An 82,835-nucleotide genomic window follows, 5' to 3' on the forward strand; every position below is an offset into this window, starting at 1 on the left:
TATTGGTGATGGAAACTATGGAGGGCATGACGGTTTCCGCAATATCCGATACATCAAGGCTGCCCTTTTCAGACGCTGCGCCGGGGATGGCGGCTGCCTTTAAAAGGCTGGCGGAGGTGTTTTCTGCGGCAGCAGTATTATCTGAAGTCTCCGTAGGGCCGATGAGTGTGTTGACAGCCTGGAAGGAGCCTGCGGCAACACTGCCAAAGAGCGCGGCGCTTAAAGTTATGGCGCCGATTTTTTTTACAAGCTTCCCTGCTTTTCCGGTTTTTTTAGGGCCTGAAGGTCTGTTGGAGGCCGGCCCGCCGGTTTCCGGCATCTGGTAATAATCATACATCTGGTTTCTGTTTTCATAGTTATTATTCTGATATTCAAACATAATGGTCAACTCCTTTTCACCTTTTTTATGAAAGAATCTTTATCTCCTGTTTCTAAGATGTAGTATAAAAAGAAATTGTGATGGAATTATTATGGAATTGTGATGAGAGTGCGAAAAAAATGTGGTAATTTTGTGTTTGCTGCCTGAACTGTCAGCTTTGCTCATGCAGAAGAAAATGAACGCGGCAGGGTTTTATAAAGGAACAGAGTGTCCGGGCGGCTTTTACCTTAAGGTATTTGCTTTGTAATCAGGCAATATACCGGAAAAGATTGCGCAGTCAGCCGTTGCATGCTAGAATGCAATTAGTATGTGAATAAAGATGAAACCTGTTGTATGGGGGGGCAAAGGAGGAGATGCTTTTTTGGCTGTATACGGAAAAGCTTAAGTCTGAGGCATGAAATATAACGGAACAGCTGGGAAAATGGTGTGGGAGGTACACGATGAGAAAATTTGATGACCCAAGAACGCGGAATCTGGCAAATGAAATAGAACGGCAGTATGGAAATCTGAGGAAATTTTCACAGAGAATTGAAATACCCTACAGTTCACTGGTATCAATGCTGAATAACGGGGCATATACCATGAGCTATGGTACAATGTTAAAAATATGCATGCTGCTGGAGCTTGATCCCATTGATTTTACGCCGCTTACGGGTAGCAGGAGTATGGGTGAACATCTTTTGGAGAAACAGATTATGGACACCTTTTCCAGGTTCAACCAGGAGGGAAAAAGAAAGGTTATGGAGCTTCTGGAAATTTATGTACAGATAGAAAAGTATACAGTATCATTTTCCCGGGTTCCCGACGGCGGAAATCAGGAACAGGAAGTATAGGGGGCGGGGATACAGGGACAGGCCGGCTGTTGGGGATTGATTCCCATTTGACAAAACCATTGGAGGCAAAAATACAATTGAAAAATCTGAAAGTATCATGGAAACTGTTTATTTCATATGCAGTATTGCTTGTATTGCTTGTTGCGGGCTGTGCTGTCAGCATAGCTCACCTGGCGGGGCTGGGCAGACAGATAGAAACCTTTTATGAGGGGCCTTTTATCGTAAATGACAGCGCAAATATTGTGAATTCCAATTTTGAGAGGATGCAGAAGGCTGTTTATCGTGCAATTGCTAATTCTGATCCGGAAATAACGGCGGAAGCTATTGCCAACGCGAGGGATTCGGCTGCGATTATCCAGGAACAGCTGCCAGTGATAAAGGAACATTTCCTTGGGGATAAGGATATTATTGCCCGTTTGGAAGCGGCTCTCACAGAGCTTGAACCGATGCGGAAAAATGTTCTGGAGCTGGCAACCCTGAACAGGCGGGAAGAAGCAGCAGATTATATGGAGCATAACAATATACTGGTGATTAAGAAAGCCCAGGCAGAGCTGGAGCTTCTGATAGAAAGCGGAAAGACCAGGGGGAACAGCCTGGTGGATGGCTTAAGAAGCAGGCAGAGGAAGGCTGTTGTCACACTGTTTTTACTTGGAAGCATCAGCGTGGCTGTCAGCATCGTTTTTGGTATATACATAACACGCGGTATTACGCGGCCGGTAGCCCAGCTGGAAAAAGCCGCCCGTAATCTGGCGGAGGGGAAGTTATCCGATGTGAAGATTGATTATCAGTCAAAGGATGAATTGGGAGTACTGGCTGATGATATGCGGGGGATGGTATATCTGCTTTCAAATGTAATACGTGACGAATCCAGCTTGCTGAAGGAAATGGCGGCCGGTAATTTTAATGTGCACAGTAATTTTGAAAGCAGTTATGTAGGGGAACTGAAGCAGCTTCTGCTGTCCATGCATGAGATTAACGTCAGGATGAGCGGGACTTTGCTTCAAATCAGGCAGGCTTCCGCCGAAGTGGCGTCCGGTTCGGAGCAGGTGGCCTCCGGCGCCCAGAGCCTGGCCCGGGGCGCGTCGGAACAGGCTGTTTCCGTAGAAGAGCTTTCCAGTACGATTAGCGGGATATCGGTCCGGGTGGAAGAAAATGCCCGGAATGCAAAACAGGCTAATGTGGAGGCGCAGAAGGTAAAGGCCGGAACACAGGAAAGCAGCAGATATATGGAAGACATGCTGTGTGCAATGATGGAAATAAGCGACAGTTCAAAAGAAATTATAAAAATAATAAAAACGATTGAAGATATTTCCTTTCAGACGAATATCCTTGCCCTGAATGCAGCTGTGGAAGCAGCGCGGGCAGGCGCCCAGGGAAGAGGTTTTTCCGTGGTGGCCGGAGAAATACGGAAATTGGCAAATCAGGCGTCGGCAGCTTCCAAAAATACGGCCGCTTTCATAGAAAAAAATTTGCGGAACATAGAAAATGGGAAAAATACGGCGAACAAAACGGCAGGTGCATTAGCTGAAGCGGTAAGAGGGGTTGACCGGATAACCAATGCGCTTAATACGATTGCCGGGGCATCCGAAGGCCAGGCAGCGGCTGTCCGCCAGGTTATGGAAAGCATGAATGAAATATCCTGTGTTATCCAGTCGAACTCCTCCACGGCGGAGGAGAGCGCGGCTGCAAGCGAGGAGCTTTCTTCCCAGGCGCAGTTATTGAGTTATCTGGCGGAGCAGTTCAAACTGAAGGAATTGCAGGAGTGTATCTGATATGAATATGCAACAGGCGCAGATGATTATCTGCGCCTGTTGTGCCTTTTATATTAAAGAGGCGTATAATAGTAACATTTAGAATGTTTTTATTGCAGGATATTATCTATTGGTATATTGAATGTATATATCTAATGGCGTATAATTTTTCTCAATATAATTTACAGGTAACTACAAATGAGAAAAAATTTATACGTTTTGGAAATTTTACAATATTTTTGCCAGGATAAAGATTTAGTTGAATTTTTCAGTAAAGATGAGATGTTGATAGGATATTGTCCAATTATATACGTACCAAGAGAGTTTTGGTATGTTATTGTGGAATCGGTGGCAGTGGATTTGTTTAAACTGAAGCTGACATGTGATTTTAATAATGGAAGCTGTAATATAAAAACTGACATGGATGGAAGACTGTATCCTTATGCCGGTTTGTTTCACTGATGAACATAGCTTTTCAGGCCAATTACTGCATGTGGCAAATTCTTTTCCGGTTTCCGGGGGAGGCTGCCTGTCCTGAGCTGGAATCATTTCAGAAATATATCTAAAATAGTAAAAATTGAACAATAGAAGAGGAACAGCTAATCTGGGGGAAATTTCAGGTTAGCTGTTTTTTTCTCAAGGAGATTCCTTCAGGCATCTTTTTTTGTGCGGCGTGAACACTTTCGCCTGCCCGCAAAGGAATGGAGGGACTGAGAAAGGAACGTATGCCGATTTCAGCAGTAAAAGGCGCTGTTTTCATCATGCATGGAGGATGCGGGATATTTTTGCATATAATTTTAGTAAGACAGGTGAGTTCACCAGAGTAAAACCGGTATGAATCGGACGGAGCTGTCTGTAAAAGGGACTGTGGTTTGTGAAAATGGTTCTATGTCCCTGGTTTACATTGCGGAAGACGGGACAGAAATACTGGTTTATGACGGAGAAGGCGGAGAAATAGACATCGCAGTTGAAGTATCAAAAGGAAAAGGCAAACTGTACTTTGTCGGCGATAATGCAGTGTATACTTTTTCAATGGAAATAAGCAACCATTGGATTTTATGTTATATGTGACCGTATCCGGCTGGCGGAAATAACGGCAAATAATGATACCCGTATTCATGTATTAGGTACTATGGAAAGCGATATGCTAACAGGCAGCTATTTTGTGGGTTTTGATCTTGAGGGCAGCTATATAGTGACTATTAGTGCGAGACAGCATACCGGTAAATTCAGTATTTGCGCCATAGAAAAAGAGGGATAACGGTATCGGTGAAAATGCTCAAAACCGATATGGCGGCCACAAAATATGCTATAATGAAAGTCATGATACATTTTTTGAGGGAGAAATGGTATGCCAGTATATAATATCGGGATTTGTGACGATGATAAAAATATGTGCTGCGAACTGGAAAGTATGCTGATTGATATTTTTCGGGAATTTAATGTACATGTAGAAATTGAACCCTGGTATTCAGGAGAAACCCTGTGTAAGCATCTTGAAATGGGGAATGCGTTTGACCTTCTCTTTTTAGATATTGAGCTTCTGACGTTGAATGGTGTGGAGGTGGGAAAATTTATCCGTGAAAGCCTGAATGATATTAAAACAAAAATTATTTTCATTTCCTATCATAAAGGGTACGCCATGCAGTTGTTCAGTGTACAACCCCTGGATTTTATCGAGAAACCGTTAGAATATGATGCTGTTAAAAAAGCAGTGGGGATTTTTCTGAAAATAGAGGGCCTGGGGAAGATATTTTTAGAATACCGGAATGGAAATGTGTTTTGTCGTGAATGGTGTGAAAATATTATTTATATTACCAGCGATAACAGAAAAGTTTAGATTGTTGCCTTTCAGGGGATAAAAGAATTTTATGGTAAAATAAAAGCAGTTCTTACCCAACTGCCGCCAAATTTCCTGCAAATCCACCAATCATATGTCATTAACCAGGATTATGTGATTGAATATACATACGAACGGGTAAAAATGTTTAATGGGGATGAACTGAATATCAGCAGACGCTACCGGAACCAGGTCAGAAATCAGATAATTGATAACAGAAGGAGCCAGGGATGAGTATACATGATATTTTGATCGCCGCCGTAACAAATCTCTTCCGTATCTATATTGTCTGGAAGTTTGTCGGTCTTTTTCTTACTGAAAGAAAGGCAGGAAAAAGAACTGAAGTAATCGCTTATGTGATATTTTATGTGATAAGTTTTGGCATGTTTCTGATTTTTCATTATCCAATCGTGAATATTGCCACGAATCTGATATGTCTTTTTTGGTTACCCTTCTTTATGATGGCAGCATCCGCAAGAAAATAACTACAACCGTGCTTATTTACACGATAAATATGGTGAGCGATATTCTCGCAAGCTTCCTTTTCTTTGATTATAAAGTCGGACAGACAACGCCGCAGTTATTTTCTATTGTAACAGTCCTTTTAATCCAAATCTCAGAACTTATTGCTGCACGGCTCCTGGATAATAAAGCGAAACAGGAGTATACGCGGGGGATAAAATACCTTCTTATAATACCGGTATTAAGCATAATAATGCTTTTTATGCTGATTAGCTTTAACCTGAATAACAGATTTCTGCTTGTATGTGAGAGCATGGGAATACTGCTTATTAATATCGTTGTATTTTATTTGTATAATATGCTTATGGAAGTGCATCATCAGCTCCGTGAAAAAGAGATGATGGAGTTAAAGGTAAAAGTTTATTCCAGCCAGTTGGAAACAATCACGCAGACGCAGAAAAAAATCAGGCGGCTGCGGCATGATATGGTCCATCATATTATGCAGCTGTATAGTATGGCTTCGCTTAATAAGAACGCGGAAATGTTGGAATATCTTGATAAAATGGAGCAGGCAATGATAAATCCCAGGGAGCATGTCAGTTCGGGGAATAAGGATATCGATGGTATTCTCAATTTTATGCTGGAGAAAGCGGTATCTATTCTTAAAAAAGTTGATGTTCAGGTCAAAATACCGGAGGATTTGCATACCTGTTCATTTGAGCTGGCGGTTATTCTTGGAAATATTATTGATAATGCGATTGAAGCAGCACGGCAGACGGAGGTTAAATGGCTGTCCCTGCAAATTACCGCGGATAAAGGGATACTTTTTATTCGGGTATCCAATTCATATTGTGGCTGCATTAAGACCTCAGGCAATAAACTTCTAACGTCAAAAGAGGATAAGGAAAACCATGGCCTGGGACTGGATAGCGTAAAGGATATGATTAAAAAGTATAATGGTGATATGAAAATAACCTGCGATAAAAATATATTTACAGTGGATATATTACTTTATCTTACGGTGAAACGTGGCTGAATGATTTTATATTGCTGGTCAGAAAATACCTTTGTGGGAAGCGTTATTTTTTAGAACAGTTATGTTTATATATGAAAGCATTGACGCTTCTTAGGGGCATTTTCATAAGTGACAAAAAATAATAAAAAAATCACAAAACATATTTTTGCAAAAATTAAAAAAACATATTGACAGATTTGGGATTTTTTTGTATACTAACATTCGTCGGTTGGAGCGAAAGCCCGGACGACATAAGAAAGCTTCGGGGTGTGGCTCAGGTGGTAGAGCGCTACTTTAGGGAAGTAGAGGCCGCAAGTTCAAGTCTTGTCACTCCGATGGAAAAAGCCTGGTTTTTACCAGGCTTTTTTGTTGCCCATAAAATGAACGTTGTGCCTTTGCAGTTTATTCCATATACAGATTACGATATTTCAAACCAATAATAAGGGCGCTTCTTGAATAAATAGAAACTGCATTTTTCTGCTGCCATGCGGGAGGCGGAATTAGATTCCACGCAGTCCCACTGTACTGTCAGGTTTTCTTCAGAACAGCTGCTGAGCATATGCTCTGTGAGAAAGGCGGCGATGTCGCGCCTTCTGTACGTTTCTTCCACTTCAATATCCACAGCTATTATATTTTCATATCTTGCGGAGCCGAAAATGATACCAACGATTCTTCCTGCTTTTCGTTTTTTATTGTTTTGGAGTTTCCGGCCACAGCGGAATATTTTTCCGTCTGTACCCATAGCGGTTCTTTCTTTATTTTTATGATGAAAAATATCCTACGGTATATTATGATTAATACATCAGGATTAGTAGAAAAGCATTGGCTTTGTCGGATGAAAATCCGCAGAAAGCCAAAGAAGAGGAGAATACAGGGAATGAGAGTTTTATTTATTGGCAACAGCCACACCTATTTTAATGATATGCCGGAGATTTTTGCGGAGCTTGCAAGAAAGAAAGGGATTGCCTGTGAGGTGACAATGCTCACCCATGGCGGCTGGTTCCTCCATCAGCATCAGAAGGAGCCGGAGGTCAGGTTTAACATTCTTTATGGAAATTATGATTATGTGGTCCTTCAGGAACATGCCCATCCGTTCGGGCCGAAGGAGGACATGCTTGAAGCGGCAAAGTCGATTAATCAATGGATTCAGGAAGCCGGAAGCACACCGGTTGCCTATATGACCTGGGCTGAGAAAACGAATGAAGCCGGACAGCAGAAAATGACGGAGACATACCGGGAAATGGCGGAACAGCTGGGGGCCGTGCTTGCGCCGGTGGGCGAGGAATGGTGGCAGTATAAGCAGGCCCATCCGGAAACGGAAATGTATGCGCCTGACGGCGAGCATGCCTCAGAGACCGGTTCCAGGCTGGCTGCGGAAATCCTGCTGCGGGTAATTCTGGAGCATGACGCGGGGAAAGGCCTTACGGCGGATAGGCCCGCACAGACCGTGTGAATGCGTGGCGGCAGGTATCAGGCCTGCGTCCTGAGAATCCCGCGCAGAAAAGCTTGCGCACCTGCAATGTCACTGGTGTCAGGATGTCCCTTGGCAATCCCGCCGATAAGCTTCCAGGGGCCGAAGGTATCAAACCCTTTACATTGGTAATTCCCCAATACGGTACAGCCATAGCCTTCCAGAAGGGAGGAAAAGGCTGTGCCGTATTTTTTCTGGTTGGCGCCGCTGGTCAGAAGTGTAAAAACCCTGCGGCCCTTCAGCTCCTTTTGGTGAGCCTCCAGGAAAGACTGCATTGAGGCATGGGGCCTGCCCATATAAATGCCGGAGGCCAGGCCGATGAGCTCGTAATGGGAAAGTTCCGGGAGGCAGTTCTCTGACAGAGGCATAACAGCAATGTCAGACAGCTGTGCAGCAGCTTTTTTTACAAGGGTCTCCGTGTTCTGATGATGACTGGAGCAGTACAGGATCAGGCATCTTTTTTTTCGGACTTCAGGGGCCGCTTTTGATTTATTCATTTGGAATTCCTCCTTTGGGGGCGTTTCCATGCGCCGGTCCCATGGAGACAGACGTGCGGAAACAATCAGTGTTTTCATGGGGCATACAGGGGAGCGACACATACAGAGGAGCAGCACATACAAAGGAACAGCACATACGGAGGTTCAAGCCGCAGAAAACAGGCCGATCCAGGTATGAATGAGCGCACATCCAAGCATCATTGCAGATAAAATCCGGTGCTGCTGCAGTTTTCGCCTCTCGTCCCGGCAGGTGTGGCACAGGGTTATCAGGACAAGCATGCACAGAAACAGGCAGCCTCCCGACAGATAGCCTGGCAGCCGTGCCGTCTGGGGCAGCCGCGTCGCCTGGGACAGCCCTGCAGTCTGGGACAACCACATTGCCCGTGGCGTCCGCAGCACGAAAAAAATGTGAACCGGGCAGAGGAGGAAAAGCACGGCGGATAAAGGCTTATGCAGCTTCATAAAAAGCCGGTCTGCTTTTTTCAGGCCGAATTTCCTGGATGCGGCCTTGGCAAGCAGGAGGAGAAAGCATAAAAAGCACAGGATTCCCATAAAAATTCCCATTCGTCAGTCCTCCTTTTTCAGTGAGGTGAGCAGCAGGCGGAAGCCGTACTGCAGAAAGTCCGACCTTTTCATTCCCATCCTGTTTTCAATATAGGTTTCTTTTTCATAGGCCATGGGGATCAGGCTGCCCAACGAGGCCCACAGGGTAAAAACAGCGGGCAGGATGGAGAGATCCTGCCGCAGGTATTTTTCCCGGATTCCCTGCTCAAAACATGCAGCTAGGATATCGTTGATCTCCTCGCCCACGTCATAAATCCGGCGGAGGATTTCACTTTCCACTAAAGCCTGCTCGTCAACGCTTATATATCCCAGTATACTTGTAAAATACATAGGCTTGCCGGCATAAAGGGAACACAGTCTGTTACAGACCGCAAAGTACCTGCTTTCAAAATCCGGGTTTTCCCGGATGCAGTCACGCAGGGTATCCCTCAGACTGCACATGTAGCTGTGAATAATGTAGTTATATATTTCATCCTTGCTATGGAAATAAACATATATGGTTGATTTGCTGTATTCCGCAGCCCTGGAAATATCGTCCATGGTGGTCTGGCACATGCCCTTTTCGGAAAAAAGCTTCTCCGCGGCAGCCAGGATATTCTGCTGATGAAAGCGGACTAAGTGTTCTTTTTTCATATTTTTCATCCTTACTATACTGATATTATGATAATCGTACTATGAGTTCGATTTTCTGTCAAGGACGACTGCCAATATTTTACTCAGAAAATCAGATACAAGGCCATTGACAGATAATAATACAACTGTTATAGTGATGTGCATAACAGCATATCAGCCAGCTGATGAAGGAGGGACCGAGATGTGAAAATTGTGGTATCAAACAACTATGACGGCCCGATTTACGAGCAGATAAAAAGCCAGATACTTCAGGCAATACTGTCCCGGGAGCTTATGCCGGGAGATATCCTGCCCTCACTGCGTTCCCTGGCCAGAGATCTCAAGGTGGGGGTGCTCACGATTAACCGCGCTTATACCGAGCTGGAAAGTGAGGGCTACATAGAGAATATCCAGGGAAAGGGCTGCTTTGTCGCCCAGAGCAGTGAGGAACTGATTAGAAACCACCTGATAGGGGAGGCCAGGGCGATGTTCGCCGACGCCATCCGGGAGGCGAGGAAAGCCGGAGCCGGCGATGCACAGATAACCGACCTGTTCAGACAATGTATGGAGGAAAAAATAAATGGATAGCATGCTGCATGTGGAGGCATTGGAAAAATCATACGCGGATTTCAGGCTGGATAATATCAGCTTTGATCTGCCCGAAGGCTATATCATGGGCCTGATCGGCCCTAACGGCTCCGGTAAAACGACGACAATTAAAGCGATACTGAATATGACGGAACGCGAAGGCGGGAAAATAACCGTGTTCGGAAAAGACAATATTGCCTCCGAGCAGGAGATAAAGAAGGATATCGGCGCTGTTTTTGATTCCAGCAGCTTTGTGGATGAGTGGACGATGGCTGATGTGGAAAAAGCCTACACGCTTTTTTATCCCGCCTGGGATTCTGAGAAATATTGGTCCCTGCTTTCCAGGTTCAGGATTGGCAAGACAAAGAAGGTGAAAGAACTGTCAAAGGGAATGCAGATGAAGCTCATGCTTGCCTGCGCCTTTTCTTACGACGCCAGGCTTCTGATTCTTGACGAACCCACAAGCGGCCTGGATCCGGTATCCCGTGACGAGCTGCTGGATATCCTGTGTGAGTATATTGAGGACGGCCGCCGAAGCGTGCTTTTTTCCACCCACATTACACCTGATCTGGAAAAAATCGCAGACTACATCACCTATATCCACCTGGGACAGCTGATTTTTACAGGAACAAAGGAGGATTTTGCGGACAGCTTCCGCGTTGTGAGGGGAGACAGGAAGGAGCTTACCCCCAGACTGGAGGCCCGGCTCATCGGACTGCGCACTTTCCCCACAGGCTTTGAGGCGCTGATCAGGAAAGAGGATTTGGCCGCTGCCGGCCGCCTGGAATGTGTTCCTGCATCCATTGATGATATTGTGGTCTTTATGAGCAGACAGACCGACAGAAACAGTCAGGAGGAAAACATATGAACCCTGCTATGAAATGTATGAAACTTGATTTTATGCTGCTGAAGCCCTATGCAAAATCCGTGCTGCTGGTGCTTCTTGTACCGCTGATGTTTCCTTTTTTTACAGGATCCTTGCTGGAAGGGCTGTCCTTCGGCGTTACGGTGACGGCCATGACGACAGCGTACACCTTCTCCATATCTGAAAAAAATGGGATGGAGCGGTTTTACGGCTTCCTGCCCGTGGGCAGGGGAAGCCTGGTAGCGGGCAGATATCTTGCCGTATTCGGAATCGGTTACCTGGCGCTGCTTTTGGAAACGGCGCTGCAGAGCGCAATTCTGCTCTGGGCGGTAAAGTCCCCGCCGTCGGGCGGCGATCTGCTTTCTTCCCTGCTTCTTGGCATGCTGCTGTTTACCATATACGCAGGGGTACAGCTGCCCGGATATTATAAGTACGGCTCGATTAGAGGAAAAATATTTATGTTTATTCCCACTGTCGGCTTTCTTGTATTTTATTATCTGGCAGGAAAGCTGGGGATAGGCGAAGCATGGCAGCTTCTTTCCCGTCCCGCCGCCGCTGCGGGCTGCGTATTGACGCTGTCGGCCTGTATCATTGGAATTTCCGCGGCGTTTTCCATACGGATTGTAAACAAAACCGGCCGTTAGAATAAAGGTCGGAGGGTAAGGGCCGGTCTGCCGCGTGCAGGCCGGCTTTTTTCTTAAAAAAGCAAGATTGATGAAAAATGTCCCGTCACGGTTGGGTATAATAAGGCTTCGGAAGGAGGAGAACATGCAAAAGAATATACAAAATATTACGGCAGTCATTGAATATATAGAAGCGCACCTGACCGAAAAACTGGACCTGGATACCATAGCGGATGCCGTCCACTATTCCAAGTACCATCTGCACCGGATGTTTGCCGATATGACGGGACTGACGGCGCATGACTACATACAGAGAAGGCGGCTGACGGAGGCGGCGAAGCTATTGGTTTTTTCAGATAAGCCGATTCTGGAAATCGCGCTGCTGGCGGGGTATGAGAGCCAGCAGGCCTTTACCGGGATTTTTACAGCCCTGTATAAAATGCCGCCCAACAGATACCGGGAAAATGAACGTTTTTACCCGCTGCAGTTAAAATACAGCCTGGAGGGGAGCTACAGCATGCTGGAGAATAAGGAAAACAGGCCATGGGAGGCCGCTTTTGCCCAAGAAACCGACATTCCCTGCTGGATGGAGCTGGTTCGCCTTGTGGTGGATGGCTTTCCCTGCCTGGATGAGGAAGAATATATCCGGATCCTGCAGGAAAAAATCCGTGCAGGACAGGCGCTGATACTGAAGGACGGAGGTATCGCCGTGGGAATCCTGCTTTTTGACACTGAGACAGGAAATATTGATTTTATGGGAACCCATCCGTTTTACCGGAAAATGGGCATTCCCAGGGTTTTTCTTAATAAGGTGATGGACGAGCTGGCAAAGGGCAGGGAAATCAGCATCACCACGTACCGGGAGGGGGATAAGGCGGACACCGGACAGCGCCGTGAAATCAAGGGGCTGGGCTTCGCAGAGGCGGAGCTGCTGGTGGAATTCGGCTATCCGACGCAGCGGTTTGTGCTGAAGAAGGAGGAAACAGGCGATGCATAAAGACAGCGGGGGAAAAATAACGTGCAGGCGGCAGGAGAAGCCCCTCCCTTTCCCTGAGGAGCAGATCCACCTGGCACAGACACTGGAACGGCTGGAGGAGGCGCTTGCGGAAGCGGGAGAAAATGCAGACAGGCTGGAACAGGAATACAGGGAGGCCAAACGCTACATGGCGGACAACCGGGGCGAGATCGACCCGCATGAAATGTTCCAGAACGAACTTCTTTTAAAACAGACCGACAGGACAGGCGCTTTTGCCGCAGGAGTGAGGGACAGAATCGCCAGACTGAAGGAGTCCCCCTATTTTGCCAGGATAGACTTCAGAGAGGACGGCAGCCCTGCGGATGAAATCTATTATATCGGCCGCTTTGGCTTTCAATATAAGAAGAAGCCACTGATATATGACTGGCGCGCCCCGGTATCAGGCATGTTTTATGACTATGAAAACGGACCGGCCTCTTTCGAGGCCCCGGCAGGCAGGATCACGGGGCTGCTCACGAGAAAACGGCAGTTTAAAATCACAGACGGTGTGATGGAGTACGCGCTGGAAAGCTCCCTGAATGTGCAGGACGATGTGCTTCAGAAGGAACTGAGCGCAACCTCGGATGAAAAAATGAAATCCATCATAGCCACAATCCAGAAGGAACAAAACCGGATCATACGGAACGAAAAGACGGAAACCCTCATCATCCAGGGAGTCGCGGGTTCCGGGAAAACCTCCATTGCCCTTCACAGAATCGCCTTTTTGCTTTACCGCTTCCAAAAGGAATTAAGCTCGCGCAACGTGACCATAATTTCGCCCAACCGGGTTTTCGGCGATTACATAGCAAACGTTATTCCTGAGCTGGGAGAGGAGCCTATTTTCGAACTGGGTTTTGCCGAGCTTGCACAGCTGCAGCTGGAGGGCGTTATCGGCTTCGTGCCGGAAAGCGATCCGTTGGATACGAAGGATGAAAAATTCCGGGAACGGGTGCGGTACAAATCAACCCTGGAATTCGTAAGACTTCTTGAGGAATACCGCAGACAGCTGCCTTACACTGTTTTTTTGCCGGAGGATTACCGTTGGGGCCGTTTCTTTGTGGAGAAGGAATGGATCCGGAAGCGATTTTTAGCCTACACAAAATTCCCGGTAAAAAAGCGCCTTGCGCTGACTGCCGGGGATATCCGGGAGCGTATGCAGACGGAAAATATCAGAGGGGAAGAACTGCCGCGTGCAGCGGCAATAGAAAAAAGCCTGATGAATATGCTTACCATAAAGGATTCTCTGGCGCTATACCGTGATTTCTATGAAAAAATGGGAATTGCCGGGTTGTTTGCCATGCCTGCCCCCCGGACGCTGGAATGGGCGGATGTCTATCCCTTCCTGTACCTGCGTGCCGCATTTGAAGGGTTGAAGCAAAGCGGAGTGACAAAGCACCTGGTCATAGATGAGATGCAGGATTATACGCCGGTACAGTATGCCGTCCTCAATGAAATGTTTCGCTGTCACAAAACCATATTGGGCGATTTCGGCCAGCGCCTGAACCCAGACCATCTGCACACGCTGAAGGATATCCGGCGGATGTACAAAAGCGCCGAATTCGTGATGCTGAATAAAAGCTACCGCTCCACTTATGAAATCATTTCCTTTGCCAGGCGCATCTGCCCCAACGATCTGCTGGAAGCCATGGAACGGCACGGAGAGGAACCTCAGGTAATTGCCTGTGGAGATAGGCAGGCGCAGATAGGCATAATCAGAGAAGAGGTGCAAAGCTTTGAGGAACGAAGGGAAATGGGGAAGAGCGCTTCCATGGGCATTATCCTGAAAACGGACAGGGAGGCGGAGGCGATGTATGATGCCCTGGCAAGACAGTGTAAAGTGACGCTGATATCCCCGGAAAGCACCGGGTTTTCCGACGGGGTATCCATAACGTCGGTGCGGATGGCGAAGGGGCTGGAATTTGACGAAGTGGTGGTGGCGGATGCGGATAAAAATACGTATGGGGCCGAGTTTGACAGAGGGCTGCTTTATGTTGCGTGTACACGAGCTATGCACAGGCTGACGGTGATTGGGGTGGGGGAGTTGGCGGAGTTTGGTGACAGGGGAAAATAGGGAGAGACAAGGATGCGGCAAGGAGGCAGTGGGAAGAGAAGCTATTATGGATTGCAGCGTGGATGGAGCTTATGACATTGGATGGTGGACGGGAGGGATTTGCCTGCGGTTCAACTGATTCAACTGATATTTGAATGGATGTTTTTAACTGTATTCAACCATTACTTGTTGGAAAAGGCGGTTGGGATTTGATACGATAATGCTGCGGACGGAAAACTGTCAGTGAAAAAATGTTAGTGGAAAGAAAACTATCAACGGAAAGGAAACTATCAGAGGAAAGGGAGAAAATATGTTTGATACGAAGGAAATAGGCAGGAAAATTTCAGAATTCAGAAAGGTCAGTAATATGACACAGATGGAGCTGGCGGATCGACTGAATATCAGCTTTCAGGCAGTGTCCAACTGGGAAAGGGGAAACTCCATGCCGGATATTTCGAAGCTGCCTGAGCTTGCGGAGCTGTTTGGCATTAGTATTGATGAACTGCTGGGAAAAAAATCAGAGCTGATTACCAATATAATTGAGGGAGATATAGAAGAGTTTTTAGGAAATACGCTGGTAGCTGCAGAAGAACTGAAGGAGGCTGCCCCTATTTTACAGCCGGCTCAGATTGAAAGAATTGTGGAGAATGCAAAGCAGGAATTTGAACTGGGAGAAATGACTGAATTGCTGCCCTTCATTAACCAGGATACGATAAATAAGCTGGCATACAGGGCGGCTGAAAACGGCAGGTATGATGATATCGAGGATGCGGCTCCGTTCCTGGAGCAGAAGGTTATCGTCGATACCGTAAAAATGATGATAGCAGACAGAAAAAATATAGAAGATATTGCGCCGTTTATAGAAAGAAGCAGCATGGGTGAGCTTGCAGGCATGATTTATGAAAATGATGGACTTGCCGGAGTGGAGGATATTCTGCCGTTTATTCCAAGGGAAATCCTTCAGGAAATTGCTGAAAAAGAATATGAAAGAGGCGGTCATGATTTTGATGTTATAGCCCCCTTTTTGGACAAAAAGTATCTGAATGAGCTTGCCATAAGATTGCTTCGGGACAAGCGGATAAAGGATCTGGAAAATACTATAGCTTTTGTGGATACTAATGTGCTGAGTGAATTTATTCAGGAAAGCCTGGGATAACGAGAGTGTTTCAGCCAGGTAGATAGTATAAAAATATTTGTCTCAGGAAAGAAGAGTCTCCTTTTGAGTTAGAATCAAAATATTAAGATTCTTATTCAAAAGGAGTATTTTTATATTATAGTTGATATCAACAAAACTTGCAGGGAGGCTTTGGAGTGTTGTATTCTGTTGTGTTTAGTGCCTATATATTTTGCCAACGTTCTTGAGAGAAATAATTCGAGTGGATGGAATGGAAAAGGTAATACATTAATTATTAATTTAAATGATAATATGTATGACAAGTTGAGAAAAAATGAATAAAGAACTTTGGATTTTTCTCGACTAATTAAGCAAAAATTGTGCAAATAGCCATATTTTATTTTTTTGGGACTAATTTGTTGTAAAAAGATGTCTAATGTGATATATACTACATATAAGTTGTAAATACTGTTGAGATTAAAACTTGTATTACTTGTCAGTCAATTGAAAGGGTGGTATAACAAAATGGAGCGGACATTAAATCTGATTTTTAAAGAAAAAATTATTGCGATTATCAGAGGAATTGAACGGGATGCCATCCTGGATATGGCACGGGCGATTAAAAAAGGCGGCATAAGCTGTCTTGAGATTGCTCTGGATCACAGTACAGCCGGCTCTGTAAGGAATGCATATGAATTAATTACTTTGCTCAAAAAGGAATTTGGAGAGGAACTATGTGTTGGAGCCGGAACCGTTTTGAGCGAAGAAGAGGTTTGGCAGTGTGCCAGGGCTGGCGCTGCTTATATTATTTCTCCGAACACAAACTGTGCTGTAATTCGAAAAACGAAGCAATTAGGATTAGTTTCCATGCCCGGAGCATTCACTCCATCAGAGGTCGTAATGGCTTATGAAGCAGGAGCTGATATTGTAAAGTTATTTCCTGCTGGAATATTGGGCATAGAGTATATAAAGTCAGTTCGCAGTCCGTTAAAACATATAGCCATGTCGGCGGTGGGAAATGTGACGCCTGAAAATTGTACTGATTTCCTTAATGCGGGATGCTGTTGTGTTGGAGTGGGCAGCAATCTGGCAGACAGAAAAGTAATTGCTTGTGGAGATTTTGAAAAAATAACCAGTAATGCCAGAGAGTATGTACGAAATATAAGAGAGAATGCCTTATAATAAGAGTAAGGTATGAGTTGCGGGGGGATAAGCTGATGAAGAATTATGTGATAACAATTGATGGGGGGACAACGAATACACGTTGTATTTTGTGGGATAATACGAATAAAAAGATGGCGGAGGAGCGGCGAGGTGTAGGCGTAAGAAATACAGCTATTGACGGAAATAACCAAAAACTGAAAGCTGCGGTTAAGGAGTGCCTGGAAAACTTGCTAGCTGCAGAACATTTGGGGTATGATCAGGTTTACAGAATTATTGCCAGCGGTATGATTACATCAGATGTGGGACTTGTGGAAATACCCCATCTGACAGCACCGGCAGGACTTGAGGAACTGGCTCGTGCAGTTGTTCCGGTGAAGCTTGAAGAAATATGTCCGCTGCCGATTTATTTTATTCCGGGAATAAAGAATGCAATAGCAGATATAAGCCTAGACAATTATGAGGCAATGGATATTATGCGTGGTGAGGAAGTGGAAAGTGTTGCGGTGATTGATCGATATTTCAGTGGAAAGCCCATGCTTTTAGTTCTTCCGGGTTCACACAATAAATTTGTCTCTATAAACGATAAGGGAAAGATTGAAGGATGTCTGACATCTATTTCAGGAGAAATTCTTGCTTCTATTACAAATAATACAATTTTGGCGAAATCAGTTAGCCGAGAATATGTGGAAGAAGAATCCTATGATAGAAAATGGCTTTTGGCCGGATATCGAAATGCCAGAAAGACAGGACTGGGCAGAGCTTGTTTTTCTGGAAGGATACTGAATCTTTTTGCAGAGACAGATACAAGAAAAATTGCAAATTATATTCTTGGGGCAAGTCTTCAGGGGGATATTGAGGCGATTCAAAATTCGGATGCTATAAAAATATATGAAAATATGGATATTATTGTGTGCGGGAAGAATCCTCTCAGACAGGCACTGGTTGATATTCTGAAGTTTGAAGGCGTGGGTGGGGAAATCCGTAGTTTTGTCTCGGAAGAAGAGAATGCAACAGCGGCTCTTGGGGCATATCTTGTGGCATTAAAATCAAATATTATATGATAGGTGGTTTGAATGTTTTATAAAAAATAAAAAGGAAGTGACGTCAAACGAATGAGTTCATCAGAACATAAAAATGTAACCGAAGATGTAGTGGACTATTTAAAACAGAAGATTATGGACGGAACCTGGAAACCAGGTGATAAAATCAGTTCTGAAAACGAGCTGACTGCATGCCTTTCTGTAAGCAGGGCAAGCGTCCGTTACGCGATTCAGCATTTGATTGCGGTTGGCGTGCTGGAAAGCTTTCAGGGCAAGGGAACATTTGTTAAAACGAAGCCCATCAGTGATATCGAGCAGAAATTAAAAACGTTGTATAATAATACAAGTGTGGAGCAGCTTGTTGAGTTTCGTATTATTATTGAGGGAGAGAGCTGCAGGCTGGCAGCACAGCGTATGACTGAGGACGCTTTGAATCGTATGAAAATCCATCTTGTAAATATGATGAACAGTATATCCGACAGGGAAGCTTTTATCAATGAAGATATTGCTTTTCATAAAGAAATACTGAAAACGACAGGAAATGATCTAATCGTACGAAGCATGGAATATATTATGGGACAGATTGAATCTCAGCATCATGCGTTTAATACAGAAGATAAGTTCTCTACTGCGGTGGAATGGCATCGGAAGATATTGCTTGAACTTGAAAAAGGGAATGGAAGAGAAGCGGCCCGTTGTATGAAGAAGCATCTGCTGGACAGCGCAAAAGTGTAGGTGGAAGGAAAAAGAACAGGAGAGGTATGCATATGGGAATTTTTTTGTTCTAACTTGTCATACAACTTAATTTTATAGAAAGTTAAGTTGTATGAAGAATTGGCAAAAATTGGTAATGAAAGGGGTATGTCATGAAAAAATTTTTAAGGAAAAACAGTTTAAATCTGTTCTATTTACCTGCATTAGTGTTGATGTTGTTTTTTATAGCCTTTCCATTGTTTAATGGATTGCGGCTCTCATTTTATAACTGGAACGGATATTCTCAGAATAGGAGATTTGTGGGAATTGATAATTACGTTAATATGTTGTCCGACAGAAGTATGCGGACAGTATTTCTAAATACATTGTTGTATGGGTTCGGTTCCACGATCCTGCAGAATATATTCGGATTGGCTACAGCGCTGCTTGTAGACTCTAAGTTTAAAGGACATACGGCAGTTAGGACATTTATTTATCTTCCAATCATGATATCCGGTCTTATCATGGGTTACATTATGTATTATTTCCTACAGTATGATGGAGGAATACTTAATGAGATTTTGGGCTGGTTTGGACGGAAACCGGTGGACTGGCTTGCAGATTCCTCACGAGGGAGGATTATCATTCTGCTTGTCAACAGTATTCAGTATTATGGCAATGCCATGGTTCTGTATCTGGCAGGGCTTCAAGGCATTCCTGCATTATATTATGAAGCTGCTGAAGTGGACGGCGCTACTGCCATACAGCGTTTTCGTTATGTAACCATGCCTTTGCTGATTCCGGCGATTACATCTGCAGTAATTGTTAATCTGATCGGAAGTCTGAAACTAAATGATGTAATTGTTTCCTTAACAAACGGAGGACCCGGGCATGATACACATTCACTTTCTACTTTTATAACGCTAAATTATTTCAGATTGGAAAAGGCCGGGTATGCTTCAGCAATTGGGGTGTTTATGTTTGTATTTATTATGCTGGTTTCCAGTGTCACAAACAGATACTTCAGGAAAAGGGAGGTGGAATATTAATGATAGGGAAAACATGGAAAAAATATATTAGAAAGCATTGGTGGAAATACATTTTAGGCTTAATTCTTGTTTTTTTGACAATGATGCCATTGTATGTATTGATTGAAATGTCTTTGAAGGAGCCTACAGATTTGGCTTCCCGTCTGACCTGGCCCAACTATATTTACTTTGATAATTACATAAAGGTTCTTAAAGAAAATAATATGCTTAATGCCTATAAAAACACCTTAATCGTGACGATAGGGACAGTTACGGTGGAAGTTTTCTGTGGATGTTTGGCAGCTTATCCATTGGCCAGAAAACAGACACGGTTCAATGAATTTATCCGCAGTTTAATCCTGGCCATTATGATGGTACCGGCGGTGTCGGTATTGGTGGGTGTATATTCAATTTTGAGTGCCATTCGAGGGATTAATACACTTTGGGCACTGATTTTGATTACTGCGGCATTTGGGCTTCCTCTTTCAATTTTTTTATATACCAATTACATTACGTCTATTCCGCGAGCTTTGGATGAGGCAGCCAGGATAGAAGGGGCTAATTATTTTCAATGTTTCCTATATATTATACTTCCACAGCTCAAGCCGGTGACAGTGTCGGTAATAATCATAAAGGGTGTGCAGGCATGGAACGATTATTTGTATCCCAGTTATATTCTGCAGAAGCCTGAGCTGTATACCAATGTATTGATGGTAAAACAGTATTTTTCTTCAACAAGTTCCAATTTTCAAGGGGCAGCAGCTTGCTGTGCGGTGGCAATGTTACCGGCATTAGTGGCATATATACTGCTCAACCAATATTTTATAAAGGGTGCAATTGACAGCGCTGTTAAATAGAAATGATTACGAGGTGACAAAATCATGAAGGGTGGAGAAGAAAAGAAATATGATGTACTTTGCGTTGGTCTTGCATTGGGAAACATTGTGGTACATCCGTTTCCTGAAAAATTTGAAGGCGGGGATACCATGCAGGTGGAGGAGATTACGGTCATGTGCGGCGGTGACGCTTTTAACCAGGCGACAGTTTTGTCGGCGCTGGGGCATAAAACAGCGTTGATATCCAAGGTCGCAGATGATGTAACAGGAAATATGGTGTTGGATCAGATGAAGGCAAGAGGGGTAGATACCTCTTTGGTTGCTCTGGATAAGGAGATTGGGACAAGTTCCTGTATCGTTATGGTATATCCGGGAGGGCAGAGGCGGTTTTGTACATTTAAAGGGTGTCTGCGAAACTTTGGAGGAAAGGATATCAATTTTGAAGCGGCAAAGCAGGCAAAGATTGTAAGTATAGGTGGACTTTACTCGATGCCGTCTTTTGACAGGGAGGCAAGTATCGAACTATTCCGGAAAGCACGAGAAGGAAAAACAGCTACGGTTCTTGATACAAAATACGATGCTTTTCATATAGGGCTTGCAGGAATAAAAAATCTTCTGGAATATACGGATTATTTTTTCCCGAGCTATGAAGAAGCCTCTTACCTGTCCGGGCTGGAGAAACCGGAAGATATCGTCCATTTTTTTGTTGATAGAGGGGCATTGCATGTTGGCGTTAAGCTGGGAGGAAGAGGCTGTTATCTGTTAACGCAGGGATTTGAGGGGCTGATTCCTTCATTTAAGTCCCCAGTGCTTGATACGACGGGGGCGGGGGATAATTTTATGGCAGGTCTGATACATGGGCTTCTAAATGACTGGAAACTTACCGACAGTGTGCTTTATGCCAATGCGGCGGGGGCCCGTGCTGTATCAAGGCTGGGAGCTACTGATGAAGGGGAGTATATAGAAACAATTAACCATATTTTAATGCAGACTCCAGAAGGGGAGAAACTGGTAAAGGAGGCAGTGAAACAACAATGAAAGAGAATAGGAAAACATTGCGAATAGGCTTTGCGCCTACCCGCCGCGTGCTTACAACTCCAAAGGCTTTCAGTACAGATGAGGCGCTCAGGATAAAAAAGGAAGTGGAAGAATATGTAAAAAAATTTCAAGATGTGGAATGGGTCAATCTGGACAGTATAAATAAAGAAGGGCTTCTGTTTCAGGTATCCGATGTTAATGCCGCCAGTGAGTTATTTAAAAACAAAAAAGTGGATGCTGTATTTTTCCCATTCTGTAATTTTGGTTCTGAGGAAGCTGTGGCGAAAATGGCAAGAGAAGTTGGAAAGCCGGTACTGGTCTGGGGGCCGAGAGATGAGGCGCCGGATGAAAATGGGGACAGACTGCGGGATGCTCAATGCGGAATGTTTGCACTTACAAAGGTACTGCAGCAGTTTAGGGTTAAATATACCTATATATCCAATTGTTGGATGACAGATAAAAAGTTTGACATAGGATTTGAGAACTTCCTGGGGGCTGTATCCATTGTAAAGGCTCTTAATCATTTAAGAATCGGACAAATCGGTGTAAGGCCAGATGCTTTTTGGAGTGTAAAAGCTAACGAGAGAGAATTGATGGAAAAATTCGGAATTGAGATTCATCCGATTACATTGGCGACATTGGATGAGATGTTAAAGATAAATCTCACAGAAAATAACCATTTGGTACGGGAAGAGGTTGATTCACTTAAAGAAAGGTTTCCTAAAAATAAATATAGTGAAGATATTTGGACAAAGATGGCTAATCTGAAACTAACTATTAAAAAATGGTGTGAGGATAATCATTTGTCAGCTGTGTCAGCGGAGTGTTGGAAGCCTATGGCTACCGTAGCAGGAATATCTGTCTGCTTTACTTTTTCAGAGCTGACTGGAGAGGGGATACCAGTCGTCTGTGAATCAGATATTCATGGGGCGGTTTCATCAGTTATCGCTGCCGCGGCAGCCAGATATAGTAGCGCAACGTTTTTAGCGGATCTCACCATTCGACATCCCGTTAATGACAATGCAGAACTTCTCTGGCATTGCGGTGTATTCCCAAGAGTATTGTCAGACGATCCAGATGCAGAAATTGAGCTTCATTTCAATAGAAAAACAGCCGCTGTGGGGCAATGGGAACTGAAGCATGACGATATCACAGTAGTACGCTTTGATGGCGGCAATGGTAAGTATTCCTGCCTGTTCGGACACGGCCGCGGAGTAGATGGTCCTAAGACATTCGGAACCTATCTATGGGCAGAATTTGACAACTGGCCGCTGTGGGAGAGACGATTTATGGAAGGCCCATATATTCACCATTGTGTTGGTGTCTACGGGAAAGTGGCGCCGAGAATCTGGGAAGCTTGCAAATACATACCGGAGTTGGAAGCTGATCCAGTAAAACCTGATGAAAAGGAAATAAGAGATTTTCTGATGTGAAGTGTGAGAAGAATTTCTAAGGCCGTGAAGGACGGGAACTAAGAGCGTTTAAGCTGCATATTGGGAGAAGGTGGGAGGTGTGTTCTTCTGATTCTCACTATATTATTTGAACGCGCGCCGGAGATGCGCAGAGAGGAGTAACATGAAAAAAGAAACGCTTATGAAACAATTAAAAAAAGCCGATGAGGGAGGCTATGCAGTTCCACATTTTAATTTCTCAGATATCTGGGATTTGGAAGCGATCGTAAAGGGGGCTGAGGAGATGCATTCGCCGGTGATCGCGGCGGCATTGCCCAAAGTAAATGACGCTCTGGGAATGCATGTAGTTGGTGCAATGGCAAAAGCACTTGCGGAAAGTGCAAAGGTACCAGTTTATCTGCATCTGGATCATTCTACAGAAGTTCAGGTATCACAGAAAGCCTGTGATGAAAACTATTCCCTGGTAATGCTCGATGCCTCTAAAGAGACTTTGGAAGAGAATATTAAGAGGGTGAAAAAGGTAGTGGATTATGCCCGACCCCGCGGTGTTTTCGTAGAAGGGGAGATTGGTATGATTAAGGGACGTACTGAAGAGGGGAATTATACAGAAGATGATTTTTTGGTTCGAGTAGAAGATGCTGTGGAACTAGCAGAGAAGTCAGGTCTGGATATTCTGGCTGTGGGAATCGGAACAGCACATGGCTTTTATCAGGGAAAACCGGAAATTAATTTCAAAAGACTTGCAGAGGTGAATGAAGCGTTAGAACTTCCACTTGTGATGCATGGAGGGACAGGAATCCCAGAGGAAGATGTGAGACGTGCGATCAGAAATGGAATTAATAAGGTGAATGTAGGTACTATTATCAAATATACGTATCTAAGCACAGTGAAAGAAGTTCTAGACCGGGAAGGACCGACGATCTATACGACAGAATTGATGAAACCTGCGGTAAATGCGGTGAAGGAAGAAGTAAAACGTTGGATCAGGACATGTATGGCAGATGGAAAGGCCTGAAAGAGACAGGGAATGAATGTTGAAAGAAAAATAACTTTCAACATCCTTGATTTGTACATACGCCTTTGGCGTGCAGATAGGAGCAAGGATGAAAGTGGTAATTACAGATTGTGACCATGATAATATCGATATTGAGAAAAGCATATTTTCTGAGGCTGGAATTAGTGTGGACTTAAAAGATGTAACAACAGAAGATGATGTAATTGCAAATTGCCAGGATGCGGATATTTTTATCATTCAGTATGCGCATATCACAGAAAAGGTAATGCAGAATTGTCCGAGACTGAAGTTTGTGGTTCGGTATGGCGTAGGAGTGGATAATGTGGATGTTCTAGCGGCCGCGCGATATGGAATTCAGGTCGGGAATGTGCCGGACTATGGAATGAATGAAGTAGCGGATCACGCAATTTCACTGGCTCTTTCCATGATAAGAAAAATTATGGAAATGAATGAGCTAACAAAGAAAGACAAATGGGATTATACAAAAGCGATCCCAATACACAGGTTCAGTGAAATGACTGTAGGAGTAATCGGTCTTGGAAGGATTGGAAGGAACTTTGCAGAAAAAATGCATTCAATCGGATTTCATGTTATAGGCTTTGATCCATACTACAAGCCAACTTCTGAAACTAAAAAGTACGTATCTGCTGTTTCCATGGATGAACTGATTGTAAAGTCGGATATTATATCCATTCATTGTCCGGCCGAGGAAAATCAAAATCTGATTGGAGCGGCGGCTTTCAAAAAAATGAAAAACAGCGCAGTGTTGATAAATGTGGCCAGAGGCGGGATCGTAAATGAAGCAGATTTGAAGCAAGCTCTTGAAAACGGAGAGATAGCCGGCGCGGCGTTGGACTGTATGATTGGAGAGCCGGTAAGCAAGGATTCTCCGCTATTTGGACTGAAAAATCTGATTGTAACACCGCATATGGCATGGTATTCAGAAGAAGCGCAAAAGGAACTGAAAAGAAAGGCAGCACAGGAGGCAGTACGCTTTGCAAAAGGAGAACCGATTCATTATCCTGTAAAATATCTTGAAAGGAAGGTAGTAAAGAAATGAGAATAGCGGTTATCAATGAATTCAGTACAAAAAATAGAAATGGCGATGTACTAAAGGCACTGGAAGAACTGGGATATGAACCTGTGAATCTCGGAATGAAGGATCTTGAGGGTGAACCACAGCTGAACTATCTGGAGACGGCATTTTTATCGGCACTGGCACTGAATCTAAAGGCGGTTGATTTCGTTGTTGGAGGTTGTGGGACTGGCCAGGGATATATGAATGCTCTTCTCCAGTATCCAGGTACGTTTTGTGGCCTTCTGACCGATCCTACAGATGCTTTCCTCTATTCCAGAATCAATGCGGGGAATTGTGTATCGCTGCCGTTAAACAAAGGTTATGGAGGAGTAGGCGGTGACATTAACCTAAAATACATATTTGAAAAGCTTTTTAACGACACATATGGCGGCGGTTATCCTGAAACAAGAAAAGAATTTCAGGCCGATTTAAGAAAGATATTGAATAACCTTTCCCTGAACGCACATAAGTCCATGGAAGAAATTGTAGATACTATGGATGAGACAATATTGAAAAAAGCATTACTTTTCCCGGGAATCAGGGACATGATAGAGGAGGCTCCGGAAAGCGTACTAAAAAAGAAGATAAAGGAATGGTATGAGAAGCAATGAAAACGAAAAACGTAAATGTACTTAATCCGGGGAATTTCCATAAATTCGGAACATATCACAGCATGGTAATCATGGATACAGAACGGCTCGGACCGCCTCCGGTTGAGTTTTATCGGGATATTCTTAAAGTAGATTTCAATGGAAAGAATCCTGCATTTTCAGTGACACAGATTTCACCGAGACCGCTGATTGCCGAAAAGTTTGAATATCACAGTTATACCGGGGAGGCATTCATGCCGCTGGATGGTGATATTTTGATTCATGTAGCTCCGGCGGGAAAGAAGGAGACGGTTCCGTATGATAAGATCGAGATTTTCCTGGTACCGAAGGGAACTATGACGGTGATTAATCCAGGCGTATGGCATGCTGCGCCGTTTGTAAAAGGAGAGAAGCCAATACATGTACTGACGGTGCTTCCAGAACGTACCTATGCAAATGACTGCCAGACGTTACAATTTCCTGAACAGGAAAAAATTCAGATTATTTTGACATAATAACTGCAGCCTTAATCAGTAATTACATTATCGTAAATAGAGCAGAGAGGAATGTGGTATGGAAAGAAAAACTTTTTTTACTGTGCAGGGAAAGCCATTCTATTCCCTGGGAATTCAGACTCATAACTCCAGCAGCAGTACACCGGAATACCTGCAGTATTCCTGGAATGCTGCAAAAAAAATAGAAGCGAATACGGTGGCTGTCCCCGTTTCATGGGAACTGTTTGAGCCGCGGGAGGGTGCATTTCGAGAAGCTTTTGTTACAGATATTATCAGTCAGGCGAGGGAGAATAACCTGAAATTGATTCTGCTTTGGTTTGGAACCTGGAAAAATGGAACAATGGAATATACTCCATCCTGGGTAAAGAAAGATACCGAGAGGTTTCCCCGTGCAGAACTAAAGGATGGCAGGAAAACGCATAATCTTTCCCCTCATTGTCCAGAAAATTTGGAAGCAGATAGGAAAGCATTTTGCCGGCTTTTAGAGGTGGTAAAAAGATTTGATCAAGAATTCAATACGGTAATCGGAGTGCAGATTGAAAATGAGGCAGGTATGCATTCCGCAACGCGTAGGGACTTCAGTAAATTTGGTGATAAAGCATTTAAAGAGAATGTTCCGGAAAGACTGATTACGTATTGTAAAGAAAATCCCAGCTGCTACCTTGCAAAAGAATGGTTAAGGCAGGGGGAGAAGAGCAATGGAAACTGGACGGAAGTATTTGGCGCTGCAGGGGGGGAATGGGTAACGACATGGGCTGTGGCAGCCTATATCGATGAAATTGCCAGGGCAGGAAAGGAAATATATGATATTTTTCTTTACACGAATGCCTGGCTGAATGAGGGGAGGGGGCTGGCTGGTGTAGATTGGCCTTCAGGGACGCCACGCCAGAACAATCTTGATATTTATTATGCGGTTTGTACACATTTGGACAATATCGCACCGGATATTTATCTGCAGGAGGTGACTGGTTATCTGGATGTTTTGAAAACATATTCTCATCCGGAAAAAGGATTCCCGCTCTATGTGCCGGAATCATCCCGCTCTGTATTCAATAGCGGAATGATGTTTGAGGGAATCGGGGATTATGGTTCCATTGGTTACCATATTTTTGGAGGGGAAAGTCTACTGACAGATGATCAAAAAGAACTGAATACGGAAGAAGGTATCAGTATGAAGCATTCGTTCCATATGATCAGGAATGTGGTTCCAGTGCTTCCAGAATATACGGGAACAGACAGGATCCATGGGATTCACCGCAGGGGTATAGAACCTTCTGCCCTCATAGAAGGGCTTTTAGGAGGATGGAGAGCTTATGTGAGTTTTGAGGGAACGATGGATCAGTTTTACAGAATGGATTTTCTGCATAAAGAAGCTTGCTGGGAAGAAACATTGGGAAATAAGGGGGAACCATGCAGAGGATTGCTGCTTCAGGAAAGTGAAAATGTTTTTTATGTGGTGGGACATAAGTTCCGTATTTACTTTCTTCAGGAAGAAGAGGCGGATGGTTCACTAAGTGCTGTGACAGTTTCAGGGAAAAATTTTTCTACAAATGCAGAATATCTGAGTGTGACGGAAGGACATTTTGATGAAACAGGAAGATATTTTCCTGATGTGGTTCGGACAGGGGATGAAACACGTCATGGTACCTATGCGCAGTGGGACAGTAATGTGCTGAGAATTGAACTGATGAAAATATAAAACCCACGATTGATGCTCCGTGCATAGCTGAGGGCCCACTATGCATAGATCAGTTGTTTGCCGATTAGTTTGGCAATGGGATTTATATAGGAAACAAGGAAATGTAAGTAAAGAAAACAGGAGGGAAAAAAATGAAAGGAAAGAAATGGATCGCATTATTTTTATGTGTTACCACATGTTTCAGCCTGATGCTTGGCGCATGTGGACAGAGCGGAGAAACGGCAGCAGAGCCAGATGGCGCAGGGAAAGCATCAGTAGAGGAAAGTGAAAAACAGAATGAAATGGAAGAAACTGCAAAATCTGATGTGACACTGGAGCTTGCTGTGACATGGACGGATGAAGTTCTCGCTAAATTCCGGGAAGTGGCGGATGAATATACGGCAGAGACTGGAGTAAAGTTCGATATTGTTGCCCCCGGGCAGGAATATGAATCTCAGCTTAAAGTAAGAATGGCTAATAATGATCTTCCGGATATGTGGATGACTCACGGCTGGTCAGTCATTCGTTATAGTGAGTATATGATGGATCTGAGTGGTGAGAACTGGGCATCCGATGTTTCAGATGCAGCAAAAGGCGTAATACAGGATAAAGACGGAAAATTCTATGTTCTGCCCATCTCCATTGTTTTATCCAGTATTTGTTTTAACAAGGATGTCTTGGAACAATCGGGGGTAGACTGGACAAAGTTAAAAACAATGGATGACTTTGACGCTGCCTGCGTAAAAATTCGTGATGCAGGATTTGCACCAGTAATCATATCAGGTATGGATTCTGGAAGTGCGGGTTCTGTGCTAAATCCTTTGCTGTTTATGCAGTTTGCAACACCAACAAGCCCGTCTCATGCTCAGTTGGATTCTCATTTGGATGGTACAATAAATATTACGGAAGAATGGGCTCCCTGTTTTGAAAAGATGCTGGAGTGGCGTGATAATAATTTTTATAATGCTGATTATTTAACACAGGATCAGCCTGGCGGGCATAAGATGCTTGGTAATGGAACCGGCGCTTTTTATTTCAGAAATACGGCTAATATTGCGTCCGCATTGTCTTATTATCCGGATGCCAATCTGGGACTCCTGCCTTTTCCGGCAATGACAGAAGACGGCGGAGCATCCATGTGTATATCTGAAGGAACTACCTTTGGTATTTGGAAAGACACAGAATATGAGGCAGAATGTAAAGATTTTCTTAACTGGTTGGCTCAGCCTGAAGTGGCGGGCAGGTTCTTTGCTTTTGACGGTGGTACTGCGGGGTTAAAAAGTACTCCGGATGACTCTCTGATTGGAAAATTGCATCAGGAGGTTATAGAAGCTTATGGCGAAGATATCTATTATGATAATATTTTTGACAGAAAATATCTGCCCAATGGTGTGTGGAATTCCATGTGTGAAGCTACTTCTATGCTTTTAAACAATACGCCTGTACCTGAAGTTGGGAAATATATGCAGGAAGGGTTTGATTCCTGTTATGCAGAAGCGCAGATGGAAAAATGACCTGTTAACCAGTACATAATTAAATGAACAAGGTATTGATTATGAAAAAAATTACGTTTGTCGGTGCCGGAAGCTTGGTATTTACAAGAAATCTGGTGAAAGATTTAATGGGAATTGAAGCTTTTCGGGATGCCGAGTTGTGTCTCATGGATATTGATGAGAAGAGACTGGAGTATTCGGGCAGATTTGTAGAGAAAATCATCAATGCATTTCATAATCCGGCGGTAATTACGATGACAACGAATCGCAGAGAAGCGCTCAGAGGTGCGGATGGGATTATCTGTACAGTATACAACGGCGGAAATGATGTTCTGAAAACAGAAGTAGATATTCCGTATAAGTATGGTGTCAGTATGAATGTGGGGGATACCAGAAGTGTTGCAGGGATTTTCAGGGCTTTAAGAAACATTCCTCTTATGCTGGATATTTGCAGGGATATTGAAGAGATCTGCCCCGATGCGGTACTTCTTAATTATACGAATCCAATGGGAATGTTGTGCAGTGCAATGCAGAAGTATACGAGCGTTAATATAACCGGACTTTGTCATAGCGTGGTAAATACAGCAGATATGCTGGCCAGATGGATAGAAGCACCGATTGAGGAAATTGATTATACCTGTGCAGGTGTTAATCATCAGGCTTTCTATTTGGAGTTTAAGTGGAACGGAAAAGATGCCTATCCGCTTCTCAGAGATAAAATGCGAGAACCTCAAATTTTGAATGAGGAGCAGGTAAGAAACGAAATTTTCCAGCAATTTGGTTATTATGTGACAGAATCTTCAGGACATAGTTCAGAATATTGTGCTTGGTTTCGGAAGAGAAGAGACTTGATAGAAAAGTATTGTACCCATGGAACCGGATGGAATCCTGGAGAACATGCATTCGCTGTCAATAACAGAATCAAAAGAGAGAAAACTTTATATGAAGATATTGATAAGTGGCTGCAGGAAGAAGAAATTGATCTGGAATCCAGCGGAGAATATGCAGCACATATTTTCAATGCAATATTCGGCGATAGAAAACCATTTGTATTTAACGGAAATGTAATAAATGAAGGATGTATTACCAACTTACCGAAGGAAGCATGTGTGGAAATTCCGATGCTGGCAACCAGAGACGGCTTAAAGAAAATTTTCGTGGGAAAACTGCCGGATAATATAGCAATTCTGGTAAATACAACGGCACAGATAGAAAATCTTGTGGTGGAAGCCTGTATGGAAAAAGACAAAGAAAAAGTCATTAATGCCGTACAGATGGATCCTCTTTGTTCAGCAGTATGCAGTCTACAGGAAATAAGGGATATGTGTGAAGAACTTTTCGTGATAAACAGAAAATATCTGGGTGAATACAAGTAGCATAAAGATATGGAATGTAGAGTATGAAAAGTTACGGCCTGCTGTTAAGTGTTATTTTCTTACAGCAGGCCATTTCTAAATAGTAAATTGGAAAGAGGGGAAGGAAAATTGAATTATAATAATTTATCAGGGAAAATGGCAATCGTAACAGGGGCGGCGCAGGGACTGAGCCGCGGTATGGCGGAAGGACTTATGGAAGCGGGGGCTGCAGTATGTATTATGGATATTAATCCGGTAGCAGAGGAAACGGCAAAGGAATATCGTAAAAAGGGGTATGCATGTTATGCTGTTATCACTGACTTGGGAAATGATGAGACAAGAGAGAGTTTTTTTCGGGAGGCAGTCAGGAAACTGGGAGGACATCTTGATATTTTGGTAAATGGAGCGGGAGTGCAGCGCCGATATAATAGTGAAGAGTTTCCTCTGAAGGAATGGGATTTTGTTATGAACATCAATCTGAGAAGTGTTTTTGCTCTTTGTCAGCTCGCGGGACGTATATTCATGGAACAGCAAAGCCGAGGAAAAATTATTAATATAGCTTCTATGCTTTCATTCTTTGGAGGTGTTACAGTTCCTGCATATGCAGCGAGCAAAGGGGGTGTTGCTCAGATTACGAAGGCACTCTGTAATGAGTGGGCCGTGAAAGGAATCAATGTAAATGCATTGGCCCCAGGATATATGGCAACGGAAATGAACACAGATTTATTGGATGAAAAGAGTCCGAGGTATAAGGAAATTACAGATAGAATTCCAGCAAGAGCCTGGGGACAGCCAGAGGATATGAAAGGTCCTGTGGTATGGCTTGCGTCTGATGCTTCGGACTACATTAACGGAGCAGTTATACCGGTAGATGGAGGATATCTAGTACGTTGAGGGACGTATCGTTGAAGGAATGTTGGTAGGGAATTTTATAAAGGTTAGAAGAAAGTATTCTTATTAGTGAAACTTTATATTCTTGGACAGGATATTTTTATTCACGAGAGTTTCTCCAAGAACGTAATGGACAGAAAGGTAGGTGGAAAGATGGGAGGAATACCAAAGAGAATGAAAGCATTGGTTGCTTATGGAATTGGTGATTATCGACTGGAAATGGATTATGAAACTCCTATCTGTGGAGATGATGATATTATCATTAAGACGGAGGGCTGTGGAATTTGTGCAGGGGATTTGAAGTGCGAGCAGGGAATCAGGAGATTTTGGGGAGATGAGGAACAGAAAGCGTACGTGGAACCTCCATTCATTCCTGGTCATGAATTTGTAGGCAGAGTGGTATTGGCAGGGAAAAATGTAAAAGAGTATCAGATTGGAGAAAGATTGGTTGCAGACCAAATTGTGCCATGCGGAGAATGCCGATTCTGCAAAAAGGGGCTGTATTCTCTCTGCCAACCGCACAATGTTTTCGGTTTCAAATCTAAACTTAATGGTGGAATGGCAGAATATGTGAGGTATCCCAAAACGGCTGTACTGCACCGTGTGCCTGATGATATGCCGCTCAAGGATGCATTACTGATAGAGCCGTATTCCTGTTCAAAGCATGCAGTAGACAGAGCAAAAATTACTTCAGAGGATGTGGTAGTACTTTCCGGGGCCGGAACGCTTGGACTTGGAATGGTTACCTATATGCGTACGAAAAATCCTAAGAAGCTTATCGTTTTGGATTTGCTAGAAAAACGTCTGGAAAAAGCCTGTCAGTTTGGTGCAGACGTGGTGCTGAATCCTGCAAAAGAGAATGTAGTTCAGAAGATTCTGGAGATGACGGACGGATATGGATGTGATGTATATATAGAAGCCAGCGGAAATCCTGTCAGTGTGGAACAGGGACTTAATATTATCATAAAACAGGGACGATTTGTTGAGTTCAGTGTTTTTTCAGGCCCTTCAACAGTGGATTGGTCCATTATTGGTGACGAAAAAGAATTGGATATACTCGGAGTTCATTTAAGTCCATGGTGCTTTGACTATGTAATAGAGAAAATTATGTTGGGAGAACTGAATACGGATGGAATCATATCCGGTTTATTTCAGCTTGAAGATTGGGAAAAAGCCTTTATGCGTGCGACCGGGAAGGATGGTGATTTTAAGATAGCATTTACTTTTTAGAGAAGAAATTTTAGGATGTTAAAGGATTTTTTCGGCTAGATATTCTTATGATACCTTTATTGGGTCAAAATGTATTTGTGATAGTTACTGGCATAAAATTGTATAACCTGCAACTTTATATTTCGTGGTATGCCCCGTTATAATAAAGATCCCCTGTGAGTAAACAGGATTTCATTTCACTGTCTGCCCGCAGGGGAATATATCATTATCTGCCGGGATTTTTTATTCATCAAATTCCATCCGGTTACCGCAATAAATATCATGTACAGCTATTGTGGTCACTGATTTATCTCCCTCAGAAATTTCAAGGTATACCTGAATTCCCTCTTTAAATTCCAAGCTGCTGTCATAATCTTCTATTTGCTCATATTTTCCCCCAGTCTTTTTGTAGTTGATTACGGTGTACTTTTTTTCTTCATTATACTCAAAGCCGTATTTTTCATAATCCGTACTGCCAATGCCTAAACCATTAAAAAAAGTGGCGCCTGAATCCTCCCTGCAGTAAATGAAAGTCAGGAGGTCATCCGTATAACGAAGATCCATAAAACCGTAGTCATATATATTACGTCTTTTTATATACTCGTATGGACTCAAGATTTCTTCCACTTTATCACGGCTCATATATAATTGCAGTTTTTCCCCTGAAGGAAGCTTTACCCCTAACATTTTGTTGGGAGAATCTCCCGAACATGAGCAAAGTAACATTCCCATCATAAAAACAAGTACAAGAAACAGTAATTTCTTTTTCATAAAAATTCTCCTTATTATATAATTTTTTTTTGAAATCAGTTTGTCAAACGGAAGTGTGTGATTTGGCCGCTTTTTGACAGAAAATATCCTTTATTGGCTTGGATTCATATTCATACTATTTTATAAGGATACTCTGTTTAAAAGCAGTGTGTATACAAATATTTTTCTGTGTGACTATTGTACTATGTATGTGACGATAGGGCTGTAAACGGCTTTATTATTTGTATTTCCTGCCTAAATGACGCTCCTTAGTTATAACGGTTGTGTGCTCAGCAGGGCCGCCGTTGTCTAATGATAGAGAAGCCAATTGGTTTTTGTCAGGCGGCATACCGGTAAATTTCGGCCTGGATGGCTGAAGATTTGGCTGAGGATTTATTATGAAACAACAGATCCTTTTCAATACGATAATTAGCAATACATTTATTTCTAATGCATTTAATTTGATATAAAAAACGTTTATGAACGAAATAAAATTCCCTCTTTTCAATTCGGATTTCATATGATATACTTCAATACATGCAGATATAGTTCATCGGTAGAACGCTAGCTTCCCAAGCTGGAGAGACGGGTTCGATTCCCGCTATCTGCTTTTTTTATTGCCTGAATACCTTAAAAATCAAGGTATTCGGGCTTTTATTTTTTACTAATGCTTATTTTATCGTACGTAAAACCTGAAGGACACCATCATTCATATTCGTATCTGCGACAAAACGCGTCAGACCTTTGATTTCCTTTCTTGCATTCCCGATGGCATAGCTGTAATCCGCGCGCAGCAGCATGCTGGCATCATTCATATTATCGCCGAAGGCCATGGTTTCCTGCGGTGAAATTCCGTGCATGTTCTGATATTCGGAAAGCGCAATCCCCTTATCCGCATTAATCGGCGTAAAATTCATCCACTGCTTTCCAGCGCACACAAGCTGCAGCTCCCGGTGTCCATGCCATTTCTGATACAACCCCTGATGTGCGATTTCCTCAGCTGCCGTGGGATGATACAGCTCCACACTGAGAATTCCGTCATCGGCAGGCAAATCCTCAGGCATTCTCCTCAATTTGGTAATATCCAGCTGATACCCTTCTGTCAGCCAACGGTAAAGCTCATCGGCGCCTTCTTTTACATACCCGTCCTTCAGTGCGGAAATATAGGTCGTGCAGCCGGGAAGCGCTTCAATTTCCCGAACCAGCTCCATAGCCAGTTCATGCCGGATTGTATAGCATGACAGCAGGCTGCCCTGATAAATCGTACGAGCGCCGTTGTCGCAGATAAAAAGAATATCATCAATTACGGGAGCAAACAGTTTTTTCAGGCTCGAATAAGAACGTCCAGATACCGCGGCAAAAAGGATTCCGGCTTTTTTCAGACGCCGTATCTGGTCAAAATATTCCGGATTCAGCTCATGTCCGCCATCAGGCACAAGCGTGCCGTCCACATCGGAACAGATCAATTTAATCATGGAAAACCTCCCTCAGTCTTCTGTATTCAGAAACAACGGTAATACGCAGCTGCCCGAACCGTTGGTTATTATCGTAAAAATATATTACTCATTGTAGTCTTAACAAAGGGAATCCGTCAATACGGGTCTGAGAAAAAAAGAAATAAAAAAGAAACATAATTTTTTCCCCTTGATTCGCCCCAATTCAACAATTTCTTTTTTCATAAGGCTATGTTATGATAAAGAAAGCAGAAATTCAGGGGAAATGACGGCAGACGGCCGTCAGCTCCGGTAAGAGATAAAGGAGAGCTCATGCAGGATTTTCGGATGGAAACCTTTCTGGCGGTATGCCGGAATCTGAATTATACAAAAGCTGCGGAGGAACTGTGCATTACGCAGCCAGCGGTATCCCAGCATATAAGACATCTGGAGGAATACTATGGCACCAGGCTTTTTATCAGCGAGGGAAAAAAGATGGTGCTCACCGAAGCCGGGCGGCTTCTTCAGAGCGCGGGCCTGACCATGCGCCACGACGAGTGCGCCCTGAAGGAACAGATGGCCAGGGCCGGCGCGGAGGGCCGCAGTCTGCATATGGGGGCAACCATGACCATTGGCGAGTTCGTGCTTCCCTTTATGCTCAACCGTTTTATGTTGAACGAGCCGGAAGCTACCGTCCATGTCACTGTGGCCAACACAACGGACCTGCTGCGCTCCATTGACGAAGGAAAGCTGGATTTTGCTCTGGTGGAAGGCTATTTTTCGGGCGGAGATTACGACTACCAGATATATTCCACCGAAAAATACATCCCGGTAGCTGGCGCTGCCTACCAGCTGCAGGCCTCATCCCGGGGAAAAAAGCTGCTTCGCACCGAAGATTTGCTTTCGGAACCCATTCTCATCAGAGAACAGGGCAGCGGTACAAGAGAGGTTCTGGAACGAATACTGGAGGGAAAAAACCTTGCGGTAAGAGATTTCCGGAAAATCCATGAAATCAACAATCTCCAGGTTATGAAATACCTGATCCGCGAAGGCCGCGGAATTACTTTCCTTTATGAGGCAGCGGTCCGCCAGGAGATTGAGCAGGGCATTCTGCGCGAAATCAGGCTGAAGGATTTCAGTGTGGAGCATGATTTCTATTTTGTATGGAGAAAAGGAAGTATTTACGGTTCGGAATATAAAGAGATTTTTAAACAATTGAAGGGTGAAGAATACGATGGAAAAGAAACGCGGGAATGAGATGACGGGCAGGGAATATAAAGATGGGGGAAATAGCAGGGGAGATGGGAAAAGGAGAGAAAAGGGGAACTGGGATGAGATTGGTGGAGATAGTAGAGGAAGAGATAATAAGAGCAGAGAAAATAAAAGCAGAGATAATATGAGATGGGATGGTAAAGTCAGAGTTAGTAAATGCAGGGATGATATAAGTAGCGATAGTAAAGGTAGAGATAATAAAAGCAGTAATGTGGCGGCACAGAATTTTATTGGGAAGGATAGCGTTAGTAAGAGGGTGAAGGTGAGGAAGGATAAAATTAGGAGCGGACGGCCTTCAGAAGGAAGAGGGGCGGCAGGCAGGACTTCGGCAGGGAAATATAAAGATGAGGAGGAAAAATCTGCTGCAGGGAGAAGTATGTTCGGTAAAGCAGATGGAAGGTCTGTATCTGGTAGAACCATATCAGGAAAATCAATGGACGGGAAATCTGTAGCCGGTAGAAATATGTCAGGAAAATCGGCATATGGAAAAAATGTTTCTCAAAAATATACATCTGGTCAGGACAAATCCTCTGGCAGACAACAGTACGATCAAAGAAATAAGTCTGTGAGTAAAAAAAATGAGGTAGATGCAAAAAGTGATATAGCCCAAAGAAGCGGCAGAAGAGAAACAAAGTGTCCATATGAAAAGAAGTGCGGCAGCTGCAGGTATCTGTATCTGTCCTACGAAGAGCAGCTGAAGAAAAAAGAAGCTTTTGTCCGGCAGGAACTGGAAAAATGTCCTGAGCTGAAAGGCCATTTTAATCCGATTATCGGCATGGAGAATCCATGGAATTACAGAAACAAGATAACAGCAATTTTTGACAGAGACAGAAAAGGCAATCCCGTATCTGGAGTTTACGAGGAAGGAACCCATAATGTAATTCCGGTGGAGCGCTGTCTGATAGAGGATGAACTTGCAGACCGGATTATCGGTACGATCCGCGGAATGCTAAAATCTTTTAAAATTAAGGTTTATGATGAGGATATCAGATACGGACTGCTGCGTTATGTCTTGGTACGAAGAGCCTTTGCCACCGGCGAGGTTATGGTGGTATTGGTTACAGCCTCACCGGTGCTTCCTTCAAAAAGGAATTTTACGAATGCATTGCTGAAAGCTCATCCGGAAATCACTACAGTGATTCAGAATGTAAATACGCGTACTGACAGTCTGATATTGGGGGACAAGCAGCAGGTTCTTTATGGAAAAGGCTATATTGAGGATGTTTTGTGCGGCTGCAGATTCCGTATTTCCCCGGCTTCTTTTTATCAGATTAATCCGGTGCAGACGGAAAAACTGTATAAGAAGGCCATAGAGTTGGCTGGTCTGAAGGGAACAGAAACAGTAATCGATGCTTACTGTGGAATCGGAACGATTGGCCTGATTGCTTCTTCCAAGGCAAAAAATGTGATTTCTGTGGAACTGAACCCGGATGCGGTAAAGGATGCTATTGTGAATGCCAAAATAAACGGGATTAAGAATGTGCGTTTTTATAAAGCAGATGCTGGACAGTTCCTGACGCAGATGGCTGAGGAAGGCGCTAAGGCGGATGTATTGCTGATGGATCCGCCTCGGAGTGGGAGCACGGAAGAGTTTCTGCAAAGCGCAGCATTGCTTGGACCTGAGAAAATTGTGTATATTTCCTGCAATCCGGTGACTTTGGGGCGGGATTTGATGGTGCTTAGGAAGTTGGGGTATCGGGCAGAGGAGGTTTGGCCGGTGGATATGTTTCCGTGGAGCGGACATGTTGAAGTGATAATCGTGATGTCGCATTGTGGTTTGAAGAATAAATAGAGGAATAAACCACAAGATATAGTGTTTTTTTGCCTTTCCATAGATGTGAGAGAAAAGCCTGCAGATAGGAAGGTAAAATTCAGAGGATAGATAAACAGGTAAAGGAGAAACGAAGTATCATGTCAATGAGAGATTATGAAATGAACACCGCCATGTTATTTAATACCGGTTTTGATGACAGGGAATGTAATCGGTAGATGTTTGAAGAGATGAAAGGGAAAATTGTCAATGACATTAGTAGGGCATTCTAGAAAGATAAAACACTCTCCGAATATATCACCAGTAATCTGGATTTTACGTTTACCGGATACAAGATAAGGGTAGATTACACTTTTGTGTGTCATGATGAAAATGAGGCGGAAGCGGAAAGCTTTTCAAATTACTATTTGCAGAGTGTCCGGCATGGGTTGCAGGAGCAAAGGTACACAATGGAAAACCTTATCTGTAAAGCAAGTGACATGGATATGGGGTGGCCGGACAGAGCTGTGTCGGACGCAGCGAATGGTTGGAGAGCAATCCGCTTTACGAGATGGGATTTTACCGAGGAGGTTGTTTGGGCTGCTCCATGGCAGGGAAGAATCGGTGGACGGAATTTCGTCTGTTTCCTACCTGCCGGCAGGCGTATATACGGGCATTTGGGAAGATGCTGGATGTGATTTATGCCGGTGGAGGGGAGACGAAGTGGAAGACGTGTTCTCTTGGTAGATGGAGGAACAGAGTTTGGAGGGGCAGATGAGTTTGTTTTATTTGGCGGAGTGATTGGGGAAAATGTACAATAAAAAATGATATGATAAAGTTCCCGTTTTGTGGAACTTTATTGTTACATCTGTTAGAGGCATATATAGTTGGAGATGTATTAGGAAAAAACCAATATGACACATCAGAAATCAATAATCACAGAACGCTGTAATTTTAAAACTTACATATATTAGGTATAAGAGTTGAGAATGTTATTGCCAGGAGTATTTTCTACTTAGTAATAACATTTTATTATTTGCTCTGATGAAATGCTAAAATTAAATTCATGCTTAAAGGATGACTTGTTCTTAGGGATTGACGTAGATTTGGGAAAGTGATAGATTAAAATTAGTAGCACTCTAATAACACGAGTGCTAAAAAGTGCTGTATATATATAGAAGGGATGGGATGTATGAGTTTACAAAAATATTTTAGAGATTTTAATAAAACTATAAAGATGGATTATGATGTGAAATCAGAGCTTGCCAGTAAAAGAGATATCTTGTTAAAAAAATTGAGGGATAGTAATGAATTACCAGGTTTTACGGAATTAAACCAAGGAAGCTATATTATGTATACGGGCGTTGAACCATTGGATAAAGAATATGATATAGACGTAGGTTTGAGATTTAATGTTAATAAAAATGATTATGAAAGTCCAATGGAACTTAAAAATAAAATTTGTGATATATTAAAAAATCATACAGAATATGGTGCAAAAGTAAAGAAACCTTGTGTGACTGTAACTTATAAGAAAAATGGTGAGACAGCCTATCATGTTGATTTAGTTGTTTATACATATGAAGATAAAGATGATATGGAAAGCCAATTGTATTTGGCACGGGGAAAAGACAGTATTCCCGAAGAAATATGTTGGGAAAAATCAGATCCGAAGGGACTGGTTGATTACATTAATAATAAATTTGAAACTGAAACTAAAGATAGGGAGCAGTACAGACGTGTTATTCGATATATGAAGAGATGGAAAAATTTAAAATTCAGTAGCTCAGGAAATGCAGAACCACCTAGTATTGGAATTACATTGATTGCTGCGGATAAATTTGAAGTGTCCAAAAGTTATGACTACTTAGAAGAGGAATGGAAGTATGATGATTTGGAAGCACTCATAGGATTTGCTAAGGCGATTCAGAATCTCTTTAAGCTCCAGGGGGTCTCAGAAAATGGTAGATTGTTATATCGTATTAAATATCCATTACCCTCTTCCTTGAATTTTGAAAGTGATACAGATATATTTAAGAAAATGACAGATAGCTATATGACGGATTTTAAAGATAAGGTTGATAGGTTAGTAAACGATTTGGAAGAAGTAAAAGAAGAAGCAGATGAGGTAGAACAGTGTAAGTTACTGAATAAAATTTTCGGAGACGATTTTAAGATCCCAGAAAAAAAGAATGCCTCTAAAAAGCAGGTAAACTGTATACCTGTTTCAAGTTCTTCAGGAGTATAATATTTATGAACTTTGATGTTATTGAAGAAGCATTACACGCGAGTTCAGATGTTTTCAATATTGTTATTGTAGATACAACAATATTTGAAGGACGCAGTTATCAGAAGTTAATTGAATGTAATCTAATAGCTGGAGAGAGAACCATTCCGATTGTAATTGCCATACCAGAAAATTGGCAAAGAGTATTGATTGATATTTATATCAAACAGTATATGAATTTCCCCTTTATACCACACATAGATGTAAAGGGAAAAATCTGTTTGTTTGACATGGAAGGTGTTTTGATTGACCAGAATTTGTGTGGGATAATATTACAATCAATTAAGAGAGCAAAGAAAATTATTTCGAAGGGGTTATCAGGCGCCAACAAGGAAGATTTCATAAATGAATTTGATTTATATTGGCAACAACTTCCAGCTGTTCAAATGGCAAAGGTTGATGTACCGTGTGTTCAAAACGTTGGCATTGTAAAGTATTTTGTAAATACATCAAAAAAACGTAAAAAAGAATCGTATCTAAAATTTATGCAGAGATTAAGGGGAAGTATAATATACGTTTCTCAAGAAATTGAAAATTTGAAACGTTATTATAAAGAAGACAAAGGCAGTATAAGAAATGCCATTTACATTAAAATTAAAGTAGATGACTTCTTATATCCCCCGGACGCGCGTGGTACAAATTTAAAGGAATATTTTCAAAAAGTATTGGGGTATGTAAATGGGGAACAACTTCAAACAATTATTTCAAAAATAGGTAGCGATAAACTAGTGATTTTTGAAGTGTGGCAACCTAACGATACAATTACATTTTTGGGAGCTATATTTGAAAAAGTTTTGTTCTCTTTTGAAAACGGTTTATGTAATTTAAAATCAGTGAATCGAATTATTCCGATTACTGTTAGTAGAATAGATAAAATGTATTTAATGACTCGTTCTAATGAAGCAATTAATATCTTAACAGATAAAAAGATTTTGTTAATAGGATGTGGTTCTGTGGGAAGTTATATTGCTAATGAACTGGTGAAATCTGGAATAGAAAAGATGATGCTGATTGACGACGACCACTTATATGAGATTAATGTTTTTAGGCATTTACTTGGATTGGAATATGTAGGCCAGTATAAATGTGTGGCTCTGCAAAACTTTCTTGAAAAAAACATTCCTGATTTGAAGATTTTATCGCTAGTGGCGGATATAGAGGATGCGGTACAAGAAGGGAGTATTGAGTTTGAAGATTATGATTTGATTATATCTGCGACAGGCAGTCATAATGTTAATAGATGGATAAATAAATATATGTATTTGCATAAATTATCTACACCGATAGTTTATGCATGGAATGAGGTATTAGGGATTGGGAGTCATGTAGCATATATACAGTATGGGAATATAGGATGTTACGAATGTTTTTTTGGGCGAGATGAAGACACTGACGAGTTATATGATCGGACATCTTATTGTAAGCCTGGACAAAATATCGTTCAAAAAGTTGCCGGATGTGGAAGTTCTTTTATACCATATGGTTCTACTGTTTCTTTTAAAACTGCTGGTATGTGTGTTGAAACGGTAAAAAAGATTTTTGAAGGTAGATATACTGATAATATGATTATCTCTGCAAAAGGTGATGGTTATCATTTTAAGAAAGCTGGACTACAAGTGTCAAACAAATATCTAAGACAAATAGACGATGTCGTAGAATATAATGGAAAACAGTTTAGTAAACCAGGGTGTGAATTTTGTGGAGAAAAACATGGTAGTTGAAAATGACGATAGAAAGATAAAAATTTGTAATAGTATATTGCAAATTATGTATAAGTATATTCAAATTGTACGAAAGTCTTGCGAGGCCGGCGGCATTTTAATTGGTCGAGAGAATTCTGGTAATTCTAATTTAATTATAGAGTATGTTACAGAGCCAATGGCCTCGGACAAAAGAAGTAGATGTAGATTTTCGCGCAAGGATAAAGGACATCTTGAATTTTTTAAAAAAGTATATGAGGAAAATTCAGAAATATATGGTTATATTGGCGAGTGGCATACGCATCCAGAAAATATTCCACATTATTCATTTATAGATGCGAACAATTGGAAAAAAATCGGAGAAGAAATGAAAGATAGAAATCAATATCATATTATTGTTGGAATTCAACAAGTTGGTATTTGGGAATATAATGCTGATAAAAAGAAAATTACTCAAATATGCAGTGTGGATTGGAAAGGGATATTGAAAGAAAATGAGACACTTTTTTAAAAAGGTAAAAGAAAATTCTCGTTCTATTGCAGAGATTATTGTATTAGTGGTTGCTGTTTTTATACCGTCTAAAATTGACGCTACAGGTCTAATCGGATTATGTTTTAAAAATACGCTTATAGACTTTGATAATATAAAATATCTCTTTTTATTAAATGCAGGTAATTGGGTTATTGGATTAATTTTTATGCTGTATTTATTATTGAAGATTAGGGGGTATAATAAAGGGAAGATGTTCAACACCCAAAATGTATATCATAATTACCCATATTTATGGTATTGGTTTTGTGCAAAGATATTAGGGTATGAAAAATGCAATTTGAAACTGGTCCCCATATTTGCCCAGTTCAAATTGGTCTTAAATGATACATTCCCAGAGTATTATGTTGGGGCTGATGAAGATTATCCAGTTATAGAAAATGAACATATAGATATTCAGAAGAAGAACTATAATCAGGTATCAGAAGAAGTTAATTTGATTTTAGCAGATACATACCCAATAGATATTAGACAACAGATACCTATTAATAAACGAAGATTATCAATGATTATTATTGAGCGTGATAGAACTGATGTTAGTAGATATTATAGTCCACAGTTTGTAGCTAAGATTGTAGATGAAGTAAGGCGGTTGCCGAGTAATGTCAAAGATATTAATGTATATGCAACGACAAATCCAAAACATACGTTGAAAATTGTAAGAGATGCATTTAAATTAGCAGAACGAGGAAATATTGAAAAATTAGTGGTTTTTCAACAGGAGAAAAATGGGAATAGAAAATTTGGTAGAAAAGGAAAAGTGATTTATAACAATAGATGATAAAATGAAATCATAAAATATAGGCAGGGAGAGACATTTTTTCCTGTCTTTTATTTATTGTGAAATAGTATTATATATACGCAAAGATACTCTAAAATAGATACTAAATATAATACTGCTACTCTATGAGGATGATTTGGAGATGCTGCAGTGTATCCAGACATGTGTTAAAATAATTTCGAATGGAAGATTGCTCTCCATTAAAGTCGTCAGAGGGAGTAGTGTGACCACACTACTTAAGCTTTTGACTGTGTTTATTTGAAGGGGGGTGTATCTGGTTATTGCTTCTTTCACATTCAATGATGGCACTATCTATTAAGAAGTAGTAATTAGTATTAAATACTACAAATAATAAAGTGACTGACAAAGCATAGACATCAAAAATTTTATTGTTGGCAGTATTTTCAATTAATAAGGACATTTTTTCGCATATGCATTGACATATCGAAGTCTTGAAATCTATGATTTAATCTTTACAGAGATTGCATGAAGATTAAAAATGGTCTACAGAGGAGATTGGGATTGACAAGTATAACGACGAATCCGCTAGGGGAAGGCTATACCTTTTTAGCATCATTATTACACACTCGAGACACGTGGAAACCGCCGTGTTGCTGGTGCGGGAAACTTGATTCTAGGCGGGTTTGCGATATTTTTAGCGGCAAATGGAGTTGTGTTTTTCTGCAAATAAAGAAGGATGAGTTTCCGTCTGGATGGGGACGGGGATAATGCCGGAGAGTTTGAAAATGAGGGAGAAAATTAAGATGATTAAGAAAAAAGATATTTATGACAGAGTTGTTCATGAACTGTCGATTTATGTAAATGATTTAGAGGCAAAGGCAGAAAATAATTTATTGGACGATAATGTATTCTCAGAAGATTTTATTAAAGATTTATTGAACGCTTGTTTGGGATGGAATTTAATAAATCTGAATACAGAAACAAATAGGTTTCCAGGAATTGATTTAGGTGATAAAGAAAGAGGTATTGGAATACAAGTTACTTCTACTAAGACGAGTAAGAAAGTTTTGGACTCATTGGATAAGATTGTTAGTAATAATGTTGATAAAGATTATAATGAGATATATTTCTTTATTTTAGGAAGAAAACAAAATAGTTATTCTGTGGACTTTGCACAATATGACACATTGAATTGTTCAGAAAGTAATATTTGGGATGTTTCAGATATAATTGCATGGTGTGCTCATTATGATTCAGTACATATGGATCAAGTATGGAATGTAATAAAACGAGATATTCTTATAGAGAATGAAAAATCCGGTATTCCAATCGAAATAAAAAAGGGGATTCTTGAACTGAAAAATGCAGTACATAAAGTTTTTGCCACATCTAATCAGTTACTTCAAACTCATTATGCGCCCGGAGAGTATATAGAAGAAGTTAATAAATCATTAGGTGAATTAGACAAAATGCTGCCATATCTTGATGAGATTACATATTTTGCATGTAAAGAGGTTCTTGAAAATGGATTAGAATTGGGGAAAGCATTACAAACCCAAAATAAATGGGGATGGAATATCGAGGCGAAGTGTTATTACATAATGTATAAGATTTTAGTAGAAAAGAATTTACAAGAAGCTTCAGAATTAATTGCAAATGATATTCCGGGATTGCAAAATGGAATGGATATTGTAATCGATGGAAACAGTTTGTTTGATAGATTAATTAAGTTAAAGATAGATGAAGATATTCTTTATAAACAATTTTCTGTAATGAAATTTCAGAGGGTTATAGAAGAGAGCATTTTAAGAAAAAGTAAAAAGTGTAAGATTGTCTTTTCGAAAGATAACATTTATTATAATAAAGACTTGATATGTCGAATAGAAGCAGAAGGAATCCCAGTCATAGTACTTGAAAGTAGGTTGCAATGTATCGAATTTGTGTGTCAGCAGATTAGGAGAACTTTTGAACTCGTATTAGTAAGTACAAGCGACGATTTGGTGAGCAAGGTATCTTTAGAAAAAGACAATTATTATTTGTATACAGTTTCTTTTGAAAATGATTTACCAAAACAATCTTCTCCAATATTTTTTTCAAGAGGTGATATAACATCGATGGGATTGAACCATTGTTTCAATTATAATGAATGTAAAACAATTAATATAAAAAATATTACTGAAGCTATATATAAAGATATGCTTTCAAATGCAAACGATTGTATTTCTCATCAATTAAGAGTTGATTGGTCCGGTGATGTATATTTATCAACAATTACGGGAGCCGAAGAAATTGATGGTATAAAATTCAGATGGGAGAGTTGGAATCCAGGGAACGGATATGCAGGACCACGTGCTGCTTCAGATCATGAATATGTAAAGCAATCAGTAGCGTCGCTGAAAAAATGTTGGGAAGATGGGGTTCGTGGATATTGTGATTTTTATGCTATCCTCTAATAAGGAATCTGTAAAAAGGATCAATTATAAAAGATATTAGTAGTGAATTTTGAAAGGGAAATTAGTACAAGTAACTAAAGAAAATATTCTAGATAATATTCCATCAAGCTTGGCGAATGTGTTTATGCAGGAGAGATATTTCTGTATTAGAAACTGCAGTAAATGAAATGTATGTAATTTTATGAGGAATCAAATGGAACAACAATTTTATGAACAAATTAAAAAAAATTCTTTCTGAATCCAGAAACAAAGTATATCAAACTGCAAACTTTGCAATGGTGGAAGCATATTGGAATATAGGAAAAAGTATCGTGGAATAGCAGGGCGGAGAGGGAAAGGCAGAGTATGGAGCCAGATTAATAGTAGAACGCTCTAAACAGATGACGGCAGATTTTGGAAAAGGATTTACTGCTGCAAATCTTAAAAATACGCGTCAGTTTTATCTTGCTTTTCCAAAAAGCTACGCACTACGTAGCGAATTGAGTTGGACACATTAGCGCCTGCTTATGCGTGTGGAAAATGAAAATGTTCGTGAATTCTATGCAGAAGAAACAATAAAATCGAATTGGAGTACACGTCAGTTGGAAAGGCATATTAATTCTTTCTTTTATGAAAGACTGCTGTCCTGCCTGAATAAAACGGAAGTTTCAGAAGAAATTCAAAAATTAGAATCCATAAAAGTACCAGAAAATATTATCCGTGACCCATATGTATTAGAGTTTTTAGGATTAAGTCCGAATGATAATTTTTATGAGAGCGATTTAGAAGAAGCATTGATATTGCATTTGCAGATATTCCTCTTAGAATTAGGGCGAGGGTTTTCTTTTGTTGCCAGACAAAAGAGGATTACATTTGACGGGCGGCATTTCCGAATAGGTCTTGTTTTTTATAATTATATTTTGAAATGCTTTGTACTAATTAATTTAAAAATTGGAGATCTGATACATCAGGATTTAGGGCAGATGCAGATGTATGTACATTACTACGAACGTGAATTGATGAATGAGGGAGACAATCCACCGATAGGAATTGTTCTTTGTGTGGATAAAAGTGAATCTGTAGTAAAGTATACCTTACCAGAAAATAAAACGCAGATTTTTGCGTCAAAGTATAAGCTATATCTTCTAAGTGAAGAAGAACTGTCACGGGGATTGCAAAGAGAGTATAGAACATTGGAATATGATAAAGAAAAATCAAGTTAACCTTTCTTAGAGATAGTGTAATTTTGGTAAGAGGGGTAAATTTATTCATCAAGGGGTGATTTTCGTTCAAAAGGGGTAAGAGGGGGGAAAATTTGACGAAGAAATTTATCCCTCCACTATATAATGAAAAAAATTTGCCATGTAGTATAAAATATCCGTCCCACAGCATGTGGAGACGGTCTGCTTGCTATCACGAAAACTGCAGTAAATCAAAGGGTTCTGCGATTTTGGAAGAAAAATGGATGTGTGTTTCTGTTTCCGCAGAGTGATGATATAACCGGAGGTTTACCCCAGGAGATTGGCTTTTGGGAATAAAAGATATATAATTTGGCGAAAGGATACTTTTTGGCAAAAGTGATGTATTTGGGGGGAAGTGATATGGACGGTAAAAGAATTCAAGGGTATTGGTCAAATGAAATGTAGTCCATGTTGTATACTTATAAACAATTTCAAATACTAATTCCAGCAGAGAATAGAGATGGTGCAGCACATAATGGGGAAGATGGACGATATGTAGACACATTGATACGGGAATATCTGAAAAGGTATTTACCTAAAGATTTGGAAGTTTTAACGGGATTTATTTTGAGACCAGCAGTAAAAACCGGACTAAAAAACAAAAGTAGAAAACATGAAGTAGATAGACATTCAACACAATTAGATATATTGATTTATGATAGTGCTAAGTATCCCGTTTTTCAGCGATTTGGAGAAAATGTTATAGTGCCTCCAGAAGGTGTTGTGGGGATTATTTCTGTAAAAAAAATTACATGAAAATGACATAGTGCATGAGACTCAAGCATTGAAAGCTGCATCAAAATTGTGTCATTGTATTGATGATCGAGGACAGCATTTGAGAGGACCGTTTTTAGCACTGGTTTCAATGGATACATTTGAGAAAACAGAAAAAATTACAGAGCAATGGATTTTTGAAAAATTGATTGGGGTATATTCAAAAGAAAATGACTGTTTTGATGATTTGATAGGATATATTGGCTCATTTAATAAATGGAGTATATTTAAAAGGCGTCCGAAGAGCGGAAAAGTTGGTGAATATATATTTTTTAATCACAGTGAAGAAGAAATTCACATGGGTTTTCAGTTTTTATTAACAGGAATATTGAGCGTATATTATGATGAAACTCGTAACTATATTTCACGGCCTGGATTTACAGCATTTCCTTCTCAGCGGGATTGTGATAAGAAATTAGGAGATATATAAGTTAAGAAAATTCGATAACTCCTATGGATGGGGAGGGGTAAAATGTTGCCCCGCTTTAAAGATGTAAGGTTCTCCTTCGCCATGTAGTATAAAATAAAACTTCAGAGGCATGTCGAAACCGCCGCGCTTTTTGTGCGGAAACCTTGATTTTATGCAGGTTTGCAGGAATGTTTGAAGGAGATGGAGTTGTGCTTTTTCGGAAAGTAAGATGGATAAGTTTCCATCTGGATGGGGATAACGCAGGATAGTTCAAAAATAAGGGCTTTTTTGGGAAAATATATACTTTTAAGAAAAGACACGTTTTGGATAAATGTTTTTCTTGCAAAAAATAATAACAAGGGAAAATGGTGATTGCTGATCATACACTGGTGATATAAACAATTATGATTGTAGAATCAAGTCCAGAGGAAAAAGGGATGATGATTAGTGCGGTTATGAATGATATCAAGTAATTAAGACGTATGGGATTCCGCCCAGGGTCAATTCTGCGCTGTGAACATCATTATTACCCACTCAACACATTGCGAGGTTTGTGTGAAATTGTGTCGAAAATAAATATATTTTGGCTGAATTAACTCGTTGAGTTACTTTCATAATTAAACAATAAGAGGAATTTCTTGTTAGTGAGGAATTACCAGAAGGGGTTTGAGTATGTGGAATATTGCTATTAACAAAACCTGTCATATACTCATGGAGATTATGAAAACGGTAAAAACTTTATAGAAGCAAGGAGGAGTGTGTAATGGCTTCACTGCCGATTTATCAATTTTATGTAGAATTGCAAGATTATACACCCATAATATGGCGTCGCTTCCAGGTGCTTGGAAATGTTACTGCGGCAAGGCTTGGCTATATGATCATGACGATGTTTGAAATGCAGGCAAGCCATTTGTTCTGTATCGATGTAATGTACCGTCGAAATTTTTATCAGGCTATGGGTAAATCATTTTCAGCAGAAGAGATAGAAAAACTATTTCCACCAGATAAAATAAAAGAAACCTGCCGTTATGAAGTACAGAATCAAATGACTGTTGATTTTGACGATGAAGAAGCGGAGAATGCAGTGTATGCCAAAATATCACAGTTGGTATCAAACAGCGGTGATGAAATGGTTCTTTTCTACGATTATGGTGATGGCTGGGAGGTTTCCATCACTCTTGAAAAAATATTTGAGGATAAGGAATTGCCGGGCAGAGAGCTACCGCGGGTTCTTGAGGGCAACGGTTATGGGATTATTGAGGACTGCGGTGGACCAGGCGGTCTTAATAAATTGGCAAGGGCATTCAAGAAGAAAAGCGGAAAGCAATACTGGGAATTTTGTAATTGGCTTGGATTTGAGGAATTGGATCTGACATCCTTTGATGTTGACGATATGAATTACAGACTGAAAAAAGTCCCAAGAATTTATGCCGATGCATATGAATTGGGTTTAGAGCCGACAAAACAATCATTAAACTTGCTCATGAGAAAATATAAAAAGTAAATGTTTATTGTAAAGTATGTTTTTATGAAAAGAAGAGGGGACTATCGTGGACAAAAAGCATTGTATGAAACAATTGAAGATCTGTCATTGGCGCTATTGTATTTGACGAGGTTTCAGAATAATTATAAATTCTGCCGGTATATGGATTTTGATGTAGTATTCATGGAGGAGAGCTTTTGATTATATTAATTTTTGGTGTATCCAATGTGGGAAAAACTGCGATAGGAAAGAAGTTATCAGAAAAGCTGAATTATGCCTTTTTTGATCTGGATCATGAAATTAAAGTGTTTTTTCACACTACATTGGAAGATTTTATGAGGGAAAATCCGTGGCCCCATGAAAGATTCATAAAAAAGGGGAGCGTTTTAAAGAAAATTATTTTAGACAACAAGGATAATATGGTGATAGCTGTAAGCCCCATTTATGAGGCGCGTAATTTTAATTCCCTGCTTGATAAGGAACAGGTCATAGCGGTTGAATTGCAGGATACGGAAGAACATATTTTTGAGAGACTTATATTCTCTGATGAAAATGATAATATTTATCAGGATGATGAATATAAAAATGCCCATAAGGATTACTATATAAGAGATATCCATCGAGATATTGTATATGTGAGAAGGATATATAAAAAGATTCAGTGGAAATATTTTGTTGATAACAAATCCATAGATCAGGCAGCAGAGGAATTATTAGAGTTGCTTCCGGAAAAATTCAGGGAGAAGAAAGAGAATTATGGGCAGGAGGTCCGGATTTAAAGGATAATGAGGAAAAATTAAAAACCCTAAATAACCTTGTCTGGAGATAATTTGCTCTGGTTAAAATCAATGCTGTCAAGTATAAAGATTTCCGGATAAGAACTTAGGCTTAGGCATTGAATATATATTCCACAGAACATATAATAGATAAGTATCCGGCTCGACGGAGGCGACGTAATTCCGGATTATATATACTAAAAAAACAGCAGCAGAATGGAGAGCTACAGTGAGCACAGAACAAAAGACAAAATCATTACTAAACCATCCTTTACTCCAATTACTAAAGAATAACAAAGGAAATCCAAGAACATTAATACTGATGGAGCCTCTATGGGGGATCCCCTTTAATTTAATCACACCATTTGCCACCCTGTACATGTATTCACAGGGAGTAACCGACGTCCAAATTGGACTGATTCTGTCGATTGCCATGGTAGTCCAGGTGATTTTTTCTTTCTTTGGCGGAATCTTAACGGATAAGCTGGGGCGGAAATTTACAACTATGATGGGCGATTTCTTCGGGTGGAGTGTTGCCTGCCTGATATGGAGCATATCCAATAACTTCTGGCTTTTTTTGATTGCCATGTTATTTAACTGCTTTGAACAGATTAACCAGACCGCGTGGTATTGTTTGCTTATTGAAGATGCGGAGCCCAAAGATTTGTTGGGAATATATACCTGGGTGAATATAGGCGGTCTGATTGCCATTTTTTTTGCACCGATTTCAGGCTTGCTGATCAATTCGTTTACCGTGATTCCGGTTATCAGGGTTTTATATTTGGTCTTTGCTGTGAATATGCTGATTAAGGTAGTAGTTACTTTTCGGTATTGTAAGGAAACCCGGCAGGGAAAGATCCGGATGGCCGAAACAAAGGATACCTCTTTGTTACATATGTTATATGAATACAAGGAACTGATTCCCAGGGTACTGAAGGATAAGGAGGTTATGAAGGTACTGAGTGTTTCCGTCATACTATATATCACAAATATAGTCAGTACTAACTTCTTCAGTTTATATGTGACGCAATGGCTGGGCATAGAATCTCGTTATCTGGCTTTTTTCCCGATTCTGAACGCGGCTGTAATGTTAATTTTTATGATTGGGATACAGCATAAACTGGAACTTGTAAAATTTCGGATTCCTATGTGGATTGGATTGGCATTATATGCAATAGCAGTGATTCTTCTGATACTGGCACCCACAGGCAGTATACCGTTTGTTATTGTTTATGTCTTCGTTGTAGCGGTAGCCGGTTCTCTTGTTATGCCCCGTAAAGATGCTCTGATTCAGTTGAATATTAATGCGGAAGAGCGGGCCAGGATTAATGCATTAATTATGTCCTTTACAATTGCTTTTTCTTCTCCATTCGGCTATTTTGCCGGATGGTTATCAAGTATTGACCGGCGTCTGCCATTTATGTTTTCCTTTGCTTTGTTCCTTGTGGCAATTATTATTGTAGGCCGAATCCGCGATCCTGAGTTCTCTAAGTAGTCATTTAAGGAATAGTGTCCTCTTATGCCATGGATGATAGAGACTTTGCTATGGGAAAAATACGAAAAATAGAGGCTTGTTATTGACACAAAAAATAGACCTGCGTATAATTATGTTAATAAAAAAATGCTTTTAAGAGGGCTGATACTTAAACGATATCTGTTCGTTGTTCAAATCATTGTTCGTTATCAGACTACACAAAAATCCGATATATATACCGACATTCAGTTGGTCACTGGGAGACAATACTAAAATTAGCCACAAAGAGAGAGTATATAGCACAGCGATGTTATTGCTCTCTCTTTAAATTTATAGAGGGATGCAAAAAAATATTGACAAACCAAATTAAATACAAAAACAGGAAAAGTGAATGAGAACAGAAGCAACGATGGAAGAATTGAAAAAATTATATGAATCGGCTTCAAGGATTCAGAAATTAGAGCCATGGGAATTGCTGTAGGATATGGAAATCATAGGGATATAGGCGGATAAAGATCCTGAAAACACAGTGTTTTACAGCATATTGGGAAAAGGCGGAGACTGTTATTGTATTTCGGTCTATGAAGGATATGATGCTTTTAACAGCTTTGTGATGCTGACTATACAGGAGCGGATGAATTTGTCGGTGGAATATGCAATGTTTAATCAGCACAATCTTACCTGCTACTGGGGAAACCGGGAAGAATTATCAGCGAAGCAGAGAAAAATAATCAAAACACTGGGATATAAATATCGCGGTAAAAATAACTGGCTGTATTTTATGTCTTATGAACCAGGATATTGTTAATACAATCTGAATCAGAATGAGGTGTTACGGATGAGGATCTATAGGAGAATTAAGCAGGGGGTTGAGCATAATAAAAATTCAGAATTTAGGGAATATAAATCGTGAATTGGAAATAATCCAGTAAATAACTGCTAATTTTCTGGCTTTTTAGAATTAATCGGAGATATGAACAATCCCGGAAATTTCTGATATCAATATTGAGATAGTAAAGAAATCAGAAGAATGGGGAGCAATTCTGTCCGCTACAGGCTGAAAGTCAGAACAGACATATAGTTATATGACAAAACGCGGACAAATATAGTTGACACAATTAGTTACCTGCAAATTATTGTATGTTTTTTGAAAAAAATATCTTAAACTGATGATAAAATATGATGTGAGGTAAAAAATATGCTGGAACATACAGGTGTTTTATTTACTTATCTTATTGCGATCAAAGATGATGAAACAGACCGAATATCAGTCAGCGGAATTAATAGTTTGCAATGCCTTTTAAAAGACTTTCCATTGCGTATAGCGGAATTGAAGGAAGAAGCAGAAGGGACAAATCCGGAGGATATCCTTGAAATATACTGTATTTTTGGCGCCAATCCACAGACAAAGGTTTTTATGGATCAAATCAGGAAAGTTCAAAATCTTGTGTATAATAATATTCTTACTAATAAGGATTTTGATTACCAGGCTTTTATTCTGCAGAATTTAGCAGAACAGGAAAAAAAGAAGTGTTTTTCAGAGCATGTCGCCTGGATAATCACTTATCACACATTTTGCTTTGAACGGTTGTATGCTTTACAGCAGTTTCAGTTTACCCAAGCAGACGATATGTTGGAAGTATGCTGTCTGGGACTGGGATTGGAATATGAAGATAACAGATGTCTGTGGATGCAGAGTGCGGTAGAAATATGGATGGAGCGTGAAGCCCCCCGATTATATGGCAGACAGGTAACGATTAACTCCTATTGGCTAAACGATTTAAAGGGAAGACGAATTATTGGAGTGTTGCCTGAAAATGATGGCGACGGATATTTCCTCTTAGTGGAAGGCGGTAAAAAGGTTCGATTGGCAGCTGGTTCGGCAGCTTACAGAAATGAGCAGATTGGAGTTAGGGATATCAATATATTCAGTATCAATGATTTAAATATAATTGAAAATAATCCAATTTATTCTTATGGAATTTACTTTCAGCCTTATGAGATTTTTGAGGATTGGCAGAAAGTATTTCAATATGCTATTGCAGTTCTGGATGTGGAATGGACACCGGATACACTTCAAAAGGTCTATGAATTATTTTTAGATTTTATGAAGAATCAAATTTGTGAATTTGTGGAGACGCCCGCGATCTTGGAAAAAGAAATATTTTTCAAAACTTTTTTGAAGACAATTAATAAAAAGAGAGAATATCTATGCTGTAAGGAAGATGCAATTGGTCCGAGTGTAATTATAGGACTTCAAAAAATCCAGTCATATCAACGGTTTGCTGGCCGTCGGCAAGAGGATTTATCCAGAACTAATCTGTATCAAGTGCGGGAATTCCAAATTTTTGTTGTAATTTTCTTATTTCATCGTAAAAGTCAGTTGTATTGGGTTCACTTAAAGATAGAGTGATATTAAACTTCATAGGTGAACTTTTTTCGGTAATATCATTCGGAATTTTATCCACCATTTCACAAAAGTCATTTGAAAATTTTTCTATATCACATAGTGTTACATTGCACATTTTAGAAAATGACTTAGCAAGGCCACTAAAATCTTCATCAGTCATAATAGCGTTAAAGTCTAATGACCAATCAATTATTGAACTGTATATTTCTACAAGTTTATTAGCTGCATAGATTATATAGTCTGGATCACCCTCAACACCTGGAGCGCCAAATGCGTCAGGTATTGTTTCATAGATTAACGTCGATATGTAACTAATGCTTCGCAAAAGTTGATTTATTTTAGAAGTCATATAATTGAACAATTCATCAAATGTTTGTAGACGTATTGAAGTGGCAAGAGTAAAGCTATATTTGAAATCACGTCTTTTGTCTGATAACTCATTTAATTTTGTAGCAAGTATCTGCCCAAAAAGTTTATACTCCCACGCCACAGGGCGGAGCAAAACTGTTTGAAAACAAATACCGTCCAAACTAAGAACCTTTTTGCTTAATTTTTTTGAAATCGTTCTTTGCCTATATGCTAGGCTATCATAAAATAAGTAGCCAAGTTGGGTTCTTAATGTATCAATAATATCCTGTGCTGTTTCAAACCCGAATGACCAAATTCCATCATTGCCGCGAAATGAATCAACAAATTCAAAAAGTTTTGGGGTGTCAACAGTGGATCGGAAATCTGCGTTTGGATTGTCTTTCCACAATGATAATACACTCAATATTTTTTTATCAACAAAAGCATATATAGGAATACCTTTTGCCTTTGCTCTTAAATATTCCATGTTAGTTATAGAGCGTCCAGTTTCAGTTACACTTCCATAGCGACACCCCACAACTAAAATAAATATATCGGCTCGTTCATCAACCACCCGCAGACAATTATTCAATGTTCCAATATTAGGGTCCAAAGGAAATGTAGAATATTCGGAAAGCAAAATATCGTATTTTAATTGTTCCTCAAAAAATCCCTTTATATCTGTCCTGATTTGCTTGAGATCATAGCAAGTTGAACTGACAAAGACAGTAGGTTTTCTTCCAATAGACATATTTTTCTCCTTTGTACGAAATTGGAAAATTTAATTACATTATATCATATTAAATTAGAAATGAAAAGCAAATTGTTGAAAACGCCGCCCAAGTGAGACTATGGGCGGCGTTTTCATATACAACGATGGAAAAAGGAGGTCAAAAAAAGTGGCAGAAGATAAAAAGCCGGGTGTTCCTGTTAAGGTGATCGACCTGTCGTCCGTCCGGGCGGGCGCTGGGCCGGAGCAGCAGGCGGCCCCGGCCCAAGGGGACAAGCCCAAGCGCAAGGGCCGCCCGCCCAAGGCGGAGAAACAGGCCCCCGGCGGTGGGGGCCCTGGTAAGTCGGCCAAGGCCCCCAGGCAGAGCAAGCCCGGCCCGGCCAAGGAGGACCCGGCCCCGCCCCCGCCCGCGCCGGAGCAGCCGCCCCAGCTTAAAGACGCCTCCCGTGGAAAAAAGGAGGAGATCGTCTATCTGGACCTGTCGGAGCTCCACCCATTCCAGAACCACCCGTTCGGCGTCCGGGATGATGTGGAGATGCAGGGACTTGTGTCCTCCGTCAAGGCTGGCGGCGTACACCAGCCCGCCCTGGTGCGGCCCCGTGAGGGCGGGGGCTATGAGATCGTAGCGGGCCACCGGCGGCAGCGGGCAAGTGAGCTGGCGGGCTTGCGCAATATGCCCTGTATCGTTCGTGAAATGACGGATGATGAAGCCGTCCTCGCTATGACGGACGACAACCTGCGCCACCGTGAGACAATCCTGCCCAGCGAAAAGGCGGCGGCCTTGCAGCAGCAGTATGAGGCCATCAAGCACCAGGGGACGCGGGGCGAGGGCGAGGACATAGGTAAATTGTCCCTGGACAAAGTGGGCGAGCGCAACGGCATGAGCGGAAAGACGGTCCAGCGGTACATTTATCTGAATGACCTTGTGCCGGAGCTGAAAGAGCTCATGGACGGCGGCAAGCTGTCTTTCACCCCCGCCGTGGAGATTTCCCGTATCAAGCCCAAGCACCAGAAGTATATCGCCGTATCCATCGAGGGGCAGCAGTCGTCCCCCTCCAAGGCCCAGGCCAAGAAGCTGCGGGAGATGGACGAAAAAAACCAGCTCAACCCGGACGTGATCGACGCGGTGTTGAGCCAGGAGAAGAAAAAGGAGGATTTTGACGTGATTATCAGTTCTGCGGAGTTGGCCCAGTTTTTCGGCAAGGACAAGACGCCCCGTGAGATGAAAGATCAGATCATGGCCCTGCTGGGGGAGTGGAAAGAGAAGCAGCCCCCGGAGCTGGGCAAGGGCGAGAAGAAAAAGGAAATGGAGAAGTAAGCGGGAGCTCTGGACACGGTGTCCAGAGCTTTTCCGTTCCCCGTTCCCGTAAAGGGCTCTGCTGGATTATCCCCCGTCGCCGCGCCACCCATAGCACAGCCGGGGCCCCCTGTCAAGGGCATGGCCGCCGCTGCGCGGCGGTGCTCCGCACCCTTGACAGGGGGCCCCGGCTGTGCTACCCCCCAAGGCGCGACGGGGGAAAATCCTCCAGAGCCGCCCCCCTTTCCCCAAGAATGGGGAAAGGGGCGGGGGGAAAAGAGGTTGACCGCTCCTCTCCAAACAATCCTGTTGTACCTATCCCCAACAATTCTATCTACATCTGAACGGAGGTTATCAAAATGAAAATGCCCCTGGCGTATGTCACCGCCGCATGGAGCGGCGACCCCACGGAGGCGACGGAACAGGCCGCCCGGTACTGCCGGGCCGTCTATGAGGCGGGCTTTTCGCCTATCTGCCCCACGCTGTACCTCCCCCTGTTCCTGAATGACGCTGTGCCGGAGGAGCACAAGAGCAGCATCGACATGAGCCGGGACCTGCTGCGCCGCTCCCGTGTGCTGGTGGTGTGCGGCCACGCTGTCACCGAGAGCGTCAAGAACGACATCGCCGTGGCCCAGCGGTTGAAGATCACGGCGACCACCCTGGAGGGTATTCTGACCGTAAAGGGGCAGGGCCGCTGCTGACCCTGGGAAGCCTCTTTGACGGGATCGGCGTGTTCCCCCTGGCCGCCCGGCGTCAGGGGATCGTCCCTCTGTGGGCCAGCGAGATCGAAAAGGCCCCTATCTCTATCACAAAACGCCACTTCCCGGACATGGAGCACCTGGGGGACATCACCCAGCTCCACGGCGGCGAGGTCCCGCCCGTGGACATCATCACGTTCGGGTCCCCCTGTCAAAATCTGTCCAGCGCGGGCCGCCGTGAGGGGTTGGGCGGGGCAAAATCCAGCCTGTTCTTCCAGGCGGTCCGCATGATCGAGGAAATGAGGGATGCCACTGGAAGTCAATTTCCAACAATCGTTATTTGGGAAAACGTCATGGGAGCTCTGCTATCAGGAGACAGGCTGGATTTTAGAGCCGTCCTGCAATCTCTCACAGACGCCGAAATTCCAATGCCTGCTTCTGGACGCTGGGCCAGCGCAGGAATGGTGCGAGGCGGAGGGCGTGACCTGTGCTGGCGGCTGCTGGACGCCCAGCATTGGGCAGACCCCCGGCTGGCCCGGCGTCAGCGGGTGTTTGTCGTGGCCGATCTTGGAGGCCGACGTGCCGGAGCGATCCTGTTTAAGCCCCGCCGCCTGTTCCCACTACCTGCGCCTTGCGGAGACTTTGGGCTGTCCCCCGCCGGAGCGGATCGAATATCTGCTGTTGAAGCAGGGGGGCCGCTACCAGTCGTCCACCCCTTTCAAGGCTACCGTATGCGGGGCGCGGCCAAGGCGGGGGACGTTGGGAACTTCCTGGGGAGCTTTGGAAAACCAACTGACCCTTTTCCCACCCTGATGGCCGGGGGGCTGACGGTGTTTGCCCTGTGGCGGGAGGGCCGGGAGGCGGAGGGCGTCATTACCTGGCTGACCCCCACCGAGGGGGAGCGGGCGATGGGCCTGCCCGACGGCTGGACGGCCTACGGCTGCGACGGGCGGCCCGTCTCCGCCCGCGCCCGTCAAAAGGCTTTGGGAAATTCCATCGCCCTGCCCTGTGCGGAGTACATCATGGCGGGAGTAAAGGAGGAACTGGAGGGAGGGATCAAATATAGCGATACTTGAAGCCTGCGTGACGAACCTGGGCAAGTACAACGAGGGGGTACTTGCCTATGAGCGGGTAACATTCCCCACCGACGCCGAAACCGTACAGGCGGCCTTGAAGAAGATCGGCGTAGACGGTATTCGGTATGAGGAGATTTTTATTGCCGATTACGACGGCAGTATGCCCCAGCTCTATGAACACCTGGGCGAGTATGAGAGCATCGACGAACTGAACCATCTGGCCTGTGTGCTGTCGGAGCTGGACGAGGACGAGCTGGCAAAGTTTGAGGCCGTTATGGACAGCGGCGAGTACACCGGCAGCACCAAGGATTTGATCAATCTGGCCCAAAACCTGGACAGCTACAATTTCTATCCTGACATCCACAGCGAGGAGGACCTGGGGCGAATGTATATCCAGGAGCTTGAAGCCGTCCAGGTGCCGGAGCACCTGATCGACTACATTGACTACGAGGCATACGGGCGGGACGTGCGGATCAACGAGAGCGGCCACTTCGCCCCCGGCGGTTATGTGGTAGGGGACAACTCTTTTACGGAGCATTACCACGGGATCGAGGACATACCCGACGAGCAACGGGTGTTCTCCATGCCCAAGCTGCCCATCCGGGAGCAGATGGCCGCCTATCAGGAAATGGCGGGCCGGGCGGCCCCGCCCGCCGAACGGCCCGCGCCCAGGGTGGACCGGGAGGATCGGTAGCCCTCTGGACACGGTGTCCAGAGGCAGCCCGGCAGAAATAGGAGGTGGTTTTGTATTGTAGATGAAGATATTTCCCGGCGGACAATCGCCCTCTCCATCCGAACGGGAAAGCTGTCGGCGCGGGCGCTGGCCTGGGCGCTGCGGGCGGCGGGCCGGAAGATCCAAAAGGAGCGGCAGGCCCACAAGACGCCCCACGGCAGACAGAGCGTCAAGCAGCTCATGAAGCAGGGCGAGGCCACCAACAGTCTCCCCGTGGAGGCCCCCAGGGAGTTTGACCGGGTGGCCCGGAGCTGGAATGTGGACTACGCCTTTTACAAGAACGGCGACGGAAAATATCTGCTGTTCTTCAAATCCAAGCAGGCCGACGCCATTACCGCCTGTTTCGGAGAATACTCCCGCCGGGTGCTGGACCGGCCCAGGGTGCGGCGCGTCCCCATTCTGGAGCGGATGAAGCGGGCCGGGGAGCTGCTGCGGCAGCAGCCCCGGAAAGAACGGGCAAAGGAGGCCGAGCGTGAAGAAAGGTAGTTTGAAAAAATACCTCCTCCCCAACCTGCCCTACCTGTTCATGGCCTGGGGCTGCTTGAAGCTGGGGACGGCCTACCGGCTGGCGGCTGGGGCCAACATCGGCCAAAAGCTGGTGGGTATGATGGGCACGATCAACATGGCCTTTGCCTCCCCCGCCCCTGGGCTGGACCCGGTGGACTGGCTGGTGGGGATTGCGGGGGCGGCGGCTATCCGGCTGTTCGTCTACGTCAAGGCCAAGAACGCGAAAAAGTACCGCCGGGACGAGGAATACGGCTCCGCCCGATGGGGAACGGAAAAAGATATTGCCCCTTTCGTCGATCCCAAGTTTGAGAAAAATATCATTCTCTCCGGGACCGAATTTCTCACCACCAACACCCGGCCCAAGAACCCGGCCAACGCCCGGAACCTCAACGCCTGCGTGATCGGCTCCTCCGGCTCCGGCAAAACCCGCTTCTGGCTCACCCCCCAGCTCCTCCAGGCTCACAGCTCCTATGTGGTGGTGGACCCCAAGGGCGGGGTGCTGTCCCAGGTGGGGTACTTTCTCCAGAAGAAAAAGGGGTATAAGATCAAGGTTTTCAATAGTATTGACTTCTCAAAATCCATGCACTACAACCCTCTGGCCTATATCAAAAATGAGGCGGATATTTTGAAATTCGTGAACACTTTGATAGCCAACACCAAGGGGGAGGGCAAGGAGGGGGACCCATTCTGGACCAAATCGGAGACACTTTTATACTGCGCCCTGATTGCCTATATCATCTTCGAGGGCCCGGAGGAGGACCGGAACATGAATACCCTGGTGGACATGATCTCCGGCATGGAGGTCAAAGAGGACGACCCGGATTTTATGAACGCCATCGACTATATGTTCAAGGGCCTGGAGAAGCGCAAGCCGGACTGCTTCGCCGTGAAGCAGTACAAGAAGTACAAATTAGCCAGCGGCAAGACTGCCCGCTCCATACTTATTAGCTGCGGTGCGCGGCTGGCTCCCTTTGACATTCCCCAGCTCCGGGAGATCATGAGCTACGACGAGATGGAGCTGGACCGCCTGGGGGACAAGCGGACGGCGGCGTTCTTCATCATCAGCGACACGGACACGACCTACAATTTCATTGTGGCGCTGGCGTTCTCCCAAATGTTCAACCTCCTGTGCGAGAGGGCGGACAACATACACGGGGGCCGCCTGCCTCACCACGTCCGGGTGCTGTGGGACGAGGCCGCCAACACCGGGCAGGTGCCCAACCTGGAGAAGCTGGTGGCGGTGATCCGCTCCCGTGAGGTCAGTTTGACCCTGTTCTATCAGGCCCAGTCCCAATGTAAGGCCATTTACAAGGACAACGCCGAAACGATCATGGGCAACATGGACAGCGTGGTATTCCTGGGCGGGCGGGAGCACTCCACCGTCAAGGAGATTTCCGAGGCGTGGCTGGGCAAGCAGACCATCTCCATGCAGACGGACAGCCGGTCCCGTGGGCAGTCCGAGAGTTACAGCCAAAATACCCAGCGCCTGGGCCGGGAGCTTATGACGATGGACGAGCTCACCACCATGCCCGGCGACAAGTGCATTATCCAGCTCCGGGGGCTGCGGCCCTTTTTCTCCCCCAAGTACGACTTGAAGCAGCACCCCAACTACCGCTATACGGCGGAGGCGGACAAGAAAAATTCCTTTGACCTGTCCCGCCTGATAAACCGCCGCATGGAGAAGCTGGACCCCGACGAGCGATACACTGTATACGAGGCGGACGTGCCGGACGAGGCAAACATAGACGAGGACGAGGACATTCTCAACTATGATGACCTGGACGACCCGGACGCTTTTGTATAGCTCTGGACACCGTGTCCAGAGGCAGACGCGCCGCCTGACAAGGGCGGCTTTTTTCATGGCCGGGGATGATCCCCGGAGAATATGGAGGTATTTATGCAGTTTTTCGCTTCCGCTGTTCAGACCTTGCAGACCCTTGTTGTGGCTCTGGGCGCTGGCCTGGGTGTTTGGGGCGTCGTCAATCTCCTGGAGGGCTACGGCTCCGACAACCCCGGCTCCAATGCTCATGTGCCATAAAGTAACACACCGATAAATGCAGACAGCCAACCTCTATTCCGTATAAAATGGCGTATGTGGCATTTCAAATATGTGGTTTAGAAGTAGAAGAAAACTGAAAACCGTATTCCACGATTTGAAAGGATAGAGGTAAATGAGCATGGAAAAAACAGTATATATCACAGAGAAAGAACGGGAAATGTGCTACAAAGTAATTGGTGCGTTTGCGGAACTGTACGAAATGGAAGATGAAGATATTTTAGTGGTTGATGTTGGTAGGTACGGTTTTGTTAAATTGCAGTGCTATACACCGTCATATGGCTTTGAAGAACTTGACACCTATACAGACAGCCATAGTTTATTTGAAGGGCTTTGGGAGGAATGGCTTAGTCTAAATGTGTTTTTACTTGCTAGGGAAATGCAGTTAGACGATATTCTTTATGAGGATTTATTCAATAATCTGCCAAAGGAAAAACAGTCGGAACTTACCGGGAGAAAAGGCTATTTTGCAAAAAAAGCGGGTATCATTCTGTAAAATGAATTTTGCAGAAAGAAAACGCTCTATGTAGAGGGTAAAAAGATTAGAATGGCTCTGTATATGATAATATGCAGGGCTTTTCTTAATAACCAATATGCTCATTTTGATAAAGACCAAAAGACAAGCATTATGGAAATGTGCATAACTGGCTATGGAATCATGGATAACTCTATTCACAGCACATGGAAAAGCTAAAGTGCAGCTTTCCCACGTCCTGCAAACAGAGTTACCCACAATTCCATGATACAGCCAGTTATACACATTACGCACAATGCCGACTACTACGGAATCCAAATCATTTTTTCACAGAACAAGATTTGCTTTTACAGAAAGAGATTATAGGTTGGAATGGAGATAAGGGAACCTGCATAGAGCACAGCGGAAAAGTTGAAGAAACTGATTGAGGAAGAATTTGCCGGGCTTGTGTTTCTGTCTGCTGAAGATATGGAGTAATAACAAATTGGGACATAATGGTATAACTCTTTGTCCCAATTTGTTTATTGTTTAAATTACCCGTATTAGAATTGATATGCTTGCAGAAATCAAATATCTAACATAATTCCTCCCACTGTAATAATACCATACAAATTTTATGAATACAAGACTGTTTATATAAGCTGACACATGCTAAACTAGCCTAGCAATGTTTCAGTAAAACTTTCTTTCATTTTTCAAGGAGGTCATAATCATTATGGGGAATAATCAGACAGAAAAAGCGTTTGAAGAAAAAAGATTAGCACAAACAATCTCTTTAGCCGAGGAACAATTAAAGCAGGCAAAAGAAGCGGCAGACAAAAAAAAATCAGAAATTATCGAAGCCAAAAAAGATGTGCGTGAAAATACAGAACACGGCATTACATCACTGTACACATCAGACGGTTTCGAGGCACTTGTTGAATTAAGCCAATATATCAATCCTGTTACAGACAAAATTATAGATTATGAAGAAGAAGAACATAAAATACTTCTGTTAGAAAAGATGATAAAATCGCCCTATTTTGCCCGAATTGATTTTAAATTTGATGATGAGGACGAATTTGAAAAAATATACATTGGACGTTCTTCTCTACGAAAAAACAGCTATCAAGAGATGTATGTTTATGATTGGAGATCGCCGATTGCCAGTGTTTTCTATCGTTTTATGACAGGCGAAGCGTTTTATGACGCTCCATGTGGACGAGTAACAGGCGAACTCAATTTGAAACGCCAATATGAAATAAAAAACGGAACACTGGAATATTTTTTTGATTCAGATGTTCAGATTGTTGATGAATTTTTAAGGCAATTACTGTCACAAAACACTACTGCTAAAATGAAAGCTATTGTTGAAACAATTCAGCATGAACAGGACGTGGTTATTAGAGATATGGAAAATGACCTGCTAATGGTACAGGGTGTAGCGGGAAGTGGAAAAACCTCTATTGCTCTCCACCGGGCTGCTTATCTTATGTATCAAGGTTTACAAACAAAGCTGTCCGCAAATAACATTATGATTATTTCCCCAAATTCTATATTTGAGCAATATATTTCAAATGTATTGCCCGAATTGGGAGAAGATAATGTTATTTCTTCCGTGTTTGAAGATATACTTAGTGAGTTATTAAATGGCAGGAAAATTCAGTCAAGAAATGATTTTTTAGAAAACTTGATTGTCAATTCAAAATACAAGGAAATTTCAAGAAATAGTATAGAATTTAAAACGTCAAGTTTTTTTAGGGAAATTTTAGACCAATTTCTCATTGATATACCCCGCCAGTGGATAGAATTTGAAGATGTTTATTATGAGGGAAAATGCGTTGTAAGCGGGCAAATTCTAAAAGACAAGATATTAGGAAGACCAGAAACACCATTAGGCATAAAATTAGAACAATTAGAAGATTATATTTTAGAACAAATATTTGGAACAGGAAAAGGGCGGGGGCATAAAGAAGAAAAAAATCTAATCAAGCAGGAAATACAGAAATTTATAAAAATTGACATTGTTGAATTATATAAAATATTATTTAGCAATGAAGCCTATTTTTATAGCCTGCTGCAAAATAGCAATCCGTCACAAAACATAAAAAATATTTGGAAATATACTAAGGAAAATTTGGAAGCAGACAGCTTGTATTATGATGACGCAATAGCAATCGCTTATTTGTATTTAAAAATATACGGAACAAATAAATATAAAAATATTAAGCAGGTAGTCATTGATGAAGCACAGGACTACTACCCTCTCCAATATGAAATATTTAATTTTCTTTTTTCTAATGCCAAATTTACTATTTTAGGAGATATGAAACAGACTCTTGCCAAAAAAGAAGATATTTCTTTCTACGAACAAATTCAAAAAATATTGAACAAGAAAAAATCTTCTCTTATTATGTTGGATAAAAGTTTCCGTTGTACGAATGAAATTTTAAATTTTAGTTTAAAGTTCATTGAACAAAGTTCACAGATAAAAAGTTTTAATCGGAATGGCGATAGCCCAAAAGTATATATTGCTGATAATTCCGAAATCTTCATTGATGAAATTGTTAAGGAAATAAAATTATGCCAAGAGAAAGGGTTTCAGTCGATATGCTTAATTTGTAAAACCGAAAAAAATTCAACCTATCTATTTAATAAAATTAAACACAAACTTGATATTCAATTAATTAAAAATGGGAGCGTATCAGATTTACAAGGCGTGTTTATCTTACCAGTATATATGTCAAAGGGATTAGAATTTGATACTGTCTTAATTTGTGATGCAGATAGCCAAAACTACCATGATGAAGATGATAAAAACCTCTTATATGTTGCCTGCACAAGAGCGCTTCACAAACTTAGCTTATTTTGTGAAAATGAGGTTAGCCCGCTGATATAGATAAATTTACAATATATTGAATTGCCTAAATGCCAAACGCAGCGTAAGTGCATATGAACAAAATGATAATAATTAGACAGACCATCTTTCTCTTTTAATGGCATTAAATTGACATTACGCTCTCTATCATATATATTTGTTGCTTACTGTCAAAAACACGACAGAAAAATATAGTTTAAATTCAACGGATAAAAGAGGTAATGAACATGGGGAAATTACTACTGCTGACACTTAACGAACAAGAGGAAACAGCGATTGACAAAATCATATCGGCAATATCTGATTATATACAGATTGAACCCATGCAGATCACAACCGCTTCCGTGTTATCTTTTCCGGGACTGGAAATAAAGCAGAACCAACGCCAGGTATTTCAAGACGGGGAGGAAGTAAGCCTTACCCGCCTTGAATACAGTACCCTTGTATATCTTGCTTCCAACCCCGGCATTGTCCTCACACGGACACAAATATTTGAAGCCGTTTGGAACATGGAAAGTGAAAGCTGCCAGTCAAGCGTTGCAAATGTGATTTACAACCTGCGGAAAAAAATAGAGTCGGACAGCCGCAAGCCCATTTACATAAAAACCGTTTTAGGTATGGGCTACAAGTTTGCTTCCGGGGAATGACAACAGAATAACCGCCGCCCGTTACAGCGGCATACCATGACAGGAAATCAGAAAAGGTTTCCTGTTTTTTTGCACCAAAAACCGCGCTGATTTTCCAGCTTTGTCGAAAAGTTTTATCAAAAAGTTTTTCAAAACTTTGCCATATTTGCATTTCTCTGCGTAGTAAGGAGTAAAGGGGGAGTTTCGCCGTTTTCTTAGAGCAAGATTCTACCGAGGTGCCAAAATTCGCTTTTCGCTCATTTTGCCCCTGCGGGAATCTTGTTGGGGAGTGCCTTCCCCAAACCCTGCTTATGCGGCTTGCGCCGCTTAAAAATCCCTCAAAATATTTTTTCGGATTTTTTCAAAAACAGTTCCGTTTTACCCCCTGTTTTTCTCCTATTAGTGAGAGAACACCACGCACAGAAAGGAGGTCTGCCGACCATGAAAAGATACAACACACCGCACCGCAGCCGGGTAGTCAAGACACGCATGACCGAGGAAGAATACGCCGAGTTTGCGGAAAGGCTTTCTGCTTACCACATGAGCCAAGCCGAGTTTATCCGGCAAGCCATAACCGGGGCAGCCATACGCCCCATCATAACCGTTTCCCCCGTCAATGACGAGCTGCTTGCCGCTGTCGGGAAGCTGACCGCCGAATACGGCAGGATCGGCGGCAACTTAAACCAGATAGCCCGGACGCTGAATGAGTGGCACAGCCCCTACCCGCAGCTTGCCGGGGAGGTACGGGCGGCGATTTCCGACCTTGCTGCCCTAAAGTTTGAAGTCTTGCAGAAAGTGGGTGACGCTGTTGGCAACATTCAAACATATCAGCTCTAAAAATGCCGACTATGGCGCAGCGGAAGCCTACCTCACATTTGAGCATGACGAGTTTACCATGAAGCCCACCCTTGATGAAAACGGGCGGCTGATACCGAGGGAGGATTACCGCATTTCTTCCCTCAACTGCGGGGGCGAGGATTTCGCCGTTGCCTGTATGCGAGCCAATCTCCGCTATGAGAAAAACCAAAAACGGGAAGATGTGAAAAGCCACCACTATATCATCAGTTTTGACCCACGGGACGGGACAGACAACGGCTTGACCGTAGACCGGGCGCAGGAGCTGGGCGAGCAGTTCTGCAAAGAGCATTTCCCCGGACACCAAGCCCTTGTATGCACCCACCCGGACGGGCATAACCACAGCGGCAATATCCATGTGCATATCGTCATCAACTCCCTGCGGATTTACGAAGTCCCGCTTCTGCCCTACATGGACAGACCAGCCGACACACGGGCGGGCTGCAAGCACCGCTGCACCAACGCCGCTATGGAATATTTCAAGAGTGAAGTCATGGAGATGTGCCACCGGGAGGGGCTTTACCAAATCGACCTCTTGAACGGCAGCAAGGAACGGATAACGGAACGGGAATACTGGGCGGCAAAGAAAGGGCAGCTTGCCCTTGATAAAGAGAACGCTGTCAGAGAAGCCGCAGGACAGCCGACCAAGCCCACCAAGTTTGAAACGGACAAGGCGAAGCTGCGCCGGACGATACGGCAGGCACTTTCCCAAGCTGGCAGCTTTGACGAGTTTTCTTCCCTTTTGCTGCGGGAGGGCGTAACTGTCAAGGAGAGCCGGGGGCGGCTTTCCTACCTCACGCCGGACAGGACAAAGCCTATCACAGCCCGGAAGCTGGGGGACGATTTTGACAAGGCTGCTGTCCTTGCCCTGCTCACGCAGAACGCCCACAGAGCCGCCGAACAGACCAAAGCCATACCCGAATACCCCCACACCCAAAAGGGACGCTTGCGGGAGGAAAAAGCCGCAAAAACCACCCCGGCAGACAACACCTTGCAGCGCATGGTTGACCGGGAAGCCAAGCGAGCCGAGGGCAAGGGCGTGGGCTATGACCGCTGGGCGGCAAAGCACAACCTAAAGCAAATGGCAGCTACTGTTACCGCCTATCAACAGTACGGCTTTTCTTCCCCGGAGGAACTGGACGAAGCCTGTTCTGCCGCTTATGCCGCCATGCAGGAAAGCCTTACAGAGCTGAAGCAGGTGGAAAAGACGCTGAACGGGAAAAAGGAGCTGCAACGGCAGGTGCTTGCCTATTCCAAGACCCGCCCTGTCCGGGACGGGCTGAAACAGCAGAAAAACGCCAAAGCAAAAGCAGCCTACCGACAGAAGCACGAAAGCGACTTTATCATAGCAGACGCAGCCGCCCGTTATTTCAAGGAGAACGGCATTTCCAAGCTGCCGAGCTATAAAGCCCTGCAAGCAGAGATTGAAGCCCTTATCAAAGAGAAAAACAGCGGCTACAACGATTACCGGGCAAAACGGGAGGAATACCGCCGCTTACAGACTGTCAAGGGCAATATCGACCAGATTTTACGCCGGGAGCGCAAGCCTGTGAAAAGGCAGGAACAGGAACGATAAAAACCACCCCAAAATGTACCCGAACCCATACAGAACAAGGGGGCTGCCCCGTACTCTACCCGCAATACCAAAGGATTTTTTAACGGGCTTACAGGGCAGAAAAACCCCGAAAATGATACCGAGATGATACAGAATTACCGTCGATACCGCCACACCAGCGGAAACGGCAGAAAGGAGCGCACCCATGCCAAGAATGAGCAAGAAACGGCGGCTGGAATGGTCTTTTTTCCTGCGGCAAGTAAAAGTCGGGAATACCACCTGCGACCGTATCACATACAACGACCTCTGCCGGGGCTGTACCCATAGCTGTAAGCAGAGCTTCCGGGCGGTTATCATACTTTGCCCCCGCTACTACTCCAAACGCCGGAAAAAGGAGGACAGGGACAATGGCAGATAACCGCAAGTATTACTACCTCAAGCTGAAAGAGAATTTTTTTGACAGCGACTCCATTGTGCTGCTGGAAGATATGAAAGACGGGATTTTATATTCCAATATCCTCTTGAAGCTGTACTTAAAATCTCTGAAAAACGGCGGGAAGTTGCAGCTTGACGAGCATATCCCCTACACAGCGCAGATGATAGCGACACTGACCCGCCACCAGATAGGGACGGTTGAAAGGGCTTTAGAGATTTTCCGGCAGTTGGGGCTTGTGGAGCAGCTTGACAGCGGGGCTTTTTATATGACCGATATTGAGCTGATGATAGGACAGTCCTCTACCGAAGCCGAGAGAAAACGGGCTGCAAGGCTGGAAAACAAGGCACTTTTACCGCCCCGGACAAAAGGCGGACATTTGTCCGACATTCGTCCACCAGAGATAGAGATAGAGTTAGAGAAAGAGATAGAAAAAGAGAGAGAGGGAGAAACGGGACACCCCGCCCCCGCCGCTTATGGCAGATACAACAATGTGATACTGACCGATACAGAGCTTTCCGGGCTGAAAACAGAGCTGCCCGACAAGTGGGAGTATTATATTGACCGGCTTTCCTGCCATATCGCTTCCACCGGGAAGCAGTACCAGAGCCATGCAGCCACCATTTACAAGTGGGCGCAGGAGGACGCTGCCAAAGGCAAGGCTGCCCCGAAACAGGGCATACCCGATTATTCATGTAAGGAGGGCGAGAGCTTATGAAAAACGAGATTGAAGCTATGATTACGGATATTACAACCACTACCGCCGAAGCGGAGGACTACACAGGCGAGGACGGGCTTTTATACTGCGGCAAGTGCCATACGCCCAAAGAAGCCTACTTTTCAAAAGAAACCGCCCAATGGTTAGGGCATGACCGACACCCAACAGACTGCGACTGCCAGCGGGCAGCCCGTGAAAAGCAGCAAGCCGCCGAAAGCCGACAGAAGCACCTTGAAACAGTGGAGGACTTGAAACGCCGGGGCTTTGCCGACCCCGCTATGCGGAACTGGACATTTGAGCATGACAACGGCAGAAACCCACAGACCGAAACCGCCCGCTTTTATGTGGAGAGCTGGGAAACCATGCAGGCTGAAAATATCGGCTACCTGTTTTGGGGAGGCGTGGGGACAGGAAAAAGCTACCTTGCCGCCTGTATCGCCAACGCCCTTATGGAAAAAGAGGTTGCCGTTCGCATGACAAACTTTGCAACGATACTCAATGACCTTGCTGCCAGCTTTGAGGGCAGGAACGAATATATTTCCCGCCTTTGCAGCTACCCCCTGCTGATACTTGATGATTTCGGTATGGAGCGAGGGACAGAATACGGGCTGGAACAGGTTTACAGCGTGATTGACAGCCGTTACCGAAGCGGCAAGCCGCTGATCGCCACGACCAACCTCACGCTGGAGGAATTGCAGCACCCGCAGGACACACCCCACGCCCGTATCTATGACAGGCTGACTTCCATGTGCGCCCCTGTCCGCTTCACGGGCAGCAACTTCCGAAAGGAAACCGCACAGGAAAAGCTGGAACGCTTAAAGCAGCTGATGAAGCAGCGAAAGGAGAGCCTATGACAGAAACGAAACAGACAAGCACCACCAAAACAGACCGCCGCCCGGACTGTGTAACGGAAATCCGCATGGGCAACTCCGTCCTTACCGTTTCCGGCTTCTTCAAGCAGGGCGCAACCGACACCGCAGCCGACAAGATGATGAAAGTGCTGGAAGCGGAAGCTGCTACACAAAAAACGGCGATTTGACCGACCATAAAGAAGCAGATTTGACGCTTTTGCCGCTATACAGACAGCCGCCCCATGTGGTACAATCAAGGTACGGAATAGTGGGGCTGGCTGTCGGAAACGGAGGATTTTATGTTAAGACAGACCAACCAACAACCAATTACCGCCCTTTACCCAAGACTTTCCCATGAGGACGAGCTGCAAGGCGAGAGCAATTCCATTTCCAATCAGAAGCGTATCCTTGAAACCTATGCAAAGCAGAACGGCTTTTCCAATCTGCGCTGGTACACGGACGACGGTTATTCTGGTGCGAACTTTCAAAGACCCGGTTTTCAAGCCATGCTTGCGGACATTGAAGCCGGAAAAGTCGGGACAGTTATCGTAAAGGATATGTCGAGGTTAGGGCGAAACTACCTGCAAGTGGGAATGTACACAGAAATGATTTTCCCACAGAAAGGTGTCCGCTTCATCGCTATCAATGACGGAGTGGACAGCGCACAGGGCGACAATGACTTTGCCCCGTTGCGGAATATATTTAACGAATGGCTGGTGAGAGATACGAGCAAGAAAATCAAAGCAGTAAAACGCTCAAAAGGTATGAGTGGCAAGCCCATCACAAGCAAGCCTGTGTATGGCTACCTCATGGACGAGGACGAAAATTTTATTATTGACGAGGAAGCTGCACCCGTAGTCAAGCAGATATACAACCTCTGCCTTGCTGGGAATGGTCCGACTAAGATAGCCCGTATGCTCACAGAGCAGCAAATCCCCACGCCGGGGACGCTGGAATACCGCAGGACGGGCAGCACCCGCCGCTACCACCCCGGCTATGAGTGCAAGTGGGCGACTAATACCGTAGTGCATATCCTTGAAAACCGGGAATACACAGGCTGTCTGGTAAATTTCAAGACAGAAAAACTTTCTTACAAAGTCAAGCACAGTGTAGAAAATCCCCTGGAAAAGCAAGTGATTTTCGAGAACCACCACGAGCCTATCATAGACACCCAAACATGGGAACGGGTGCAGGAGCTTCGCAAACAGCGCAAACGCCCCAACCGCTATGATGAAGTGGGTTTGTTCTCCGGCATACTGTTCTGTGCGGACTGCGGCAGCGTGATGTATCAGCAGCGATACCAGACGGACAAGCGCAAGCAGGACTGTTATATCTGCGGCAACTACAAGAAGCGCACCCATGACTGTACGGCGCACTTTATCCGCACCGACCTCTTGACCGCTGGTGTACTCTCCAATCTGCGGAAAGTGACAAGCTATGCGGCAAAGCATGAAGCCCGGTTTATGAAGCTCTTGATTGAGCAGAACGAGGACGGGGGCAAGCGCAGGAACGCCGCCAAGAAAAAGGAACTGGAAGCCGCCGAGAAACGCATAGCCGAGTTATCCGCTATCTTCAAGCGGCTGTATGAGGACAGCGTGACCGGGCGCATATCAGACGAGCGTTTCACAGAGCTGTCGGCAGACTATGAAGCAGAACAACGGGAGCTGAAAGAAAGAGCCGCCGCTATCCAAGCGGAGCTTTCCAAAGCACAGGAAGCCACCGTGAACGCAGAAAAGTTTATGAATGTTGTCCGGCGGCATACCAGCTTTGAAGAACTTACCCCTACTCTGCTGCGGGAGTTTGTAGAGAAAATCGTTGTGCATGAGTGCAGCTATGACGAGAACAAGACCCGCAGACAGGACATTGAGATTTATTATTCTTTTGTTGGCAAGGTGGACTTGCCCGAATAACCGCCCGACCTATCCGACACAATGCGCAAGTGCCGGATAGGAACGGCAAAATTTTTTACACTTCTTTTACTTCTTTATCTCACTTGAGCAAAGAGCCAGGGCATGAAGCAGCTCATGGCGGGCGGCGGCATTATCCTGCTGGGCACCACCCTGATCCCCCTGCTGTCCGGGCTGTTTAGCTGATAAGGGCAGCGGCGCATGGGATTTCTCACCGACTGGATCACGAACTGGCTGAAGGAGCTGCTGATCGGCGGGATCATGGACAACCTGTCGGGGCTCTTTGATACAGTGAACGCCCGTGTCGGGGAGATCGCGGTACAAGTGGGGACGACCCCGGCGGCATGGAACGCCGGGGTTTTCTCCCTCATCCGGCGGCTTTCTGAAACGGTGATACTGCCCATAGCCGGACTGATCCTGACCTTTGTTGCAACCTACGAACTCATTCAACTGCTGGTGGAGCGAAATAATCTTCACGACCTGGACTACTGGATTTTCTTCAAGTGGATATTCAAAACGGCCTGCGCTATCCTCATTCTGTCCAACACGTTCAACATCGTTATGGCGGTGTTCGACGTGGCCCAGCGGGTAGTGGCGCAGTCGGCGGGGCTGATCCAGGGCTCCACGGACGTTTCCCCGTCTATGCTGGCGGACCTGGAGGCCACGCTGGAGGGGATGGACCTGGGGCCCCTGGTGGGGCTGTGGCTGCAATCCTTTGTGGTACAGCTCACCATGACCGCGCTGAATATCGTGATCTTCGTGATCGTCTACGGGCGGATGATAGAGATATATATGCTCACCAGTTTAGCGCCCCTCCCGGTGGCAACCCTGGCAAACCGGGAGCTGGGCGGGGCCGGGCAGAACTATCTCCGCTCCCTGTTCGCCGTGGGCTTCCAGGGGATGCTGATTTTAGTCTGTGTCGGCATCTATGCGGTGCTCATTCAGAGTATCGCCGTGGGGGGCGATCCCATAGGGGCGATATGGGGCACCATCGGCTATACGGTGCTGCTGTGCTACTGCCTGTTCAAAACGGGGAGTATCGCCCGGAGCGTCCTGGGGGCGCATTAGGCCCCGAACCTCTGGACACCGAGTCCAGAAGCGGAGAGGAGGGTTTTTATCGGGAAATACGCTGTGATCTACGCCGACCCGCCCTGGCGGTACGCCCAAAAGAATTTGCAGGGTGCGGCGGAGAAGCACTATCCCACTATGAGCATCAACGACCTGTGCGCGCTCCCGGTGGAGGAACTGGCCGCCCCGGACTGCGCCCTGTTCCTGTGGGCCACGTTCCCCCAGCTCCCGGAGGCCCTGCGGCTGATCAAGGCGTGGGGCTTCGCCTATAAGAGTGTGGCGTTTGTCTGGCTGAAAAAGAACCGCCGGGCGGATAGCTGGTTTTACGGTCTGGGCTTTTGGACCAGGGCCAACGCGGAGGTGTGTCTGCTGGCGACGCGGGGCCATCCCCGGCGGCAGGCCGCCAATGTCCACCAATTCATTATTTCTCCCATTGAGGCCCACAGCAAAAAGCCGGACGAGGCCAGGGAGAAAATTGTGGCCCTCATGGGCGACGTTCCCCGCGTGGAGTTGTTCGCCCGGCAGACTGCCCCCGGCTGGGACGTGTGGGGAAACGAGGTGGAATGTACTGCTGACTTCTGGACACGGTGTCCAGAGCTGGTAACAAGAAAAGAGGTGTAATTTTTGCCCTATGTGAATGTACCCAACGACCTGTCCAGGGTCAAAACCAAGCTGGCGTTCAACCTCACCAAGCGGCAGCTTATCTGTTTCGGCGGCGGCGGGCTGGTGGGCGTCCCCGTCTATCTGCTGACCCGTGGGGCCGTCGGCGGCACCGGGGCCATGTTCCTCATGCTGGGGATCATGCTCCCGGCGTTCCTCATGGCGATGTATGAAAAGGACGGCCTGCCCTTTGAGAAAGTGGTGCGCAACATCATCCGCGCCCGCTTTCTCCGCCCCGGCCCCAGGCCCTACCGAACGCAGAATATCTATGCCACGTTCGCCGGAAAGGAGGTGTCCGCTTCTGAACCCAAGAGCCAAAAGCGCCGGAAGTGCAAGGGCCGGTAGGCGCTCCCTCTCCGCACAGCAGACCATCCCCTATGTGGAAATGCTGAAAGACGGCATTTGCCGGGTACGGGAGGGCTTCTATACCAAAACCATCGCCTACGAGGACATAAATTATTCCGTGGCCTCCAGCGAGGACCAGTCCGCTATCTTCGACGGCTGGTGCGGCTTCCTCAACTACTTTGACAGCGCCCTCCCGTTCCAGCTCTCTTTCATTAACCACCGTTCCAGGGGCGGCAGCCGGTACAAGGTCAATATCCCTATGGCCCACGACGACTTTGACAGCATCCGGGGCGAGTATGTGGATATGCTGAAACGGCAGATTGCCCGGAGCAACAACGGGATCGTCCGCTCCAAGTACATCACGTTCGGCGTCCCCGCCGACGGCCTGGAGACAGCCCGCCCCCGGCTGGAGCGGGTGTCCAGCGATATTATGGGCAACTTCAAAAAGCTGGGGGCCCATTCCCGTGTGCTCAATGGGCGGGAGCGGCTGGAGGTGCTTCACGGCCAGATGCACCCCGGAGGCCGGGAGCCGTTTCGCTTCTCCTGGCCGGACATTGTGAAAACCGGCATGGGGACCAAGGACTTCATCGCCCCGGACAGCTTCGACTTCTCCGCCTCCCGGACGTTCCGGGTGGGGCAAGCCTGGGGCGCGGCGTCCTACTTGCAGATCATGGCCTCCGAGCTGTCGGACAAGCTGCTGTTGGAGCTGCTGGAGCTGGACGCGGAAATGACCGTCACCCTCCATGTTCAGACGGTGGACCAGCTCAAGGCCATCAAAATGACCAAGGGCAAAATCTCCGACATTGACAAAATGAAAGTGGAGGAGCAGAAAAAGGCGGTCAGGGCAGGGTACGACATGGAAATTTTGCCCCCGGACCTCATTACCTACTCCAAGGACGCGGCGGCGCTCCTGGCAGATCTCCAGAGCAGAAACGAGCGAATGTTCCTCCTGACGTTCACGGTGGTGAATGTCGCCCCCACCCGGCAAAAGCTGGAGAACGACGTGTTTACCATCTCCGGCATCGCCCAAAAGTACAACTGCGCCTTGAAGCGGCTGGACTGGCAGCAGGAGCAGGGCTTTACCTCCTCCCTGGTGCTGGGGGACAACGCCATCGAGATACAGCGGGGTATGACCACCAGCTCCACGGCAATTTTCATTCCCTTTATGACCAAGGAGCTGCGCATGGACGGGGCGGCGCTGTACTACGGCATGAACGCCCTTTCTAACAACGTCATTATGGCTGATCGTAAGCGTTTGAAAAACCCGAACGGGATGTTCCTGGGCACTCCTGGGAGCGGCAAGAGCTTCGCCGCCAAGCGTGAGATCGTCAACGTGTTCCTCACCCTCCCGGACGACGACATTATCATAGCAGACCCGGAGGGGGAATATTACCCCCTGGTGAACCGGCTGGGCGGACAGGTGGTGCGGCTGTCTCCCTCCGCCACGGCGGGCACGTTCATCAACCCCATGGACATTAACCCCAACTACGCCGACGACGAGGACCCGCTGTCCCTCAAAAGCGATTTCATTCTCTCCCTGTGCGAGCTGATCGTGGGCGGGCGGAGCGGGCTGGCCCCGGTGGAAAAGACGGTGATAGACCGCTGTGTGCGGACCATCTACCGGCCCTATCTGGCGGACCCGGCCCCGGAGCGTATGCCCATTCTCCAGGACCTCTACAATGAGCTGCTGAAACAGTCCGAGCCGGAGGCCCGGCGGGTGGCGTCCGCCCTGGAGCTGTACTGTACCGGGTCCCTCAACCTCTTTAACCACCGTACCAATGTCAGGGTCAATTCCCGGCTGCTGTGCTTCGACATTAAGGCCCTGGGAAAGATGCTGAAAAAAATCGGGCTGCTGATCCTCACGGACCAGATATGGGGCCGGGTGACGGAGAACCGGGACCGGCGGCGGGCCACCTGGGTATACCAGGACGAGTTTCATGTGCTGCTGGCCGAGCCCCAGACGGCGGCGTACAGCGTCGAGATTTTCCGCCGCTTCCGCAAGTGGGGGGCCATCCCCAGCGGGATCACCCAAAACGTGAAAAGCCTGTTGGAGAGCAGCGAAATTGAATCCATTTTCGGCAACTGCGATTTCCTCTATATGCTGTCCCAGGCCGCCGGGGATCAAAAGGTGCTGGCAAGCCGCCTGGGGATCAGCCCGCACCAGCTTTCATACGTCACGCACTCCGGCTCCGGCGAGGGGCTGCTTTTTTATGGGGACACCACTATTCCCTTTGTAGACCACTTCCCCCAGGACACCGAGCTCTATACCCTGCTGACGACCAAGCCGGAGGACAAGGCCAATGGGCAAGAGTAAGGCCCGGCCCACTTCTGGACACCGTGTCCAGAAGTCCGGGTACAAGGCCAAGCTCCACCAGGAGAGCGAACGGGCCCGGCCCTCCGAACGGCTGCGGCAGGAGGGGAAGAAGCGGAGCGCCCAGGGGCAGACGCGGGCGGAGCAGAGCGCGGTCAAGGCGGAAAAGGCCAAGCTGCGCATGGGCAAGACCCAGGAGAAGCTGGCGGCCCAGGCCCCGCCCAAGCCCCCCGGCCCCGTTCACCGGGCAGCGGGGGCCGCTGGCTGGAGCCTCCACGGTTTTGTCCACGGCAAAATTTACGAGGTGGAGCATGAGAACGTGGGCACCGAGGGGGCCCACCACTCCGAGCTGGTGGGCGAGGCCGTGGGGCGGAAAACGGCCCGGACGGTGCGGCAGGCCATCCGGGATCATCCGGCCAAGGCCGCCGCCCGCGCCGAACGCCGGTATGTCAAGGCCACGGCGGAGCACCGTTTTCAAGTGGAGCTGGAGAAGCACCCGGAGCTGGGCAAAAACGCCATCGCCCGGTTTGCGCAGAAGCAGCGCCAAAAACGGCAGTACGCGAAACAGGCGCGGGAGGCCGCCAAGCAGGGAGCCAAAGCCGCTGAGAAAACCGCCGTCTCTGCGGAGAAGCTGGCGGAAAAGGCGGTGGGCTTCGTCAAGCGGCACCCCGGCAGCGTGGTGATCGCCCTGTGCTGTGTCCTCCTCCTGTTCACGGTCCAGTCCTGCGCCTCCTCCCTGGTGACGATAGGCAACGGGATCATCGGGGGGATCGGGGCCAGCACCTACCCCGCCCAGGACGGGGATATGCTGGGGGCCGAGGCCGCCTACTGCGCGTTGGAGGCGGAGCTGCAAAACTACCTGGACACCTACACCAGCACCCACGACTACGACGAATACCACTTCGACCTGGACGCCATCGAGCATGACCCATACGTTTTGATCTCCATGCTCTGCGCGTTCCATGAGGGGGAGTGGACGCTGGCGGAGGTGCGGGGGACGCTCCAGAATATTTTTGACCGGCAGTATATCCTCACGGAGAATGTGGAAGTGGAGGTGCGCTACCGGCCAGAAACGCGGACGGGGCCGGACGGCCCCTACACGGTTTGGGTCCCCTACAATTACTACATCTGCACCGTGACGCTGAAAAGTGAGGACCTGTCCCACCTGCCTGTCTACATGATGGGCGGGGATCAGCTTTCCCGCTATTCCCTCTATATGTCCTCCCTGGGCAACCGGCCCGACCTGTTCCCCGGTTCCGGCTATGTGGACAAGTATATCACCAACCCGCCCCAGCCCTACGACGTGCCAGAGGAATACCTGTCCGATGAACGGTTCGCCGCCATGCTCACCGAGGCGGAGAAGTACCTGGGCTATCCCTATGTGTGGGGCGGCAGCTCCCCGGCCACGTCCTTTGACTGTTCCGGTTTTGTCTCCTGGGTGATCGGCCATAGTGGGTGGGACGTGGGCCACATGGGGGCCCAGGCGCTTTACAACTACTGCACCCCCGTCAGCTCCCCACGGCCCGGCGACCTTGTGTTTTTCCGCTACACCTACGACGCGCCCAACCCGGACGGCGTGACCCACTGTGGTATCTATGTGGGCGACGGAATGATGCTGCACTGTGGGGACCCCATTCAGTACACCAGCTTGAATACAAGCTACTGGCAGTCCCATTTTTACGCCTGGGGGCGTTTACCATGACAAAAGGAGGTTTCAATGGCAATCAGCAAGAGTGCGAAAATTTGGGCCGAGATGGAGAAAGTCAAGGCCAAGATCAGCGAGCAGCAGTCCCGGCTGAAAGAGCTGGAGCAGAAGCACCGGGAGGCCGAGAATGAGGAGATCGTGGATATTGTGCGGGGCATGAGCGTGACCCTGGACGAGCTGCCCGCCCTCCTCCGGCAGTTCCGGGGCGGGCCCTCTGGACACGGTGTCCAGAAGCCCGGCGAGGGAAAGGAGGAGACTTGATGAAGAAATCCCGTATTTTGGCGTCCATGCTCTGCGCCGTCCTGATGGTGGGGGTGCTCACCGTCCCCGCCTATGCTGGCGGCGGCGACGAGAGCGAGGGCAGCGAATATGTCCCCTGGGTGGGCCTGGAGCCGGTGGACCCCCTGCCCGTGGAGCAGCCGCCGGAGCCCCAGCCGTTCACCCCGGACGGAACGGGGACGGTGGTGGACAACGCCACCGACGAGGACGGCAAGGAGTTTTTCACCATCACCACAGCGGACGAGGCCGTTTTTTATTTGGTGATCGACCGGCAGCGGAGTACGGAAAATGTGTATTTTCTGAACGCTGTCACCGTGTCCGACCTGATGGCCCTGGCCGAACAGGACCAGGAGCCGGAGGCCCCGCCCCCTGTGACGGAGCCGGACCCGGAGCCCGAACCTGACCCCGCCCCGGAGCCGGAGCCTCAAAAGTCCGGCGGGGCCGGGATGCTCCTGGCGGCCCTGGCGGTGCTGGCCCTGGGCGGCGGGGCCGGGTGGTACTTCAAGATTTACCGCCCCAAGCAGCAGCGGACGGCGGAGCCGGAGGAGGATCACGCCGACTATGACGAGCCCGACGGCTACGACGACGCGCCCCCCTGGGACGTGGACGACGAGGACGAGGGAGGGGACGAGTGAATTTCACTAACAGTCCCTATGAGCCCTTTATGAAGCAGCCCACCTACCACCTGCCCCCGGAGCCCACCCCGGCCCCCAAGGGGTCCATCTGCGAGGGGTGCCCCTACTGGCGGGGCCTGCGGTGCGTGACCTGTTTCCGGGCCTACCTGCGGAGCCGGGCCAGTCCCGACAATGGGAGGTGACGGCATGGACCAGCGGGAGCTCACCCGCGAGGAGCGGGCGGCGATCCGGGCCCTGGTGGTAAAGCGGTGTGCCAACTATGACCGGGGCGTGGGATGCTTGCCTTTGGACTGCGAGTGCTATATGCTGGGGAAAACCTGGACGGGGCCCCTGTGCCGCTACTTTCGGGCGGCGGTCCTACCCCTGGACCCGGCGCTGGAGGCGGCCCTGACCGCCCCGGCCCCGGTGGAGACGCGGGCCTGCCCCCTCTGCGGGCGGCCTGCCCTCCTGGGAGGGCGGCGGCGCTACTGTTCCCCCGCCTGCGCCCAGGCCGCGCACAGAAAGCAGCAGCGGGACCACATGAGGAAAAAGCGGGGCTGAACCGTTGACAATTAGGCCCTCAAAAGCCCCGTGTTTTCAAGGCTTTTCAGACGGCGAACGGGGGCGGGCCGTATCATTTTACGTCTCGCCCCTGTTTCGGCCCTATACTGTCAACATTTTGGAGGTTATCATGGAAGAAAATCAAGGCTATGTGATCCGACAGTCCGTCCTGTTCGACAATGGCCGGGGCTTTGCCCTGGGGGAGCACCCCAGGGAGGGCTTCGTGACATGGCAGTTTACCCAGGAGGGCGGCCACCGGGACTACTATTGGGGCCACTATTATGACGATGGGGCCGCTGCGGAAAAGGACTATGCGGACCGCGCCGCCGACTATCAGCGCCGCTTTCATGTTCGGGAGGTCAAGGCACCTATCTCCCGGCAGATGGAGGAGGCGGGGAGACAGGCCCAGGAGCGGCAGGCCCCGCCCGTCCCCAAAAAGGACGCCCCGGATCGGGGTGAACGGTAGCCGTGGCGGGAAAGAAGCGCCGCCGGAATGTGCCGCTCTATGTTTGGGTGAGCCCGGAGGAGCTGCAAGGGATCAAGGCCCGCATGGAGCAGACGGGCATCCGCAATATGAGCGCCTATGTCCGAAAAATGGCCCTCAACGGCTATGTGCTCCAGGTGGACCTCTCCCCGGTGCGGGAGCTGGTGTCCCTCCAGCGGCGGTGCGCCAACAATCTCAATCAGGCGGCGCTCCATGTGAACACCTACGGCGGGCTGTATCAGAACGAGCTCCAGGCGCTACAAAAGGACTACGCCGACCTGTGGGGGCCTCTCTCCGAGCTGTTGGGGAAGCTGGCCCAGGTGGTGGCCCTGTGACCCGTGGGAGCGGCCCAGGCCGCTCCCCGGCTGTCCCCGCCCTCTGGACACCGTGTCCAGAGGCGGGGAGAACCGATTTTGAAAGGGGGTGCTGTCCCTGGCGACGACCCGTCTCATAACCCACCATATCAGCGGGGGCAAGTCGATCCTGGAATCCCTGTCGGACCGCTTCGACTACGGCCAGAACCCGGCCAAGACCCTGGGCGGGGCTCTGATCCGCTCCTACGAGTGCGACCCCCTCACCGCTGACAGCGAGTTTCTTTTGAGCAAGGCCCGCTATAAATCCATCACGGGCCGGGAGCAGAAACGGGACGCCGACGTGCTGTGCTATCAGATCCGCCAATCGTTCCCCCCTGGGGAGCTGGACCCGGAGGAGGCGCTGAACATCGGCTATGAGCTGGCGATGCGCTGGACCAAGGGAAAACACGCTTTCTTCGTGGCGTCCCACGCGGACCGGCCCCACCCTCACGTCCACATTTACTACAATTCCACGTCCCTTGACTGTACCCGGAAATACCGGGATTTTTTAGGGTCCGCCCGCGCCCTGCGGCGGCTGTCTGACCGGGTATGCCTGGAGCATGACCTGTCCATTATCAAAAATCCCAAGCTCCATAGCAAGGGGAAATTTCTGCATTACGGCCAATGGCTGGGCGGGGCCCGGCCTCCCTCCTACAAGGAGCAGATACGGAGGATCATCGACGGGGCCCTGACGGAGCGGCCCGCCGACCTTGCCGACTTCCTCCACCGGATGGAGGCGGCGGGCGTCCAGGTGAAGCGGGGCCGGGGCGGGGTGATCTCGTTCCGGCTTCCAGGCCAGGACCGGGCCACCCGGTTCCGGGCCTCCACCCTGGGGGACGGCTACGGCCCGGAGGACGTGGAGGCGGTGAACGACGGGCGGGCCCCCGTCCGCAAGCCCGCCCAGGCGCGGCCCCGGCCAGCGGCTCCACAGCGCGTCAATCTTATCATCGACATTCAACAGCGCATGGCCCAGGGCAAGGGACCCGGCTATGAGCGGTGGGCGAAAATCTACAATCTGAAACAGATAGCCGCCGCGCTCCAATTTCTCCAGGAGAACGGCTTGACGGACTATGACGCCCTGGCGGAGCGGACGGCGGCGGCGGTGGACCGGGCCCACGCCCTGGCCGGGGAGCTGCGGGAGGTGGAGGAGCGGCTGGCCTCCACCACGAAACTGATGGGGGCCGTGGTGGACTACGCCAAGACCCGGCCTGTGTTCGACGGCTACAAGGCCGCCCGGTACAGCAAGAAGTATCTGGCGGAGCATGAGGAGGCGCTGGCCTCCTACCGGGCGGCAAAGGCGGCGATCAATGAGCTGCTGGACGGGGCTAAGCTCCCGAAGATGGACGCGCTGAAAAAGGAGCGCCGGGAGCTGGCGGAGCGGAAGAAAAAACTCTACGCTCAATACCGGGCAGCACAACAGGAAATGCGGGAGGCGGTGGCGGTCAAGGCCAACGTCGATCATCTTCTCGACCTGCCCGGAGGGCGGGAGAGTAAGGCCCAGGAGCGGTAGCGACGGGGCCGCAGACAGGGAAGCCTCTGGACACGGTGTCCAGAGGCTTCCGGCGGGTTTGGGGGCACCCCAACAAGCATTTTCGCAAGGCGAAAATGGCGAGTGTATTGACACTCGCCCTGCTTGCCGTTTAGCGCAACCCTGGAATAAGCGCAAAAAACGGAGGCGGCGTTTTCCTTACGCTTCCTCCGTTTCACGGGCTTTGCAGATGCCCTCTGCGGCGCTCTCCATGATGGTTAGCTCTTTTTCGTCCATGCCATTCAGCATCCGGTCAATGTGTTTCCGGCGCTCGTCCTCTCCGTTGTGTTTGTCCGGGTAGAAAAATTCATCTACGGAAATATCCAAAAGGGTGACGAGTTTGTAAAAGGCGTTGAGGCTGGTGTGCTGGCCCTTGTTCTCAATATACATGATGGAGCGAGGGGTGAGGTCTACAAGCTGGGCCAGATGCTCCTGCGTCCAGCCTTTGGCCTTGCGTCTACGCTTGATTTCTTTGCCCAGGGCGCGACAGTCCAGGCGCTTTTCATATTGGTACATTCTCACATCACCCCTATATTATTTTACATTTCAGGGGCGAGTATGAGAACGAAATACAATTTTATATTTTAGTAGTATCTTTTTTCGCAAATCAAAGTCTCTAAAAATATAAGAGCCTATGGATTTGACTTGACAAGAAAGTGCAAACTGTGTATAATCTATACAAATTAACAAGAGAGGTGAACACAATGTTGTTCGGGAAGTTCTGTATTGGATTCGGCTCCACACAAGTTTATACCACGAAACATTGTGCGGAGCCTTTTCGGAGAGTTGATTGATATGGTGAAAGGGCCAAGGCGGATATAGACTGCCTTTGGTTTTTGTGCCCTTTTATCCAATTAACGATAGACAATCGACTGTTTAGGCCACAGACAATGTTTTGTTTGTGGCCTTTTGTTATGCTTATTTATGAATGTGCAAAGGGTACACGATATGGTGTGCCCTTTTCTTTGTTTGCGCGCCATGGGCGCGCTCTAACGGGTGTAAGTCCCG

At 45.7% G+C, this 82,835-nt stretch carries 80 protein-coding genes, 2 tRNA genes and 4 pseudogenes (1 of these 86 cut by a window edge); 77 read left to right on the plus strand and 9 right to left on the minus strand.

Features of this window, described 5'->3' with window-relative positions:
• Positions 1-379: the beginning of a S1C family serine protease gene (locus tag DXC51_RS13635; protein WP_021634981.1), read on the minus strand. 1,037 nt of this gene lie to the left of the window's left edge; 379 of the gene's 1,416 nt are visible here — the first part of the coding sequence; its start codon is at positions 377-379; its stop codon lies off the left edge, out of view.
• 440 nt (positions 380-819) lie between these two features.
• On the opposite strand from DXC51_RS13635, the gene DXC51_RS13640 reads away from it, so the two are divergent.
• From DXC51_RS13640 to DXC51_RS13680, 7 genes are all read left to right on the plus strand, one after another.
• Positions 820-1,212: a helix-turn-helix domain-containing protein gene (locus DXC51_RS13640; RefSeq protein ID WP_021634979.1), complete on the plus strand. Its 393-nt coding sequence runs from the start codon at positions 820-822 to the stop codon at positions 1,210-1,212.
• Between the two features lie 77 nt (positions 1,213-1,289).
• A complete protein-coding gene (locus DXC51_RS13645; protein ID WP_025491658.1) occupies positions 1,290-2,984 on the plus strand; it encodes a methyl-accepting chemotaxis protein in 1,695 nt (564 codons plus the stop codon).
• Between the two features lie 813 nt (positions 2,985-3,797).
• Positions 3,798-4,034, plus strand: coding sequence for a hypothetical protein (locus tag DXC51_RS13655; RefSeq protein WP_021634975.1), 237 nt, complete (start codon positions 3,798-3,800; stop codon positions 4,032-4,034).
• Between the two features lie 280 nt (positions 4,035-4,314).
• The gene (locus DXC51_RS13660) at positions 4,315-4,803 is read left to right on the plus strand and encodes a LytR/AlgR family response regulator transcription factor (RefSeq protein WP_021634972.1); all 489 of its coding nucleotides are present in this window, start codon (positions 4,315-4,317) and stop codon (positions 4,801-4,803) included.
• Between the two features lie 18 nt (positions 4,804-4,821).
• The gene (locus DXC51_RS13665) at positions 4,822-5,037 is read left to right on the plus strand and encodes a LytTR family DNA-binding domain-containing protein (RefSeq protein WP_278336979.1); all 216 of its coding nucleotides are present in this window, start codon (positions 4,822-4,824) and stop codon (positions 5,035-5,037) included.
• Positions 5,038-5,236: 199 nt separating this feature from the next.
• The gene (locus tag DXC51_RS13675) at positions 5,237-6,301 is read left to right on the plus strand and encodes a sensor histidine kinase (RefSeq protein WP_081745581.1); all 1,065 of its coding nucleotides are present in this window, start codon (positions 5,237-5,239) and stop codon (positions 6,299-6,301) included.
• 242 nt (positions 6,302-6,543) lie between these two features.
• Positions 6,544-6,616 (plus strand) — tRNA-Pro (locus tag DXC51_RS13680).
• Between the two features lie 82 nt (positions 6,617-6,698).
• Here the strand turns inward: DXC51_RS13680 and DXC51_RS13685 are convergent.
• Positions 6,699-7,022: a GNAT family N-acetyltransferase gene (locus DXC51_RS13685; RefSeq protein WP_021634968.1), complete on the minus strand. Its 324-nt coding sequence runs from the start codon at positions 7,020-7,022 to the stop codon at positions 6,699-6,701.
• Between the two features lie 135 nt (positions 7,023-7,157).
• Here DXC51_RS13685 and DXC51_RS13690 point away from each other — a divergent pair, with 135 nt between their 5' ends.
• The gene (locus DXC51_RS13690; protein ID WP_025491659.1) at positions 7,158-7,733 is read left to right on the plus strand and encodes an SGNH/GDSL hydrolase family protein; all 576 of its coding nucleotides are present in this window, start codon (positions 7,158-7,160) and stop codon (positions 7,731-7,733) included.
• A 17-nt stretch (positions 7,734-7,750) separates the two neighbouring features.
• Here DXC51_RS13690 and DXC51_RS13695 read toward each other — a convergent pair whose 3' ends face one another.
• From DXC51_RS13695 to DXC51_RS13705, 3 genes are all read right to left on the minus strand, one after another.
• Positions 7,751-8,248 carry a flavodoxin domain-containing protein gene (locus DXC51_RS13695; RefSeq protein ID WP_025491660.1) on the minus strand — a complete coding sequence of 166 codons (498 nt, stop codon included), beginning with the start codon at positions 8,246-8,248 and terminating at the stop codon, positions 7,751-7,753.
• A 144-nt stretch (positions 8,249-8,392) separates the two neighbouring features.
• A complete protein-coding gene (locus DXC51_RS13700) occupies positions 8,393-8,812 on the minus strand; it encodes a hypothetical protein (protein WP_117544747.1) in 420 nt (139 codons plus the stop codon).
• A gap of 3 nt (positions 8,813-8,815) precedes the next feature.
• The gene (locus DXC51_RS13705; protein WP_025491661.1) at positions 8,816-9,445 is read right to left on the minus strand and encodes a TetR/AcrR family transcriptional regulator; all 630 of its coding nucleotides are present in this window, start codon (positions 9,443-9,445) and stop codon (positions 8,816-8,818) included.
• 183 nt (positions 9,446-9,628) lie between these two features.
• Here DXC51_RS13705 and DXC51_RS13710 point away from each other — a divergent pair, with 183 nt between their 5' ends.
• From DXC51_RS13710 to DXC51_RS13815, 22 genes are all read left to right on the plus strand, one after another.
• Entirely contained in the window at positions 9,629-10,012 is a 384-nt protein-coding gene (locus DXC51_RS13710; protein ID WP_021634962.1) for a GntR family transcriptional regulator, read from the plus strand.
• Positions 10,005-10,880, plus strand: coding sequence for an ABC transporter ATP-binding protein (locus DXC51_RS13715; protein WP_021634961.1), 876 nt, complete (start codon positions 10,005-10,007; stop codon positions 10,878-10,880). The genes DXC51_RS13710 and DXC51_RS13715 overlap by 8 nt, the downstream gene beginning before the upstream one ends.
• Entirely contained in the window at positions 10,877-11,521 is a 645-nt protein-coding gene (locus tag DXC51_RS13720; protein WP_021634960.1) for an ABC-2 transporter permease, read from the plus strand. Before DXC51_RS13715 ends, DXC51_RS13720 begins: the two co-directional genes overlap by 4 nt.
• Positions 11,522-11,645: 124 nt before the next feature.
• On the plus strand, positions 11,646-12,497 hold the full coding sequence (locus DXC51_RS13725) for a helix-turn-helix transcriptional regulator (protein WP_025491662.1): 852 nt from the start codon (positions 11,646-11,648) through the stop codon (positions 12,495-12,497).
• The gene (locus DXC51_RS13730) at positions 12,490-14,586 is read left to right on the plus strand and encodes a HelD family protein (protein ID WP_021634958.1); all 2,097 of its coding nucleotides are present in this window, start codon (positions 12,490-12,492) and stop codon (positions 14,584-14,586) included. Before DXC51_RS13725 ends, DXC51_RS13730 begins: the two co-directional genes overlap by 8 nt.
• Positions 14,587-14,875: 289 nt before the next feature.
• Positions 14,876-15,721 (plus strand): helix-turn-helix domain-containing protein, encoded by an 846-nt coding sequence (locus tag DXC51_RS13735; RefSeq protein ID WP_021634956.1) that lies wholly within the window; start codon positions 14,876-14,878, stop codon positions 15,719-15,721.
• A 483-nt stretch (positions 15,722-16,204) separates the two neighbouring features.
• Positions 16,205-16,861, plus strand: a complete 657-nt coding sequence (locus DXC51_RS13740) for a bifunctional 4-hydroxy-2-oxoglutarate aldolase/2-dehydro-3-deoxy-phosphogluconate aldolase (RefSeq protein WP_021634955.1) — start codon at positions 16,205-16,207, stop codon at positions 16,859-16,861.
• A gap of 35 nt (positions 16,862-16,896) precedes the next feature.
• Positions 16,897-17,904 (plus strand): 2-dehydro-3-deoxygalactonokinase, encoded by a 1,008-nt coding sequence (locus DXC51_RS13745; protein WP_021634954.1) that lies wholly within the window; start codon positions 16,897-16,899, stop codon positions 17,902-17,904.
• Between the two features lie 51 nt (positions 17,905-17,955).
• Positions 17,956-18,618: a FadR/GntR family transcriptional regulator gene (locus DXC51_RS13750; protein ID WP_021634953.1), complete on the plus strand. Its 663-nt coding sequence runs from the start codon at positions 17,956-17,958 to the stop codon at positions 18,616-18,618.
• 131 nt (positions 18,619-18,749) lie between these two features.
• Positions 18,750-19,625 carry a carbohydrate ABC transporter permease gene (locus tag DXC51_RS13755; protein WP_021634952.1) on the plus strand — a complete coding sequence of 292 codons (876 nt, stop codon included), beginning with the start codon at positions 18,750-18,752 and terminating at the stop codon, positions 19,623-19,625.
• Entirely contained in the window at positions 19,625-20,461 is an 837-nt protein-coding gene (locus DXC51_RS13760) for a carbohydrate ABC transporter permease (protein ID WP_021634951.1), read from the plus strand. The genes DXC51_RS13755 and DXC51_RS13760 overlap by 1 nt, the downstream gene beginning before the upstream one ends.
• Before the next feature lie 24 nt (positions 20,462-20,485).
• Positions 20,486-21,478, plus strand: coding sequence for a carbohydrate kinase family protein (locus DXC51_RS13765; protein WP_021634950.1), 993 nt, complete (start codon positions 20,486-20,488; stop codon positions 21,476-21,478).
• Positions 21,475-22,911, plus strand: coding sequence for an L-fucose/L-arabinose isomerase family protein (locus tag DXC51_RS13770; protein ID WP_021634949.1), 1,437 nt, complete (start codon positions 21,475-21,477; stop codon positions 22,909-22,911). Before DXC51_RS13765 ends, DXC51_RS13770 begins: the two co-directional genes overlap by 4 nt.
• Before the next feature lie 142 nt (positions 22,912-23,053).
• Complete coding sequence (locus DXC51_RS13775) at positions 23,054-23,905, plus strand: class II fructose-bisphosphate aldolase (protein WP_021634948.1); 852 nt, start codon at positions 23,054-23,056, stop codon at positions 23,903-23,905.
• A gap of 88 nt (positions 23,906-23,993) precedes the next feature.
• Positions 23,994-24,965: a C-terminal binding protein gene (locus DXC51_RS13780; protein ID WP_021634947.1), complete on the plus strand. Its 972-nt coding sequence runs from the start codon at positions 23,994-23,996 to the stop codon at positions 24,963-24,965.
• Complete coding sequence (locus DXC51_RS13785) at positions 24,962-25,594, plus strand: RpiB/LacA/LacB family sugar-phosphate isomerase (protein WP_021634946.1); 633 nt, start codon at positions 24,962-24,964, stop codon at positions 25,592-25,594. The genes DXC51_RS13780 and DXC51_RS13785 overlap by 4 nt, the downstream gene beginning before the upstream one ends.
• On the plus strand, positions 25,591-26,088 hold the full coding sequence (locus DXC51_RS13790; RefSeq protein ID WP_021634945.1) for an ureidoglycolate lyase: 498 nt from the start codon (positions 25,591-25,593) through the stop codon (positions 26,086-26,088). Before DXC51_RS13785 ends, DXC51_RS13790 begins: the two co-directional genes overlap by 4 nt.
• Before the next feature lie 58 nt (positions 26,089-26,146).
• Positions 26,147-27,787 (plus strand): DUF5597 domain-containing protein, encoded by a 1,641-nt coding sequence (locus DXC51_RS13795; protein WP_021634944.1) that lies wholly within the window; start codon positions 26,147-26,149, stop codon positions 27,785-27,787.
• Between the two features lie 131 nt (positions 27,788-27,918).
• Positions 27,919-29,280, plus strand: coding sequence for an ABC transporter substrate-binding protein (locus DXC51_RS13800; protein WP_021634943.1), 1,362 nt, complete (start codon positions 27,919-27,921; stop codon positions 29,278-29,280).
• A gap of 41 nt (positions 29,281-29,321) precedes the next feature.
• Positions 29,322-30,635 (plus strand): alpha-galactosidase, encoded by a 1,314-nt coding sequence (gene melA, locus DXC51_RS13805; RefSeq protein ID WP_025491663.1) that lies wholly within the window; start codon positions 29,322-29,324, stop codon positions 30,633-30,635.
• A gap of 135 nt (positions 30,636-30,770) precedes the next feature.
• Positions 30,771-31,508, plus strand: coding sequence for an SDR family oxidoreductase (locus DXC51_RS13810; protein WP_021634941.1), 738 nt, complete (start codon positions 30,771-30,773; stop codon positions 31,506-31,508).
• 66 nt (positions 31,509-31,574) lie between these two features.
• On the plus strand, positions 31,575-32,735 hold the full coding sequence (locus DXC51_RS13815) for an alcohol dehydrogenase catalytic domain-containing protein (RefSeq protein ID WP_021634940.1): 1,161 nt from the start codon (positions 31,575-31,577) through the stop codon (positions 32,733-32,735).
• Between the two features lie 222 nt (positions 32,736-32,957).
• Here DXC51_RS13815 and DXC51_RS13820 read toward each other — a convergent pair whose 3' ends face one another.
• On the minus strand, positions 32,958-33,485 hold the full coding sequence (locus DXC51_RS13820) for a hypothetical protein (protein WP_021634939.1): 528 nt from the start codon (positions 33,483-33,485) through the stop codon (positions 32,958-32,960).
• Between the two features lie 518 nt (positions 33,486-34,003).
• Here DXC51_RS13820 and DXC51_RS13825 point away from each other — a divergent pair.
• Positions 34,004-34,074 (plus strand) — tRNA-Gly (locus DXC51_RS13825).
• 61 nt (positions 34,075-34,135) lie between these two features.
• Here DXC51_RS13825 and DXC51_RS13830 read toward each other — a convergent pair.
• Entirely contained in the window at positions 34,136-34,939 is an 804-nt protein-coding gene (locus DXC51_RS13830) for an HAD family hydrolase (RefSeq protein ID WP_021634936.1), read from the minus strand.
• Between the two features lie 291 nt (positions 34,940-35,230).
• On the opposite strand from DXC51_RS13830, the gene DXC51_RS13835 reads away from it, so the two are divergent.
• From DXC51_RS13835 to DXC51_RS13915, 16 genes and pseudogenes are all read left to right on the plus strand, one after another.
• The gene (locus DXC51_RS13835) at positions 35,231-36,154 is read left to right on the plus strand and encodes a LysR substrate-binding domain-containing protein (RefSeq protein ID WP_021634935.1); all 924 of its coding nucleotides are present in this window, start codon (positions 35,231-35,233) and stop codon (positions 36,152-36,154) included.
• Between the two features lie 580 nt (positions 36,155-36,734).
• Positions 36,735-37,961: a 23S rRNA (uracil(1939)-C(5))-methyltransferase RlmD gene (gene rlmD, locus DXC51_RS13840; RefSeq protein WP_320920480.1), complete on the plus strand. Its 1,227-nt coding sequence runs from the start codon at positions 36,735-36,737 to the stop codon at positions 37,959-37,961.
• Between the two features lie 1,150 nt (positions 37,962-39,111).
• The gene (locus DXC51_RS13855) at positions 39,112-40,167 is read left to right on the plus strand and encodes a nucleotidyltransferase domain-containing protein (RefSeq protein WP_021634932.1); all 1,056 of its coding nucleotides are present in this window, start codon (positions 39,112-39,114) and stop codon (positions 40,165-40,167) included.
• A 5-nt stretch (positions 40,168-40,172) separates the two neighbouring features.
• Entirely contained in the window at positions 40,173-41,927 is a 1,755-nt protein-coding gene (locus DXC51_RS13860; RefSeq protein ID WP_021634931.1) for a ThiF family adenylyltransferase, read from the plus strand.
• Positions 41,917-42,417: a Mov34/MPN/PAD-1 family protein gene (locus tag DXC51_RS13865; protein ID WP_021634930.1), complete on the plus strand. Its 501-nt coding sequence runs from the start codon at positions 41,917-41,919 to the stop codon at positions 42,415-42,417. Before DXC51_RS13860 ends, DXC51_RS13865 begins: the two co-directional genes overlap by 11 nt.
• The gene (locus DXC51_RS13870) at positions 42,401-43,237 is read left to right on the plus strand and encodes a hypothetical protein (protein WP_021634929.1); all 837 of its coding nucleotides are present in this window, start codon (positions 42,401-42,403) and stop codon (positions 43,235-43,237) included. Before DXC51_RS13865 ends, DXC51_RS13870 begins: the two co-directional genes overlap by 17 nt.
• A gap of 764 nt (positions 43,238-44,001) precedes the next feature.
• On the plus strand, positions 44,002-45,651 hold the full coding sequence (locus tag DXC51_RS13875; RefSeq protein ID WP_162162491.1) for an SMEK domain-containing protein: 1,650 nt from the start codon (positions 44,002-44,004) through the stop codon (positions 45,649-45,651).
• Between the two features lie 380 nt (positions 45,652-46,031).
• Positions 46,032-46,208, plus strand: a pseudogene (locus DXC51_RS30825) (DUF1016 N-terminal domain-containing protein); the annotation flags it as partial.
• 24 nt (positions 46,209-46,232) lie between these two features.
• Entirely contained in the window at positions 46,233-46,853 is a 621-nt protein-coding gene (locus DXC51_RS30830) for a PDDEXK nuclease domain-containing protein (protein WP_243003203.1), read from the plus strand.
• A gap of 426 nt (positions 46,854-47,279) precedes the next feature.
• Positions 47,280-47,627 carry a DUF6602 domain-containing protein gene (locus DXC51_RS29790; RefSeq protein WP_021634924.1) on the plus strand — a complete coding sequence of 116 codons (348 nt, stop codon included), beginning with the start codon at positions 47,280-47,282 and terminating at the stop codon, positions 47,625-47,627.
• 28 nt (positions 47,628-47,655) lie between these two features.
• A complete protein-coding gene (locus tag DXC51_RS29795) occupies positions 47,656-48,075 on the plus strand; it encodes a hypothetical protein (RefSeq protein ID WP_198168616.1) in 420 nt (139 codons plus the stop codon).
• Between the two features lie 742 nt (positions 48,076-48,817).
• The gene (locus DXC51_RS13890) at positions 48,818-49,558 is read left to right on the plus strand and encodes a plasmid pRiA4b ORF-3 family protein (RefSeq protein WP_021634921.1); all 741 of its coding nucleotides are present in this window, start codon (positions 48,818-48,820) and stop codon (positions 49,556-49,558) included.
• 176 nt (positions 49,559-49,734) lie between these two features.
• Complete coding sequence (locus DXC51_RS13900; protein WP_021634919.1) at positions 49,735-50,316, plus strand: shikimate kinase; 582 nt, start codon at positions 49,735-49,737, stop codon at positions 50,314-50,316.
• A 226-nt stretch (positions 50,317-50,542) separates the two neighbouring features.
• On the plus strand, positions 50,543-51,808 hold the full coding sequence (locus DXC51_RS13905; protein WP_025490817.1) for an MFS transporter: 1,266 nt from the start codon (positions 50,543-50,545) through the stop codon (positions 51,806-51,808).
• A gap of 499 nt (positions 51,809-52,307) precedes the next feature.
• Positions 52,308-52,595: pseudogene (locus tag DXC51_RS30835) on the plus strand (DUF7309 domain-containing protein); the annotation flags it as partial.
• Between the two features lie 390 nt (positions 52,596-52,985).
• The gene (locus tag DXC51_RS13915) at positions 52,986-54,200 is read left to right on the plus strand and encodes a hypothetical protein (RefSeq protein WP_117544748.1); all 1,215 of its coding nucleotides are present in this window, start codon (positions 52,986-52,988) and stop codon (positions 54,198-54,200) included.
• On the opposite strand, the gene DXC51_RS13920 is transcribed toward DXC51_RS13915, so the two are convergent.
• Entirely contained in the window at positions 54,103-55,296 is a 1,194-nt protein-coding gene (locus DXC51_RS13920; protein WP_117544749.1) for a DUF4062 domain-containing protein, read from the minus strand. The genes DXC51_RS13915 and DXC51_RS13920 overlap by 98 nt on opposite strands.
• Before the next feature lie 148 nt (positions 55,297-55,444).
• Between DXC51_RS13920 and DXC51_RS13925 the strand changes: the two genes are divergently transcribed.
• From DXC51_RS13925 to DXC51_RS14075, 30 genes and pseudogenes are all read left to right on the plus strand, one after another.
• Positions 55,445-56,593: a ParB/RepB/Spo0J family partition protein gene (locus DXC51_RS13925; protein WP_243003199.1), complete on the plus strand. Its 1,149-nt coding sequence runs from the start codon at positions 55,445-55,447 to the stop codon at positions 56,591-56,593.
• Positions 56,594-56,931: 338 nt separating this feature from the next.
• The gene (locus tag DXC51_RS13930) at positions 56,932-57,273 is read left to right on the plus strand and encodes a DUF7768 domain-containing protein (RefSeq protein WP_117544751.1); all 342 of its coding nucleotides are present in this window, start codon (positions 56,932-56,934) and stop codon (positions 57,271-57,273) included.
• Positions 57,156-57,677 (plus strand): annotated as a pseudogene (locus DXC51_RS30440) (DNA cytosine methyltransferase); the annotation flags it as partial. The gene DXC51_RS13930 and the pseudogene DXC51_RS30440, both read left to right, overlap by 118 nt.
• A gap of 324 nt (positions 57,678-58,001) precedes the next feature.
• The gene (locus tag DXC51_RS30445) at positions 58,002-58,346 is read left to right on the plus strand and encodes a class I SAM-dependent methyltransferase (RefSeq protein ID WP_330413836.1); all 345 of its coding nucleotides are present in this window, start codon (positions 58,002-58,004) and stop codon (positions 58,344-58,346) included.
• A gap of 7 nt (positions 58,347-58,353) precedes the next feature.
• On the plus strand, positions 58,354-59,040 hold the full coding sequence (locus DXC51_RS13940; protein WP_243003200.1) for an antirestriction protein ArdA: 687 nt from the start codon (positions 58,354-58,356) through the stop codon (positions 59,038-59,040).
• 126 nt (positions 59,041-59,166) lie between these two features.
• On the plus strand, positions 59,167-59,565 hold the full coding sequence (locus DXC51_RS13945; RefSeq protein ID WP_330413834.1) for a PcfB family protein: 399 nt from the start codon (positions 59,167-59,169) through the stop codon (positions 59,563-59,565).
• A gap of 40 nt (positions 59,566-59,605) precedes the next feature.
• Positions 59,606-61,390: a VirD4-like conjugal transfer protein, CD1115 family gene (locus DXC51_RS13950; protein ID WP_330413835.1), complete on the plus strand. Its 1,785-nt coding sequence runs from the start codon at positions 59,606-59,608 to the stop codon at positions 61,388-61,390.
• Between the two features lie 93 nt (positions 61,391-61,483).
• The gene (locus DXC51_RS13955; protein WP_117544755.1) at positions 61,484-61,624 is read left to right on the plus strand and encodes a Maff2 family mobile element protein; all 141 of its coding nucleotides are present in this window, start codon (positions 61,484-61,486) and stop codon (positions 61,622-61,624) included.
• Between the two features lie 133 nt (positions 61,625-61,757).
• Complete coding sequence (locus DXC51_RS13960; RefSeq protein WP_330413832.1) at positions 61,758-62,138, plus strand: hypothetical protein; 381 nt, start codon at positions 61,758-61,760, stop codon at positions 62,136-62,138.
• Between the two features lie 694 nt (positions 62,139-62,832).
• On the plus strand, positions 62,833-64,995 hold the full coding sequence (locus tag DXC51_RS13965) for a HelD family protein (protein WP_109215850.1): 2,163 nt from the start codon (positions 62,833-62,835) through the stop codon (positions 64,993-64,995).
• A gap of 206 nt (positions 64,996-65,201) precedes the next feature.
• Entirely contained in the window at positions 65,202-65,621 is a 420-nt protein-coding gene (locus DXC51_RS13970) for a winged helix-turn-helix domain-containing protein (protein WP_173900609.1), read from the plus strand.
• Between the two features lie 420 nt (positions 65,622-66,041).
• Positions 66,042-66,437, plus strand: coding sequence for a plasmid mobilization protein (locus DXC51_RS13975; RefSeq protein WP_109215851.1), 396 nt, complete (start codon positions 66,042-66,044; stop codon positions 66,435-66,437).
• On the plus strand, positions 66,409-68,031 hold the full coding sequence (locus tag DXC51_RS13980) for a relaxase/mobilization nuclease domain-containing protein (RefSeq protein ID WP_109215852.1): 1,623 nt from the start codon (positions 66,409-66,411) through the stop codon (positions 68,029-68,031). The genes DXC51_RS13975 and DXC51_RS13980 overlap by 29 nt, the downstream gene beginning before the upstream one ends.
• Positions 68,032-68,215: 184 nt before the next feature.
• The gene (locus DXC51_RS13990) at positions 68,216-68,428 is read left to right on the plus strand and encodes a hypothetical protein (protein ID WP_005927784.1); all 213 of its coding nucleotides are present in this window, start codon (positions 68,216-68,218) and stop codon (positions 68,426-68,428) included.
• A complete protein-coding gene (locus tag DXC51_RS13995) occupies positions 68,418-69,161 on the plus strand; it encodes a phage replisome organizer N-terminal domain-containing protein (RefSeq protein ID WP_109215853.1) in 744 nt (247 codons plus the stop codon). Before DXC51_RS13990 ends, DXC51_RS13995 begins: the two co-directional genes overlap by 11 nt.
• On the plus strand, positions 69,158-70,015 hold the full coding sequence (locus DXC51_RS14000; protein ID WP_098924872.1) for an ATP-binding protein: 858 nt from the start codon (positions 69,158-69,160) through the stop codon (positions 70,013-70,015). The genes DXC51_RS13995 and DXC51_RS14000 overlap by 4 nt, the downstream gene beginning before the upstream one ends.
• Entirely contained in the window at positions 70,012-70,200 is a 189-nt protein-coding gene (locus tag DXC51_RS14005) for a transposon-encoded TnpW family protein (RefSeq protein ID WP_002569233.1), read from the plus strand. Before DXC51_RS14000 ends, DXC51_RS14005 begins: the two co-directional genes overlap by 4 nt.
• A gap of 111 nt (positions 70,201-70,311) precedes the next feature.
• A complete protein-coding gene (locus DXC51_RS14010) occupies positions 70,312-71,922 on the plus strand; it encodes a recombinase family protein (RefSeq protein ID WP_098924870.1) in 1,611 nt (536 codons plus the stop codon).
• Between the two features lie 87 nt (positions 71,923-72,009).
• A pseudogene (locus DXC51_RS30050) lies at positions 72,010-72,105 on the plus strand (Maff2 family mobile element protein); the annotation flags it as partial.
• A 15-nt stretch (positions 72,106-72,120) separates the two neighbouring features.
• Positions 72,121-72,987, plus strand: coding sequence for a VirB6/TrbL-like conjugal transfer protein, CD1112 family (locus tag DXC51_RS14020; protein ID WP_117544756.1), 867 nt, complete (start codon positions 72,121-72,123; stop codon positions 72,985-72,987).
• 48 nt (positions 72,988-73,035) lie between these two features.
• Entirely contained in the window at positions 73,036-73,608 is a 573-nt protein-coding gene (locus DXC51_RS14025) for an MT-A70 family methyltransferase (RefSeq protein WP_117544757.1), read from the plus strand.
• A 3-nt stretch (positions 73,609-73,611) separates the two neighbouring features.
• Complete coding sequence (locus DXC51_RS14030) at positions 73,612-73,992, plus strand: PrgI family protein (RefSeq protein WP_117544758.1); 381 nt, start codon at positions 73,612-73,614, stop codon at positions 73,990-73,992.
• Positions 73,916-76,306, plus strand: coding sequence for a VirB4-like conjugal transfer ATPase, CD1110 family (locus DXC51_RS14035; protein WP_334294620.1), 2,391 nt, complete (start codon positions 73,916-73,918; stop codon positions 76,304-76,306). Before DXC51_RS14030 ends, DXC51_RS14035 begins: the two co-directional genes overlap by 77 nt.
• Positions 76,293-78,005 carry a C40 family peptidase gene (locus tag DXC51_RS14040; RefSeq protein ID WP_117544759.1) on the plus strand — a complete coding sequence of 571 codons (1,713 nt, stop codon included), beginning with the start codon at positions 76,293-76,295 and terminating at the stop codon, positions 78,003-78,005. Before DXC51_RS14035 ends, DXC51_RS14040 begins: the two co-directional genes overlap by 14 nt.
• A gap of 15 nt (positions 78,006-78,020) precedes the next feature.
• Positions 78,021-78,269: a DUF4315 family protein gene (locus DXC51_RS14045; protein WP_117544760.1), complete on the plus strand. Its 249-nt coding sequence runs from the start codon at positions 78,021-78,023 to the stop codon at positions 78,267-78,269.
• Positions 78,269-78,922 (plus strand): CD1107 family mobile element protein, encoded by a 654-nt coding sequence (locus DXC51_RS14050; RefSeq protein ID WP_117544761.1) that lies wholly within the window; start codon positions 78,269-78,271, stop codon positions 78,920-78,922. The genes DXC51_RS14045 and DXC51_RS14050 overlap by 1 nt, the downstream gene beginning before the upstream one ends.
• A gap of 186 nt (positions 78,923-79,108) precedes the next feature.
• Positions 79,109-79,462 carry a cysteine-rich VLP protein gene (locus tag DXC51_RS14060; RefSeq protein WP_117544763.1) on the plus strand — a complete coding sequence of 118 codons (354 nt, stop codon included), beginning with the start codon at positions 79,109-79,111 and terminating at the stop codon, positions 79,460-79,462.
• A 130-nt stretch (positions 79,463-79,592) separates the two neighbouring features.
• Positions 79,593-79,928, plus strand: coding sequence for a hypothetical protein (locus tag DXC51_RS14065; RefSeq protein WP_117544764.1), 336 nt, complete (start codon positions 79,593-79,595; stop codon positions 79,926-79,928).
• Positions 79,929-79,930: 2 nt separating this feature from the next.
• Positions 79,931-80,281 carry a plasmid mobilization protein gene (locus tag DXC51_RS14070; protein WP_117544765.1) on the plus strand — a complete coding sequence of 117 codons (351 nt, stop codon included), beginning with the start codon at positions 79,931-79,933 and terminating at the stop codon, positions 80,279-80,281.
• A gap of 97 nt (positions 80,282-80,378) precedes the next feature.
• A complete protein-coding gene (locus DXC51_RS14075; RefSeq protein WP_117544771.1) occupies positions 80,379-81,809 on the plus strand; it encodes a relaxase/mobilization nuclease domain-containing protein in 1,431 nt (476 codons plus the stop codon).
• Between the two features lie 177 nt (positions 81,810-81,986).
• Here DXC51_RS14075 and DXC51_RS14080 read toward each other — a convergent pair whose 3' ends face one another.
• Positions 81,987-82,343 carry a helix-turn-helix transcriptional regulator gene (locus tag DXC51_RS14080; RefSeq protein WP_117544766.1) on the minus strand — a complete coding sequence of 119 codons (357 nt, stop codon included), beginning with the start codon at positions 82,341-82,343 and terminating at the stop codon, positions 81,987-81,989.
• Between the last annotated feature and the right edge of the window lie 492 nt (positions 82,344-82,835).

Source organism: Eisenbergiella massiliensis, assembly GCF_003435485.1.

Coding starts and splice junctions, on each gene's coding strand:
- DXC51_RS13640 (WP_021634979.1), top strand. CDS start 820: ATGAGAAAATTTGATGACCCAAGAACGCGGAATCTGGCAAATGAAATA.
- DXC51_RS13655 (WP_021634975.1), top strand. CDS start 3,798: ATGAATCGGACGGAGCTGTCTGTAAAAGGGACTGTGGTTTGTGAAAAT.
- DXC51_RS13660 (WP_021634972.1), top strand. CDS start 4,315: ATGCCAGTATATAATATCGGGATTTGTGACGATGATAAAAATATGTGC.
- DXC51_RS13675 (WP_081745581.1), top strand. CDS start 5,237: ATGTCTTTTTTGGTTACCCTTCTTTATGATGGCAGCATCCGCAAGAAA.
- DXC51_RS13685 (WP_021634968.1), bottom strand. CDS start 7,022: ATGGGTACAGACGGAAAAATATTCCGCTGTGGCCGGAAACTCCAAAAC.
- DXC51_RS13690 (WP_025491659.1), top strand. CDS start 7,158: ATGAGAGTTTTATTTATTGGCAACAGCCACACCTATTTTAATGATATG.
- DXC51_RS13695 (WP_025491660.1), bottom strand. CDS start 8,248: ATGAATAAATCAAAAGCGGCCCCTGAAGTCCGAAAAAAAAGATGCCTG.
- DXC51_RS13700 (WP_117544747.1), bottom strand. CDS start 8,812: ATGGGAATTTTTATGGGAATCCTGTGCTTTTTATGCTTTCTCCTCCTG.
- DXC51_RS13705 (WP_025491661.1), bottom strand. CDS start 9,445: ATGAAAAAAGAACACTTAGTCCGCTTTCATCAGCAGAATATCCTGGCT.
- DXC51_RS13715 (WP_021634961.1), top strand. CDS start 10,005: ATGGATAGCATGCTGCATGTGGAGGCATTGGAAAAATCATACGCGGAT.
- DXC51_RS13720 (WP_021634960.1), top strand. CDS start 10,877: ATGAACCCTGCTATGAAATGTATGAAACTTGATTTTATGCTGCTGAAG.
- DXC51_RS13725 (WP_025491662.1), top strand. CDS start 11,646: ATGCAAAAGAATATACAAAATATTACGGCAGTCATTGAATATATAGAA.
- DXC51_RS13730 (WP_021634958.1), top strand. CDS start 12,490: ATGCATAAAGACAGCGGGGGAAAAATAACGTGCAGGCGGCAGGAGAAG.
- DXC51_RS13735 (WP_021634956.1), top strand. CDS start 14,876: ATGTTTGATACGAAGGAAATAGGCAGGAAAATTTCAGAATTCAGAAAG.
- DXC51_RS13740 (WP_021634955.1), top strand. CDS start 16,205: ATGGAGCGGACATTAAATCTGATTTTTAAAGAAAAAATTATTGCGATT.
- DXC51_RS13745 (WP_021634954.1), top strand. CDS start 16,897: ATGAAGAATTATGTGATAACAATTGATGGGGGGACAACGAATACACGT.
- DXC51_RS13750 (WP_021634953.1), top strand. CDS start 17,956: ATGAGTTCATCAGAACATAAAAATGTAACCGAAGATGTAGTGGACTAT.
- DXC51_RS13755 (WP_021634952.1), top strand. CDS start 18,750: ATGAAAAAATTTTTAAGGAAAAACAGTTTAAATCTGTTCTATTTACCT.
- DXC51_RS13760 (WP_021634951.1), top strand. CDS start 19,625: ATGATAGGGAAAACATGGAAAAAATATATTAGAAAGCATTGGTGGAAA.
- DXC51_RS13765 (WP_021634950.1), top strand. CDS start 20,486: ATGAAGGGTGGAGAAGAAAAGAAATATGATGTACTTTGCGTTGGTCTT.
- DXC51_RS13770 (WP_021634949.1), top strand. CDS start 21,475: ATGAAAGAGAATAGGAAAACATTGCGAATAGGCTTTGCGCCTACCCGC.
- DXC51_RS13775 (WP_021634948.1), top strand. CDS start 23,054: ATGAAAAAAGAAACGCTTATGAAACAATTAAAAAAAGCCGATGAGGGA.
- DXC51_RS13780 (WP_021634947.1), top strand. CDS start 23,994: ATGAAAGTGGTAATTACAGATTGTGACCATGATAATATCGATATTGAG.
- DXC51_RS13785 (WP_021634946.1), top strand. CDS start 24,962: ATGAGAATAGCGGTTATCAATGAATTCAGTACAAAAAATAGAAATGGC.
- DXC51_RS13790 (WP_021634945.1), top strand. CDS start 25,591: ATGAAAACGAAAAACGTAAATGTACTTAATCCGGGGAATTTCCATAAA.
- DXC51_RS13795 (WP_021634944.1), top strand. CDS start 26,147: ATGGAAAGAAAAACTTTTTTTACTGTGCAGGGAAAGCCATTCTATTCC.
- DXC51_RS13800 (WP_021634943.1), top strand. CDS start 27,919: ATGAAAGGAAAGAAATGGATCGCATTATTTTTATGTGTTACCACATGT.
- melA (WP_025491663.1), top strand. CDS start 29,322: ATGAAAAAAATTACGTTTGTCGGTGCCGGAAGCTTGGTATTTACAAGA.
- DXC51_RS13810 (WP_021634941.1), top strand. CDS start 30,771: ATGGCAATCGTAACAGGGGCGGCGCAGGGACTGAGCCGCGGTATGGCG.
- DXC51_RS13820 (WP_021634939.1), bottom strand. CDS start 33,485: ATGAAAAAGAAATTACTGTTTCTTGTACTTGTTTTTATGATGGGAATG.
- DXC51_RS13830 (WP_021634936.1), bottom strand. CDS start 34,939: ATGATTAAATTGATCTGTTCCGATGTGGACGGCACGCTTGTGCCTGAT.
- DXC51_RS13835 (WP_021634935.1), top strand. CDS start 35,231: ATGCAGGATTTTCGGATGGAAACCTTTCTGGCGGTATGCCGGAATCTG.
- DXC51_RS13855 (WP_021634932.1), top strand. CDS start 39,112: ATGAGTTTACAAAAATATTTTAGAGATTTTAATAAAACTATAAAGATG.
- DXC51_RS13860 (WP_021634931.1), top strand. CDS start 40,173: ATGAACTTTGATGTTATTGAAGAAGCATTACACGCGAGTTCAGATGTT.
- DXC51_RS13865 (WP_021634930.1), top strand. CDS start 41,917: ATGGTAGTTGAAAATGACGATAGAAAGATAAAAATTTGTAATAGTATA.
- DXC51_RS13870 (WP_021634929.1), top strand. CDS start 42,401: ATGAGACACTTTTTTAAAAAGGTAAAAGAAAATTCTCGTTCTATTGCA.
- DXC51_RS13875 (WP_162162491.1), top strand. CDS start 44,002: ATGATTAAGAAAAAAGATATTTATGACAGAGTTGTTCATGAACTGTCG.
- DXC51_RS29790 (WP_021634924.1), top strand. CDS start 47,280: ATGTTGTATACTTATAAACAATTTCAAATACTAATTCCAGCAGAGAAT.
- DXC51_RS13890 (WP_021634921.1), top strand. CDS start 48,818: ATGGCTTCACTGCCGATTTATCAATTTTATGTAGAATTGCAAGATTAT.
- DXC51_RS13915 (WP_117544748.1), top strand. CDS start 52,986: ATGCTGGAACATACAGGTGTTTTATTTACTTATCTTATTGCGATCAAA.
- DXC51_RS13920 (WP_117544749.1), bottom strand. CDS start 55,296: ATGTCTATTGGAAGAAAACCTACTGTCTTTGTCAGTTCAACTTGCTAT.
- DXC51_RS13930 (WP_117544751.1), top strand. CDS start 56,932: ATGAAAATGCCCCTGGCGTATGTCACCGCCGCATGGAGCGGCGACCCC.
- DXC51_RS30445 (WP_330413836.1), top strand. CDS start 58,002: ATGCGGGGCGCGGCCAAGGCGGGGGACGTTGGGAACTTCCTGGGGAGC.
- DXC51_RS13950 (WP_330413835.1), top strand. CDS start 59,606: ATGGCCTGGGGCTGCTTGAAGCTGGGGACGGCCTACCGGCTGGCGGCT.
- DXC51_RS13955 (WP_117544755.1), top strand. CDS start 61,484: ATGCAGTTTTTCGCTTCCGCTGTTCAGACCTTGCAGACCCTTGTTGTG.
- DXC51_RS13960 (WP_330413832.1), top strand. CDS start 61,758: ATGAGCATGGAAAAAACAGTATATATCACAGAGAAAGAACGGGAAATG.
- DXC51_RS13965 (WP_109215850.1), top strand. CDS start 62,833: ATGGGGAATAATCAGACAGAAAAAGCGTTTGAAGAAAAAAGATTAGCA.
- DXC51_RS13970 (WP_173900609.1), top strand. CDS start 65,202: ATGGGGAAATTACTACTGCTGACACTTAACGAACAAGAGGAAACAGCG.
- DXC51_RS13975 (WP_109215851.1), top strand. CDS start 66,042: ATGAAAAGATACAACACACCGCACCGCAGCCGGGTAGTCAAGACACGC.
- DXC51_RS13990 (WP_005927784.1), top strand. CDS start 68,216: ATGCCAAGAATGAGCAAGAAACGGCGGCTGGAATGGTCTTTTTTCCTG.
- DXC51_RS13995 (WP_109215853.1), top strand. CDS start 68,418: ATGGCAGATAACCGCAAGTATTACTACCTCAAGCTGAAAGAGAATTTT.
- DXC51_RS14000 (WP_098924872.1), top strand. CDS start 69,158: ATGAAAAACGAGATTGAAGCTATGATTACGGATATTACAACCACTACC.
- DXC51_RS14005 (WP_002569233.1), top strand. CDS start 70,012: ATGACAGAAACGAAACAGACAAGCACCACCAAAACAGACCGCCGCCCG.
- DXC51_RS14010 (WP_098924870.1), top strand. CDS start 70,312: ATGTTAAGACAGACCAACCAACAACCAATTACCGCCCTTTACCCAAGA.
- DXC51_RS14020 (WP_117544756.1), top strand. CDS start 72,121: ATGGGATTTCTCACCGACTGGATCACGAACTGGCTGAAGGAGCTGCTG.
- DXC51_RS14035 (WP_334294620.1), top strand. CDS start 73,916: ATGCCACGTTCGCCGGAAAGGAGGTGTCCGCTTCTGAACCCAAGAGCC.
- DXC51_RS14040 (WP_117544759.1), top strand. CDS start 76,293: ATGGGCAAGAGTAAGGCCCGGCCCACTTCTGGACACCGTGTCCAGAAG.
- DXC51_RS14045 (WP_117544760.1), top strand. CDS start 78,021: ATGGCAATCAGCAAGAGTGCGAAAATTTGGGCCGAGATGGAGAAAGTC.
- DXC51_RS14050 (WP_117544761.1), top strand. CDS start 78,269: ATGAAGAAATCCCGTATTTTGGCGTCCATGCTCTGCGCCGTCCTGATG.
- DXC51_RS14060 (WP_117544763.1), top strand. CDS start 79,109: ATGGACCAGCGGGAGCTCACCCGCGAGGAGCGGGCGGCGATCCGGGCC.
- DXC51_RS14065 (WP_117544764.1), top strand. CDS start 79,593: ATGGAAGAAAATCAAGGCTATGTGATCCGACAGTCCGTCCTGTTCGAC.
- DXC51_RS14080 (WP_117544766.1), bottom strand. CDS start 82,343: ATGTACCAATATGAAAAGCGCCTGGACTGTCGCGCCCTGGGCAAAGAA.